A 115,343-nucleotide genomic window follows, 5' to 3' on the forward strand; every position below is an offset into this window, starting at 1 on the left:
GATCTCCGAAGGCAGTGACGCTGAGTCACCAGAACATGGTCGCCAACGCCTGGCAGCAATACGTCTGGACGCGACGTTCCTTCGGTGAGGAAACGATGCTCGGTGTGCTGCCGTTCTTCCACAGCTACGGCATGTCGGCAACGGTGATGGGCGGCGCGGCGATGGCGGCGACGCTGGTGTTGCACCATCGCTTCAACACCAACAAGACGATCCAGTTGATCGAGACGCATCGGCCGAGTGTGTTTCATGCCGTCCCGGCGATGCTGGTGGCGATGAACGCGCGGTTGCGCGAATACCCCAGCGACAAATTGGATTCACTGCGCTGGATCATCTCCGGCGGTGCGTCATTGGATGAATCGGTGGCCCGTGAATTTACAGAACATTGCCGCTATGGACTTGATGAAACCCAATTCAAAGGGCCTCAAGTCGTCGAAGGATTCGGGCTTAGCGAAGCGTCCCCGGTGACCCATGTCGGTCACTTGTTCCAGGAACCGATCTATGGACGCATCGGATTGCCGTTGCCGATGACGGAATGTCGGATCGTGGATGCCAACGCCGAACCCGGTGAACCGGAACGCCCGGTTCCCGACGGAGAAGTCGGTGAGCTATGCGTTCGTGGTCCACAGGTCATGCTCGGTTATTGGGGCGACCACGAAGCGACTCGCATGGCGATTCGCGACGGCTGGCTGCACACCGGAGACTTAGCGATCCGGCATGACGACGGCTGGTACAGCATCGTGGGTCGGAAAAAGGACCTCATCATCACGTCGGGCTTTAACGTCTACCCGAGCGAAGTCGAGTCGGTGTTGTGCCAAGCGGAGAACGTCAAGGATGCAGCCGTGGTGGCCATGCCGGACGAGATTCGCGGCGAGGCGGTCCACGCTTACATCGTCACCGTCGATGGATCGCCACCTGATGTCGAAGCCTTGGAAGCGCACTGTCGCGATCATCTTTCGGCACACAAACGGCCGCGGGCATACACCCACTGTCCGGACGATTTACCACGAAACTTCTTGGGCAAGGTGATCCGCCGCGAGCTGCGAGAAACGCAGAGCGCAGACAACTAGGAGCATGTCGATGAGTCAATCAACATCCAATTCACAACCGATTGCCGTGATCGCCGGTGCACGCACGCCGCTGTCCAAGGCCTTTACCGATTTGGCGGACGTCAGCGCCGTGCAACTCGGTACCCATGCGGTCACCGCTGCGGTCACCCGCGCGGCCGCCCAAACCGATGCGATGGACATCGACCAGGTCGACGAGCTGGTGATGGGCAACGTGGCCGGACCCCCGGATGCGGCAAACATCGGCCGCGTGATCGCGCTCTCGGCCGGTTTGCCCAAAGAACGCATCGCACACACCGTCAATCGGAATTGCGCCTCCGGAATGGAGTCGATCTTTGCCGCCTGGGATTCCATCGCCCGCGGTCGTGCGTCGATCGTCGTCAGCGGCGGAACCGAATCGATGTCTCAGGTCCCGATGCTGTTTCGACGCGATGCAGCCAAGAACTGGATGCGGTTGGCACGCAGCAAAACGATCTGGCAAAAGCTGCAAACACTTGCCGCGTTTCGGCCGCGACATTTTAAACCCGTCGTCGGAATTCAGCTCGGGCTGACCGACCCGGTGTCGGGATTGAACATGGGCGAAACGGCCGAGGTGCTGGCCAGAGAGTTTGGGATCACACGCGAGGAGCAAGACGCGTTTGCGGTGTTGAGTCACCAACGCGCTTCGGCGGCGCGCGAAGAATGTTTCTTGTCGGGCGAAATCGCCGAGATCGAAACCAAACACGGCGTCGTCGCCAAAGACAACGGCCCGAGAGACGGACAATCCCTCGAACAACTCGCCCGCTTGAAACCCCTGTTCGACGCCGGGGGAAGTGTGACCGCGGGCAACAGTTGTCCGTTGACCGATGGCGCCGCGGCGTTGGTGTTGAGCGACCTTTCCACGGCCGAGCGATTCGAGCAGCCGCTGGGCTACATCACCGATTACGCGATTGCCGGTTGCGATCCCCATCGCATGGGCTTGGGGCCGGTTTACGCGACGGCCAAGCTGTTGGCCAAGAGCGGCATGTCGCTGGCCGATTTTGATTTGATTGAACTCAACGAAGCCTTTGCCGCACAGGTGATCGCCTGTGAGATCGCGGCGGCTTCGAAATCATTCGCATCCCAGGAATTGGGACGCCGCCAACCGCTCGGCGAGTTGTCGCGCGACGTGATGAACATCCACGGCGGCTCGATCGCCTTGGGACACCCCGTCGGAATGACCGGAACGCGGCTTGTCTTGACGCTGCTGCGGGCGCTGCGGAAACGCGGCAAACAAGTCGGCCTGGCGACGTTGTGCGTCGGCGGGGGCCAGGGAGTGGCCATGATCGTCCGAACCCATCTCGAGGACTGAACGATGACTCATCAAAATCTCAGCAACTTCAAGCTCTCCCTGGACGATTCCGGCATCTACCGAGTCGCGCTCGATGTTCCCGGCCGACCGATGAACGTGTTGGACGAAAACGTGATGGGGGAACTGGAACAAATCGTCAACGAATTGGAAACCCGCGGTGACGTCAAACTGGTGGTTTTCAAAAGCACCAAAGAGAGTGGCTTTCTAGCGGGCGCCGACGTGGAGGCGATTGAATCGATCCGGTCCGCCGAACAGGCCGATCACTTGATGAAGCAAGGGCAACAACTCTTTGAGCGGATCGAAAAACTGCCGATGACGACGCTCGCCGTGTTGCATGGTCCCTGTCTGGGCGGCGGACTCGAACTCGCACTCGCCTGCGACTATCGAATCGCCCGCGACAACAGCAGCACCAAAATCGGTCTGCCGGAAATCAAACTCGGACTGATCCCCGGTTGGGGTGGCACCCAGCGATTGCCCCGACGCGTCGGACTCAAGCACGCCCTGTCGATGATTCTGTCGGGCAAACACCTGTCGGCGCGCGAGGCCAAGCAGATCGGCTTGGTCGATCGGGCGATCCCGCCGGACCGCTGGCGGGACGACGTGGTGCGGGTGATCGATACGCTGGTGCGCGGCGGATCATTGCGTCGCAAGCTATTGAGCACCGGGTGGATCGGCCGTGGGGTCGAGCGACTTCCATTGGTGCGAAACATGATGGTTTCGGTGACGGAGAGACGTCTGGCCGGTAAGTCGAAACATTACCCGGCGCTGGGTGCGGCGATTCGCGCCATCGTCGACGGCTACCGCCAGCACGTCGATGGCTTTGAAACCGAACGCCGCGAATTCTGTCAGCTGATCAATACCCCGACCTGCCGCCAGTTGTTGCGACTGTTTTTCTCCCGGGAACGCGCCCGAGACATGCAAACCTGGGCGCCCCAATCGCTACGTCTGATTCACGGCGACCCGATTCGACGATTGGGTGTGATCGGCGCCGGTGCGATGGGAGCGGGGATCGCTCAGGCCGCCGCCATTCGCGGCTACGGTGTGCACATCAAGGAAGTCGATGACGAGGCGGCGCATCAGGGTTCCGCACGCGTCGATCGACTGATCTCAAAGTACAGTCGGCATAAACAGTGGAACGAATTTCGTGAAGGGGAACTGCGTGATCGCATCACCATCGGAACCGATTACCACCTGTTTGCCAACGTCGACTGCGTGATCGAAGCGGTCGTCGAACGGATGGACGTCAAGCAGCGCGTGCTGGCTGACGCAGAAAAGGAACTCGGCAAATCCGCAATCCTCGCCACCAACACGTCCTCGCTGTCGGTGACGGAGATGGCCCAGTCGCTCCAGCGCCCCGATCATTTCGCCGGCTTGCATTTCTTCAATCCGGTCCATCGCATGGAATTGGTGGAAGTGGTGCGTGGCGAACTGACCAGCGACGCGACGATCGCCCAACTGGTCTCCTTCGTGCGAGCATTGGGCAAGACACCCATCGTCACGTCCGATTCGCCGGGGTTCCTGGTCAATCGTATCCTGTTCCCCTACTTGGGCGAAGCCATCTTGATGGTCCGCGAAGGGCAGGACGTCGGAACGATCGATCGTGAACTTCGCCAGTTCGGGATGCCGATGGGGCCGCTTCAATTGCTCGATCAAGTCGGTTTGGACGTCGCACTGCATGTCGCCCGATCGCTCGAGGTGGTGATGAGTGACGTCGACGACGTGATCGAAGTGTTGTCGCCACTGGTAGCGCGGGATCAAATCGGGGTGAAGTCAAAGCGTGGATTCTATGACTACCGTGGCAAGAAACCACAGCCGCGACAGACGTCCGAAGTCGTGGATTTTATGGTGGAACCGGCACCGCCGGAACGTTTCACCCCCGACGGGCTGTCCGACATTCAGCGACGGCTCGTGTATCCGATGTTGGCCGAAGCCATCCGCTGCGATGACGAACGGGTCGTCGAGCATTCTTGGGCGATCGACCTGGCCATGGTTCTGGGAACCGGGTTTGCCCCTCACCGGGGCGGCCCGCTGAGCGTGGTCGAGCAAATCGGTACGCAGACCGTGTTGGCAAACATGGAACTGCTGCGTTTGCAACACGGCGAACGATTTACTCCACCGGAAAAGCTTTTACTGGGAGCGAAACAATGAGCTTAGAAATCGATCCAACCACGACCAACGCGACCACGCCGGTGGTGTCCTCGGGCACTGCACCTGTCAAGCCATCGAGGACGGACGACGAGCGGCAAACCGATCACGCGGAACCAGAAACCGCGTCCGAAAAGCCGACCGAGTCGTTCGCTGAGATCGCACTTCGACTGGGCGGCGCATCGGTCGACGAGGCGCAGCGCACCGGCGTGATCGATACCGCCGACGATCAGGTCGAAGATCTGTTCGCCGAGCAGCACAAGACGACTCACAGCCCGATCCACCGGGCGGTCTGGGATCGTCACGTGCCGACGGAGTTGTTCGCGCCCAATCTCGCCTTGCCCAGCGGTGACGTGGCACGCGTCGTCGATCGATCGTTGAGCATCGTGCGGACGCATCGCAAACTTGGTTCGTTGATTGATGATGACGGCAAGATCAGTGACGAGGTGCTGCAGGATCTAGGCGACGCCGGTTACTGGGGCTTGTTGGTGGGGCGCGAGTACGGCGGTTCGGGCGCGACGATGCGTGATTTCGCCAGGATGATCACGCAAATGGCCACGATCGATCCGACCGTGGCCGGGTTGGCGTCGGTTCATGGATGTATCGGCGCGGTCGACCCACTGCGTGCGTTCGGCAGTGAAGACCAAAAGCGTCGTTTTTTGCCGGGACTGGCCGACGGAACCCGGCTGTCGGCGTTCGCGCTGACCGAACCGGGCGCCGGAAGCGACTTGACGGCGTTGCGGACGACCGCCGTTCGTGATGGAGAGGACTATGTCGTCAACGGAGAGAAACTGTTCATCACCAACGCGACCTTTGGCCGAACGATCGGATTGGTTTGCAAAATCGATGGCGTTCCGAGTGTCCTGATCGTTGAACTGCCGCAGCAGGAAACCGATTCGTTTCGGATCAATCGCTATGGGATCTACGCGCTTCGACGTGCCCAGAACAACGGGCTGGTCTTTAAAAACTTCCGTGTCCCGGCGGCCAACCGATTGGTCCCGCGACGCGGCGATGGTTTGACGATCGCCTACCACGGTCTGAATCTGGGGCGTGTCTCGTTGTGTGCCAATGCGGCCGGCGCGATGCGTTGGATGTTGGCCGAAATGTTGCCCTGGGCCCGCTACCGGGAAACGTATGGGCAAGCGATCGAAAAACGCGAACTGGTTCGCCGCCGTGTCGGACACCTGGCCGGGCTGATCGTTGCTTGCGATGCGTTGACGCACTGGTGTGCAAATTTGCTGGACCAAGGTTACCGTGGCGAAATGGAGTGCATCATTGCCAAGATCTTTGGCAGTGAAGCTCAAAAGGAGGCGGCGATCGAGTTGTTCATGAAGACGCACGGAGGCCGATCGTTCTTGGCCGGACACTTGTTTGGAGACAACGTCCATGATTTCCTGGCCCCGTGTATCTACGAAGGCGAAGGAGAGATGTTGGGGATGGCGTTCTTCAAGTCGCTGGTCAAGCAACATGGCAAGCAGCATTTTGAACCGATCGGACGGACGCTCCACGAACGGGGCATCAAAACGCCCAACCTGGCCAACCCGACACATCTGTGGGCGCTGCGTCGTCCGATGTTGGGCTACGCGAAATGGTATCTCGGCCGCACGATGCGTCCTTCGCGTTGGAGCAAACTTCCCAGCAACACCACGTCGAAAGAACTCGACCGGCATGTCCACTTCGCGAAACGCTACCTGTCCGCAAGCGGAATGGAGATCAGCGGTACGATGCGTCAGCACCAATTGAAACTGGCGGACCGTCAATGCCGGATGTCGGCGCTTTCGCTGCAGATCCAAAACGCGGTCACGATGCTGGTGACGGCCCTGTATGCCGCCGGTCAAAACGATCCGGTCACGCGTGCGGCCGCCGACACGGTTTGTCGTGAACTGAAGCGTCGTATCACGGGAGGGCATCCGAGCGACAGCGATTTTCGTCAGGTCACGACGCTGGGAGCGATGATCGCCGAGGAAGGTTGGAATGAGTTGCTCGGCGTCGAAGCGGGGGCGATTCTACAGGGGTACAAGTGATGCGTGGCACGCGTGTTTCCGCACGGGACAGGTGTTATTGCACGGGACGGCGTCTCCGGTGTCGGACGGCGCTCGTCCGGGCCGCAGCGAACGTCGTTGCGGCGACCATTTTCCGCTCGCTGCTTGGTAGAAGGAACCATCAATGAAGATGATTGAAGCCACGGACAGGAACCAAGTCTTGTCGATGGGAGGACAAGTCAACTGCGACAGCAACCGTCGCGCGGTGATCGCGTTGGGCGGTGGCGGCGCGCGGGGGCTCGCACATTTAGGTGTCATGGAGGCGATCGGTGAATCGGGAGTTCGAACCGAGCGCATCGTTGGGGTCAGCATCGGCAGTTTGATGGGCGGCCTGTGCGCCGTCGATTCCGACATCAAACAGGTGCAGGCCAAAGCGATCGGACTCCTGCATTCACCGGTCTTTTCAGAAAAATGCCGGCAGCTGATGGCGGCCGCTTCGAAGGTCTCAGCCGGCAGCCGCAATCAGTCGCAACAGCTCGGCCCAGCCGATTGGTTCGGGCTGTGGTACCGTCGACTGGAACGCATCATGCGGCACGGCCACCGCTTGACGAAGATGGTGCGTGGGCCGTCGATCCTCTCCGATGAGATCTTGCACGAAGCGATCGACGCCTTGGTTCCCGATATCGATTTGTCAGAGACACGGATCCCCTTGAGCATCGTCGCGGCGGACCTGAAAAGTGGTCATCGTGTCGTCTTGGAACGCGGCCCGCTGCGAAAAGCGATCTTGGCATCCACTGCCATCCCCGGCTTTTTTCCTCCGATCCCATGGGACGACATGTTGTTGTCGGACATCGGCGTGTTGGATGCGATCCCGTTGTCGATCGCAAAATCCTATGCGTCGGATCTGACGATCGGCGTCGATGTCGGCAGTTCGGTGCAGCGGATCGACACCTTCGGGACCGCGATCGACGTGGTGATGCGGATGGAAGAAATCGGAGAGCGATTGTGTCGTCGCCACTCGTTGCCCCACGCCGACATTCTGATTCGACCCGACGTCGGTTACCGACCGTGGTACGACTTCACCGAACCCACCGCGTTGATTCAGTCGGGACTGCAGGCGGCCAGAGCGGCACTGCGGCACATGTCCCCCGCCAGCACCGCATGTTAGACCAACCCACGCGCCTAACGCTGTGAAGTATTTTTTAGCGGTAGGGCGCGAGCCCTCCGGTGTTTCGGGAACGATGAGGAACCGGAGGGCTTGCGCCCTGCCGCTAACACCTCGTCAAACGCAGGGAATCAATGCTTCACAGCGTAGCCACGCGCCGCTCGCTCACGCTTCCCGCTGAAATCACCCGCACGCCGCGTCAACCACCACGTCGCGTCAACCAGCACGTGGCGTTAGCCCAATGCCACCTATTCTGGACCCTATCGGGTGGCGCGGTCCCAAAAACCCGGTTTTGGCACGATTTTTGCGCCTGGCAGGTAAGTTTACACTTACTGCCTTTCTGACTGGGAATCGCCATGGTCGACCCGACGACACTCGGTGCCGATGAAGAGTCTCGCTTTGGCAAAGCCAAAGCGTTGCTGGCTGAGCTTCTTGAATTACCCAAACTACAACGGGTCTTTGAAGATCACGATTGTGCCAACGCGCGGATGGTCTATACGCAGGCCCCGACCCTCTGGCTACTCGTTTTACAACGGCTCGAAGGAGGCATCTCACTAACCGATGCCGTCGCAGATTTGCTCAAAAATCATACGGATATTTTGCCTGACAATCGAAGGGTTCAAGAGAATCGCCTTTCCGAAAACAATTCGGCCTACAACGCCGCCAGAAAAAGGATTCCGCTCGCTGTCGTGGAAGAGTTTTCCCATCGAATCTGCGATCACCTTGCTTCCCGCGCTCCCAAAGCCTTTCTCGATCGACGTGTATTCATTATCGATGGGACGACGATCACGCTTCCTCCGACCGAAGCACTTCAGAAAGCGTTCCCGCCGGCGTCCAACCAACACGGAGAGACGGTTTGGCCTATTGCGAGATTGCTGGTCGCAAATGAAATGCAGACCGGGTGCGCGTTGTTGCCGCAAGTCGATCCGATGTACGGAGCGGACAACAAAAGTGAACTTGAGCAAGCCAAGCCGATTATTGAACGACTCCCGAAACGCTCGATCGTTCTGGCTGATAGCGGTTTTGGGATTTTTAATGTCGCCCACCACTGCCAATTACATCATCAAGACTTCGTGCTGCGGCTGACCAAACAGCGATTCAGGTCGTACCGCAAGTCGGCTACGTTGGTCGACCAAGGGGACGGGTACAAGACGTTTCACTTGATTTGGCGGCCGACACCGAAGGACCGCCGAACCAATCTCGATCTTAGTAAAGACACGTCTATCGAAGTCTTTCTCCACCAAATTGAACTTGAAAATGGAGACACGCTGGAGATCGTGACGAGCCTTGAGACGGACGCTCACTCGGCCGCTGCCCTGTACGTTCGTCGCTACGATGTGGAGTTCGATATCCGCGATGTCAAAGTGACGATGGACACAGAAAACATTCGCGCCAAGAGTGTCGACACGGTGATGAAGGAGCTAATGGGATCGATCATCGCTTATAATCTTGTCGCTCAGCTACGCAAACAAGCAGCGAAATTGATTCGAGTTGACCCTCGCGAGCTCAGCTTCACGGGAGTTTGGACGACGTTCAAGCATCATCTGCTACGTGAAAAGCTTACGACCCTGGAGGAATGGAGGCTGGCTTATCACGGCGCTTTGGTGAGCGCAGCGGGCCGCAAACTTCCCAATCGAAAATTGCCTCGCAGCTACCCACGCATAGCCCACCCGCGGCGCCAAAAGACAACGAAATTCCAGAAGTCACTTCGAAGAAAAAAACAGCAGCCCGATGATATACCACCCGAATGACCACAAAGTAGGTGGCATTGGGCGTTAGCCAGTGGCGCGTCACTCCGCCCTCACATTCCCACGCGCCGCTCGCTCACGCTTCCCGCTGAAATCACCGGCACGTGTCGCCAACCAGCACGTGGCGTTAGCCAGTGGAGCGTCCACTGCTCCGTCACTGATTTCAACATTTTTGCCGCAGACATCCCAGCTCGCTGCCGCTGTCTCTTAAAATCGATTTCATAGAAAGCACTGACGACAGAGTGCACGGGACATTTCGATTTTATTACGGGGGACCTTGGCATGGACACCAACAGCGGGACGGTGGCGGTCCAAAACGCGCACGCGGCGGATGGTTTGATCGACCGTTTCTTTCAGGTCCGTGCATTTTCAGAAAAGATCGTTGAACCTCTGTCCCCCGAAGACTGTGTGATTCAGTCGATGGACGATGCCAGCCCGATCCGTTGGCACCTGGCGCACACGACGTGGTTCTTCGAAACGTTTTTGCTGAAACCGAGCGGGGATTACCGCCCGTTTGATGAACGTTTCGAGTATTTGTTCAATTCCTATTACAACAGTGTCGGTGAACAATACCCGCGGGGAAAACGCGGCTTGATCTCTCGTCCCGGTTTGGCAGAAACCCTCGACTATCGCAGCCACGTCGATCAAGCGATGCGGTCCCTGGTGGAAGGCCACGATCTGACCGACGAGGAGCGGCAGGTGTTGGAAATCGGAATCCATCACGAACAACAGCATCAGGAATTGATGCTGACCGATCTGAAACACGCGCTGTCGTGCAATCCGCTTGCACCGGTTTATCGCGATGGCGCGTGCGAAGATCTCGACACAGCGGTCGGCCAGTCATGGCTCGAGTTTGATCCCGGCGTGGTGCGAATCGGACACGACGGCGACTCCTTTTGTTTCGACAACGAACTTCCGCGACACCGTGTTTTTCTGGAACCCTTTCAAATCGCCGATCGCTGCGTGACCAACCGCGAGTACCTGGAGTTCATGGAAGACGGGGGATACGATCGGCCCGAATTGTGGTTGTCGCTCGGATGGACGGCGGTCAACGAGCACGGTTGGCGATCGCCGTTGTATTGGACCAAAACGGGTTCGCGATGGTCGCACTTCACGTTGTCCGGACGCAAGCCGATTCGGCTCGACCAGCCCGTCTGCCATGTCAGTTATTTCGAAGCCGACGCGTATGCCCGCTGGGCCGGATGCCGATTGGCAACCGAAGCGGAATGGGAACACGCCGTCTGCAGTCAGCTGGACGACCCGTTCTCGGCAACGCAGCGCGGCAATTGGAGCGACGAACTGCTCCGCAGCGGCCGCTGCATCCACCCCAAGTTGTCTGGCACGGACAGTTACTGCAATCCGCAATCCCACTATGGCGGCATCGACGGTGACGACCCGGACCAGCCTCCATTGGCCGACGCCATGGGCAACGTGTGGGAATGGACCAGCAGCCACTACTCGGCATACCCTGGCTACCACGCACCGGCGGGTGCGTTGGGCGAATACAACGGAAAATTCATGTGCAACGTCTTCGTGCTCAAGGGCGGTTCGTGCGCGACTCCGTCTGGACATGCGCGTCCGACCTATCGCAATTTTTTCGCCCCAGAGTCGCGCTGGCAATTTACCGGCATCCGGTTGGCACGTTGCTAAGCTACCAGAGTCCCCCGATTGTTGACTCGACCATGGACCAGGGTACGCACCGTGTTAAAAACCGCACCATCAAAATCGTCTTCTCGATTGATCACCTTTCAGCATGACGTGATCACGGGACTGGCCGACAGCCCCAAACGTTTGCCGTGCAAGTATTTTTACGACAAACGTGGGTCGGCGTTGTTTGATGAAATCTGTGAACTCGACGAGTACTATTTGACCCGGACCGAGCAAGCCATCATGGACCGGTACGCGTCTGAAATGGGCGCGCAGATCGATGCGGGAGCGATGCTGGTTGAGTATGGCAGCGGCAGCAGTATTAAAACACGAATCTTGCTGGATCATCTGATCGACCCGGTCGCATACGTCCCAGTCGATATTTCGCATCGGCATCTGCAGCGCGTGGCCGAGAGATTGCGGGCGGATTACCCGCACCTCGAAATCATTCCGGTGACCGCTGATTTCACCCGTCCGTTTTCACTCCCAACCCCGCGCAAACCCGCCACGCACTGCGCCGTTTACTTTCCCGGATCGACGATCGGAAATTTTGAACCGGCCCAGGCGGAGCGACTGTTGCGATCGATCACCGAGCGATGCGGCGATGGCGGCGGGCTGCTGATCGGGATCGACTTGGTCAAAGATGTCGAAACCTTGGAGCGTGCGTACAACGACGATTCCGGCGTGACGGCGGCGTTTAATCTAAACCTGTTGCACCGGATTCGCGACGAACTGGATGCCGACATCGACGTGGAAGCGTTCCAGCATGTCGCGTTTTACAACGACGCAGCGTCCCGAATCGAAATCTACATTCGCTCGTTGAAACGGCAGACGATCCGCATCGCGGAGACATCGTTTCAGCTCGATGCAGGCGAATTGATTCACACCGAGTATTCGCACAAGTACACGATCGAAGGCTTTTCGAAGCTGGCCGCTCGTGCGGGGTTAGAATTGCATCGCAGTTGGACCGACGATGACCAGTTGTTCGCCGTGCTGCATTTGGTGGTCACCGGCGGGCAAGCGTAGCTGCCGTCGCCGGTCGGCGGCCGCACCATGTACTGGCGAGCGCGGTGACAAGACTGTTGTCCCGCTACTTGGCGTCTGCTTTCAGATTGTCGGTGGCCCAGAGGATCCCGCGGGAGACCAGGTCCAGGTAGCGATCGTCGCCGACGGTTTCGTTGTTGTGGCCGAGCGTGGTGCTAAAGATTTTTGTTTGGTTGGGCCCGTACAGATTGGTCCAAACCACGACCGCCTGAGCTGTTTTGGGTTTGGCGTTGGGGTTGTCTTTCAGATCCTTCTTTCGCGGCGATTGAACTTGATCCCCGGTCGCCAGCACTTCGGTGTTCCCAAACACTCGGACGTTGTTGTAAAGCTCTTCGTTGATCGTCGTCCAGTTGTTGAGCCCCTTGGTGATCGGATGATCCGCTTGGGTGTAATGAACATCGATCGGTGATTGCGGACCATGGCCGGTCGATTGAACGCCGATCATCTCGTACCAGCCGGCGTTCTCGGCCCCGATTTCGACCGGGTTTCGGAAATCGCCCCAGCGGTAGCTGTGCATCGCGCAGTGCAGGTTGACCGCGGGAACACCGGCCCGGTGGGCAGCCAAAATACGATCGACGTAGGGGCGTTCGGTGACCGACGCGGAGCACTCGTCGTGAAGGACTACGTCGTAGTCTTCGGCCCAGTCATTCGATTCGTAGACTTCGAAACGGGTGCTGGTCGTCTTGCTGGGATTAAATTCGATCGTCACCACGGCATTGATCCGCTTCTCGATGCCTTTCTTTAGCAACTGGGTTTGGGTTGCGTAGTCATGGCAGCACCCGCCGGCGACCAGTAAGACCTTCAGCGGTTTGTCTTGTGCGTGGGCCGGTTGGAACGTGGTGAACGAGATCAGCACGACGCCGCACAGGAACATGCGGACAGCGAAACAACAGACAGAGAGACTTCGGAGCGGGTTCATGGTGCAAGCCTTGGTGAGTCGGATCAACCGATGGAGCAGGAGAGGTCGTCGCGGGGCGAGCGGTCGACGTTAGAATTGATGGCCTTTGCGGGGGCCGTCGTTGCACTGGGTCAGAATCTCGGGACCGTCCTCGGTCATCATCACCGTGTGTTCGAACTGGGCCGACGGTCGACCGTCTTTGGTCCGCACCGTCCATCCATCCGCCTTGTCACAACGGGCGTAGCGGGTTCCGGCATTGATCATCGGTTCGACGGTGAAACACATGCCGGGGAACAGTCGATCGATGCGGCTTTGCCGATTCGGGAAGTGCGGGATCGAGGGGTCCAGGTGAAATTGTTTGCCCAGTCCGTGACCGACGTATTCGCGGACGACCGAAAAACCACGCCGGTGAGCCTCGGGCACGATCGTCTCGCCGATTTTCGAAACTGTGCATCCGGGGGTCAGCGCGTCGATCGCCATGTGCATGCAGTCGAAAGCGCATTGGGTGACCGCTTTGCGTTCCTCGGAAACCTCTCCGATCAAAAACGTTTCGCTTTGGTCCCCGTGCCAGCCGTCGACGATGGTGGTCACGTCGATGTTGACGATGTCGCCTTCTTTGAGCTCTTCGTCGCCGGGGATGCCATGGCAGATCACTTCATTGATGCTCGTGCAGCAGCTTTTCGGGAAATTCTGATACCCCAGCGTTGCCGCGGTATGCCCGTTGTCGAGCGTCCACTGTGCGATCATCTCATCGATTCTGCCCGTGGTGATACCGGCCTTGATGTGCGGTCGGATGTAGTCCATCAGGCTCGCATTGACGCGTCCGGCGCGGCGCATGGCATCGCGTTGCTGGTCGTTTAGTATCAGTTTTCGTTGCTTTTGCAGCATTCCTTTCATGTTCCCTTCGATGCGAACAGCGGTAGATCTGCTCGTGGTTAATCCTGCGGCAAACCGGCGTCGGTTCTCTGGTGCCCTGTCGGAATCGTGTTCGATCGCCGGCCGGCGTCAGAGCGTATCGTACCAACCCGAAAGTGTCGTTCGTAGAACCGAAAACACCCCTCGCTCAGATTTTTTGGAAGCCCACCGGCGGCAGATCCTACGACCCGATCGGCAACACGAGGTCCGTGGCCAAGACAATTACGGGCATCGCCATGCCCCGCCCAGAGGGGCATAGAGTGCGAAAACCATGCCTTCGCGGCCATCAACTGGCGTGAAAACAGCACGAATCAACCGAATTCCGCGATCAGTCGAGAAACCCTGGCCCATGCGGAAGGTTAGATCAGTGGGCCGGCCATGTGATCTCCGCTTCTGAAAACTGGTGCGATTGGCGCCGGGCGATTTGATGGGGGGTAATTAGAATGAGCCGGTCGGCAGGCCCATTGAGTCGAAATCTCATCCACTTCTTTTGACAAAACCGCTGCAATAATGCATTTCCAACTCCCATCGTGCAACGAATGCTCGTGCAACCAAAGCTCATGCAACGCAAGCTCGTGCACCGATAGCAACGCACCGATCGGCGCCAGCATCCGCCTGCCGCTGCGGCAGGTGTCCGGGCTGGCGAAATCGTCGCTTCAGATCCTTTTCGCCGCCGTGTTGGCATCCACGCTGCCGATCTCGACGCTTTCGGCGCAAGAACAGGCGCCTGCGGGAGACCCGGCAGCCGAAACGGCCGAAGCCCCGGCAGAGGAGATCGACAGCGAAGACCAAGTCCCCGCCTCGCCGTCGGACCAGGCGTCGGACCAGGCGTCGGACCAGGCGTCGGACGAGTCCCCCGCGACTCAGCCTACACCGGCTCTCCGCGGCGAAGACGTGACGCCGGAAGAAGCCGCACGGATTTTGTTGGACGAACTCGATCGCCCCCAACAACCGTTGCTGCGATTCAATTTCACCGGCGCCAGCTGGAAAGACGTGCTGAATTGGATGGCCACCGAAGGCGATCTGTCGCTCCAGATCGACCGCTATCCGGAGGGCTCGATCTCCTTCATCGATCGCTCGCGGATGTACACGGTCGCCGAGGCCTTGGATCTGTTGAATCGATTGCTGCTCGATCGCGGTTACGCCTTGGTCCGCCGCGGTCGTATGCTGTTCCTGATCGACCTGGAAGTCGAAAACGCGGACAAACTGATCAGCGAGTTGGCCGATCTGGTCCCGCTGGACGAACTGGAATCACGCGGCAAGAGCGACATCGTGAGCGCGATCTTTCCGCTGGGCAGCATGACGCCCGACGAAGCCAAGACGCAATTGCCTCAGATGGTCGGGCCCTGGGGGCGGGTGATCGTGCTCGACAGCGCCCGCCAAGCCAAGGTGACCGAACGGGCGGAGAAACTCGTCGCGATCCGCGAGGTCATCAAACAGTCTGACCAGGAAGTGCACGAGATCAAACTGCAACACCGCAGCGCCGAGGAATTGCTGCAAACCGCTCGCCCCTTGCTCGGACTAGAAGCCGACGAAAACTCCAACGACGACATTCGCATCTCCGTCGGGCTCTACGGCGATCGAATTTACGCCACCGGGTTGCGATCCAAGGTCAGCATTCTGGAGAACCTGATCGCCAAAGCCGACCAACCGCTGGAAGGTTCCGGTGACGCCACCGAAGCAGAAGTGGCTCGCCCGGTGTTCCAAACCCATTTCGTGCGTGTCGCCGACCCCGCCACCGTGTTCGAAGTGCTGCAAACGCTGCTGCAAGACGAACCCGGCACGCGGGTCGCCATCGACCCCGCCACCAACGCCATCATCGCCTTCGCAACGCCCAACACCCACAAACAGATCACCGAAGTGATCGCCAAGATGGAAGGCAGCGGTGAAGACTTCGAAGTCTTTCAGCTCAAACGCATCGACCCCGCCCAAGCCTTGCTGACCATCAACAAGTACTTCGGCGTGACCGAAGAAAACACCAGCGGTCCGATTGTTGACGGCGATCCGGCGACCGGAAAACTATGGGTTCGCGGCTCGCAAGACGAAATCGAACAGATCCGACGACTGCTCGAACAACTCGACGGCACCACCAGCGAAGGCTTACTCAGCGGGAAAGTCCGACTGTTGCCGCTCAACGGTCGCCAAGCCGAAGACGCGCTGCGACAACTGCAACTGTACTGGCGAATGACCGGACGCGACAATCCGATCCGGGTTGTGTCTCCGTCCGGGGCCGGTGAATCCAACGGCATCCGTGAACGCAAGATCCAGCGGGCGCCGTCCAACTCGGCCGCGCCGCCGACGCAATCCACGTCGAACCCTGCCAGCAACCTCGACGCATCCCGCTTCGATTCGCGACGGTTCTATTACCTCACCCAAGCCCCGGCGGCATCCAGCCCGGCGGACAACCAAGGCGTCAACGACCCGTCCGAACCCGTCACCACCGAAGTCGCCAAATCGCCCAGTCCGGACATCATGATCGAACTGACGCCCAATGGCATTCGGATCGCTTCGGATGACACCGAGGCGTTGGACGAATTAGAAGAGCTGCTGTCTCAACTGATCGGCCCGATGGGAACGTCAAGTGACCTGCCGACGATCTACTGGTTGAAGTACATCCAGGCCGATATCGCCGCCGAAATGATCGCCAGCATTCTCGGTGGCGGCGATTCGGCGGGCAGTTTGACCGACACGATCACCGGCGGACTCGGCGGCGGCATGTTGGGTGGACTGATGGGATTGGCCGGCGGTGGCGGTGGCGAGACCTCTTCGGCCAAGTCCATTTTGACCTCCACCGGTTCGGTCAACATCGTTCCAGATCTACGACTCAACGCGCTGTTCATCCAAGCCAACGAGCTGGATTTGCAAGTCATCGAAATGGTGCTTGAAAAAATCGATATCGAAGAGAGTCCCGAAGACATCGAGTTGACCGCGACGCCGCGGATGATCCCCGTGCTGTATCAAAGCGCCGCGGAAGTCGCCAAGGTGGTCAAGGAGATCTACGCCGATCGCGTCGCCGGTGCCGATCAGGGACGCAACAATGGCGGCGGCGGAGGAGGAGGTCGTGGCGGGCAACCCTCGCCGGAAGATTTCATCAACGCCCTGCGCGGCGGTCGAGGCGGCCGCGGCGGCGGTGCCGAGACGGCGAAAAGCGAACGCTCGAAGATTACCGTTGCCGTCGACGTCCAAAGCAACTCGTTGGTGGTCACGGCCACGACCAAAGATTTTGAAGAGATTCAAATGCTGGTCGAGGCGCTCGATCAAGGCGGCCGCGTCAATGAAGACGAGACCGTCGTTTACACGCTGCCCGGCACACTCAACGGAAACACCATCGTGCAAGCGTTGGAAGCCATCCTCAGCGCCAAAGTCGAAACCAAAGACAGCGGGTCCACTTCCTCCAGTACCCCGGGGGCTCGGACCGGAGGCGATAGCACTAGCAGCACTGAAGCGGCTGATGCGATGCGGCAACGGATCGAAGCGTTTCGATCTCGGTTCGGCGGCGGTGGCGGCGGCAGCCCCTTCGGCGGCGGACGCCCCGGCGGATTCGGCGGCGGCCGTGGCGGCGGCGGCGGATCACCCTTCGGTGGCGGCGGACGCGGTGGTGCTCCCGGTGGTGGTGGCGGCGGTCGTCCCGGCGGCGGACGTTAACCCCGACCAAGGAAACGTCTCTAGCGCGCCAACGGGGATCGACCACGATGCAAACTCCCCGGTCGCGCCGACGTTCTCCCCCACAACACAGTACAATCCAAGCATCACTCTTTGGAAGAACACCGGAACCGATTCCATGATCATGCGTGCAGGCGAAATCCTTCGACGACGCGGACTGCTCAGCGACGCCCAGCTGGCAGACACCCACGGCAGCAATGCCTCCGATATCGTTCAAGCCGCCGTCGAAAAAGGCTTCGTCGGTGAACGTGAAGCGCTCGAAGCGCTCGCCGAGGAAGTCGGCTTGGAGTTTGTCGACTTACGCGACACCGAAATCGACCTGGCCGCCTTGGAAGGCTTCCCACAGCGGTTGATCTATCGCCAGTCGCTGTTTCCGATTCGCTTCCAAAACGGATCGGTCGTCGTGGCGACCGCCGATCCACTGGACCTCTACCCGCTTGATGAAGCCAGCGCGGCGACGGGCAAAAACATCATTCCGATCGTCGCCCAACGCGGCGAGATTGCGCGGCTGATGAAGCGACACCTCGGTGTCGGTAGCGAGACCGTCGAAGACCTGATGGCGGCCGCTTCGGACGACGAAGACGTCGAGTTGCTCGAAGAGCTGGAAACCGACGGCAGCGAACTGAGCGAGATGGCTCAGGAAGCGTCCGTCGTCCGCCTGGTCAACGAAATCTTGCTCGAAGCCATCGAGACGCGCGCCAGCGACATTCACATCGAAACCCAATCCGATGGCTTGCTGGTCCGCTATCGGATCGACGGGATTTTGCACCGCCAACCCACGCCACCGGAAATCAACCGGTTCCAAGCCGCCATCATCAGTCGTTTGAAGATCATGGCACGGCTGAACATCGCCGAAAAACGGCTGCCCCAAGACGGACGCATCAAGCTGAGGGTTCACGGTCGCGAAGTCGACATTCGATTGAGTGTGATCCCGATGATCCACGGCGAAGGCTTGGTGATGCGGGTGCTGGACAAATCCGCCATGGTCTTCGATCTCGGCAAACTGGGGATGTCCGATGAGATCTACCAAACCTACAGCAAGCTGATCGAGTTGCCGCACGGCATCATCTTGGTCACCGGCCCGACCGGTAGCGGTAAAACCACGACGCTCTACAGCAGTCTGCTGCAGATCCGCAGCGAAGAAACCAAGATCATCACCACCGAAGACCCGGTCGAATACCAACTCGACGGCATCAACCAAATCCAGGTCCACTCCAAGATCGGATTCACCTTTGCCGCGTCGCTGCGAAGTATCTTGCGGCACGACCCTGACATCGTCCTGGTGGGGGAAATTCGTGACCTGGAGACGGCCGAAAACGCCATTCAAGCGTCGTTGACCGGCCACTTGGTCTTCAGCACCTTGCACACCAATGACGCCTCGGGGGCCTTCACCCGGCTGGGCGACATGGGCGTCGAACCGTTCCTGGTTGCGGGGACCGTCGAAGGCGTGATGGCCCAGCGACTGCTCCGTCGACTCTGCCCGCTGTGCAAAGAAGCCTACAAGCCGTCGCCGGACGAAGTGCCCCAGGATTTCCCCTGGGATCGCGCCGGCGAGTTCACTTGGTATCGCCCGGTAGGTTGCCGCGAATGTCGCAATCTGGGTTATTCCGGCCGGATGGGTATTTATGAACTGTTGGTCACCAATGACGAAATCCGCCAGCTCGCCCAGGATCGGGCCAGCAGTTGGGTCATCCGCAAAGCGGCCGTGGATGCCGGCATGCGGACCCTGCGGATGGACGCTTGGGACAAAGTGATCGCGGGCATGACGAGCATCGACGAAGTGCTACGCGTTTCCAAGGGCGAGGCTCTCTAGAATCATGCCGACGTTTGCCTACACCGCCCGCGACATGGCGGGCAAGACCGTGAGCGGTTCGATCGAAGCCGCCAATGAACGCGAAGTCGCCGCGCTGCTGAGCGAAAAGTCGCTCTTTCCCTCCAAGGTCGCCGCCGCCCAAAACACCTCCGGCCGCTCCCTGTTTGGCCAGCGGAAACGTGTCAAAGGCCAGACGATGGCGACCTTTTACGGCCAGCTGGCCTCGTTGCTCCGCAGCGGTGTGCCGATGATGCGCTCGCTGACCGTCCTCGGCGAACAAGCGACTGACCGGGTGTTGGGCGATATCGTCAAAGAAATCAAGGCGCGGGTCGAAGACGGCGAACCGATCGGCAACGCGATGGCACGGTTTCCCAACGTGTTCTCCGACATGGCGATCAACATGGTCCGGGCCGGGACCGAAGGCGGTTTCCTGGAAGACGCCCTGGAGCGTGTCAGCACGTTCACCGAACTGCAGGAGGATCTGAAGGGCCGAACCATCAGCGCCTTGGCGTATCCCGTGTTCCTGTTTTCCGTCGGCTCCCTCGTCATCAGCGGGCTGCTGGTGTTCTTCGTCCCCAAGTTTGATGCGATGTTTGATCGTTTGCGGCAAAAGGACGAGATGCCCTGGTACACCGAATCGCTGCTCAGCTTCAGCACGGTGCTGCAACAATACGGCTGGGTGCTCGTCATCTTGGCCATCGCCTTGATCGTGGTGATCAAAGTTCAATTGGCAACCGAAGCCGGCAAGCAGATGATGGACAAGCTCAAGCTGCGGATTCCAGTGCTCGGCAACATCCTGATGAATCTAGCCGTCGCGCGATTCTGTCGCGTCCTGGGCACCCTGCTGGGAAACGGCGTGCCGATCTTGAAGTCGCTTGAGATCAGTCGCTCGGCCGCCGCCAATCGCTTGCTCAGCCAATCGATCGCCGATGCGACCGAAAACATCCGCGGCGGTGAATCCCTGGCGACACCGCTGCGGGCCTCTGGCTATTTTCCCCCATCGGTGGTGGAAATGATCAGCGTGGGGGAGGAAAGCAACTCCCTTGAGAAAGTTCTTCCGGAAATCGCCGACTCACTGGAGAAGCGAACTTTCCGCAGACTAGACCTCTTTGTACGATTACTCGAACCAATGATGTTGCTGGTCATGGCGTTTTTGGTTCTGGCTGTTGTGCTTGCACTGCTTGTGCCGGTCCTCAAGAGCAGCACAAGTCTGTAGTTGTAAGATTTGCTCGAACGATTTACCCGATCGAGCCGATTGAACCGAAAGACCATGTTCCAGTCAGAACTGTTGTGTTCTCGCTACGTCAATCTTTCATTGGAACATTTGGTTCTCTTCTGACGTAGAAAGGGCAACGAGCGGGCAAGTTCGGCGTACCAACTGTGGGCGGTGCGGATATGAATCTCTTAATCATCTGGCTGATCGTTTCAGTCGTCTGTACGGGCGTCGTGCTCGTGTGCATCCGGTTCGCACCTCGGATCGAGGATGAACCTTTGAACAGTTACTGCGATTCGGAGACACGCGTCGACCGCCGCCAAGGGCCTGCCGAACCTCAGAGCAAAGCGCCCGCTTGCGAAACGCGAGGTGAGATCCGCTCGATCCACCGCCCCAAGCCGGGCAAGCGAGCCCCGCTGGCGCCCAAACTGTCCCACTTCGTGATCAACCGGCCCGAAGAATCGCAGTCGTAGTGCTCCGTCACCACACGCGTTAGCGAGTGAGTCCGTAACCAAGTCCGCTGACGGTTTGATCTCGACCGGTAAAATCGTGAGCCGATGGCGCTATCCGCAGGCCTCGCGAAACGCAAGGTCGTCTCCCCAGCGCCCGCGTTTAGAATTCCGTGTCAGCTCAATTTCCGGGTAGTGGACGAGGCGACGAGTCCTCCGGTCTTTCCGGGCGCCTTCGAGCCGATACCGGACGGCTCGCGCCGTTCCGCTAACGCATTCAGCCGCGAACACCGCGACCGCTTTACACCGGCAACTCGAAATCGATCCCTTTCAGCCGCGTGCTTCCGTTGGAGATCAACACGTCCACGACTTCACCGCTGTCGGCCAACCGGACTTGGTAGTCGCCGGTTTCTGAAAAGGATCGGAAACGATAATTGCCACGACTGTCGGTCACGGTGGTGTCGATCACATCACCACTGTCGTTGAGTAACTCCACCGTCGCCCCTTCCACGGCAGCCGAGCGTCCCCGATCGAAACCGCCGCCTCGTTGGGAGGAACGAGCCAAACGGTCGCTAACGGTGTTGTCGACGGTGACTTGGCCGCGAACTTCGGCAAGCATGAAGAACACGTTTTCCTGCAGCCCCTCGACCGATGTATTCCGCTCGATCACGTCGGTGAGCGAGGTTTGTTCAATCGCACGCAGCTCCAGTCCATCGAAGACGTTTTCGTAGTAGAACCTGTCGCCGTCACGCAATCGCTGAAATTGATCGGCGATGATCGTGGACGTCAGCTCACCGACGGACGCTCCGCGCAAGTGATCTTCGGCCATCAGCCCGACCCACAGGTCGATGTTGTCGACATCACCGTACAACGATTCCAGTTTTTCCTGCAGCTCGACATCGCTGGTGATGTCGGCAAACGATTTCACGGCGTCCAGACCGTAGGCCTGTCGCGTCGTGTTGTAGTCATTCAATCCGTGATCGCGGCCGCGTTGAATGTTCAACGCCACCAGATCAAACCCGCCGGCCCCAGGTGCCCCGAACAGAAAGTTTCTCAAGCTATCGACGACTTCCAAATCGATTTCCTGCGATTGCGAAGAAGCGTCGTACTTGAGGATCGCGTCGATACCGGTTTCGTCCAGCAGCGTCGGGTTGAAGAACGCGTCTTTCAGTTCGACCTCTTCGTGAACCTCGCGACCATCGTTGTCAAAGAATTCGATGTCGTCGTTCAGCGTGCTGTGTCCGAACCGAAACGCTGCGGTGGAAAATTCAGTCGCGATCGTCGGGTCCACCGACGAATCGTAGCCTTCGTAGGGTGTCAGTGCGTTGTTCCCGAGCAGAGACGGTAGGAATTCGTTGTAAGTGATCGATTGAATCTCAGCGATCACGATCGCGCGGGCGCGCTGGTAAATCTCTTCGTCGGTCAGCGAATCATCGGTCGCAGCGATCTGCTCGGCCAAACGATTGTGCTCGCGAACGAACAGCGTCTGGATCGCGGTCAGCGAGAGGTTCTCGCTGGCGCGAATGTCACCGGCGATCACGCCGCCGTCTTCACCGATCGGCAGCAATCCGTCGTCTTCAATCACCAGCATTCCCCCTTCAAACGTCCGCAGTCGATCGGCGGTCTGCTGATCGCTACCGTAAACTTGGGATCCATCGATAAAGGCGGTGATCGAACTGATCTGTTGACGCGGGTTGTCGACCGAGGTTCCGGTTTCCGGGTCGAATTCCGATCTCGTCAACGGAATGATCACTTCGCCACTGCCTGTCGGATCAAACAGCGGATCACCGGCGGGGACTTCGATGGCAAACCGTTCGCCATCGGTTTGCGTTTCCGTCAGGTCGATGTCGTGATCGATGAACTGACCCCAAACGTACAGGAATGCGGACAACCCACGCTCATTCTTGGTTCCGTCACCTTCGACATCCGACAGTGTGTTGCTGATCTCACGGGCGCTCGGCCGGTCGGCCCCGGCGGGCGTGGAGATGCCGTCTTCATAGTCCGCCTCGGCGATCCGCAGCAACGCTTCACCGGTGCTCCCCAAGTCGGGATTTTCGAGGTTGTTTCCGGTGCCGTCGATCGAGCGGACTTCATCGGGCAATTCGGGAATCACGGTCGTGGTTCCTCCATTGCGATCGCCGCGTGAAGAATCGTCCACGGTCCCGTTGCGTTCTCGTCCGAGTCGATTGATGACCCTCAATGCGTCGAGCACACTTCGCCGACCATCGTTGTTGACGTCTGTGAATCGCGAGGCATCATCGCCACCGTTACGATTCATCGAATTAATAATGATCAGCGCATCGACGGCGGAGACCTCGCCATCGTCGTTGACGTCTTCGGCATCGAAAACGTTGTGTCGAAATCCGTCGAAATCGGCTGCCAGCAGACGCCGTCCTTCCAACGCTTCCCCCCGTAGCGGTCGTCTGCGACGGCGACCTCGGGGGGCGGAGGCATCACGTCGGGAAAGACGTTCCAGGATGCGGATCTGTAGTCGGCGAAAAGAATCAGAAGTGGATTCGAAAAGGCTCATGGGAATTGCGCTCGCATGGGGGAGGAGAAGAGACGAGGAGGCGGGCGGGGAACGGCGCCGCTAACGATTGGGGAACATCCGGAGCGGTGATGTCACACCCGCAGCTCACGTTTTTGCCGAGTCGCCGTACCGCGGGACCGGTGGGCAATCCCCACGCCACCGACGACGATTTGGTATAGTGAACCATCCGCGATTGCATCCCGCCCCCGCAGTTCCACGCCTGCAATCTCACGCCCGCCGGCACCTTGATCACCGTCCCTAGCGTGATCGACCACGCCGACGTGCGACCTGCCTCCTGCTGAAATCGATATGTTCCGCACGTTTGCCTTGCCGCTGCTCGTCGCGACCGTCTGCATACACTTCGCCAGCCCTCTTCGCGCCGACCAATCGCCACCCGCCGCCGCATCCCCGTCTGCGTCCCCGGCCCATCCCCCGAAATTCACCATCGACGTCATGCCCGTGCTGTCCAAAGCCGGTTGCAACCTGGGGACCTGTCACGGCAACTTGAACGGCAAGGGCGGATTGAAGTTGTCTCTGCGCGGCCAGGACCCGCAGTACGATTACGAGATGCTGGTGCGTGCCGCCAAGGGACGTCGCATCAACGTCGCCGCGCCGGAGTTGAGCCTGTTTCTTCGGAAAGCATCCGGCGGTGTCGCACACGGTGGCGGTACGCGGTTTTCCACCGACTCGCCCTCGTACCAATTGCTCACCCATTGGTTGCGTCACGGTGCGCCGGGACCGTCCGCCGAGGCGCCGCGTTTGGTCGGGCTAGAGGTGCAACCGACGCAAGCGATCGTCGCCGATCCAGATCGAGCACTTCCGGTCCATGTCACTGCAACGTTTTCCGACGGTACATCACGTGATGTCACCGATACCGCCTGTTATGAACTGTCCAATTTGAACGCGACGGTCGATGCCGATGGTGTTGTCACTCGCGACAAGTTCGGCGAAACCACGCTGATCGTTCGCTACCTGCAAGAGCAACGTCCGGTACCGATCGCCTTTATCGAATCAAGGCCCGATTTCGTCTGGAGTGATCCCCAGTCGTTCAACGAAATCGATCGACATATCTTTGCAAAACTGAATCGCCTGCGGATCAATCCGTCGCCGCTGTGCGAAGACACCGTGTTTGTTCGCCGCGTCTATTTAGATGCGATCGGACGAATCCCGACGGCCGACGAAGCCAAAGCATTTGTGTCCGATCCGGCCTCCGACAAACGCGACCGATTGATCGACCGATTGCTCGCCCTGCCCGAGTTCGCGGATTTCTGGGCGCTGAAGTGGGCCGACGTCCTGCGAACCGAAGAAAAGGTATTGGACACCGAAGGCGTGGAAGTCTTTCACGGTTGGATTCGAGACAACATCGCATCGGGCCGTCCCTTGGATCAGTTCGTCCGCGATCTGGTCACGGGAACGGGCAGCACGTTCGCGCAACCGGCGGCCAACTATTACCGTGCCAACCGCGACCCATCGATTCGGGGCGAAACCACCGCACGTCTTTTCCTCGGCACACGGTTGCAGTGCGCCAAGTGCCACAACCATCCGTTCGATCGCTGGACGCAAGACGATTATTACCAATGGTCGTCGCTGTTTTCGCAAATCGGTTACGAAATCGGTGAGAACAAACGGCAAGACAAACTGGACAAGAACGAGTTTGCCGGTGATCAAACGGTGTTAGTGGCCAAGATGGATGAAGTTCGCAATCCAACCACCGACCGTGTCGCGTCACCCAAATTTCTCGGCGGAAACCGACTCGACGATCAAGCGATGAAGGACCGCTTGGCTGCGCTGGCGGATTGGCTGACGGCCCCGGACAACAAGCTGTTTGTCCAATCACAGACGAACTTCATCTGGTACCAGCTGATGGGGTTGGGCTTGGTCGATCCGATCGATGATTTTCGTTTGACCAATCCGCCCAGCAACCCTCCGCTGATGGACTGGCTCGCGACGCACTTTGCCGACAGCGGTTTTGATCTTCGCAGCCTGGTCGGCACGATCATGAAATCCCGAACGTATCAGCTTTCCGCCGAGCCGAACGAAACGAACGTCAACGACCGCACCTGTTATTCACGATCCAACGTGCGGCGATTGCCGGCCGAAGTGATCCTGGACATGCAGAGCGACGTGCTCGACTCCCCGGCTCGCTTCCTCGGCTATCCGACGGGAATCCGGGCCGTGCAGATTCCCGGCGTACGCAGCAAACAAGCCCGCAAAAGCGCTCCCGAAGCCGGCGACCGTTTCCTGAAAACCTTCGGCAAACCGGATCGGATTCTCGCCTGCGATTGCGAACGCTCCAACGAAACGACGCTCAAGCAAGTGTTCGTGCTGGTCGGTGATGGCCTGAATGATCGACTCGCATCGCCGACCAATCGTATCGCCCGTTTGGCACTGTCGAAACGATCCGATGCCGACGTGGTCGAGGAACTCTACTGGGCGGCACTGTCACGTCCGCCGACCGAGGCCGAGCGAACCGCGGCGCTGCAATTGATCCGTGGCCCTAACCACAATCCGGCAGCGTCATGGAAAGACCTGCTCAGCGCCGTGGTGAGCAATCCTTCGGGCAACAAACGAGCCGACGCCTTGCAAGACATCGCCTGGGCGTTGTTGAACGCAAAAGAATTTTTGTTCCGCAAATAGAGCCATCAATCACCATGAGACTTCCTCCAATGGATCGGCGTTCGATTTTGCGTGTCGGCGGTGCTGGCATGCTGGGGCTGACGATGCCGAACTTGATGCGTGCGGCCGAGCGTGCCACCTCGGTCAAACCGAGAGCCAAATCGGTGATTTTTTTGTTTCAGTGGGGCGGCCCCAGCCAGCTCGACACCTTTGACATGAAACCCGACGCGCCCGAATCGGTGCGCAGCCCCTATCGCCCGATCTCGTCCAGTGCCGATGGGATTCAGGTCTGCGAACTGTTGCCCGAGACGGCCAAACGGATGCATCATGCGACGCTCATTCGCACGATGACGCACACGATGAAAAATCATGCGTCGGCAGGGTACTACGCGCTCAGCGGTCACGAACCACCGAGCGACGACCAACGTTTGCGTGATTCGCTGGATCTGTATCCCGCTTACGGAAGCGTCGTCGACCATCTCAGCCCCAACCAGAACGGCATGCCGACCTCGGTGGCCTATCCACATGTGATCCGCGATGGCTCGATCGTTCCCGCCCAGCATGCCAGCTTTCTGGGGAAACGCCACGATCCGTTGTTGTTCTTGGAAGACCCCAATGACCGGGACTTCAAATTGCCCGAGCTGAGTCTGCCGCGGGGGCTATCGGTCGACCGGCTTCATCGCCGTCGCGAGATGCAAAAACTGGTCGACGCCCAGACCAGGTTGCTCGAGTATTCGGACCAGGCTCGTGGATTCGACGATTACTACGAACGGGCGATTTCGATGCTGACGTCCGACCGCGTTCGCAAGGCGTTTGATCTGTCGGCTGAAAAAGAATCGGTGCGAGACCGTTATGGCAGGACGACGTACGGCCAAAGCTGTTTGATGGCGCGTCGGCTGGTCGAATCGGGTGTGAAATTCGTGACCGTCTATTTCTCGGCCAGTATCGGCGGGCGCCGGGTCAATGACGGCGGCTGGGACACGCACGGATTCGACAACACACGCATGTACGAGATCGTCAACAAGTACCAACTGCCGATCACCGACCAAACGTTACCGACGCTCTTGGACGACTTAGAAGAACGCGGATTGCTCGACGAAACACTGGTCGTCTGGATGGGCGAATTCGGCCGCACACCGCAGATCAACAAGAACCTCAGCCGCGATCACTGGCCGCAGTGTTACACCGCCCTGCTGGCCGGCGGCGGCGTCAAGAAAGGCTACGTGTACGGCAAGTCCGACGAACACGCCAGCCGGCCCGCGGAGAATCCGGTCAAACCCGAAGACCTGGCCGCCACGATCTACCAACTCCTCGGCATCGATCCGGCAACCGAAATCTACGACCGCAACAACCGCCCCCTGATCATCGGCGGAAACACACTCCACGACGTCATCGCCTAAACAAACAAGGGCACGAGCCTACGTGTTGGTGTGCAGGCTTCAGCCGCCCAGGGTCGCTGCATCGCAGCGAAACCAGCCAACGCGGCAATGGCACGAGCCTACGTGTTGGTGTACAGGCTTCAGCCGCCCACGGTCGCTGCTTCGCAGCGAAACCAGCCAACGCGGCAATGGCACGAGCATACGTGTTGGTGTACAGGCTTCAGCCGCCCACGGTCGCTGCTTCGCAGCGAAAACTGGCAAGACAAGAACGGCACGAGCATACGTGTTGGTGTACAGGCTTCAGAGACCGTCCAGCATAGAAGGTCACCCTCCCGCTCGTCGCGGGAGGTTGACGTCATGGCACTATTTGTCCGGTTACTTTACCCCGTTCCATTCCCCACCGGGCTTCAAAACAAATCGACCTGCCCACCAAACAACACAAAGCAATTCAGGCCGACTGCTGAAAACGACGAGCCAACACACCCTCGATGATGGTTGCCGAACCAGTTCCCCCGATCCACTCCAGCCTTTAATTTTCCTACCTCCAAAATCTTCCTACCTCCTCTCGACGGATGCGAAAAAGCCAAATTGGCAGGATAGGCAACCTGTCGACCACGGCCTCTTGGCTCGGAACAGCGAATGGGGGAAAGGGGTTTGGAACGACTCTTGGTCAGTCCGAATGCATGAATGGACGAGCATTGCCCCAAGGTAGGCGACGGCCAGCGAAGCCAGACCGGCGATCCAAAAGTGTGGTCGGGGACGGGGCCGACGGCCGAGGAGTCGGCAGCACAGCGCAACCACGCGCGCATAGGCCATCCCAAACAGTGCACCACCGATCGAGAGCAGGATCGCAGACAGAAACGCAGGCTCTCCGCTGCGAAAAAGGAAGTCGGGGAAAAATGGCAGGCGGGTTAGTCAATGCAACGGCGAGGGTGACGATTCCCGAGAGGGGTGCGGATTGCGAATTCACTGGCCGCAGGTCGTGCGCAACGTAGACCTGGACTTGCCCTGGCCTAGAATAACCGATTCTACCACTGGAGTACTCATGAATCGAAAAGCTTGGACAACGTCCCGTGTGGGGACCCTCGTCGCGATTGTGTTGCTGGTCGTTGCCGCGGTCGCAGTCGCGGCCTGGTCACTGCGACCGGTCAGTCACCTCGCAATCGGCGCGCATCAGACCCGCTTCGTTGTCCCATGCGACTACGACAAATTTCGCCAGATCATGGTCAGAAAGAACGCGACGGCTGCGATCGTTGAGCGGTCGGGCATGGAATTGATTGACGTCCAAATTCGGGACGTGCAAGTGGACGCCAGTGCCGACGAACGACCGTTGCTCAACGCAATTCGCGGCAAATCAAAAATGAACCTCGATGCGATCAGACAGATCAGGGTGCGATTGGATGATCCGGCGATCGACGCAGACGAACTGGCGCTGCGACAAGAGGCCACGATTGAAGCCGATTCGATGAATGTGGTGACCAAGTCGATTGCGGCGGCGGGCAATCTGGAAAGTTACCAGACAACGCTTGAGGCGCGTCCGAGCGACGATGGCACCGAGGTCCAGGTCACCGTCGAAATGAAAGTCCGCGTTGACGTGCCAAAGCTGTTCACCAACCGGGCGGACATAAGAGTCCAGGAAGCCGCCGAAAACGCGATCAATGAACAGGCGCGTTCGATCGAGATGTTTATCGCCGAACATGCCGACAAACGCTTGATCCTTCCCGATCTGGGAGGCGGCAATTAGGGCGTTGTCGACGGTAGAGTATGGGAGAGCGGGAATCGCCAAGGTTGTAGGTCAGGCTGTGCCTGACAGGCGATTGGCATGCACAGCATGCCGTTCGCAGTCTGACTGGGTCCACCAACGAAAGTGATACCCACGGATGGCAGCGCGAACCCGCGGATGACAGGGTGCAAAATATCCGTGGGTTCGCGCTGCCATCGGTGGGCTCATTAAACAATTGGCATGCACTGCATGCCACTCGCCGCTGAGTTAGACTGGGTGCTTTCATTCCCTGAATCTTCCTCCCACATCGGACCGTTCATGCCCGCTCCACACACACGAAGAACGTTCCTCGCCGCCAGTGCCGCGGCGGTCGCCGCTCCCGCGATCATCACGTCCAAACGAACGGACGCTCAAGACGTCGTCGGCAGCGGTGAGTTCCAATTTCGATGCCAACACCACTGGCCGCAGTTGCCGGATAAATACCATTGGCAAATCACGCACAACGTGACGATGGACCCTGACAATCGTCTGTACGTGATCCACGAAGGCGACGCCCAGAAATCCGATCACCCCTCGATCTTTGTGTTCGATGAAGAGGGGCGATTCGTCAAAGCATTCGGACAGCAGTTTCAGGGCGGCGGCCACGGCCTGGACATCCGCGTCGAAGACGGCACACCCTTCTTGTACGTCAGCGGGTACCAGCATCTGAAAACGATCGCAAAGCTGACGCTCGATGGTGAAGTGGTTTGGCAGAAGTATGCGCCGATGAAATCGGATCGCTACGCCGATGGTGAAGCCAGCGATCCCAAAAAGGTCTGGGGCCGCGACCGATTCATGCCGACCAATTTTGCCTTCTTGCCCGACGGCGACTTCCTGTTGGCCGACGGATACGGCGCGTACTGCATCCACCACTACGATGCCGATGGAAATTGGAAAGGCCATTTCGGTGGCGCCGGCAAGGGCGAAGGCACCTTCAACCTTCCACACGGCATCTGGGTCGATGACCGCGACGGCATCGAATCACGCATCGTGGTGGCCGACCGAGCCAATCACACGTTGCAGTTGTTCGACATGGATCATCGCTACAAACAAACGATCGACGGTTTCGGGTTGCCTGCCAATGTGGACACCCACGGAGATCTGATGCTGGTCCCGGAACTGGTCGCCCGGGTTTCGCTGTTGGATTTGAATTACAAACCGGTGGCAACACTCGGTGACGACCGTGAGCGGATCCTGGCGGACAAAAAACGATCGGTTCGCGCCGATGAGTCACGTTGGCTGGACGGCAAGTTCATCCACCCGCACGATGCCTGTTTTGACTTGGATGGGAACATCCACGTCGCCGAATGGGTCGCCACCGGGCGCGTTACCAAGCTGACTCGCGTGTGATCGACTGTGTCTCTGCGCCGTGTCGATCTGATTTAGCGGTTGGATCTATTTCAGCAGGCTGAGAAGCACGTCCTTGGCCGTGACCATGCCGACCACGGTGTCGGTTTCGTTGCTGACCAGGACAAAGGAGCACTTGGTTCGTTGCAGGACCGGCAACAGGTCGCTGACCGGTCGTGATCGATGCATCACCGCCATGGGGTTGGCGAGCATGCTCAGATCGAACGCATCCGATTCGGCTGACAGGATCTGTTCGATGCCGACCCATCCGATCAAACCGTTACCGGAATCTTCCGCGACGGGATAGCAGGAATGCGGCGATTGACGGATGCGGTCCAAGGTCTCGACCATCGAATTGGAAGCCTTGAGTTCGATCATCGCTTTGCGGGGCCGCATCACGGAACCGATCGTGACGTCCTGGAACGGCGACTCATCGACAGGCTGGAATTCGACGCCTGCGCGGTTGCCGGCCTGTCCGGACGCAGGCTTCGCGGATGCTGCACGCCCCGCCGCGTCGTCTTCGGGTGGGTCGAGTTCGATGTTGCAGTTGAAGCAGACCGAGATGCTGCTCGGATAAACCGCGCCGCAATTGCTGCAGTGCCGCGTTCTGCCGTCGTCTTCGGGCACGACGGGTTTACCGAAACTGTCGATGATCCGCATCACGCCGGTATCGCTGAGCGATCGTGCCTCGACCGGCGGTGGGCCGCTGACCTGTGTGACAACGGCGGCGGTTGATTCGGGGCGGTCAAACCGAAACGTCGCTTGGCAATGCGGGCAGCGGACTTCGCGGTGCAGCCATCCCAGGTCGCCGCGGACCCGATGTCCGTTGGGGCATTCGGTCGTCACGTATTCGTTGGACTCGGCGGTCACGACTGGTTCTCATCGGCTGGGAAGACGTCTCGTTTTCGACACCGCATCGACGACGGGTTGCCCGATTCTGCAGCGTCAATGATCGCAGATGCGGCCGCGTCACGCCAGTTCGCTGCCGTGGTGAAGCCCTCGAAGACTACATCGAGGGTGATCGAAGGTTCCGAAACGGCACGAAACGACCGGACAACAGTCGTTCCAACGTGAATGATCCCATGCCCGCCGCGACGGCCTTGAGCAAGTCGCACTTGCGGACGGCGGCAACCACGACTCCGTGGCTGGACACCAAGAACTCGTCAACCGATTGGCTGGACAGCCAGCCCAATACGTTGCGGGCATCCCATTGTGCGTTGACCACCGGCAATGATTGTTCGGCGGCTGACCGCTGCAGGCTCGCCGGCTCGATCGACACCTGCTCTCGCGGAAACGGTTGCTCGGCCGTCGAGTCGATCGGTTGCCAGCCGCGTTGTTCCCATTCCGCCTCACGCTCCACCATCATGGCTTCGCCGCGACCGGCCAAGAACACGAACGCGGCCAGGATGACCAACATCACGTTCGCCGACATCAGCCCAAACAGTGCGAACAGGATAGCCACCACTTGGCCCACGCCGGCGGCCAAGCGTGTGGCGTTGCGATAGGGCATGCCCATGGCCAACAGCGCTCGCAAGACGCGGCCGCCGTCCATCGGGAACGCCGGCAGCATGTTGAAGACCACTAGCGCCACGTTGACCCACGCCAGCTGACCGAGAAACGCCAACACACCGTCGGCGACGATCGAGGTCGCGGCCAACAGGGGCAGCAACGCGAACAACGCCGTCGCAATCACCACGTTCACGGCCGGCCCGGCAACCGCAATCGCCAGCTCCTGCCACGGGCTGCGCGGGATCCGCTGCAAACTGGCGACACCCCCAATCGGAAGCAGCGTGATATCACGGGTAGGAATCCCGAACCGACGGGCGGTCAGGGAGTGGCCCAGTTCATGCAACACCACGCAGCCGAAGATCGCGAAAACCAGCAACACTGCCACGGTGGCAGCAACCGCGCCGTATCCGGCCGCCATGCTTGAGTAGTAAATCCAAATCGGAAGCAGCAAAAACGTCCAGTGAATCCGCACGTCGATGCCAGCAAGCCGTCCCAAATGCCAAGAACCGTTCATTCCTATCGCTCCAAAAACTAATGACACGCACTTACACTGCATTTCCCGTGCCATTTCACGCCGACGGACTTTGCCGGTCCGGCGCAGCGGTGCCACAGAACTCGGTATGATTGATGTAAGCCCAATGGATGATGGGCGATTCGGGATGGAGTCCGCCGGAACCCTCAAGAGTGAAGGATTGAAATGAAGATCTTAGTGCCGACCGCTGGCGAAGAAGCGGCCGTCGAAATCGCTGACTACGTGATTCTGGTCGCACGGCAACTCGACGCCGAACTGACCGTCCTGCACATTCTCAAAGACGACGAATCGAAGGCCAACGGAAGGGATTGTTGCGCGGTGTTTCTCGAAGCGGCTCATGACACCGGTGTGTCGGTCACGTCCAAAGTGGCGACCGGAAACGTGGTCGACACCATCATCGCGGCGGCCAAAGAGATCAACGCGGATCTGATCTTGATGGGCGCCAGCAGCGGCGCGGTCGTCGAAAACTGGCTCAGTGCCAACGTGATGGATGAATGCGAGATCCCCGTCCTGGTGGTCCCCCACTGCTACCGCCAGTTTTAAGCGGCCGGCAAGGCACGGTTGATCTGCCCAACTGTCGCATCAGGCTTGATGTCCGCAGAGCGAATGACCGTTGCAAACCGACACTCTTGTTCCCAGTTCAGCTCTTGCGTGACGATGCCGATCAATCAGTAACGGTTCGCTTCGTTCGGCAGGACTTATGGACAAATCGATTCTTCCCTTTCATCGTCGAGACGCTGCAGGGTATCCAATGCGTCTCCATGCGATGATGGTGCTGATGGTTGTCGGTTTTCCGGTGGTCAGCTTCGCGGGCGGCAGCAGCCTGCGCGTCCTGGAGGGCAGTCAGGAGTCGCTTCAAGCCCGTGTCGATCTGATTCAGCAGGCCCGCCATACGATCGATTTGTCCTACTACGCCATCGACACCGACGAAGTCCCCGTGGCCATCTTGGAGTTGCTGCGGCAGGCCACGCTTCGGGGCGTACGCGTTCGAATTCTGGTCGACGGATTGAAGTCTCGATTGCCGTCGAAATGTGAGCAGTATTTAAGCACTTATGGGATCAAGGTTCGAGTCTATCACCCGCCACATCAAGGCAATCCGAGTTGGCTGAATCGACGGCTGCACTCCAAGTTGATGGTGGTCGACACCTGTCATGCGGTGGTGGGAAGCAGCAACCTGGAAAACGGACATTTCCATTTCGAATGCCCACGCGAGTTTACCGATTGTGACGCGTTTGTCTCTGGCGACATCGCCCAACGGTCACAAACGTACTTCGATTGGTTGTGGGCAACGCCTGATGTCCAACCGGCACCGGAGCGAGATTCACTGGGTTTGGACATTCTCAGTTACCGACCTTTTGGAAAGAGCGATTGGAAAAATGCCTGGCGCGATGCCGACGGGCCCGCAGATTACCAACAACTGCTCAGTGACGCCTTGCGACGCGTTGTTTGTCGCTGCGGCGTGCACTTGGACTGGCAGCGTGACTGGGTTGCGGAATCGATGCAAGGGATCGAAATGGAGCTGTTGTTCGACCGTTCGTCCGACAAATCCGAACGTCACGTCAACCGCCAAATCGTTCGGATGATGGATCAAGCCAAGCGAACCCTGTTCATTGAATCGCCGTATCCAGCCTTCGATCGCTCCATCCGATCCGCCATCTCGCGGGCAAGAAAGCGTGGCGTTTGCGTGACCATCCTGACCAATTCGCTCGATTCAACCGACCAGCTGAACGTCTACGCGGCCTACCAGAATCACAAGCGGGGATTGTTGCGTGAAGGCGTTCGGCTGCGTGAGTATGTCGGACCGGAGACCTTGCATGCCAAGACGATGCTGGTCGACGACTGCTGCTGGATGTTGGGCAGTTACAACTTTGACGCTCGATCGAATCAGTTGAATTTGGAGCTTTGCATCATCTCCAACGATCCGGCCGGGGCGGAACAGTTGCGATCCAACGTGCGATCACGGCTCGCCAAATCGGCCTCGGTGCCTGCAGGAACTCTGTTGCTGTCGGTTGGACAAGACGCCGCGGCGACCAAACGCGCACGCTTGATGATGAAGCGAACCGTGATCGAACTCTATCGCGGACTGCTCTGACCCGCTATCGCAGACAGTTCCGTGCGCTGACGTGTTGCCAGAAATAGCGATCGAGACCTTCCAGGTTGGTGTTGAACTGCTGAGCCTTCCAGGTCGTGAAGGCGAGATGAGGCTCCCATCCGAAATGCTCGATCCGGTACAGAGCCACCAGCAATCCGACTCGATCCAGACCGAGATTGCAGTGGAAATAGACAGGACCGGCACAACCGTTCGTCAGCTGTGCCAGGATGGTCGGCACGTTTCCGGTTCGAATCGGAAAAAAGCCCATCGGGATGCGGCGGTACGCGATCCCGAGTTTGGCCGCCCGCCGCTGTTCTTTCCTGCTGGCGAACACCTTGAACGTCCGGGCGTCGATGATCCGTTGGACACCCAATCGACGCAGTTTCGCGAAATCGGCATCGCTTTGCGGAGCCGCACCGTAATAGATCTGGCCGTCCAAGTGGTGGATATCGAGCGTGTCACCCCGATGGTCCATGGCGCCACACGATTGTGAACATGTGAGGACCAGAGAGCTTGCGACGATCAGAAGAATCAACATGCGAGCACAACGATGGACGGAGCAGTGGCAAGGTTCACAAAACAGCATCCACCAATTATGACACGCAATCATCGTTCAGGCCCGAGAAATCAGGAGGGCCCCCGATCGGCTTGGCGAAACCACGAAACAACCGGAAACACCGCGACGCAAACCCTTTGAGGCTTTGGACGGCGATCTGCGACGTCAACTCCTAAAAAACTCGCCATCGGATCCGGCGAAGCGCAACGCCGCTTTCCAGATGCGTTTATCCTTCGTGTGCTCTGGCAGATTTGACGTTGAGCTCATGGGAATTGACAACAGCTTCGGCTCCGTCGGTGAACTGCCGAGGGCCTTGGAGGCTTCAATCCTTAGACTCAATCTGACCGAAGGAATCCAGCGATCTTACCGGGCTAACCATCGAAAAAAAATAACCACCGATGGCAGCGTGAACCCACGGATGACAGGGTGCCAAGAATCCGTGGGTTCGCGCTGCCATCCGTGGGCTCAGTGCCATCCGTGGGCTCAGTGATCACTTCATCGTTCCGCAATGCACAACCTGCCCACTTATCCGCTCGAATCATCCGCTCGAAGCCTACGACGAACACCGGCGAATCAATCAATGGAAGCTCGCAACAGCCTGTACGACAATCACGCAAAGAACCCAATGAAACGATTCCTCAAGATCCTGCTTTTCCTCGCAGCGGTCGCATCAGCACATCAGGCGATCGCCCAGGAGATGCTGTCGTGGACTGAATTGCCGCCGATGCCCGATGAACTGGGCTTTGCAGGACCGTTCGCCGGCGTTCACAACGACGCGATGATCGTGGCCGGTGGGGCGAATTTCCCCAAGCCGGTTTGGGACAACGACAAAGTATGGCACGATCGCATCTTTGTCATGACCAGAGATGGCGATGACTACGCATGGAAAGACGGCGGCAGGCTGCCCCGCGCGATCGCGTACGGAGCGTCCGTCTCGACTCCAGACGGCGTGGTTTGCATCGGCGGAAACGATTCCCAAGCAACCTTTGACGACGTATTTGTGCTGAGTTGGGACGCAACGTCCGAACGCGTGACGAGGACGGAGTATCCCTCGCTGCCCAAACCCTGTGCGTTTGCCGCCGCGACGATGATCGGCGAGGTGATCTATCTTGCCGGCGGTCAGAGCGGCCAGTCGCTGGAAACCGCGATGACGAATTTCTGGGCGCTGGACTTGTCGAAAAAGACGAGCGACGGCGAATTCGGTTGGCAGGAATTGCCCGGCTGGCCAGGACCGCCGCGTGCGTTGAATCTGACCGTCAGCCAACACAACGGCTACAACGATTGCGTGTATGTCATCAGCGGGCGCAACCAAGACGGACCGGCGGACGAACCGAGCAGCTACCAGTTTCTACGCGACGTGTGGGAATTCAATCCCAGCAGCGGCGCGTGGCGACAACGAAGCGACGCACCGAGATGCTGGATGGCCGGAACGAGCATCAAGTACGGGCAAAGTCATCTACTCGTCCTCGGCGGCGCCACCGAGGAACTGTTCTTTCAATCCGACGCGATGAAGGATGACCATCCAGGGTTTGGCAACGAAACGGCCGCCTATCACACCATCACCGACACCTGGGTCTCCGCGGGAAACAACCCCGTCACCCAGGTGACCACCACGGCCGTCCAGTGGGGCGAAGAGATCATCGTTCCGACCGGTGAAGTGCGACCACGAACACGCACGCCGAACGTCTATCGCGTTACGGTCCGTCGAACCGATCACAGTTTCGGACTGGTCAACTATGTCGTCTTGTTCAGCTATCTGGCGTCGATGGTCGGCGTCGGCGTTTATTTCGCGCGAAAGAACAAGAATACCGACGACTTCTTTCGCGGGGGCAGCCACATTCCGTGGTGGGCTGCCGGGTGCAGCATCTTCGCGACGATGCTGAGTTCGTTGACGTTCACCGGTATCCCGTCCAAGGCGTATGCCCAGGACTGGGTGTATTCGATCGGCAATTTCATGATCCCGGTCGTCGCCATTGTGGCCGTGTTCGTTGCGATGCCGTTCTTTCGTCGCATCGATGCCACCAGTGCGTACGAGTACCTGGAAAAGCGATTCAGCCGACCGGTCAGGCTGTTTGGGAGCGCCAGCTTCACGTTGTTCCATCTCTTTCGCATGGCCGTCGTGATGTCATTGACCGGATTGGCGATGGCCGTCGCGACGCCGTTGACGCCGACACAATCGGTGCTACTGATGGGAGTGCTGAGCATTCTCTATTGCACAATGGGGGGCGTCGAAGCGGTGATCTGGACAGACACCATTCAGACGCTGGTGCTATTCGGCGGAGCACTGCTCGCGATCGTCTTGTTGGTGATGGGCACCGACGGCGGACTGGGCGGATTTTTGACCGCAGCAGACAAGGCCGACAAGTTTCAGATCGCGAACTTGCACCTGAGTCCGACGAGTGCGCAAATCGCGCTATGGGTCATCGTCGTCGGAGCGATTGGCCAGAACCTGTCGTCCTACACCGCCGACCAGGCTGTCGTTCAGCGTTACATGACCACTGCCGATCAAAAGCTCGCGGCGCGTTCGATCTGGACCAATGCCGTGCTGACGATTCCCTCGACGCTGTTGTTTTTCGGGATCGGCACCGCGCTGTTCGCGTTTTATCAATCGAACCCCGGCCGACTGGATCCGACGATTTCGACCGACCAGGTGTTCCCGTACTTCATTGCTCATGAGATGCCGGTCGGTTTGGCTGGGCTGGTGGTCGCCGGAGTTTTTGCGGCGGCACAGTCGACCGTTTCGACCAGCATGAATTCCACCGCGACTGCTTTGGTGACGGACTTCCTGCGGCCATTTAATGTTTGCCATTGCGACAGCGGCTACCTCACTGCGGCGCGCGGCCTGACGTTTGTGACGGGCGTGATCGGAACCTTGCTGGGCCTGGTGTTCGTCAATCCCGAAATCAAATCGCTGTTCGATACGTTTCTCGTCGTGATCGGATTGTTCATGGGCGTGCTCGGGGGGCTGTTCGTCCTGGGCGGTACGACAACCCGAGCCAGTTCCAGTGGGGCGATGACCGGCGCGTTGGTCGGTGCAGCGGTGATGTTTAGCCTCTGGAAATTCACCGCGATCAACGGCTACCTGTACACGACATGCGGCATCACGACGTGCTTCATCGTCGGCTACCTCGCGAGTCTCGCCTCACCCAAGTCGGATCGAGACCTGAGCGGTCTAACGATTCATACCTTGCGGGCCACCGAAATGCGGACCACCGAGTAGAAGACCAACACCCAGAACACGGACGGTCAGCGCTGAAGAGCTCCTGCCGAAGAAGAGATCAGGGCAACCGAAGCCATTACGTTCGGTCGCCACTGAATTCGGATGCGATTGAATTCGCGTTGATCAGCGAATTTGCATTGCTCATTGAAATTCGCATTGCTCAGCGAATATTTTTATCGAAAGTGGAGGTAGACGGACTTGAACCGACGACCTACGCGCTGCCAGCTCAGCAATTCTGAACAGAAAACTTCGTTTTTACGGAGTTTTAGGGAGATTTGCGTTCCATGAAATCCACTATTTCGCACCGTTCCGAGGGGGAAACGTGCACGTTTCGTGCATAGTGTTCTGCGGTAGACAGTTGGTTGTTCAAACAAGGCCATTGCCTGCACGTAAACGAAGCGACTCAGATTAGGGGAATCGTTGTGTATCAGCCTAATGTCCACCCGTTGTTAAAATTCCTACTCTGGCTGATACATCTCCATGTCGTCGCCAACGCCGGGGATTTGACTGCCAAGCTCCTTGAGAACAATCACGCCGCAGAGTGATAGCACCCGAGAAGCCAATTTGTAGTGACCTTCACCGCGTTCGGTTGTCGAACCGTGAACCAAAGTGCTGCGCAGGGTGTACAGTTCATCCCAAAGCTTCTTCAAATCGGTGAGTCCAAGACGGTCAAGCAAACGGAATACGCCTTGTCGTAGAGAGAGCCGAAAAACCCCTTTCTGAATTGCGTCTGATACCTCGACGCGCTCTTCTTCAGTGCCAATGTCAATTGTTTTTACTTGCATGGCCGCTTCAGCGATGATTTGCTTTTGCGACTCAGTCCACTTTTCGTTTTGCCCCAATGCCTCAACCGCAGAGCAGGCCAAAACGATTTGGGCAATCGGGTCTCGATTCATCAATGCTAGGTTGAACAGGTAGGTCAATTTTGAGGTGCCATCGTTCAAATTTCCGACTGCCTTAAATGTCGACGAAAGTCTTGCGAAAAAAGCCGTTGGATTACTTGTGGTGGATACCGACGACGCCGAGCTGGACATGATTCGAACCGCTTCGTCGTCCTTGAACACATCGAGACCGTGAATGTCTCCCCGCAATTCCATCCCGTGTTGTCGGGCGATATCGACTACAGATTCACCTACAAAGGTTGAGAAACTGTCTGCACCGGTATTGATTCCCAATCGACTTGAAATCGAGGCAACTTCACACGCGAGTTTCAGACGTTCTCCAAAAGCCTTCGCCTCCGCTGCAGTTTGGAATCCACGCGCATTCAAGACGAGCCAGGTAGTTTCAAAACTTGAATCTGTGACATCCGGTGATTTGATCGTTACTTCACGCCCCTCGATCAAAAGACGCCGATGATTTTCGTCCATTTTCAGACGCTGGCGTACACGCATCCTAAGTCGCATTCGATAAGTTTTTCGACTTTCCGCCATAATGCTGCTATTCCTCTGGAGTAGGCGCCGCAAAAACATGAACGCAGATGCACTTGCAAACTTCGTTGATGAATCTCGAATTTTGGAATGGAAAGGGCGATTTTGGCAAGACGACCCGCGATCCGATCAGCTACCGAACGCTCTCGGTTGGCAATCACGTTGTCGATCGGCGCAAATTCGATTGCGAGCACTTTTTCAGTGAATCAAAGAGCCCCCCGGAGTTCGCAGGTGGCGAACCGTCCACCCCCCCGGTAATCTTAGGCGTCCTCAAGATTTCGAGTCCCCGCTTTCCGACACCAATGATGCCACGCAAGCGACGATCCTCCAAGCGTTCTCGCCGCCCAATTCTTGAGTCCTTGGAGGATCGTCGCCTACTCAATGTCGATTGGAGAAATCCAGCCGACAATCTCGATGTGAACGCGGATCTGCGAATCACGCCGATCGATGCACTCCAAGTGATCAACGAAATTGCTCGCCGCGAAGGCGCAACCGATCTGGCCGAGCCCTATTCCCAGGGCAAGCCTTACATTGACGTCAATGGAAGCGACACTGTTTCACCCATTGATGCACTGCAGGTCATCAATGGAATAGCTCTGATGGACGCAGCGAGCAGTTCCGGCGAGCGCATTGCAATTGAAGCGGCTACCTCGTTTTCTAAAGAAGTATCGACGCTTGTAACCCTAGGAAGCGAATTAGGAACTCGCATTCTGCGAATTCAACTCGATGCACAGTTTCCCGCTGCTTCATCGCAGGATCTTACATCGGATGTCATCGCGATCTATTTGGTCGATCCAGACGACTCGTCTGTCTCCTTGCTGGGAAATTCGGCGCGGCGCGACCCAGTATTCGCGATAACACCTCGTGGAGCTCGGCCCGTTCCTGGATTGTCAAAATGGGACGGAAGCACCGTTGAAATAGATCTCACGTCAGCACGTGGCGGAGATACGGGCCGACTGATCATCCAGACAATCAATCGTGATCAAACGCCTGCGACATCGGCCCAGTTCAACATGCTTTCGAACACGATTTCCGATGTTGATCCCTACGAAGCATTCAGCCAACCAACGCCCAATCAGGGAGTCATGACAGACGCCATCGATCCGAATCAGTATCAGACGACCGGTAGCGTTGAAATCGTCGAACGTTTTGCGGGATACGATCCGACCGCAAAGATTCTGACCACGCAGTTTGCGCTGAACACATCGGACACAGCGGTGGGAAGACAGGTAGTTGTATCTTTTCCTGATTTGCCTGCTGGTGTAGAGCTCATTGAAAGCTCAGGTGACACTGACGGTATTCCCTACATCAGCTTGAAGAATGCAATCGGAAATGGAGGTCTAGGCGTCAACTCGACGTCACGCTACATCGAAGCAAGGTTCTCGAACGCCGCCGGCTCCGCTTTCTCGCTTGCTCCAAGTGTTCTGACTGGACCGAGCAACCAGCCTCCAACCATCCAGCCGGTCAATGTTGTTTCGACGACGCCGGGCGCGGTCGTACGGATACCGATCGACGTGTCTGATACAGATGAAGATCGGGTCTCACTTTCGGTGACCGATTTTTCTGCGATGCCTTCTGGCGAGTTGACCGGTCGCGAGTTGGTGCTTCGCCCCACCATCGACGATATCGGGACCCATACTTTCAGTATCATGGCGACGGACGGCGTTCTTTCGAGCTCTCAACAAATCACCGTCGAGGTACAGCCAGACACCATTGGGACAACGCGTGTGTCGGGAAAAGTTATCGACGTCGATACGACGCCGATCGCCGGATTGCAGGTCGAGTTGGCCGGGGTCTCGGTGCGTACCAATAGCGATGGCGAGTTTACCGTCGAATTCGGAAGCGGACCGCTTGTCTCCAATTCACTACGAATACGTGGTGACCTTTTTGGCGACCAAGCAACGTATCCGTTCATCGCAGAGAAAGTCCCATTCTTGTTGAGCCGGGAACCGATATCGGGGGTCAACAATCACATTGATAGACCCATCTACCTGCCCAAGCTCAACCCCGGAATGACCATCGATCCGTTGGTTTCAACGGAGGTCACGACTCCGTATATAGAAGATGTAAGCGTGATGATCAATCCTGGAACGCTTGTGACTCAGCAAGGCCTTCCATTCGCCGGAGAATTGAGCATCACAGAAGTGCCGCCGGCATTTACACCCGCTGCGCTTCCTGAAAACATCAGTCCAGATCTGATTGTGACCATTCAGCCTGGTGACATGGTCTTCACGTCGCCGGCTCCCATCACGCTACCAAACCGTGCCGGATGGGCACCGGGAACGGTCATGGATCTGTGGTCCGTCAGTCCTGTATCCGGTGAATTTGAAATTGTCGGTGAGAGTGTCGTCAGCAATGACGGCAGTGTGGTCGAGACCGTGAGCGGAGGGATTCGCTTCAGTAGTTGGTCGGGAGTGGCGCCGCGCCCGCCTCGATTTCCTTTACCTGATGATCCGGACGGAGATCAAAAAGGGCCGGACAACGACCGAAGCTCAAACTCCAAATGCAACGGCTGCGCTGAAACCCAATCTGTCAATTCAAGCGTCGAAATGTTCACGGGGGCCTTGCTGGAACGACATGACTTGGTTTCGTATCAATCGCAAGGGGTGAATCGGAATCTAACCTTCGTCTACGACTCGTTGCGTGCCGATCCAAAGCCGATCATTCATGGCGGTTTGATCGATACGGCGCCAAACACAGAGATTGCGTCACGTGTCGAAGTTCACATCGGTAACTTCACTTATCAGGTCCCTGGTTTCGAACAGAACGAAGAGCAAAGTTTGACTCAAAACTTCTCGGACCTAGAGGGCGGCGAACACTTTTTCGTTTCTGGCGACGAGCAAGCCGATGCGGATTTCGCTTTTCAAGCGGACCTGACAGCGTTTCCGACCGGTGCGTACGAATATTCAATCCACACCGGGCGGACGCAGCGGTGGTCGCAGGCCGTGTGTCGAACGGGAATCGAAATTGACAGTGGTGAACGCGTCTGTCGCACGCCACTTGAATTTGTGGATCGAGTTTCGTTTTCGACCGACACGACGAACGGAGATCTGATTGTTGTCAACTCTCGTCAATCACCTTATGGCAATGGTTGGGGAATTGCGGGATTGCTTCAGCTTGTTGAAAACGCTGACGGCACGGTGCTGATGATCGATGGTGATGGAAGCGAACAGTTGTTCCAGCCACCAACTTCGGGCTCCGACCTATACGGCAGTCCAGGCGGACAATTCGGCGAATTGAAGAAACGACCAGACGAAACGTTTGTGCTGACAACCCCAGGAAAGACTGAAATCAGATTTGACAATAGCAACCGCCTCGAAGAACGAATTGATCGCAACGGGAACTCGACGACGTTCGCCTATAACGTTGATGGCTCCCTCAGTTCGATCACGGATCCAGTCGGCTTGACTACAAATCTGAACTATGTCGATGGAAGGCTAACGTCGGTCGATGATCCGGCGGGTCGTCGAACCCTGTTCAGTGTTGCAAACAGTGGGGACCTCACATCAATCGAAGATCCTGATGGTGGTATCCGGACTTGGACTTACGATAGCGCCTCACGGATGAAGAGCGAAATCGATCAACTCGGGCGGATGGAGTCGGTGGAATACGACAAAACAGGACGGGTGATTGGTGCTACGCGGAAAGATGGAACACAGATCTTCGTATCGCCAATCGACACGCAAGGAATCTCTTTCGGAAAGGACTCAACTGATCCTGCAAATCCTGCAAGCGTTCGCGACCTTGGTCTACCGGTTGCAATGATCGTCGACGCCAACGGCATAGCAACGACTTTCGAACTCGATCGAGCGGGCCAGGACGAATCAGTGGCAGATCCGGAAGGGATTCACGGACAGCTTTTGAGAAATGACCTTAATCAGATTGTGCAGTTCAATGATGGCAGAGGGAACTCGCAATGGCGATCGTATGCTGAGTCTGGAAATGTCATAAGTGTTAGAGATGAAATCACACTAGAGTCGCGAAAAGTAGAGGGTGTTCTTGCGAACACTGGTGATAAAGCTATATACGAATTCGATCTCGATCGAAATCAAACAGTCTTTCTCGATCAGGTTGTTGGTGCGGAGGTTGGTCAAAGACCAAGTCTGCGATTTGTTATCACACGCAATGAAGGCGTTTATCACGACTACGGTTCTTTTTCAATAGAAGCAGGAATAGTCCGGCTTCCACGCGGATCTTATCGGTTAACAGTCGAGAAACTGCCGAGTGCGGGACCCACGCCGTTTCAAGCTTTTATTCATCTATTCGAAGATGCAGTCGAAGTTCAAGATGGTCAAACAATCGTGGAGGGAACAACCGCAAATGTTGCGAAAATTTACAAAATAAAGGGCAACCCAGGTGACACCGTCAGCATGGAAGGATCGATCCAAGGTCCATTCAACAATAGATTTTTTGGTTTTTCCGCATTCAATGAGTTTGGAATAGCGCTAGGGAACGGATTTTCCGATAGGCGTGACGACATTGAAGTGCCTGCATCCGGATACGTTTATGTCGTCGTACAACCGAGTTCTTTTGCAACCGATACATCGCTGAAATCATTTTCATTTCAGCTGTCGCGGCAAGTCGTAGAACCTATAACAGATAACACTGATGGAGTGGTAGAGATCGAGGTTGGCGAGTTGGTAAACGATGTTCTTCAGTCAAGGGAGGATGAAGCCATCTACAAGTTTGTTCTAGCGGAACCAACTCTTGTTTTCTTAAGAGAACGAACCCCGTTCTACCTTCCGAACGACCGAGGAATCGAATGGGAGCTTAGTGGTCACAATGGATTGATAATTAAGGGTCATGAGTTGCAGGAAGAACACGGCCCCCTCTCCTTTGACCGAACCCAAGTAAATGGAGTATGGCTTGAGAAAGGAGAGTACCAACTCAGGTTTTATCAGCCACATACCTTTAATCCTCCACCAAATAGATTCAGCTTTTCGCTCGTCAATGCGTCAATGGCGACGACGTTAGACTTTGAGGGGCAATCGTCAGTGCAGATGGCAGACGCACTGACGACGGGCACCAATCTCACTCAGATCGATCTAGAGAAAGATCGAGAATACTTAATTTCTGTTGACGCGAGTGAGTCAAGTGGAGCTGAACTGGTCGTCGATAATGTCCAAATATTTGACTTGGCTGGAGGCTTGGTTGCGGATTTCGGATACTCACCAAGGAAACAATGGATTGCCATGCCGTTTAAGCCGGACAACGATGGTTCGTATTTGATCTCTGTCAAAGCGACGCTATTCTCGCCGCCGATTGAGGGGAATGACGAGTACTTCGTTACCGTTGCGGCTGGCGAGTTTTCGGAAGATCCTCCCGATCCATCAGTCAAAATTGGGCCTCAAGTCTTCACGGCTGCATCACTTGAAGGAGCGCTCTTTGAATACGATCAAGTGTTCAGCCAGCTCACTCGAAGCGTTGATGAATTGGGAAGGCAAACCCTGTTCCTTGTTGACCCCGCTACGGGCAATCAGACAGAGATGCGAGTGGTCGTTGGCGCGGTGGATGAAACCGAGGATGGCGACGATCTTATCACCCGCTACACCTACACCGGTTCGGGTTTGCTTGAGACGATGACGGACGCGTTGGGTCGCGTCATGCGATATGAGTACGATGCGAGAGATCGTCTGAGCAGAGTCGTCGCTGCTGAAGATACGGTAGACGAGGCAATTTCGCGATACGAGTATGACGACGCCGGGAATCAAACTGCCGTTATCGATCCGCGCGGGAACCGGACTGAGTATCAGTACGATGCGATGAATCGTGTTACCGTGATCACGGAAGCTGATCCGGATGGCGATGGGCCGTTGCTCTCTCCCGTCACTACATTCGATTACGACTTGGCCGGCAACTTGTTGTCGACGACCGATGCCACGGGCAGCAGTGTTACCTACGTTTATGACGAGCGTGATCAGGTTGTCTCCACGACCGATGATCTCGATCAACAAACGCGTTATTCGTACGACCCCGTCGGCAATCTTCGTGAAGTCATCGATCCGCTCGGGAACACGACGCTGAACAGCTATGACGGACGAAACCGATTGGAACGATCGGTTGATCCGGATGGCGGGGTGACGCTCTACGAGTACGACACCGACAACAATCTGGTTGCGTTGACGGACCCGGTCGGGAACCGAACGCAATTCGTCTACGACGCTCGCAATCGAATGACTGAGGAGATTGATCCGCTCGGCAATTCAACCTTCTATGTCTACGACGCCGTCGACAATCTGATCGAGGAAACGGACCGCAACGATCGGATCACCACGTTTGCCTATGATGAACTTGATCGGCTAGTCCTCAATCAAGCGAACGCTAGCGTGGATTTTGCGTGACGCTTTCGGATTTTTGAGGCGCAGCAGCACGCTTGGGAGCACTGCTCCTTATTGGAAATTCGCATGGTATCGTGCTCATAAATTCGCTTCTCTCGGGTTAGGCGTTAGCGGCGGTACCGAAGCATCCGGACTTCGGCTTCGTTGGTTTCGACGTGTCACGTTCGAAGCGGCATCGCAATATGGTCACTGAGTGTGAACAAGTTTTCGACGCCGAGACGGTATGTCAAAATCCGCAGCTTCAGTTGACGCGATGAGCGGATGACTTGGGCCGGAATCTGGATCAACGAAGTCAAGAACGTCGAGAACTCCATTTTGATCACACGATCACGAAGGCGTTTTCGCGTCTTTCTCTGCCCGGGATTCCCTTTGACGCGGACCATCATTCCACTCCAAAGCTTCAGCGTCCAGGCAAGAGAAGCAATCAACATGTACGCCCAGTTGCTTTCCAGCGAATCCAGCGGCGCGGTCAATGCGTGACTCGCCTTGAGCTGGCTAATCGTGTTTTCCTGATCACAGCGATTGTTGCCGTCTCCGATCAGTTCACGCGACTGTTTTTCTTCCTTTGGTTCGTTGCTGATGTAGAAGAAGTACTTTTCGGTGCTGAACAAGAATTGCTGCCCACTCGTGACGTCGATGTCTTTGCGAACGGCAACCATCCGGTAGGGACGCTTGCAATTGCCAGGCTGATACGGGAACTCGGCATAGCTTTCAGCACGCAGCTTCTTGTTCTCGTAGCCGTTTTCTACGACGATTTCCTCTTTGTAGTTGGGTCGTTTTGCACGCGGATTCTCAGAAGTCTTTTTCTGCCGCCGAAGCGGTTTCCATGCTGATTCGTCGAGGGAGTCGGCAATTGCGGTCAGTGTTTTGTTGGCGTCATAGCCAAACACGAAACGGACATCCTGCGCGTCCCATCGATCGAGATGTTGGGTTGACGAAAAGTCCGTGTCGCCACGCAACAGGATCTTTCGAAACCCAGCATTGCGACATAGTTCGATCGCCCTGTCAAAGTAGAACGATGAGCCTTCACCGCTCGGGCGATTGCCGCTGCGGTTGGCCAGGTACAGTAACTCGTTGGTTTCCGCGAGCGTAACGACCAGTGGATGGTAGCCCCATTGTCCTTTGTAGTTGATTCCGATGCCCTCTTTCTTTTCACCGCAAGTCTCGACCATCGTGCCATCGGCTTCAATGGTGGCCTGCTCGAAGAACGCATCGGATTGTTGTTTCCAAACCTTCTTGCGTGCCACGTTGATTCCCTGCATCAATAGCAGTAGCTTGAAGCCATCAAAACGACGGCAAAAGTCACCAGCAGTTGTCGGATCGGGAATCCGTTCAGCGCCCAGTGCGTCCAGATACGCCTCGTCGGTGCGGCGATGCTCCAAATGTTCGAGGCAGGTCCCACCGGCCAATAGATTCAGGGCAATGTTGAGCACGTGATCGGCTTCGTCGTACGGCGCGTGAAGCTTGAACACCGGTGCGGACTGGTTGATGTGCTTTCGCAATCCGAGTTGCTCGACAAGCTGCATGACCATGCCGATACCGCCACAGGAAACCGCCTCAACTTTCTCGGCCAGTTCGTACTTTGCCCGCAAGGGGCGAATCATGGGCGTATGTGTCTTACCCTTCTTCTTGTCGATACGTTGTAGAAGAACTCGCTTGCGGCGCAGCAACCGACGGCGTAAGTTGTCGTTCACTCGAAATCCTCCGTTGAGTGAGTGCGTTGAAGTTGTCGTTATCTCCAATACACCCGCAAAACGCCGAGGGTTTCGAGTTTTTTCAATTTTTCACCATCAAGCGTTCGCTTGATTGAGGGCTAGTGGAAGAAACCTGGATCGATCCGGATGGAACCACGGTCGTCAACACCATCAACTACGAATACGACAAGATCGGGAACCTGCTGGAAGTCTTTGACCAGTACAGCCACCTGACCTACACGTATGATTCGCTCAATCGTGTGACTTCCTTCGACAATGCCGGAACACCAGACGCACCCAACTCTGTCCTGACCTACACCTACGATTCGGTCGGGAACGTCTTGACCGTAAGCGATATGATCGATGGGGTGGCTGGGGCGGTGACCGAGTACGAATACGACGGTCTCAACCGCGTCAAAACGATCAAGCAATCGGGGAGCAATGTTTCCGAGAAGCTGATCGACTACGTATACAACGAAATCGGTCAATACGACCAAGTACTCCGCTATTCCGATCTGACACGCACCAACCTCGTTGTCGGAACGGATTACGAATATGACGAGATCAATCGCTTAGCCGATTTGCGACATACGGACAACGCCGACGAAGTCCTCGCGTTCTTCACCTACGGTCATGACGCAGCCAGTCGCATCACCGAGATCACCGACGTCAACGGATTGACCGAGTTCGCGTACGACAACCGCAGCCAACTCATCGAAGCCGATCGAGCCGACACCGACCCACGCGTCGACGAGTTCTATCAGTACGACGCCAACGGCAACCGCATCGCCAGCCACCTCCACGGAGACGGCTACGAAACCGGCCCCGCCAACCGCCTACTCTCGGACGGAACCTACAACTATGAGTACGACGATGAAGGAAATATGGTGCGCCGAACTAACATTGAAAGCGGCGAATATCGAATGTTTGAATGGGACCACCGAAATCGACTGATGAAGGTGGAGGACTTCAACACGGCAGAGACGTCAATCAATGTTGCCGTGATGGCCTATGACGCTGTAGATCGGAGAGTCCGCCGCATGACTGACACCGACGGCTCAGGGCCGACCGCCGCAACTACACTCCACTTCGTCTACGATCACTCGCAAGTGATTGCTGATGTTGGCGATGCGGACACTTCTGCTCGCTACCTCTACGGTCCAACGATTGATAGTCTTGAGTTTACCGAAAGCTCTGACGGCAGTTTTGCAGCCTTGACTGATCACCTTGGGTCGGTTTCGTCGCTGCATAAATCGGGGCAATCGATTGAGCAGTCCGAATACGACAGCTTTGGAGTCACTGACAATGGAGTAGCTAGGGTTGGATATACCGGCCGCGAATTCGACGATTCTATTGGGCTGCAATTCAGTCGGGCAAGATACTACGAAGCAAACAATGGACGGTTTCTATCTAACGATCCGATCGGGTTTGCTGGTGACGATGTGAATCTTTATCGCTACGTCGCCAACTCACCACTGCATTTCACGGATCCGACCGGCAACAACTTCCTGTTCTTTAGCCTGGTGGGCTTGGGACTGGCAGGTGCAGCGTTCTACTGGAGCGTAGAAACCAACCAAGATTCGATGTCAAACGCTGTGCAGCTCGGCCGAGATGATATGAATGGTGTGACGGGACAGGATTTAATCGATAGTGCAGGTAACGCAGTTAATTCACAACGAAAACAAGCGATCATTAGCCAAAAAACTGGAGAAGTAACCTCGCAACCCACACAAGTGGAAGTGATACCTGCTTGGTTGAAGGATCTTTTAGAAGATCGGTCGCCACGCAATCCGTCCTGTGAATAGAAGCAACCAGCCGCCGATATGCGTTCAGCCTTCTTTTGCAAATGTCACGAACCAGTCGATTGGAAGCAACAAAGTAAACCGCAGGACGGAAAGAAGTGGTACCGGAACAAACTTGCTGGTTAGGTAGATATCCGCCGTAGCAGCAATAACATACAGAGCAGATCCGAAGACAAGCCAAAGTCGCTTCTCGACCTTCGTCAAGGTGGCTTGGTACTTCGTGCTTTTTATTGCGATCTTAACAATCGTCTTACCAACATCAACCATCTTACAAAATCAATTATGCTTGATGCAAATACGATGCTCAAGCTTTATTTTTATCTACAAGAGTTTATTGATATTTACGGTCGGTTGAGGTGTTCAGTGTTTCTGCATTTTCAGACTTTAGAAAACCGTTTGTGTTTGTCTTATGTTTTGCAGAGTCCTATGCTCATGCTTGATGTGAACGGCTCCACACGCGTGACAGTAGCCGATGCTTTGTATGTGATCAACGAGCTCGGACGGTCGGGTGTTCTCAATGACCAAACACCTGATTTGTCCTGTGACACGAATGGTGACGGACGAGTAAGTCCGATTGACGCGTTGCTTGTTATCAACGCACTCGCGCGTTACTCAGAGCCGTTGACACTATTCGCAAGCCTATCGACAGGGGATGATCCAAATGCGAATGGAGTTGCTGTTAGCAATTCAATCGAATTCACAGGATCGACTCTTACGGGCGTGCGTGTCGATGCTTTTCTAAAGAATTCGGCGAACATTGAAGAAGCAATCACGCCGACTATGTCGGATGAACGTGGCGACTTCACACTTTCTTTTCCGATTGCCCCCGGTCAAAACAGCATTACGATCAATGCGACCGATCCTTTGGGTCGGACGCAGTCATTGACGAAAACCGTTCGTCGCGGCGACATCCTGACGGATTGGAATGCGACGGTTCTGAATGTTGTCCGGGAATGGACAACGTACGACGACGATCCGTATGAAGACCGGATCGTGCATTCGCGACCACCGGAGGTTGCTCGGAATTTGGCGATGATTCACACCGCCATGTTCGATGCGATCAATGCGATTGAGGGAGGGTACAAACCCTATTTGGTTGGCTTGCCTGCGCCAGAGATGGCTTCACCCGAAGCTGCTGCCGCGGCCGCAGCTTACCGTGTGGCAATCGAAGTCTATCCCGATGCCGACGAAATGGCGTACTGGAACGCAACCCTCGCCGAGTCACTTTCAATCGTTCCAGATGGCACGGCGAAAGAAGCAGGAATTGTGTTTGGCACTCAGGTTGGCGAAGCGATGCTTTCGCTTCGTGCCAATGATGGATCGAGCGGTGTTTCCAAGTATGCGCCCAGCAACGAAGTTGGAGATTGGAATCGCACCTATCCGAACTTTCTGCCTCCACTGATTCCGCACTGGCGAAATGTCACGCCGTTCGGATTGAATTCACCCGGTCAGTTTCGTCCCGATCCGCCACCGGCCGTTTCCAGCCAAGAATACGCTGATGCGGTCGACGAAGTGATGGATCTTGGGCGGCTGGACAGCCGAGGCCGCACCGAAGATCAAACTGAAATCGCTATTTTCTGGGCAGACGGATCCGGAACCTTCACGCCTCCCGGACACTGGAACCAAATTGCCGCCGATGTCGTGCTTGAGCAAGATAATTCGCTGCTTGAGAACGCACGCATATTTGCTCTGCTCAATCTTGCCTTGGCCGATGCTGGGATTTCTGCATGGGATGCCAAGTACGAATACGATCTTTGGCGCCCTATCGACGCGATCCAGCAAGGTGATCAGGACGGAAACAGTCTGACCAATGCTGATCCGACATGGCTCCCACTGCTGCTCAACCCACCGTTTCCAACCTACACATCTGGACATAGCACGTTCAGCGGAGCCGCCGACGCGGTCCTGACCGTCCTTCTCGGCGAAGACATCGCCTTCACCAGCCAGATCGACGCCCAAGCCGCCCCCGGGCAACGGCCCCTCGATCCCAGCCTGATCGTCACCCGAGAATTCAACAGCTTCACCGAAGCCGCCGAAGAAGCCGGTCTAAGCCGAATTTATGGAGGCATCCACTTCAACTTCGACAACACCGCCGGCCTCAACTCAGGCCGTCTTGTCGGAACGCACGTGGTGAGCAATGTCCTGAAACCAACCGAACAGCAAACGTAGGGTTGGTCGAACGCAATTAATGAATTCGCATTCCAAAAAGTCCGCCGGTATCCGACGCGTCGTTGATCGCAACCGGATTGCGAAATCTCTGGGCATCAAAGTCGGGGCTGAATTCGGCAGCCTCAAGCTGATCAGAGTTGAGCGTCACGATGTACTGAAAACCATGCTTCGCGCTCTGCTCCGCGCCAATCTCCAATGCCTTTCCCACTTGTCTGCTATCCATCCCGTCAAACAAATGGCTGTCATGAACCAAGAATCCGGGAGACTTGTCCTGCTTCGCCCAGAGAACTGCTAGCGTCATATCGAAACAGAAAATTTGCATGTTTCGAATGCCCTTGCTCTCCTTGCCTTCAACAACGATTGAGAACTCAGGGCCGTTATCCTTAGGTTCAATGACAAGGCTGCCTTCGTGGTCAGAAATTCGCTGCGAGAAGTCTTCAAAGATGATGATCGCCTCATTCAGGGTCGCAGCCCGATCATCCAAGTCTGTTGTCAGTTGCTTTTTGATCTGCGCCCTTTCGATGGTTAATTCAGTCGACTGCGATTCCAGTTGACGTGCCAATTCAGACTTCTTTCTGAGCTCCTCTAAAGTTGCTTGCTGCCGTGAAAGTTCTTCCTGCAGACGTGTGTACTGATCAAGCGCACCATGAGCAGCAAGTGTGCTTAGAATCTCGCGCCGACGCACGTCGAGCCGAGCCATCGTTTCCTCTCTCGTGGAAATCTGACTCCTTGCGTCGTCAACTTCTCCTTGAAGATGTAGCTGGCGGTTTTTGAGGATGGCTTTGTGAAACTCCTTGACATCATTCAATTGTCTCGTCACGAGTTCGGGAAGAATGATCCCGATTTCTCTGTACATCCCAGCAAGTTCGGACTGCAGCGGTGGGCGTTCCTCGACGAGTACTTTTTCCAGTGTCTCGATTTTTTCTCGATCCAACGTGTTCTGGTTCGTCAACTCTGAGATCTGAACTGCAAGCGTCGAAGCTTCTTGCTCTAGCTCCCGGTATTCGGGCAGTACCTCGAAGCCCTCAAGTTCGACTTTCAATTTGTTGACGTGCCGTTCGGCTACGGTCAGCCTGGTACGTAACTCTCCAACATGTCCAACCAAGTTCCCGAGTGCCCCGCCTTTTGCTTCGCGACGGAGTGTTTCAAGCGATTTCTCTTTCAGCCGAATCAACTGAAGCTCGTGCGAGATTTGCCAATCGAGGCCCAGTAAGAACGAAAGATTGACCTGGACATCCCAGTTTTGCTGCTTGGAAGATTGCTTTTGTGCCTCCTGGAATCCTCCACTCGAATCTCGGCGGACAAAGTAAGAAAGAAGCGATCGGAACGTCGGAGAATACGAATCCGTATCGTCGGGCAGATCAAACATTTGCGAACCCAATACGGTCCGCCAGTTTGTCACGCTGATTCGTTCTTCTCCCGAATCCCTGTGAAGCTTGGGCTTGACGGGCCAGTCGTCGTAAACCCCGTCTACAACCATCCTACTCTTTTCCTGGCCAGATCTACTTGCAGTGGTTCGATCTCCATTCAAATCGAACGACATCGAGAAGTGTTCATTGATCAAAGAGTCGAATCGAAAAATCGAGTCGGCATCACATTTTGACCCTAAGACGAAGTCAATGATTCGGATCAGGCTCGATTTGCCCGAACCATTTCGGGTTTGTCGATCCGACGCGTTTTCGCTCTTGTCCGCAACAATCAGATTGAGGCCGGAATTCAGCGAAATCGACTTGAAGGACTTGAGCGAGCTCGTGATGCTGTGAATCATTGCTGCCTCTCTTGGCGAACAATGAGCCCAGATGAAAGCTGAATTGCCCCTATGCTAAAAAGCATTGTCAACGCAAGAATGAACCAATCGAATGAAACCCTTACTCCAGCTTCATTGCATTCATTCTGGAATTTCGCCCAAAGCGATGACACCGAGTGAGGCTGTGCAAGCAGCCCAAGTATCAATGCTCCGATACCCAGCAACGACCGTTCAGGCGACAGGTGTTTTGTCGGCAGGATCATGTCGATTCCGGTAAGTTCTCGAAGATGTCACAGCTATGAAAGTAGTACGAAAGGACTGCTGTCACGGCAGCGTGCTGGGTGGGAGTCGTAAAATGGCTGCCCCCCGCAAAGTCCCACAGAGAGCCGAATATATCGTCTGACGCCATTTGGGACTCTCGGCAAGCCGCGTACTTCCTCCGGAATCCTTCTGCAATCGCCTCCCCTGCCCGAATATCCGTTACTCCTTCTAGGTATTCGATGACCAGTCCGTGCTTGCTCCGTCCCGCCCTTAGCAAATCCTGGTTGAAAGTGTTAAGTGAATTGTGCTCCAACTTTTCTGGATCGGGTATTTCAATCGCGCCAGTTGGCGGTGCGTCGGCTTCGATGCTCGACAGGTGCTCGACTACTTCTCGAATGGCAGGCATTTGAAGCCTTGCAACGTTCTCATCTGTGGGCCCCGGACCGAACATCTCCTCAAGCTGGATAACGGATAGCTTTTCAAGTTCCCGCCAAATGCGTTCAAATGACCAGCACTCGACATCGATTCCTTCATTGTTGTTCCGTAATGCCATCAGTTTTGGACCGACATCTTTCGTCAAGCCTTCGTCGTTGTGGACGAAAATGAATCCCTTCATTTCCACGTCACGATCGCTCAGTGTTTTTCTGCCACTTTCGAAATCGGATTCGATCTTCGTGATGAGTGTCGAAGCTGATTGATCCCTCGGAGCATTGACGGCAACGATTGCTGATCGACTGATGATGATTCCATCAAGACCGCCATCACCTTGCGTCAATCGTATGTTCTCGTAGTCATCAGGAAGTGACATTTCCAGGATCTTTCCAACCCACGCCTGAAACTCTTGTCGTTTGAGTTTCAAATACGTGTTCTCAGCGGCGAGTCGGAAGTAGCCCCTTTGCATCCGGTCCATTAAAGCCCTCGGTGTCGTCTCTGATTATCCCGCTCGGCTTGCCACGTCCGGTCAACGGACTACCAAAAACACAATTCACGAAAATCAGTCAACTGGTCGAATTGCCTATGCAAGATATGTCTCGTTCATTGGATCGATGCGAATTGTAGCAAACCCCACACGACAGAACATCCACACCAAGCGATTTCACCGCGGATTTCGGCCTGAACCATCGGTTGTGGATGGATTGGAAATGTCGCGATTGGCTCGTTGATTTACCGGCGCGAATCTGGCTCACTGAACCTGCCTAAGCAGTGCTTAGGAGACAAGCCTATCTAAATTTCGACCCTACATTTGCCTCTGCTTTGGGTCGTCCGTATGGTTCAGCATGCTCATCGCAACACAGGGAAAAAGCGTCACAGGTACGCAACAATATTTTGATCAGGTACTCACTCAGGGTGATTACTACCTCGGTCAAGAAGTGAATGGCCAATGGCGAGGTCACGGTGCTGAACTTCTCGGGCTGGGTCATGGCACTGACGTCACCAAGCAGCAGTTCAATGACCTGCTTCAAGGCAATCATCCTGTCACTGGTGCGAAGCTCACGCAACGGGACCGCAAAGACCGCCGCCCCGGAATGGACTTGACTTTTTCAGTTCCGAAGAGTGTTTCTCTTGCGTGGGCAATCAACGGTGATGAACGGATCACGCAGGCGCTTCGTGATGCGGTTCATGAAACGATGCAACGCGACGTTGAACCTCTCATGCAACGCCGCGTTCGCAACGGCCAGAATGCCAATTCGAAGCAAAAAGCGGCCACGGGCAAACTGGTCTACGCCGACTTCCTTCACAAGACATCCAGGCCAGTCGATGGAACGCCCGATCCGCATTTGCACGTCCATGCGTATGTCATCAATTGGACGGAGCACAAAGGGAAACACTACGCCGGTGAATTCGAGGAAATCGTGCGACAACGCCCAAGCCTTCAAGCAAAGTTTGAGGCGAGGCTTGCCGGCAAGCTGAAAAAGGAACTTGGATACGATGTCAAACACACGCGTTACCTTCAATCGGGGCGGATCAAAGCCGGCTGGGAAATCGAGGGCGTCGAACGTAAGACCATTGAAAAATTCAGCCGGCGAACCGAACAGGTCGAGGAACACGCCAAGGAAAATGATGTCAGCAATGCTGCGGAAAAGGCCAAGCTTGGGTGCAAGACTCGCGAGAAGAAAGACAAGGGCACGTCCGTCGATCAACTGCGTGAGGAATGGAAGTCACGCCTTTCGCCGAAAGAACGCGATTCCTTCCGAAACCTTGGCAGTGATGGAAAGGAACGGGCGGACGGAACCGACCGCGAGGATGCAGCTGCCTCCGTCAAATACGCACTTGATCACCATCTCTACCGTGAGTCCACGGTCGAACGCCATCAAGTCGTCGCCACGGCTCTCGAACATGGATTGTCGCTATCGCCCGAAGACGTTGAGCAGACCCTCAATTCGGTTGACGTGATTGAACGTTCGCTCGATGACAACGGAACGCAGCGTCACATGGTCACGACCCGCGAAGTGTTGGCTGCTGAAAAACGCATGATTGACTTTGCAAGGGACGGACGCGGTACACGAAAGTCGATGGCAGACCGAGACTATGAATTCACGCGGGACTGGCTGGACGAACATCAGAAATCCGCAGTCAGTTTTGTCCTGGAGTCGCGTGACACCGTTTTGGCGGTCACCGGCGGTGCGGGGACGGGGAAGTCTTCGCTGATGCAGGAAGCAGCGGAAGCGATCGAGAAGACCGGAAAAAATGTGTTTACGTTTGCGCCCAGCACCGGCGCAGTTGAAGTTCTAAAGGACAAAGGTTTCGAAAGATCGGAAACGGTCGAACATTTGATCCGAAACGATCGGCTGCATCCGCAACTTGCTGGCCAGATCATTTGGATCGATGAAGCAGGATTGCTGGACGTCCGCTCGATGAATGCGGTGTTTGACATCGCGAAGTCACAGAACGCCCGTGTCGTCTTATCCGGCGATACACGTCAGCATTCTTCGCCGCGTCGCGGCGAAGCCATGCGGCTACTGGAATCGGAAGCCGGGCTGAATGCTGCAAAGGTCGAAACCATCCAACGGCAACGAGGACTTTATCGAGCCGCTGTAGGAATGATCAGTAAGGGGCACGAGACTGTCGAACCCGGGAAATCTGGACTGCTCGCAGGTTTTGATCTGCTCGACAAGATGGGAAAGATCAAAGAGATCGGAGACGGTGATCGCGAAGAGTGTCTTGCCCAGACTTACCTGGAATCGTCTGAAAAAGGCAAATCGACTCTCGTTGTTGCACCCACACACGCCGAAGCGAAATCGGTAACTGATCGCATTCGACATTCCCTTCGCGACAAGGGGAAATTGTCAAGAGACGAGAACTTCATCACCCAGCTTAAATCACTGAACCTCACAGAGGCCGAGAAACGCGAGGTCATAACGTATGCAGATCAAACGGGCACGATCGTTCAATTCCATCAGAACGCGAAGGGCGGGTTCAAAAAGGGCGAACGCTATCGCGTCGCGGGGGCAGTAGGAAAAGAGGTTCGGGTTGAATCCGTCGACGGTGGTCAGCGCAAGACGCTTCCTCTCGACGCAGCGAGCCGTTTCGAGATCTATTCCGAGAAGGAGCTGAGTATTGCTATCGGCGACAAAGTTCGGTTCAGCTTGGGTGGCACAGCGATCGACGGAAAGATGCGCATTAGCAATGGGCGGCTCGACGAAGTCACTGGATTTGATCGTGCAGGCAATCTCGTCCTAAAACGCGGTACAGTTGTCGACAAGGATTTTGGGCACTTGGATCTCGGTTATGTCGTAACTAGCCACGCCAGTCAGGGCAAAGATCGCCAAGTCGCACTCGCCGCAATGAGCTCAGAATCGCTGCCCGCCGTAAATGCGAAGCAGTTTTACGTGACTGTGTCTCGCGGCAGCGAGGATGTAACACTGTTCGTCGACGACAAGGCACGAATCCGTCGTGCGATTGAGAAAACTGGACAGCAGCTTTCTGCGACGGAACTGGTTCGCTCCGGTGAAACGCAAATCAGCCAAGAACATTCAAAAGATCAGCAACACGACTATTGGCGTCAGGGCCAGCAGTTGGTCCGTTCATTCCGCGACCGCTTAGCACATTGGTGGAATAACCAGTCTGCGGCACGGGACGCAGGTGATCCAGTTGGACGCCATCGGCAAGCTGACGTGGGGCGATCACTTGGTGATGATTTTGGCCGATCATTAGGTCTTGGACCGACATAAGCAGGAGACTTATCAGATGGCAAGGGCAGCACGCGCATTTCAAGAGAATCAAGGCACAACGGTCATTCGTAGCATTGATGGCGGATTACCCAATACCGACCGTGGCCAACTTCCCTGGCAAAGTATCCATGAAGGGCAAATGCCACCGATGATGCTCCAGGTGCGATTGCGCGACGGGGTAATCGAAAGTTTTCCTTATGGCGACCTCCGCAGGATTCGCTGCCGCGATGCGGGGTCGATCCACATAGAAACCTTTTCAAGTCCGCGCACGATCATCAGAATCGAAGGGCGCCATTTGAGAGAGTTGGCAGCCCTACTCGGCAATGCGATGATCCAATGGATCGAAGAATTTGATACGCGAAATTTGGATCGCCCTGAGCATTTGCCCACGATCACACGGATCTTCATCGAGCTGTTGCCAAACGCTTGATCTCGGCGTGACCAGCACTCTAGGCCAGCAGGTCGTTTTCTCGAATTTGAGAAAACCGCCTTGTTTCCCATCGCCCCGCTTGCGGATTGTCACCTTGACTACGACGAGTCGTATCGCCGCAGACACGACGATACTGTTTTCCGCCCACTCAGATGAGCCGTTCGTGATGCAGGGGGAGGAAAGCTACTTACTTTGGTCGGAGATGAGCGTGAGGTCTGGCAGGTAATTGAAGTCCTTCGCGTTATTGCTGATCAGCGGGACATCCCGTGACACGGCCGCAGCAGCGATCCAACCGTCAGCGGTGCGAAGATGTCGGCCGGATCGGTTGGCAAAGTCCCGCAGACGCGCCCACTCTTCCGCCATCGCCTTGTCACTGTTCATGATGGCGAAATGCCCATCAACGAACGCCAGCAGTTCAGTCGTTCGGCGTTCGCCCCAATTTCGGTTTCGGGCCCCCTGCCGTAATTCTGCATACGTCATGAAAGAGATCAGTGGAACCGTATTTTCCACGATCGGACGATAGAACGCGTAGCGTTCGTCATCGCGAAACGCAAAAGAAACGACATCCGTGTCGACGACAGCAAAGTTCATTATTCAGCCACCGGCTCAATCAAACCTTTCGCAGCGGCGATGAAATCGTCAACACTTTCATCCTTTGGCCAGTGGGGGAAAACCAAATCGTCGGCATCCTGGACAGGTCCAATGCCTTGTTCCTCAGCGATTTCCTCAGCCGACTTGAATGTGTTGAACTCCTGCCAACTTTGACTTCGGTAGGCGTCTTTGCGAAGCTGTTCAACGGCATGTTCTCGGGAGGAAGGTTTTAGCTTCGGACGCTCGTTCAATATGGCATCGGCCAACTGCTTGGCCGCACTGACGTAATCGCCAGCCTCTGCCAGTTTGATGATGTCCTGTTCGGTCTGGTTTGAAAGTGAAATTTCCAAGATCTAATCCTCCGTTTTCTAATCAATAGGATAGCACGGTTCGGAGTCCAGTCCAAAAGAAATCGACCCCGGGCGAGTGTAGAGGGGGGCCTATTGGCCGCCCTCCTCGTAGTTGTCGTCACCGTTGGCTTCCGCTCGGTCGGCTGTTTTCAGCTCGGCAATGCGGGTTGCCACCTGTGGGATCAGGATCCCCAGCTTCAGATTATCGAACTCGCTGAGCGACGGTGTATCCTTCCAATTCCCATTGGCGTCGGTATAGCTGCGGACGTAGGTGACCGAGTAGCGGTCAGGTTTGCCGTCCTTGCCGGCGTTTTTCCAAATCACGCCTTTGACGCCTCCGTAGCGGATTGTGTCGGCTGGTTTGTTGGTTTGTGTCTGTGTCATGGTTTTGTCCTTTCGTTGTTGGTTGACCATGGTCCGCGTCCCCGCCACGGTGGAAAGTTTATCGGACAAGGGTTTTCGCCTAAGCGACCGGCCGAAGACTAGCGCAGCGACACTCTGCAGGCCGGCCCTTGCCGATGGACTTTCAATCGTGGCAGCGTGTCCTTGAGTGTCATCCAATGACGAAACGGATCAGTGCCCTGTCACCAGATCAATTGCACACCTGTCAAAACAAATCAAGCTGCGATGGCGGAGGACTGTTTTGACGATCGTCCGGCTGTGGTTGCAAGCCAGCCGGTTCTTGGTCGTTTTGTGGGTCTGCAGCACCGCTCGGACCTGATGCATTCTTGGACTGTGTGTGCGGAACCGCTTGATAATTGAACGGGGATTGATCGACAGGGACTTCGGTAATCACACCGCCCGTCGACCAATTCATGCCGATGCGGTAGACACGGTGACATTTAAGAGTGAGAGTGTTTTGCCAAACCGCCCAGCCTCGTAGACCGTTCAGCCCCATATTGATCGCCGCCATTTGCGCTGCCCTGTGGTCGACATCCTGCCCAGTGAATTCCCAATGCGGCTGATATTTGGCAACACTGAGCAGCATCCGGCCCGATCCACATGCAAGATCACAAACTGACTTACGATCCTCTGTCCGTTCCGTTGGAATGGTCAAGGAACCCATCAAATCACAGACGCCCGCGGGCGTAAAGAATTGGCCGCGTTCGCCGTACGTGATGGCTCCTGTGAAAATGTCGCCCAAAATGTCTTCACCGGTTTCCCCCATCGCATCGACCATCGTGTGAAACGCAGTTTTCAGCGTGTCGGCACCCCGATTTGGTATTGTGCCCTTGTCGTAACCCTTGGCGATGATGCTGAGGTACTCCTCCTCGGCCGTCTGGCCGGAGAGTGCACACCGAGTCATCGTGACGAAGTCCTCAAAGACCTGCCCCCTGCTCAGCCCACTTTGATTGCTGGCTTTATCAAAGAGTTCAACGATCCCCTTGCTTGCCGCAATAAAGAATTGCTCATTTGCCATGCCGCCCTACCTTTCGGTGGCGGCGGTCGTCTCCTGAGTGTGCGTCATGTAACTGCCCTTCATTTTTCCGCGTTCGGTTGCCAGCCGTTTTTGGCACAAATGTGACCGAAGCGTCAACGAAAAACTCCGACGCTTCGGCGAAGAGCTGTCAGGCCACCGAGTATTCAGCGCTGATGTGTGCGTCGTACTTTCCTTGGAGGTAAAGGACGCAACCTGTCCTAAAAACGCTCAGATACATGACATCGAATCGACATTGCTCTTGCAATCTCGTCTCGGTCTCGTGACTTAGAAAGTCGTCGGGAACTCCGATGTTGATCGAAAACAGGTGATCCGTTTCTCGCAGCATCGATTGTAAATCATCGATTCTTCGTTGTAGCTCAGGTGAGATACTCGCAGTGATCGTCTCCTCCCACTCACACCAGTCGCCGTGAAATGCTTTTTCGAGGGTGATCGTTCGGTTTGTCATGGTGCTTGTCTCCTTTTCGCTGATTGACCATGCCGAGCGTCCGCTATGGCGTTGCTGGACGCAAAAGCTGAAAATTGGGGGCGACCTTTAGGGGGAGCCGATTTTCTGCTTGCCGCCGGACAGGAAGGACATGGCAGCGTCGAAATCGGTCAATCGGACAAGGAGAAAGACTCGCATGGTATTTACTATCCCGCCTCGGTTACGATCTATTCGCGTTTCGTTTGTGCAATGGTCTCTGCCGAAGCGTCAACGAAACCGACCGAGTATCTGCTCAAATTCCCAAATTTGGGAAAACTGATCTCGATCCGGACGTTAGCAGATTGGGTCCAGTCGCGCCCGTTTGGATTTTCCCAAGTTTGGGAAAAACGGCGCCCCTGCTTCCCAATGCCCCGCGACCGAAGCACCGTAGTGTTAATACGATTGATCGTCGCCTGATCGGCGGTACCAATGGCGGCTTTGATCCGTTTGGTCGATTTGTTTGAACGCCGCATGAAACCGTGACCTGCGACGAACTCGTAGCATGCGTCTAGAAAAGTTCCGGCTGAGACGGTTTCTCATGCGGTCGTTGACTAGGAATGGTCGCGACTGGTGCCGGCGTTGGTTCGACAGTTCCGTTTGGCTGCTTGGTTTCCGTTGCTGCACCGTTGAATGTGGTGCCCAGAATCAGATCGGCGGCCTTCTGGGCGGCGCCTGCGGCTCCGACAACCAGGCGTTTATCACCTTTGAGGACATCGATCCAGCTTTGCAGATATGATGCCGATTGCTCGATGGTCGGTGGACTGATCCCGGCTGCGGCACACAAGAATGCTGCACCCATTTCGGCAATCAATTCTTCGCGGCTGTAGTCCGGTGATCCAAAGGGTGCGAGTTCGGTATCCAGGCCTCGGTTCAGTCGGTCGCTATGGCCGGTCGAATGCGAAAGTTCGTGGAATAAGGTGCCGTAGTAACTCTCGCGGCAATCGAATCGCTCCGGCTCCGGCATGTGGACGCTGTCGGTACTGGGGCGATAAAACGCCCGCCGACCGCCATCATGGCGAATTGTGGGTTTTGACTCGTATCCGTCGACAATGCGTTCCGCTTCGGAAAGTGGTTCGAACGGGATCGCATTCCGATCATCTTTCGGTGCATCGGAAATTTCGATGCCGTCAATCTGTTCGGCATTGAAAGCGGTGTAATGTTTCAGCATCGGGATATCGATTGGCTCGCCGGTTTACTTGTCCTTGGTGGCATACAGTTTCCAAAATGTGACCAGGGAACCCTTTTCACCTTTGCGGACTTGGCCGCCGGCAGATTGGGCTTGTTTGAAGGTCATCCAGTAATCCGACGAATAGCCCGACTCCCAGGATCGCATGCCAAGCAACAAGACGTTGATTCCGCGGTAGCGTTTGCCGCTGTCCAGATTCTTCGGCCAGCCATCGCCGGTGCCGCTTTTGATCGGATTTCTCCATGGGGCGGTGCCCTGCTCCAAGTAGTCGATGATCCGGTCGGTCACCTCCTGGTAAATGTCGCGTTGCGGTATCTTTCTGTGCTTTCTCCTCGCCATGCCGCCCTACCTTTCGGTGGCGGCGGTCTCCAGAATTTGTACCATGTGCCAGCCCTTTCTCTAACATTGATTCATAGTTGGTGTCTAACACTTGCCATGGTTTCGACGGAAGCGTCAACGGAAAACCGCCGACGCCCCGTGAGTTCCACCCTACGCTTCCTCAAAGACCATGCACGTGTCGTGCAGTCCTGGAATGAAGGACCGATTGTAAGTTCGCCGTGAAGATGTATTGCCATGCTGAAACCGGATGATCTCCGTTGTGGCTGGCCACAGTCCCTGGTCGATCGCTCGAGCCATGATCAGCTGTGACAATGGTTGATAGCGTCCCTTGACACTGAATCCACCAATCAAAACGGCGATTTTTCCTTTGGGCGCCAGGACCACGCGGCAGTTCTCAAGAACGATTGCCATGCGATCGAGAAACGCATCGAGCGATGGAGCATTGGACAGGCAATTCGGGTCCTCGTTGTATTTGATCATCGACCAGTATGGCGGGTGCATCCAAACGAAGTCTACTTTGCCGAAACCAACGTAGCTGGACGGATCAGCCGCATCGTCGCCTTCGCGAATATCCATGCTTGTGCAGGTAATCTGAAGCTCTCGACAAACATCTTGGCAGGTCCCGCTCCCCTTCATTGGATCGAGGACATGGTTGGGGTTGTAGTAGTTCAGAAGATCGCGGATCAGATACCCACCACAGTTTCCACGGTAGCGACTTGATCCATAGGGTCCGCGTTTCGCATTCGCGTGGATGCTTGTCAGGTGAGGCACCGAGCTCGTCGTCACTGGTGCGGCGGGTAATGAGATTTGAGGAAGTGGTGTCATGGTGTTTTCTCCTTCTTGCTGATTGACCATGCAAGCGAACTCCCCGCCTGGTCGCCGTCGGTGCTGCAAGGGTTTTCGCGGCCCCGCGACCGGCCGAAGACAAGCGAAGCGATGTTCTGCAGGCAGGCCCTTGTCTGCAGAGACGGCAAGGCGGGAAGCTGCAGGGACAGTCAATCGGGCACGAGGAGAAATGAAATGAATGACGACTACAAAATCTGTTGACAGAACGTGACGATCGGTGGCACGGTGCGTCCATGGATCCAGACACCGCATTTTCCGAGATGATGGAGGCGTTCGTCCTCGGGGCGTACGATGAATCGGCCGAGTGTGCGCAAAACCTTGCGACGTGGCTGAACAACGGTGGATTCCCACCAACGTTCCAAGTGTCAACGGCAACACGGAATCGGTTGAAGATCACCGATCAGATGGCCAGAGAGTTCTGCAGAGCGGCGTGCCGACTTGTTCTTGATCAGCACGAAGCGGCGTGCGACCTGCAGATGCTACCGTTCGACGGCGGCGAAATCGTCACCGGCCAAATCGGCGACGCACCGTTGCGCGGGAAGATCGTTGATGTTGATCCTGACACGTCCGAGGCAGTGATTCCGCTGGCACAGGCCAATGTCCTTGTGACCGTGGAAATAGAGGGCCTACGCAGGCTGGTCGGCGACGTTCCCCATCCAGCTCCACATGAACCCGAAGAGCCATAATCGGCAGCGTCCCACACTGTGTTCTTGATCTGGCGATCGAGGGGATTCCCAAAGAAGCGCCCACGGGTGCGTATCCGTCACGACAAGCCACTCGGTTGAATCGCTCGGGATCCAGCTTGATTAAAATGTTGGGCCATGTTCCCTGATGCTGACACAATCCTCCCTTCCAAGGATGATGTGATCCAACACCGAGATTCCGATCAGTTTCCCCACCTCGGTCAGTTGTTCGGTCACTCTGCGGTCTTCGCGACTAGGGGTTGGATCTCCCGATGGGTGGTTGTGTGCCAATAGAATACTGCTCGAAGCATCCTTGATGGCTGGTCGAAAAACCTCTCGGGGGTGAACGAGAGACGCATCGAGGGTGCCCACCGTGATCTGATGCGAGTTGATCATCCGCAATTTGGTGTCGAGCGTGACAACGTGAAATTCCTCCTGCAACCCCTCGGCGATCAACCGAGCAAAGTGCAGTCGGCAAAACGCCACCGCTTTGTGTGTCGACGTGAGTCGTTCGTTGTAGTTGGCTTTCGCCTCGGCAACACGTCGCCCCAACTCGATCCCGGCCATCAACCGCTCATACGCAATATCCGTCAAGCTCAACTCGGCCTTAGCGGCCTCAACGATCTCGCGGACATTTCTCTCTGCAACGCGACTGAACTGCGATCGCAGCACGAGAGCCAACAGTTCTTGGTCGCTTTTTTTCTTCACAACCGTACACTGCCACAGCTTGTGCCAGACGATCAAGCGTCAAAGATGCTGACCTGGTCGGTCTTCAACTATCGGCGACCTAGTGCAACAAACTGTCGTTTACTGGACGGTGGAATCGCTCCAAATTCCCCTCAACTATTTGGTCACAACAACTTCGTGGGCCTGAGGTTCAGCGTCGTTTGAAGTCACACGAAACAGTTTTCTGGCATGATCTTGCGGGAACCCATATTGCCATGACGATGAAACAAAGCATGATTCGGATATCAAGCCAAAACGTACACCGATTCATGTACTCCACATCAAGTCGAAATTCATTCAATAGATATGTCGTATCGCGACATGATCCACGTCACCCTCCGCGAATCGCCGAATTTCACGTCGAAGCCCAAATAGCCACGCTTCTCAGTGTCTCTCAATCCGACAAGCCACAGGTCGACCGTCCAAGGCCCTACTTTCGGATACGGATTCGATTCAGTAGGCGGCGTGACTTTACGACAGCCTAGATCAACCGTTCCGTTAGAATTGACCGCGAAGAGTGCCCGGGGCATTGGATTTCGGTCTATGACGCCGCATATTTGCAACTGGCGATCGATTCGTCAGCAAAACTGATCTCGATCGAGGAAAGACTCACGCGTGCTGCCAAAATCGTTCATGTCGATTTCTGGGATGAATTTTTGGATCCAGCGGCTCCGGAGCCACTGGAAACCAACGTGAACGTTTTTTGACGTGATCCAACGTGCGAGGCGATGAGCAGGTCGTTCTACCGACCCCCGAAAAACCTTGCTGTAAATCTTTTTACTACTGTTGACACATCGAACTTCATCGGCAATGATTGTGGAACTTCGGCAGCAATGCCACTGCTCATTCTCAACTTGATAACTGGAACCCCTCCACTCAACACCGCAGCCAAGCGGAGTTGAGCCACGCCGTGACATCCCACCAAACCGTGAGTCGTTACATGCACCGAGTGCAAGGCGCGGTTGCGAGACATCCCTTGTGGATGACCGGAACTGACCCCCTAGGGTGCATCAAATTCCTTGGTGCACTTGAACACTGTGGGGTTCCTTTCAAATTGCAGGTACTGCAGTGATGAATAGTCATGTGTGTAGGATGAGTTTTCGGCCATCAGTTCGTTTTCAGGCAATGCGGGATAGCGTTATCGCGATCCGCAGAAAATTGTCTTCGGTGCGTGGTGGCCGAGAAGTTCGGGGGGTTGTGAAGGACGCAAAACAGATTTGCCAGGCAATCGAGAAATTGACGGCCTACGGTTCGATCTGCGATGCGGAAAATCTGGATGATGTCGAATGTTTGGTTGAAGACCTCGTGTCCCAGCTGGCAGTTTTCATTGACCGGATTCTTACTTTCCAAATTCGGTAGTTGGTGGTGTCCAATGCTCTCACAGACCGTTATTTAGGAGCTTTGCGTAGTGAAAATTTCGATGGGCAAAGCCATACGCATTCTTAGACAAGCGAAGTCGTTAAACACGACGGAGCTTTCAAAGAACTGCGATATTTCTGTTCCGTATCTGAGTCTCATCGAGCGAGACGCTCGCCAGCCCTCGCTCGATGTGCTCGGAAGAATTGCTAAGGGACTAGACGTTCCGATTGATGTGTTCATCTCGATCGGAGCGAATGTTTCACTGGATAAATCCTCTGAAAGAGCCAATTGCTCGGAGCTCATTGGCGATGCTGTCCAAGAATTGGCTGAAATGGAAACACGGCTCGATGCGTTACTCTCCGGCAGTAAAAACTCGGCTAAGTCCACCCGATCTAACCGTAAAAAGGCTGGCGGCGGTGGCTCAGGTCGACCCAAGTGAATTGATGCGATACGCCGGTAACACGGCAGTGATGTATCGCAGCGCACGAAAGCAATGGGATGGCAAAAAGCATCGTGTAATCCGTCCAATGAACAAAAAATTTAAGAAGATGTCAAAACGTCTTCACAAATTCTTCCAGAGGCAACCGTGGTGGCATGGTGCGGCCCACGGAAGCATATGCCACCGTTCATGCTTCACCAGTGCCGCTCGACACGTTGGACAACGTCATGTATTCACGAGAGATGTCGAAAACTGCTTCCCTTCGATTACAACGGACGCCCTTTATCGCCAGTTATTGCTCCTGAGGTTCAAACCCGATGTCGCAGACCTACTTGCAAAATTAATGACATGCGACGGTACGATTCCGCAGGGATGCCCAACTAGCACTGACGCGGTAAACTTATTTTTCGCAGGGCTCGATCAAAGGTTAGCCTCGACCGCAGCCGCAATGGGAGCCCAGTACTCCCGCGTTGTTGACGACGTCGTTGTCTCAGCAAAAGACAAAGACGCAGGACAGATAGTCATCAACCGAGTTGAACATGAATTCGAACGGCTTGGGCTGAAAACAAATTTGAAGAAGAAGCAGACAGATGGCTACCGTGGACCGCATCAAAAGCGGCATGTCCATGGGCTCGACATATCGAGCAAACGCGGCGTTCAAATTTCGAGACAATGCAAGGAGAAGGCTTTGGCTGTTGCTCAAAGTTATCTCGATTCCTGCAAATCGGCTACACCACTCTCACTCGAATCCATTGCAGCCAAACGAGAGAGAGCGATGGGATACATGCAGCATCTCCGCCAGGGCACAGGATCCACGTTTCGGCAATTAGACCAGAAGGTAAAGGCGGGGGATCGAGCCGTGCAGGCCAAACTTAGACGGGTCGGTGTCACGTGCCGCAAAAATCGCTGGTGGATCATTCGAGGCCCCCAAGACCGAATCACAAAAGCAGCAAGAAATATTGTTCGCGAAGTCGCTCGTCAGTGGCATGCAACCAAATACAGCACCCCCTCGTCTTCGCCATAGTTTGGTGGCAACAAGAGGGTGCATTCCCATTTAGTTGACGTTTTTGCTAGCAACCCGTCGGGGGCTTGGCCGCTATTTCTGGATCCGGTGATGACGGTATCTTGGGCGATTCAAGGATGATTTCCCACTCGCCTAGCAAGGATGCCGACGACAATGCATGGACTAGACATGGGGCAAGAGAATGGTGAACGGATTGAGTCGGCCGAAGAAATGCTCGCGCTCTTTTACGCTCAGTTGGTTCCCAAAGTTACGCTCTGGAAACAACGGATCTCAGATCATCCCGAGCAACTCGCTACGCTGGAAAGAACCATCCATGATGCCTTTGCCCGCGGTGCGGACATGGTCGTCGCCGGGTTGATCTCTGCGACCATGATCGAAGAAGGACTTGAAAAGGCATGCCAATCGAGTCGGGGCAACTTCTCAAGACCGCTTCAGAAAGGGCGTGAGACTAGGGTCGCCGTTCGATTGCTCGGCGGCATGCTGTTTTGGGCCACAACGCTCTACTGTGCTCCCAAGAAAAAGTTGCTTGCGGTGCATCACGTTTCCAAAGCGCTTGCTTCGCTTGGGCTCGACGCAGACATCCGCCAGGGGCTTTATCGTCAGTACCGAACGCTGCTGCGAAACGGTCAATGGCGGCGAGTGGTTGATGAGCTCGCCGGCCTAGAACGCGTCGGGAAATCGGCCACAGAATGTCATCGCCGGAATTAGATTGAACCACTTTAGCGGTCTGGCTGACGGCCATTTTGCGCTGTCAGGCTGATACGCTAACGCTTTTGGAACCCGTAACTGCAATGGCTATCTGGGCTTACGCACCAACGTGTCCATTTGTGCATCTGTCGGTTTCCGCGCGGCAACTCCGCCATAGTGGCTGATTCAAAACCGCTGTTGACAGCTTTTCGTCGACTGTGCACCAACGCGACTTCCGTGGTCTCAAACGCACTGAAATTGTATCGTACAAGGCACATTCGTTGATTCGCTATCTCGCGTAGGTCGTGAAAACCGACGCAGATTCGTGGATCTTTCCGGTGGGCGAGGTTGGACAATTCGATGTGGCCAAGCGATCTACCAAACTGAAATCGGTGAGAATGACCGATGTGTGCTAGCCCTCGATCCGCGTCGGTGCTTTCACCGCCGCAATATTTAAATCAGCCAAACTCGCGTCGAACGATGCAACTTCAGCAAGTCCAGGAAACGCGCAATTCACATCGGTAGCTGAGGAACTTGTAGCACAGTGAAGCTACTGGTGAATTCAATCCAAATACCATGGAGTCCCATCAAAATCATGGGCAGTATGTAGCGTATCAAACATCACACTCGTCTTTCCTAAGCGTTCAATTACGCTTCGTAGCATATCAAGGGGGATGTTCGATCTTACGCCAACTTCAAAGCCCCGCACATGTTTTCCATTCTTGGGCATTCGGAAGAAATACAACGTGTCAAATTCGTACGATACCGGGAGTTCGCCATCATGTTCCTTCAGCTTACGACCTAGCTCTGCAAACGCGTTCACAAATCCGTTTGAATTCGGGTCCTGGTCCCTAATCCACGCGCGAACGTGGTCCTCGACTTGAGTAATCTGATGGATGTTTTTGGTGAGAAACTTGAACGTCACCTGACTCACCATTTCCGAGAAATGACTGATCGACGGCTCATCAATCTGAGACATAGTGGTCGAACCCTAGCGTGGTATTAAAGGAATTTTGCAGGAACTGCGGTAGCCCAGGACTGTTTAGATGATATCCGATCTCGTCGGCATGTGTTTGGGATTGTTTGCACCAATCGAGACACCACTGCAGGTCTGACATCCGACAAATATGCGTCGGTTGGACAAACCGGCTTGCAGAACGAAATCGGCAAACTGACATCGGTGTCAGAGACCGAAGTGCGGCAAAACAACGCAACAGACCTTCCGTTATCGGACGATGAGAGACCGACGAAGTACGATTGCTTTGCACCAGCCTTGACGTAGGGTCAATACACCTGATCCCATTGGGAAATTGCGTCAAGAAAACTCTTGTATTTTTTGGGGACTACCATGCACGACGATGTAGAACTATTTCAAACAAAAGGCTCAGTCGCCAAAGTGATCTGCAAGACCTGTAGGAAAACAATTGGCGAAGTTGAAACCGTGGCCGTGATCGTCCAAAACGGCAGAGCCGGAGAAACGATTCTTGCAAACGAAATCGATCGGATCGCGACCGCTCATGCTCACGAGTGTGCCGGCGACAGGGGATCGGAAAAACCACCAAAACAAATGGTCTTCCGTTCGAACTTCCCAATGTCTGATCACCACTGCAATGGATTCAAATATCGCCTGAATTCCAAGAGTGATACCGGGAACGAGATTGGCGGGCGGACGGTTTACGAATATGTCTTCGTTAGAGATGCCGAAAACTAACAAATGTAGAGGTCGACAAACTTCCAGGTCACAACACGCCCACGACGATCGCACCAAAATCTGGTTTCAGTATTCGTTGATGTCTTGCCTTGGTGAACCCCTCTGCCAATAAATTCAGCCGGACTGGTTTTTCACTGCCCTGGTATGGAGATGGCAATGGCTTCCCAAATTGACGTGTTTCACGAGTGTTTTGATCAGGTCAGCGACCCGCGAGTTGCCGGACGGACGATCCATCCGCTCAACTCGATTCTATTCTTGGTTGTCGCGGCGGTCATCGCAGGCGCGGATGGTCCCGATGAGATCGAAAGCTTCGGTGGAGAGAAACTCGACTGGCTCTCCAAGTTCGCTGACTTTGAAGCTGGAATCCCTTCTCACGACACCATCACGCGAGTGCTGTCGTTGATAAAGCCCGCGGAGTTTCAAAAGGCGCTTCTGCAGTGGCACTCGCACCTTTGTGAACTTGCCCATGCATCTTCCGATTGCGATTCCAAAAATCACACAGGTCCCATCCACGTGGCGATCGATGGCAAGACGGTGCGAGGGTCCTATACCGATGCGGAAAAATCCAACGCGATTCACATCGTCAGTGCCTGGGCCACCGAGCATAGTGTCACGCTCGGACAAACCGAGGTCGACTCCAAGTCCAACGAAATCACGGCGATTCCCGAATTGCTCGATCTGATCGACGTGCGCAATTCGATCGTGACGCTCGATGCCATGGGATGCCAAAAGTCGATTGCTGAAAAGATCATCGAAGAAGGTGGCGACTATGTGTTCGCCGTCAAGGACAACCATCCCAAGCTTTGCGCCGCCATCGCTGACTACTTTGAGATGGCCCACAACGAAGGGCTCAAAGACCACGGTGTTCGAACCATCACCACGCTTGGAAAGCAGGCCGGGCGAGACGAAGAACGCTTCTATGCGACTTGTCCGATTCCCGAAGCGCTCCGCGAACTGACCGACCAATGGAAGGGAGCCAAAAGTATTTGCCAAGCGAATACATGCACCACTCGTGGCGACAAGCAGTCAAGCGATGTCCGATATTACATATCAAGCCGACCGGCAAGGGTGCGTGAATTTTCAAATTGCGCTCGTAAGCATTGGGGGATTGAGAGCATGCACTGGGTTCTCGATGTGGTGTTTCATGAAGACTCCAGTCGGCTCCGAACCAAAAACGCGACGTCGAACATGAGCTTTGCTCGCCGGTTTGTCACAACGCTCCTCAAGCGGGACACTCGGAAGAAGAGTCTCAAGCGGAAACGCAAAATCGCTGGCTGGAACACTGACTTTCTCGAAAAACTCCTGTTTGCAGCCTGATTTTGGTGCGATCGTCGTGACAACACGCCCGGTTGCTGGATCGAGAAATGCCGTGAACTTCGAGTCCGAGAACCACAATGTATTAATGCAACGCAGAATTACTTATCGGACGATCCGCGGCGTTCGCCTTTTTCGACTGGAGTTCAATCCTGTATCGGCTGTATCTTGACGTCGATTCCACGAGTGAGCTTCGAAAGCAGCACAATGCTGTATCTTTTTATGAGGGAGACAATCATGTCTAGATCGATTTCAGCATCAAACTCAAACGTATGCAGCTCCCCATGTTCCTTGCCGAAACTTCGAATTCCATCTGACGTAAAACCTGTTTGGTCAGTGTCCACGCACAGCACCTTCGCTCGAACAGATGGTTTTTCGCCCCGGTTTTTGCTCGACCCGGAAATACGAATGCCAATCGGACGATACCCCTTCGGGACATCGGCTTTTTGAAGCAAATCGTCGATTGACAGACCGTTGTGTCCATCAATGCAAATCGTGCCTTTTAAGTCACCGTATTGAGTCGAAGCCGTTGCTGGTTCAGTCAATTGAATGCTCTGAGTTGGGAACTGAGTAGTGTGACATCCCGACGAATCGGGTGATCGCCCCCGTCAAGGTCAGATTGGCAGACTGGACGATCTGGCCGCAAGTTGCCGCAATTTTCAGACCATCCGAATCCGGACCCATTGTTTTTCTGATGGATATTGTTGTTGCATCCTCTTCCGGGCGCCCGGAACCTCCACTCCCTCATCGCGAAAAGTAGCCGTTGAAGATCACAAAGTCGTCAGTCCAGATGATCTGTCCGGTCAGAATCAGGAGCAGTATGAGCAGCGCGACGACAATGAGAATAGCGAAAGAGTGCCGGTATACGAGTTGAGTGAGAGTTTTTTCCATTGCAGTTTCCTTGGAACCGGTCGATGAATCGTGAAGCACCGTTTTCCAACGCTGCAGAACTCCGGGTTTACAGCGCATCCCTGATTCCTCCAAAACCGTTGACTTCGGTCGCTAAACCTGTCGCCGCGTTCTGCTCGTGTAAAGAATTCTTGCACTACCCTATTTAACCGCGTATGAAGTGGGGTATGGGACGCATAAATTTCAACAGGCGTTGTGTTTGGGGCTTCGGTTTACGTGTGCCTGAGATCAGAAATTGTCAATTTTTGCATCTGGTTCTGCCCACGTCATTGCCGCGTCACACCTGAGGGACCTGAGTACACCGTATTTCTTGGTGGCGACCAGCCTCTTACTCAATCTGTTGAGGTTTGCCGGAAGATGTGCAGCCCTTCCTATTGCGGCAGCCTTAAATCGGCCGAAAAAATGCCGTTGATTTGCTGAAATTGCATCCAACCGCAGGCTATGTTGTCGGACAAGGGATCAGGTGCACGACTACGTTCGGCTTAACGCCGAGTCGAGGAAAAAGTTGGCACATCACCGCCCGAACCGGCAAATCGGAGGCTTGTACCCCCTCAGCTGGTGGCTGGTGTGCATTGCCGGAAAGCCGCAAATGTGGTGATACAGATCAACGATTCTCTGTGCCGTCGAACACGATTATGGGGAAGTCGGTTCCATTGATTGCTTCATCTTGTTGCAGAGTTCATCGTTCCAATCAGCGCCAGGCGTGGCAGGCCAGTCTTCGATGATCCGGGTCGGCAAGATGCCGTTCTCGTAGAGGTGATTGGCAATCCGATCGGCGAGTCCCCTACCCGCCTCGTCGTTGTCCATCGCTAGTCGGATTTGTGAATCTGATGGCATTTTTTTAACAGCCGCCAGAATGAGATCGAGTTGCAATGGGCTGACTTGCCCACCGACGCTCATCAGTCGGTTTCCTTCGATCCCGCGCAAAGCGACGAGGCTGAGCAGATCGATGGCAGTCTCGCAGAACGTGAGAATCGAATCCGAATTTTCCGGCGTCGTGAAGAACAAGCCTTTCGTTCCGCCTGGTGCAAAACCGGTGAACGACCGCCCGTCCCTACTCCGGTTCTTCACTTCGTAGCCCGACAGTCCATCATGGGACCAGTGCCCGAAGAGGACGTTTTGGCGGTCGTCGACGCGGATTTGATCGACAACCCTTGGATGGCAAAACACTCTGGCCGGAATCTGCCTTTGCAATAAGAAACGATTCGATGCTTCGACGGAACTTGCGTTCATCCAGGCGGCCAAGACCTTTGCAGTGTCCGGCTTTGATGGATCGAGATCAAGGGGCACCGAAGGCAATTTGGCAATTGGGATTTCGGCTTTTCCCAGCCACGGCCTCAGTCGCTTGCGTACCTCGCCGAGCTTGATGCCTTCTCGTTGGACGAAGTCGATGATGGTCCCGCTATCGGATCCATGCACATTGAAATAGATCCAAGTCCGCGATTCTGATCGTGCAATGATCAGTTTGTCCCCATTGCCATGCTTCATGACGGCACTGCATCGACTGCTGCTGCGTCGATCGAGCTGATACCCTTGAGATGCCAGGAACTGACACAAATTAATTTTGGTTTTGAACTCGTCCAGTTCATCCTTGCGAGAAAGGAAATCCATCCATTCTGAATAGCTGATCCAGCCTTGAATAGCAACCAATCGCGTGCTGATTTCCACAGCCTGGGAGCGGGGCGATTGGAAATTAGTCGTATTTCCGCAATTACGGTGGTACAGAAACACGGAAGCCTGTTCTTCTGTGAATATGGCTTCACAGACTACCGTGCAAGCGTATTGGCGGAAATGCGGATTGCTGTAAGATCGCAAAGTCGTATTGCAGTGTCATCGTGTTTGCTGTGCAAGGATTCGATAGACCGTCGGCCGACTCACACCTGTCGCACGCGCGATCGAAGACTTTGATTTGCCGGCATCATGCATGTCGATGATCGCATCGACTTGTTCTTGCGTTAGCGAGAGCAGGCGCCCCGGCTTGGAGCCACCCCAGGATTTTCCGTGTTGCTTCGCGCGTGCTTGCCCGGCCAAGACACGTTCCGCTCGGATCTCTGTTTCATACTGAGCGACGCTTGCGAGGACGTTGGCCATCAACCGACCGGCCGGTGTTTCCAGATCTAATCCGTCTTTGATCGACACAAGACCGATACCGAGAGTAGGGAGTTCGTCGAACAGAGCGGTGAGTCCCTTCGCCGTTCGCCCCAGTCGATCCAACCGCCAGACAACGATTTTGTCGACACATCCGGTGCGAGCGTTGGCGATCAGCCGATCCCACGCAGGACGGTGCATCGTTCGGCCGGAGAACTGGTCTTCATACCAAATGACTGGCGCGTCTTGAGCAAACGCGTCGGCCCATCGTTGGAGGTCAGGTTTTTGGCTTGCGGTGTCTTGCTGGCGACTGCTGACTCTACAATAGATCGCGATTGGTTTTGAAGCTTGCTTCGCCATCGCGCTACCGAATCATGCATAGAGTACGGTGTTTCGGATACGATGCGGCGTTGCTTGAAAGCCTGTCGTGTCGATATCGCGGATGAGTTGGGATACACCACGCTTCTCGGTCCAGAAAACAATTCCGGCATGTTCATGGCCATCGTCGGCCAATCTTAAGAAATCTGCATCACGCGTCACAAGAACGCGTTCGTGGGACCGGCAATATTCAAGTTGGACAACATCCTCAGTTCCGCGAAGTTCGACGTCATGTGTTGTCGTGCAATCACGGCCAAGCCGTCGTAATCCGGCTGCAACGTGATTCGGGATACATTCATCAAGGTGAAACTGGATTGCTGATTGTGTCATTCCGCTCCATTATCAGCGGCCACTGCACGGAAATCGCACTTCCACTGGTTTGCATTCGATCAGAAAACACTTCGTCGTCCCGTATCGCAGCCTGGATCTCTTCGCGATGATCGAAGTAAAAAGCGAGGGCGGAATGGACTTGTGCTAAGGAAAGTCCGTCGTAGTCAGCGGCAATTTGTTCTGCTGAATGCCCAAAACGCTGATGATCAACCACGATGTCCTGGACGCGTAGGCGGCTGTCCCGGATGTAAGCACGTGGCTGCCCAACTCGGTTGTTTCGAATATCGATGTGTCGATAGTCCTTTGTCATCATGGGTCGAAGCTATCACGCTTGCAGCCACGAGTCAAATTCTTGTCCATCCGGCTGTAATCGATCAATTAAAGATCATCGCTTACAGAAATCAGAAACTCGGAAACACCTGGTACTCGCGCGATTCGTTTTGCCAAGTTTGGGAATACTCACTGTTTACATTTTTCCCACCGCCGAAATGTGCGTTCGGACACGATTGTCCACAGTCAACTCGATCGTCGAGTCGGGGTAGGGGTGTTAAATATGTGTTAAAGAGTGTGTTACGCCCTTTCGAATCGGTGCTATCCCATTGAATCGATTGTCAAACTGGAATCGGCCGGTGTGCAAAGTGTCGAAAGACGGTGTGTGAAGTGTCGAAACCTAGTGTGCAAAGTGTCGAAACACCGGGGTGTGTGAAATGTCGATTTCCCGTTGACTTGGTGTGTGAAATGTCGTTTGCTGGATCATGGTGTGTGAAATATCGAAAACGATCAAGCAAAGATCGCCACTGCTACCTGACCGTCATCCGGTTCAAGATTTTTTCGTTTGCGACATTTTTGACGCTGCGCCCAAAGGCGACATGGCTTCGATGGAGCATCCGGTATTTAGCTTGTCCACCAAACCAGATTTGCGTGTTCGCCGCTACGAGCACAATGACGCTTGGATCGAAATCAAACCCTCCGCAGACGGTTTGGCGACGATTCATGACCGCGATATTCTGATCTTTTGCATAAGCCAGCTGATCGCAGCAATCAATGAGGACAGGGAGGTCTCCCAGTCCGTTCGCTTTAAAGCATTCGACCTTTTGACCGCCACCAATCGAATGACCAACGGGCGGGGTTATGAACTGCTCAAGGGCGCCTTGGAACGGCTTTCCGGCACCCGGATTACGACGAATATTACGACCGGCGATAAAGAGATCATGCGGGGTTTTGGCTTGATCGACAGCTTTGAGATTGTCAGGGAGACTCGGGATGGCCGAATGCAGGAAATCGAAGTCAAGCTGTCCGACTGGGTGTTCAACGCGATTCAATCGAAGGAGGTGCTCACGCTACATCGGGATTACTTTCGGTTACGGCGACCAATCGAACGCCGCCTTTATGAGATCATTCGCAAGCATTGCGGAAAGCAGGCCGAGTGGAGAGTGTCACTTGAGGTTTTGAGAAAGAAGTGCGGTTCCGGCTCAACGACCAAGGAGTTCAAACGCCTCATTGGCAAGGTCTGCGCTGACGACGACGCCAACAATCATTTCCCAGACTTTCGCATTTCACTCGAAGATCGTGGGGGCAGTGGGAGTGATATTCTTTTGGCCGAGAGTCGAGGTAGTGTTCCCACAGGAATCCCCAACGGCTCGAAGAACGCCCACGTTCGCGAGTTGCAGGCTGATGTTTTTCATCTCGCTCGACAAAAAGCTCCGGGCTGGGATGTGTACGAGTTAGAGCGTCAGTGGCGGGCATGGATCAACACAACTGGATCTCCTCCACCCAGGGACCCGGAGGCAGCTTACCTTGGATTCTGCCATAAGTGGAGTAACCGAAACAAACGCGAGTTCAATCGGTAGTGATCTTGGGAATCTTAGGTATCGGTCGAACGCTATTCAGATTTTTCTGCATTTCAAGAGCTGTTTTGGTTCGTACGGGATCGAAGCCGACAAAGGCTTCCGAAAGGGTTTTACTGATGGGAATCACCGAGGGCGCGAATTCAGGGATAGAAGGAGTCGAATTGATCGGCGCCGCAGAGTTTTCGAACAGAATAAAGTCTGATTTACTATTGTCGAGAAAGGTCGCGACGAGATAAAACCTTCGCTCGTACGGTATCTTGTCGTTGGTGAAAACCGCTTTGACCTTGGAAGGTATTACGATTGACTTGAAGGGCTCGTTCTCATGCACCTGCAAACTTGGCTTTGGCAGTTTGGACGCCACTCTTGTGCAGAAATAGATTGACCCAATCTTTAGCGCGTCATTTTCGACAAAACTTTCGTCCCACTGCCAGCGGTCGCCGCTCTTGACCAACATTGTAGATACGAAACGATTGCACTGAGCACGGTAGTAGGACTTTATTGCTTTTATCTGATCATCGCTTGCACCACCGCTGATGACCTCGACGCGTTGAATTAGCTTTACTCCTTCGATTTCTCGACCCGAGGATTGAAGGACGGCGCGCTCGGATGAAATGGATAAGTAACTGAAATCGTCGCGTAGTAAGTGGTGGCGGGGGTCGAGCTTAATTATTGGTGGATCGCCTTGATAGCTGTACACATCACCTGATGAAACACCCGTCTTCCAGATTCGTGGCGAGGTCACCTTGTCGAGAAGCTGTGGGATGCTGCGTTTCGTAGTCCGCTCGACAGTTTTGCCATTGACATCCAAACGAAAAGGAACAGATTCGTCGATCACCTCAACACGCTGCGGAGTGTATCCTTCAACTACATCCGACTGTGATCCATCAACGAAAAGCACCTGCCAGAAGAATGGCTCATACGCGGAGCTAGTGTAGGCTGTATCCCATTCTACAGTCTGCCCTTGGACATAAGCGTTTCCTGACCTGCTGAACGAAGCGGCAAACCTGTTTGGCTGGGCCCCCAGCAGGATCGCTTCAATGCCTCTGCGCTCTTTGTCTGTCAGATTCTTGCTGATGCTCCACGTTACGGCACCGTTGTTCGCGAAGAACTCCAGAGCTTTGAGTGCAATTTCGTTGCGGCTATTGCCTTGTAATCTTTCGCGAACTGCTTCGACGTGTGTTTTGATCGGCATTGACTCATCGTCAAAGCCCTGGTTGCTCCCTTTGCCAGGGGCATCACTGGACGGCTCTGGGGTCCACTTGCCAGCAGAAGTCTCCACGACCGGACGACTGCTCCCTTCAAGAAACTGGATGACGGAGGACGATGAGCCATCGACGAAGTGAACGCGGACGTAGAGGACATTGCTTTGAAGTAACTCGCCAATGTTCTCCCGGAGCTTCGCGGCAAATTCAATCGGCGTAGGAATTGGTTCGCGTAAAGGATCGTCGTTCCCCCACGTTGTCGCCGTGACCGCGATCTCATTGTTGAGTGCGTCTGGGTGGGAGCCAACCTGCAGGTTGATCAAGGTACCAAGAAGGTTGGCGTCTACCTGTGATGACAGAACCCATCCCTTACCTTGCACTTCATTCGGTGTATCAGACCACGAAAGGATTCGTTGCACTGCCTGATTACGGTCGCTTGCCTTACTCAAATCGTAGCCGGTGAACATTGACTGAGTATATTCACGCGAAAAACTGCTGTCGTCCGCACGCATCTCAACGAATAGTCTTAGATATCTCTGATTGTCAAAATAGGTACGGTGGTTATTGAACATCTGCGAAATATCGGCAGCGTCAAAATCTATTGGGTAAAGAGGGAACAATACAAGCGGGTTCTTCGCCGTTGGCGAAGGATAGAAGTGAATCCTCTTGATTGCGTTGGCAGCGTCCAGCAATTCTTGTCCCGGTTGCCAATGCCCCATGTTGTCGAAGTAAATGAGCGTCTCTGAGTCGAGAAGAGCCTGCTGTTGTCGGCGCAGCTCGTCAAGCTGCTGCGTCCCGTTGGCGTCAAATTCCATTTCGTAACGGAATGGACCGATGACGACCGAGCCGGTGAATTCACCTGGATGCTCATCGACTTGGATATCAATCGATTTCGCTCCCTTGATGTCATCATGGGAGAGCGACGCTGACAAAAAGCCTCCGTCAACGAGAGCCATTTGACGCCAATGTCCCGAATTGATTCGGAATTCGACTCCACGGGCGAGGTCGAAAATCTCTTTGTCGACATCTACGCGAAGAAAAGCAGCATTTGTCAGCTGAGCGAACTTCGGAGACATAAAGTCAAGCGATGGATTAAAGTGCTCTTGGGTCACATTTTTCAGCTCAATATTTCGGCTCCTGGCAACCTCTTCGAGCCATGTCAGCTGTCGTGTTTCCACAGGAGGCATTGGCGGTGGTAGTACCGTTCTGTGAGTAAGATGATAGGCGAACAACACCATCAGGATCATCAACGACGCGGCGGCAAGTACGCCCGCAAAGGCGACGCGTCTCTTGCGCTTCCGCTGTCGCGTTGAGAGAGCGAATGGCCGAACTGCGTTAGCAAGCTCTACGGCGTCCGCGTAACGATCCTGCGGCGACTCGCATGTTGCCTTTCCAAGCACCGCTAAGAATTGCCTTGTTTGACTGTCAGCGTTGTGCTTGAAGGATTCCAATTCGTCTGCCTCAGCTGGAACGCAGCCCGCCAAAGCATCTAAACAAACGGCGCCAATGCTATAGATGTCGCTTTGAACGCACACGGACGATACTTCAGCGACCTCGGGACTTGCGTATCCCGGTGTACCTTTCCCAATCGACTCTGGTCTTTCCACGGGCTCATTTGCGAACTCGATTTCCGCGGCAGTCCCGAAGTCGAGAATCGTGGCAACCGGGTTGGACGTGGCCTGGCTGACGATGACATTGCGTGGCGAAAGATCGAGATGAAGAATGGCTAGATTGTGAACCGCCGCCAATGTCTGTGCAAGTTGCAAGCAGATCTCGCCAACACTGGTAACGCTAAGCCGTCGTTCGGCGATGGCCCGTTCGAGAGTAGTTCCGTCTACGTGATCCAGAATCAGGAATACGACGCGTTCGTTCTCGCCATGGTCGATTAAGCGGGCAAACCGCACATCAGGCCTTGATGGGAGACGCTCGTTGAGCAGGTCGAGAATCTCCTTTTCGTGTTGAAGGGCGATCGCTTCGGGCGAACCAAGTTTGGCTACCTTGGCCACCCGGGTCGTGCGATCAGGACTCTTTACCAGGTAGAGGGATGCCTGCGATCCGGACGTCATGCCGGAAAGGGGAACATGGCTGCCAAAACGTTCAGGGGCTCTTACCTGGGGATCGAGAAAAAGATAGAGCCCTGCGATTCGCCCCGAGACCTCCGGCAGCAACGTCGTCAACTCGTTGCAGGTTACTGGGCGGCCATATCGCCGCAGAAAGCGAACGGCGAACTCAAGCAGCAACTGCGCGAGACAAGCAGAGATCGCTTTTTCGTTGTTCCCGAATTCCTGTTTGGCAACCGCGAATTGGTTCTTCAAGGAACGTGCCGCCATCTTGTCGGTAACGTCCTGCGATGAAACCTCGCGATGGTACGCATCAACAAATTCATCTACCTGCAATCGCGTCTGTTTATCCAAATCCTGAAGAAGAATCTGCGTGCGGTTTTCATAAGTCATAGCGTCGGCTCTTATTTCACAAATTTGCGCAGAGTGATGAGGTATGTTAATCTAGTGGAAGTGACGATAGATTTGAAACGACTTTGGAAAAGTATTCTGGTAGACGCTTGGGATTATGCCGAAGCAACGATTGTCCATGTCGGTTCGGCGGTCACTTGGGACAACGTCGAGTCAATGCGGCTTGAAGGGCAAGCACAGGCAGCGATAAAGAAACTCGACCACAACTCGAGTATCTACCTGGCATGGTGGTACTCTGCAGAGTTTCGCGACAAGCCTGATCCCGGAGGAGAAGGCTTGGCGGTGGCGGCGTGGAAAGACGGCAGACGTGAGGCAATCGACTCCTACTACCGCAGTCTCTACCTGCTCCGACGTTACGGGTATGAGAAGACGGCCGAGGACATTGAATCTGGTGCTGCCGATGCACTCATGACCGATCAACTCATCTTCAACTACTATGAATCCTACCGCGAAAAGAAGTTGCATGTCTCGAAAAAGGGACGAGGTCCGACACAAGAACATCCACTATTCACAGCACTCGACGCTGCACACGGCCGCCTCTGTCTGAACAGTCCAGATAGGCTTCCGGACAGGTCTCCGTGACCTATCTCTCTGACGGTGCCTCGTCGTCCTGACCATCAAGCAGACGCCGAATTTTAGATCGCGCCCGCTTCACCTTTGACGCGGAAACGCCAAGCTCCGCCGCGATTTCGTCGACCGTGTAGTTTTGCATCCACAACTTGGCGACCGCGCGTTCGAATTCCGTTAAATCGCCGAATTCTTCTTCCAACCAGTCGTTCAGCGACATCCCGAGCCGGCCAACGACGAGCTCCTCTTCCGATTGCTCAAGTGTGGATTTTGGCCCATCGGATACATCGCCGGTAGCAACAGCGACCGTACAATCCTCCTTGGATACAATGAATTGGAACTCGTCGGTTGAAAGTCGCGAGAAGGGGACGGATCGTCCATGTCCGTTGCGGTAGTGCTTCCGAGCAGTATCAATCTTGCGCTTGGCGTTTACCCAAAGAAGTTCGTAGAACTCGATGTCACCCTCTCCCCAACGATGCTTCGTCTTCAGCGTGGTTTTAATCGCGCTTTGCACCACGTCCTCGGGTGCCCCACGCCGGTTTTGATCGTTGACTCGATTGAGCCGAACAAAAGTCACCATTACGTCAAGGATCTTGGACCAGTCCGGCTCGCCATCGGATAGGCGGATGTCAAAGTCTTCCGGTTTCATCATTGCTCCTTCTAACTGTGAAAGTGAATCGCGCCGTAATCCTATTCCTCTCGAAGACGGGTGGCAAGCAGCTGACGCGTGGATCCGTCATCGATTCGGAAACGCTCAAGTTCACACAAACGCGGGATGCATTGGGGCGAACGCATCCATTGGTTCAAAGAGGTACTGCGAACGGCAGTCCCATATCGGATCTGTGGCACGCTCGCCAAAAATCGATCGTAGACCGATTCTCAGTGCCGAATTGATCAATTGGAAATTTCGCACCTAGCGCGTTCAGAAAACTTTGAAGTCGGTGAGCCGAATCGACTCGCAGCCCTCCCATGACTTAGTGAAGCGGACAGCATGTTCCGCAATAAACACCTCAGTCAATCGGAGATAGCTATGTCAGATGCATTGTTCGCAGCCGGCGACGGAGACGCGTTTCTGGGTCTACTGATCATCGTCGGTATCGTGTGGGGGCTCTTCGCGCTCTTCTCGGGCAAGCCGAAGGGGTACGACGTTCGTACAAACGCTCATACCAAGATCACGCCTCGTCGATAGGTCGTTTCTTTCCCTAGGGGCTCGCGGGTGTTCGCCCGTGAGTCCCGCTTTTTGAGTGTATCCACATGAATAACGATTCGATCAACAGGCCCTCGCTCTTCGCCCGATTGCGCAATTGTTGGTGGCTTTGGCCACTAATCATTATCACTCTGGTTCTTTCAATCCCGTGGTTTGTGCTGACTGTCCTCCTGATTTTGTGGCTGTTCATCGAACTCGTGTCGACGGCCTTCGCTGTGCGTCAGTTGATGATGACACCCGCTTAACCCATCCCCGCTTTTCAGTGTTCCTGCTCCCCAGTGAGCAGTCAACCCAATGGATCATCAAAATGAAAAAAGTAATGGACCTCGTTTGGGCGGGTAAACCCGTCCGCGAAGTATTGCCGTTCACTGCTGAGATGAACGAAGACGAACTGCAAGCATTCTCATCTGCATTGACAGACGACGATGTCACGCAGCTCGGTGTTTGGGCGACACGGACGCTCAATATCGCTGGCATTGAAATGGTGCTTTGGAGCGGCGGTGTGTTGTCAATGTATAGCGCTGCCACAGCGAGGAATTCACGTCGTTCGTTGTTCGCAGAGTTGATCAACAACTTGAAAATTTCTGAAACGCAAGCCTACCGCAACATGGCGGTTTGGAAAAAAGCAGGCAAAACGCTCCTCGAATCTCCTGACCTGATCGAGATGTTTGCCGCGGAGGCGCTCAAGGTCCTTTGCGGAAAACAATGCCCCATCGAAGCTTTGCACGAAGCTTTCGAAACGGCTCGGCTCGGTTTCTATGTCGATATTAAGACCGCGAAGGAGTTGCGGCGCGAACACAGTCGGCTCCTCAGGAAGGTCGACGACAACGGAAAGAAACTCATCGAAGTCTCGCCGATCCAACCGGTGGAAAACGCGGTTGCTGAGGCCGATCAATACCAGGGGCGTGCGGAAAAACCTTGTCGGTTCACCGGTCGCGTGGTGGAGATCGCTTTGAACTTTTTGACCGACCCGCAGTCGGTCGACCAGCAGGCGATTCTTGATGATTTCCTGGGATTCGCGAATCAACTGAGCGAAGCAATTGATCGAAAGGGCACGCTAGCTGGCAACATCGCAATCTAAGGAGAACCTGATGTTCGAGCAGATGGGAACTTTCGATAGTGCATTCCAGCCGACGGGGCAGGAGGCAGCGTCGTCTCTACCCCGACGACGCAAATCGCTGAAAAGTCAAATCGTCTTTTGGTTGGTCAATCTTGTCTTAGTCGCGCCGGCGATCGTCGTGGTTTACCTGACGATCGTGGCTGACGGATTGCGAAATCTGATGAGTGTGTTTGCAACGAAATTGAGCAAACTTCCGATCCCCGGCATTGGGGCGATGGCAGGATTCGACGGTTTCAATCGGATCGACATTGCCGCCGTGACAGCAATGATTCTCTGCGTAACCGTTTCCTACATTTGGTTTCGCGTGTTCACCGAACTCAGCGGTCACGGTCGGCTTTCACGACAAAGCAACGGGAACCCGATCCTTGTCTGGTTGCTCGTCGGAATCGCCGCGATTTTGGTCATCGGAGATGCGTTGATCTTTTACGCCGGCATGTCGAATCAGGCCGCCGGCGGCTGGACCGGCACGCCGCAATCGGTCTGCATTGGTGCAACGGTCGTCTATTCCGTTGGACTCGCTTTTTTAGGCGGCTACCACGCCGACTACCACACCTCGGAGGAAGTGTAATGACAGATTTTCTTCAGTCAGTTTTGAGAAACGCTGGAATCGCAGCCGTTGCGATCGCTGTCGGTATCAGCGGCTGCGTGAAAACCGAATCCATCGAACAACCGCCGCCGTTCGAGCATCGTGAACTGGACGCCTGCTTGGCGTACGTGGTCGATCAGTCCGGGTCATTTAACCAAATTTGGGAAAACGGAGGATACGATCTCTTCCTGAGAATCTCTGACCAGTTTTTTGTCGATTCGATGGGAGGTGAAACCAAGCTTGTGATTGCCCAGCTCAGTGGGAAATCGGCGGTCAACGTCGTTCTATTCGAAGGCCGGCCCACAGACCTTCGAAATCGTTTTCAAAGTCCTGAGGATCTTGCACGCTTTCTGAAGGAGAAATCGGATCCGAGTGGTTCGCAGGTATTCGAAGCGACCCGGCGGGTGACGGATTACGTCATGGCAATGCCCGATGTCACAGAGCAAACGAAACTGATGACCGTGTTCTTTTCGGACATGGTTGACACGGAGCACGATGCCGGTGAGCGAAGCGCGGTCGGACACCGCATGCTTTCGTCACTCACCAAATATCGCGAGCTCGGCGGCGCCTTGGCGATGTACTACGTGTCCCCGCAAGAGACGCCCCGGTGGCGACGCATCTGTGCCGAGGCGGGTTTTGAAAGAGGTCGCTTCGTGATTGAGAGCACGCTTGTTGAAAACCCGGTTCTGCCAACTTTCAATTAGGGCGTTTGGAAGATGAATAGGAAACCAACGGTACTTGACTCGATCTTCGATGATCTGCCACGTGGCAGGGCTCCGGACGATGTCGGGACTCCACCAAACGCTTGTTTTGAGTCGCCGCGAAACGTCATTGCAACCGAATCATTGCGATTCGACATCAACCGAAATTCGGAATCCAAGATATTTCTCGGTGTGTTGGGCGCCGAGATCAAGACCGGCGAAAGGCTGCCTGATGGCAGGTTGACTCGATACGCCTTGGGAGGCGTGCCGATCGGAGTAGGGGACGACCGGCACGTGGTCACGGTGGCTGGATCACGTAGTGGCAAGGGGCGTTCCGCTCTGGTCGCTAACGCCCTCAGTTTGCCTGCCCAAACATCGCTAATGTGCATCGATCCGAAGGGTGACATCGCGCGTTTGACAGCAACCTGGCGGGCTCGTCATCAGTCTGTGGCTGTATTGGATCCATTCGGAATTTCCGGGGCGCACACGACGCCGTTCCATGTTGCTTACAACGCCTTGGAAATGCTGTTGCAATCGGATCGCCGAACCTTTGTTCCCAATGCCAAACTGATCGCTGACTCTTTAATCGTCAGTGGCGATTTTAAGGACAAACACTGGGACGAGTGTTCTCGGGCGATTCTATCGGGATTGTGTTCTCACGTTGCGACAGATGCGAACTATGAGGGACGTCGAGATCTGATCACGGTGTGGCAACTGGCCAGTGAACTCGCCCGGCCAGATCCGAACAATCCGAATCGATACCTGCTTGAAAAGGAAATGGCGTCCAATGACTCAGGCGGCGGATCGGTGAGGGCAGCTTCGCAAGCGTTTTACGACCGGACCGGTGGTGAGTTTAGTAGCGTGCTATCGAATTTGCGCAAACATCTCGATTGGATCTCGATCGAATGCATGCATGATGTGCTACGGGGCGACTCAATCAATCTCGCCGATCTAAAACGCTCTGCGATGTCGCTCTACGTGACATTGCCCGCGCTTCGAATGAGTGACCTAAGCGGTTGGCTCCGTTTGATCGCACAAATGTCTTTCGCCGCGTTTGAGGAAGAGACTGTTTCGTCCGGCCATCAGGCAGTTTTTTTACTGGACGAATTTTCAGTGCTCGGCAGACTCAAATGTGCGGAGACCGCGATTGCCCAACTGGCTGGGCTGGGCGTCAAGTGCTGGATTGTGGTGCAGGATTTATCGCAACTCAAATCAAATTATAAAGACAATTGGGAAACGTTTATCGCCAACTCGGGCGTATTTCAGTTCTTCGGCGGGGCCGACGAGACCACGCTGTCCTATGTGTCCAAACTGCTCGGACAGTCGATGACGCTCTCACGGTCGGCGAGTTCTCCCTCGTTCGACCAGGCGGTGAAGGAGGCGGCGACGGGATTGTCATGGTCACTCGCCAGTCAGCCATTGATGACGGGCGCGGAACTTGGCCGTTTCTTTGGCAGAGATGACAAACTGCTGCGTCAATTGATCATCCGACCCTCTTATCGGCCCATGATCCTACAGCGCGCGTTTTACGACAAACACGAATTGTTCCGCGATCGATACTGGAGGGCGTGAACGATGATACGAGTGACTTCACCTGGGCTTCCACCATGGCCTTCCCTGATGTTCGATCCAGATCGGAAACGGGCGATGGTCAGCGTCCGCTGTCCATCGTGGAGAAGCTACGAGCTGGGTTTTAAAGTGACCGAGTTCTGCGTATTCGCGAACATCTTTGTAAGTATCGTGATCGCTTGGAAGCTGATCCCCGAGTTCGAGTCCTTCCTTCTTCGCTTGATCGCAGTGGTACTGACGTGGTCGATTCTCGCGTCACTGATCACACGGTGGCTGCGCTACGCCATGCCGGGTGTGTTGGCGAGACAATTCTTTGCAGAACGCATTTCGCTCTGGTTCACCGCGAATGCGATCGCATTTCGAAGCAGTCTCTATCGCAGTGGTGTCATCCTCAATCGGAGTTGGCGATCGGTGCCAATTGAGCTGCGGTTCTCCCTGGATGAAGACCCGGTGTCGCAGCTTCAAATTGTGGACGCGAAACCTGAACGGAAGTTGCCCAAGTTTCACTTCCAGGATGCCCGACGTTTGAATGTGATCGTGCGTCAGGGCGGCGAAGCCAAAGCGGTGCCACAGCCGGATGGGATCGTCATTCGATCGATCCCAGTTTGCGAACTTATGTCGGCCCAGGCGAAGCAAATGGTGGTCGTGTGCAACGCGGCGCATATGCTGACAGAAATGAATACCGGCCACGGAGCCCGGCGAGCGCCAGCCGGGGTCGATATTGATGCCAACTAATCATCCTAAGAACCCGCGGAGGTCAACAATGTTCTATACCGTCAAAGAAGTTGCGAAAGAGCTGCAGATTAGCTTGAGTATGGTCTACGCACTGATCGCCAAGGGTGAACTCATCTGTCACGAATTCGGCAGTTGCAAGCGAGTTTGTGAGCAAGATTTGCTTGATTTCCTGTCCGCCAACCGAAAAGAGACGCCCCGGCCACCCAGAGCCAAGGGGCGGCACTTCTAGCCAACTGCAGGAGTAATTGAATGTCCTGGCTATCCCTTGCCCTGCTGGCTTTCGGTACATCAGCGGATGCGTTCGTCGTCTCGCTCGCCAGGGCCGTTGCGTGTTCAAAAGTCGATCGCCGGGCGATGACCTTGGCTGCCTTAACTTTTGGCATGACGGCTGTCGTGGCGACAGCGATCGGAATCACTATTGCGGGGTGCTTCGAGTGGATGGCAATTTCAGGTTGCCGTGGCATGGGAGTTGTACTGATTGCAATACTCGGAACCCGATGCTTTCGTTGCGGTATTGTCTAGCGACAATTGGTTTTCCCGGTTACCGACAATTAGCTTTCCCGGGTTGAGGCGATCTCATGTTGGCTTGTTTTCGGCCAGCGACAATTAGAATTCCCGGATTTTGGGATTCGGGTCATCATCGTAACTCCTTGTTTCCACGGAGATTGCGATGGTCACGGACGGACAAGTTAAAGAACTGCGGCGGTTGCTAGCATCAGGCAAGTCGCTGGCCGCCTCGTCAAGGATGACTGAAATGGATGAGAAAACAGCAAGGCATTATCGAGACGACGACCGGCTCCCTTCGGAGTGCAAGAAGCCGCGGACGTACCGAACTCGAATCGACCCGTTCGCCGGAGTCTGGGACGAGGTGCAACGCAAACTCGAGGCCGAACCTCGACTCCAAGCGAAGACCCTTTTCCAGTGGCTGCAAGATTGCTATCCCGGCCTCTATCCGGACTCGACTCGCAGAACTTTCGAACGGCGTGTGAGGAAGTGGCGCAGCATGCATGGCCCCGGAAAACCGGTCATGTTTCCACAAGAGCATCACCCTGCTCGCCTTGCCGCGAGTGACTTCACCGTCATGAACGAACTTCATGTCACGATTGCGGGAGTGTCTTTTGAGCACATGCTGTACCACTGCGTGTTGACCTACTCCAACGTCGAGTCCGTCACGCTCTGCTTCTCCGAATCATTCGAGGCACTCAGCGAAGGCATCCAGAATGCGTTCTGGGAATTCGGTGGCGTCCCCGAGCGTCATCGCACCGACAGCCTCAGCGCCGCGGTCAACAACCATTCATCACGCAAGGAACTCACGGCGCGGTATGCGGCATTGATGGATCATTACAGAGTCGAACCGGAGCGGATCAACGTTCGTTGCGCCAACGAGAACGGTGATGTCGAATCGTCTCACGGTCATCTCAAGAACCGAATCGACCAAGCACTGCTGCTACGCGGCAGCCGCGACTTCGCCAGCCGCAAAGCCTACATGGACTTCGTGCGAGCTCTGATCACGCGAAGCAACCTCGCTCGCAAGGACCGTTTCGAAATCGAACAGTCGCATTTGAGCCGACTTCCCGATCACAGGCTCGATACCGATGACATCCAGCGGGGGCTCACCGTTGACAGTAGCAGTACGATCAAGGTGAAGAAGAATGTCTACTCCGTCCCCAGTCGTCTGATCAAGCACAAGGTCGACGTGAGGATCAGTGCCGAATGGATCGATGTAACGCACCACGGCATTGAAGTGCAGCGGATGCCTCGACTGATCGGTGTCGGCGGTTCGGCGATTAATTATCGCCACGTGATCGATTCACTGGTCCGCAAACCGGGGGCATTTGAGAACTACAAGTATCGGCAAGACATGTTCCCGACGAGTCACTTTCGGATCGCGTATGACATGTTGTGTGATGCTCACAGCGGGAAGGTTGCGGTGCGAAACTACCTGCAGCTCCTGCAAATCGCGGCTCGCGAGAGCCAAGACGCAGTGCAGGATGCGCTGCGTCACCAAATCCAATCGGGGCAATCCATTGATGTCGAGCTTATTCGGCAGATGGTGCGCGAAGCGATCGAAATCAAGCCGGCGACCGACATCGACGTCGATCCGCCCGACTTGAACGACTTTGATGTATTACTTCACACGTTCGACAAGGAGAGTCCAAACGATGAACCGCCCTACTACCACCAGCAAGCGTCAAACAAAGGCGACCCAATCCCCATCAAAGCGGACCTGCAAGACGACCCCGCCAGAGACGGCGCAAGTCGACAGCGGCCCGATGGAGGAACGCCTGACCGAGCAGTTCCGCAGCTTGCGACTGCCGATGTTTCGCGACCAGTTTCAATCGTCGGCCGACCGCGCGGCAGCGGAGGACCTGAGCCATGTCGAGTACCTGGCGGAACTGACGGACCTGGAATGCCAGGCCCGCCACGAGAGTCGGATCAAGCGTCTAATGACGAATTCCCGACTTCCGTTGGGCAAGACCTGGGAGACATTCAAGTTCGATCGTTTGCCGTTGTCGGTGACGCGGCAACTGGAAAGTCTTCGGGAAGGATCGTTCTTGGACCGTCGGGAGAACGTCCTGATTTTTGGGCGGCCCGGTGCCGGGAAAAGTCATGCGCTTTGTGCACTTGCGAATCAACTCGTGCAGCAAGGCCGAAGCATGTTGCTGACGACTTGCAGCCTGCTGGTGCAACAGTTGCTGATCGCCAAACGGGATCTTCGGTTGCAGAAGTTCATCAAGAAGCTGTCACGCTACGAAGGTCTACTGATCGACGACTTGGGTTACGTGCAACAGGATCGAGAGGAGATGGAGGTGCTGTTCACGCTGTTGGCGGAACGCTACGAACGGGGCAGCGTGTTGTTGACGAGCAACCTGGCGTTCAGCAAGTGGGACCAAATTTTCAAAGATGCGATGACGACGGCCGCGGCGATCGACCGATTGGTTCACCACAGCGTGATCATCGAGTTGAACGTGCCGAGCTATCGCGTGGAGACCGCCAGGCAAACCAAATCAGCTGGACAATCACGAAAGGGTTCGAAACAAAAATCGACTTCGTGATCGGGAATTCTAGTTGTCGCTAAAGCGGAGAACCAATTGTCGCCGAACAGGTATCTTGCTCAAGATCGACGGGGACCAAGGGCAGGGAGGTCAATCCTCTCTCGGAGTTTCGACAATGACGGCCGCAGCCGCAGCGAGCATCGATTGCCTGGCCGCTGGCACCGGCGTAGCGATTGATGGCACTAATGTTTCGCTCGTTTTGATTGCCATCGGCATTGGTAGCGGCTTAGCAAGTGCGTTGGGTGCTTTCCTTGGCAGAAAAATGCTTTGCGTGGGAATTGGAAACGCCGAATGCATCGGAGGACTTTCTCTATTTCTCTTCGCAGGCGTCAGCTGGATCTGGTAGTCTTGGGCGCGGCCATTTCATCGAGTGTTGATTGCATCGCCGTTGGGGCTGGGCTGGCAGCTCAACGGATATCGTCGGTAGAAATTCTGGCCATGACCGGCATTGCAAGCGGAGTGGCTGGGATTGCCGGCCTCGTCCTTGGTGGGAAGATCAAGTGTTTAACGCGTGGCCGTGCGCAGTCGGTTGGTGGTATCTGTTTAGTCGTCTTTGCGGCCTGGGCGTAACCGTACACCAGAACCAGTTAGCGACGTCTGGTTGACTTGTTGAGGAGGCGGCGGCGGGCTCGGCGGGTGCGTTTGCGGTCGGCGGCTTGGCGGCGTTCGTCCTGCCTGTACTCGCGAATCGATTCAGGGTGCTCCGCTTTCCATGCGTGGGGAGTCAGTACGGACCAGTCTGTCTCGCCGGCGAGCGCCCTCCGTAAGACATCGTCCAAGTACGCTCGCACGTCCAAGTCGTTGCGGATCGCGCTGCCGATGATCGTTAGCAGGTTTGCTGCTCGCTCTCCTGAAGCCACCGAGCCCTTAAAGAGCCAGTTCTTCCTTCCCGTGGCGACGCGTTTCATCAACTGCTCGCAATCGTTATTGTCCAGCGGAATCGTCGCGTCCTCGGTGAAGCGGCACAGTGCTTCCCAGTGACGTCGCACATAGCCAGCCGCCACACCGAGATTGCTCTTGGGAAGAACCGACGGTGACTGCATCGCTTCGCTGTCGAGGTACTCCGCGATCTGGTCGAGAACATGACGCGATAAGCTTTGACGTCGCGCAAGACGCGCTGCATCGTCAAGCTCCTTGATCTGGTCTTCTACGTCGTAAAGCATCCGAATCAGCGACTCCAACTTCGCCACTTGCAGAGGGAACGCACCGCGACACTCATCGATCTTGCGACGCGCATGCGCCCAGCATGCCGCGAACGTGATTCGCGAGTCACTTCGTAGATCGATCTTTTGAAAACCCGACCAGCAGTCTCCTAGGACGTTGCCTTTAAAATCACTCAGTACATCATCCGGTCCATCGCGGTGACGACTCACCGTAAAATCGAACACCACCACCGGAAGACGTGAGGCGTAGTAGCCCCACATGTTTGCGTTGATGCTTGGCTTGCCGGACTCGATCGCATTTCCAAGCACTTCGCCGATCCGCTTGCCGCGGGGATGTTCCGATAGGTCAGGCATGGCCTTCGGTGTGATCAACAACACACCGGTGTCGTCGCAGCCGACCGTGCGATCGTGCTTCAAAACGCTTCGCAAGTAATCAGCAAGCGGACGAAGCGCGAACTCGACGGCCGTTTCGATGTTCCCCAATGTGCTGCGACTGGGCGTCCAGCCACTGCCGGCGAACAGATCTTGCTGACGATAAAACGGCAGGTGATAGAAGTATTTCCAGGCCACAACTTCGACTCCAATCGAGGCGTCAAAGCGATCGCCTTCGACCAGACCGGTGGGACGCTCGGGAGTGACGATTCCTTGTGATTTGTCGGTCGGGTGAGCGTACTTGGCATACTTGGTCACCCGGACTTTCAGTTCACCGGCGGTGCTTTCGAGCGTCTCGACTTCGTCATAGCCGATCAGGATGAGGCCTTTGCGTTGGGCTTCGGGCAGGTCGACGATCTTTTCGTATCGCGGCAAGTGTTCGGGGAACTTGCGGTCGCTTGGTTCCGGACGTTTCTTTCTGCGTTTCTTGTTTGCCTCTTCGGCGTCATCGACAATCTGTTCGGCCTCGCGAATGGCTTCTTCCAGCGCGCTGACCACCTCGGGCGTGGGCTCTTCTCCGAGATCCAAAAACAACTGGCCTTCGCCATCGACGCGTCGTTCACTCTTGCGCCCGTAGAGTTGTTTGAGCAGTTTTTCGATCTTCAGGTTTAGCTCGATGACCTTCTCGTCGAGCTTGTCGTGATCGGCTTTGAGTTCCAGGACGCTATGAGCTTGCTCCTCGATCAGCTTGTCTTTGAGCGATAGCTCGGTGGCCTGCTTGCCAATGATCTGTTGATGTTCGCCGACCTGCGATTGCAGCTCTGCAATCAGTTGATGGCAAGCGTCGATGTCGTTTGGAAGAGGCTTCGAATTCATGATGGCGACATTATAAATTTCACTCCAAATCGCGCAAAGCAAGGCGCAAAAAAACCGACTCCGCGAAACAAATTTCGTGGAGCCGGTTCGTTTCGAGTCGATTGGCGATGGGCTAAGCTGCCATTCGTTTGCGTCGGGTCTTGGCCGCTTTCAGTGACACTCCTGCGATCCACATGGCCAGTTCGACGTTATCGATCACGATGTGCGAGCTGCCGTCCTCTGCCTTTGGTATTTCGACGGTGCCTTGTTCGAGCCTTCGATACCAGAGCGTCAGTCCGCCGGTTTCCCACCACAGGGCTTTGATGCGATCGCGTCTGCGATTGACGAACAGGAACAACGAACCATCGGTCACGCTGTGATTCATCGCAGTGGTGACGATGCCGGTCAGTCCGTCGAAGCCTTTGCGAAAATCGACCGGTTCGGTGCAAAGATAAATCGGCACACCGGAGGGCAACCCGATCATGGCCGGGCCTCCGGCTGTTGGCTTGGTTGCCGATCCGTCGGGACCTCCACGCGGATTCGAATGCCGCCGGGAAGTTCGATGGTGGTGCAGGCAGTCGCCGGGCCGACGACCCGATCAGGCTCGCCAGCCTGATCGCCGGGCAGGCCAGGTAGGCGAAGCGGCACGAACTGGACGTTCGGCTCGCCTGGCTCTGGCTCGAGGAGTGCTGGCGACTGGCGCAGCTTTTTCTTCCATTGATAGAAGGACGGCTGCGAGACGCCTTCATTTCGACAGAACTGGGCGACGGTCATTCGCGAGCGATCAAATCGACGCAACCGTTCCTGCCAAACCTTGGCAGTTTTGGATCGGGGCATGAGTTTTCTCCGTTTGGTGAAACGAAACAAAACCCACCACGGTAAACCCCGCGCCTACAACGGTTCTGGTGTACGGTTACGCCTGGGCTGCATTCCAATCTACTTTCGATTAGCCCACGAATAAACGTCGCAATCTCAATGTCCTCCGTCACACAGTGCAATTTGAGTTTTCGGTGAAGCTTGGGTGCGAGATCGATTGTTAGACGCTTTGGTTTTTCTTTGGGCATGGTCCGGTCGACATTGGTCTGCTGCACCCACTTGTCCGCCGACGCGGTACCGGCATGGCGGGTTGGAAAAGTGATCTTTTTGCTCATTTGAGTCTCCCTAGCTCGTTAACGAATTTCTTGACTTCCTTTGCCGCTTTTGATTTTTGCTCGACGAGCACGGTTTGTCCGCTCGCGGCACTCTCCGCGAAAAGTACTCGCTGCCCGATATCGCTTTTCAGGACAGGCACGTCCAATTCACGCAACGCCTCTCTGACGTCGCGGCCAATCGCCGTGTTTGCGATTCGACGATTGATCGCAAGGCAACATTGAATGGTTGGCTTGTAGGTTTGGGCTTCGCGGATCAAATCGACCGTCTTGACTGCCTCCCAGACATCCAACGGAGACGGTTGAATAGGCACGACGACCAAGTCGGCAGACAGAATGATCGATCGAGCCAACTCTGCAGCGCGCGGCGGCCCATCGATGACGACGTCGTCGTAGTCCGAGGCAAGCTGATCGATTTCCTGATGGATCGTCGCTTTGGGCATCCCGACAACCGTGAAGCCCGAGTGCTCTCGGCAGTTTGACCAAGAAAGAGCACTGCCCTGCGGGTCGGCGTCAATTAGCAGCACACGACGTTTGCGCCGAGAGAGTTCAGCCGCCGTATGGATTGAAAGCGTGGTCTTGCCAACCCCGCCTTTTTGGTTCAGAAAAGCGTAAATCATCCGTGTCGTATTTCTGTGCATCCGTATGCACGCTGTTACGATCTAACCCTATCACAGTTTGTGTCGGCCATGCAACAATTATGTTTTCATGTTAATCCGCGAAGGGAAATGCTTCGCCAGAAAGGTGCTCTCAACTAAAAGTGCTCTCAACTAAAAGTGCTCCAAGGTAGTTTTTGACCATATTCTTTTGAGACTTAGCATTTTTCATTTTTCTGCTGTCGCTGTTGGTGGGACTTTATAAAGGTGGCAGCCGGTTGACGACGAGCGACCTCCTCTCCAGCACGCGGGTTTCGGCGAATTTTCTTGGGCTTTTTGACTTATCGATACCGGAGATTTTGCACCTACTTTCTCCCAAGCTTGGGAAGTTCGGGCTTCCTGCTTTTTCGTCCAGGACGTAATGCCTTGCGCCCGTCCAACTTAATGTCCATCTTTGAACAAATTCGCTGCATCACATCGAAACGGGTTTGATATAAGTAGAAGTGATGAGCAATTAAAGACTGGAAAAGTACGGTTCCAAATCGGTTGTCCTTGAGTTCCGTTTTCAAGCGTATCGCCTCATCCATGGGAAATTCACGTCCGTGTTCCATCAACACGTCAAGCTGGTAGAGCTGATTTGGAATGGATGAATCGGAGGACACCACCTTCTCAAAGGTCCCTGTGAGCGCCCTTGCCCCCGTTGCTTCTGCGACAACCTTCACTACGGTGAAGCACGCCAGCCAACAGATACTAATGATTTCACGTTCGGCGCGAATCGTCAGTTTTTCGTCAGCAAGTTTTGCTTTTAAGTATCGAGGGTCGCGTTTTCTTCCAGTTGTTTTTTCCGAATGTGCATGCTGTTTGATTAGTTGATCTTTGATTCGTATCTCTGCAACTTTTCGCCAGCGATCTACTTCGTAGAGTTCCGAAAATCCGCTTCCAAGCATTCGGCGACTAAGGCGAAAAACCTCATCTACTATCGCCACCTTCCAGTCGGAATCCGCGGCATCCGCTTCATTCTTCAACACTTGACCCAGAATACGAATCATTTTGTACGCGCTTTGGATTTCGTGCATTTGCTCGACGAAAGTTCCTTCTTTTTCAACTGGGTCAATGATAGCAGCCATCTGGAGATCGTTGGCTGCTTCGCTAACGGCAATACCACTTCCCTTTTCTTTCTCCTCGATAAATGCTTTTCGGTTCTTCTCAGGTTCCGAGTTAGGAAGTGTAAGACGACCAGAGGTACCGCCCAGCTTGTTTAATTCGTCAACATCGGAATCCAGATCAGTCATCGTTACATTGGCGAAGATCTCTGCCGCAGCTTTTTGAATTGTGTCCGTGATGAATGGAGATGAATTCAAGTGCGCAAGGAAAAGGAGGGTGTTCGCAGAAATCGGATCGTATAATTTGAGACAAAGCTCTCTGACTGCAGTTTTTGCCCAACTCTCATGCAAGTTTCGGTTTAGGTGCCACGCAATAAAAAAGCAAGTTGCGTATCGCGAAACGATTCGAATCCCCTCATCGCTTGAACGTAATATTCCGGCTTCAACGAAATCTTTGAGCGTCGCCTCGAATTCCAATGGCACATCCTTCTGCTCGCAATAGCCGTCATGGAACTTTTTGGCGTTTCGAAGAGACATGACGTCGCCGCTAGAGCAAAAAATTTCGTAGGCAAACTTTCCAAGGTACGTGAACTTCCCTGTAAGTTCTAACGAGCCTAGTTTCGATCTGCTCAATGCGGCAGTGACAATTGCCTGGTACATATGACCATAGGAACCATTCTTCAAAATTATCTGGTCGTTTTCCTCAGACTGCTGGAGGAGAACAATAAGAATCCAAGGTTGATGGGGAATTACATCCGCCGACAAGACATTTTGAATTTGCTTGGTCAATTTGACAACTTCTTTTTGAAGTTGCTCCGGACTAAGGGACTTTCCCGCTGAACTCAACAAAACCCATTTTTTCGCGAGCATTTCGAGTCGCAGTTGGCCAAATTCCTTAATCTGAAATTTCGCATAGTTGGCATAGCCGCCAAAGTCGCCGCTAGCCCCCTGCGATTCGCAAAGCACCAATTCTTCAGATGCGAAAATCACGACGTGGCTTGCAATCTCGTCAAGGAATTCGATTGTCTTGGTCGGCCTCGTACCGCTCGTATATAGTGTGTGGAAATCATCGACAATTATAGTTAGCTCATTCGGAAAACGTTGCAAAATCGACTCATAGGTCAAATCAACATATTGCCGTTTAATTGCCTTTGAAACGACATCTTCGACAGTTCTTTTCGACCGCGTTTTTTCGAAAGCTTTTGCTTCGAGGTAAACGGGTATCTTCCCCTTTCCATGCATTTCAGCAACAAGTTGCCGTGCCATGGCTGTCTTACCACAAGTGTCATCACCTGTAAGAAGAACTCTTTCGGACTCGAGAAGTTTTTCAAACACGCGGGAGCCAGGAACTAGCTTTCTGTCCTCCGGTGCGATCGAGTTTGAGTAGTCATTTAAGTCAGGATACAAAAAAAAGTCCTGCAAACGTAGTTGTCCTTTGTTTGCAATTTGTATCGGAAGCATTGGATCTTCGAGCCAATCGCGAAATGCCGGCCGGTGTCTTCGTGGCTGAGCTTCGTTTCCCGGATTATCCATTGGCAACGTCTGAGCTGAAGTTGCCTTGTATGACTTCTGGTTTTCTGTGTACTCATACCTCACCACACTGGCCTTCTTTCCTCCAATGTCTATATCAAGAACTTGAAAACAGCTCGATTCACCTCCGTCCCATTCCTGCAAGGCTCCGCCCTCGCAATGGGAAATGACAATTTGTTCGCTGCTCGTACTTGATTCTCGCGGCGTATGCTCATGGCCAGTGATTAGTAGATCAGCACTTTTTTCAATCCAGTTGCGTAGCTGTGATCGTGTATCAGGCATCCTGAACCAATTCAGTGGATGATGCATAGCTACAATCGACGTGGTTGCGGATGAAGAGTCGGCTTTAGGCAGAAGCTCGAGAGGGAATGTCGCTTCGTTCGCTTTTTCTTTTCTCTTTGACATCCAGGCTGAGTTCAGCAGATAAAACTGTACCGATGCGTCTGAAAGATCAATTCGATATTCCCTGAAGTATGGATGCTCCTCGGTTATTGCAGAAGAAACGACAATATTCAGATTGTTAATGAAATGAAAAAAGTTGTTGAGCGGACTAATAGCTGCTTTTTCCACTGATGGTGCCGGACGCTCAGGGGCGAGCGTACTCAAACCGAGGTCTCTAAGCTCTTGGTCGCCGCTGAACTCGCAATCATGATTCCCAGATGTTACTAATGTGTGGACTACAAAACGGTCCATTGCCAGATCCGAGACTTTCTTTACTAGCGGCTCAATGAAACAAGCAGCTTGGGCAAATTCTTTGCTTCCACCACTGTTAGCTAGATCACCGTTAAAAAGTAGGACAATTGACTCGCAGTCTTCTGGCATTTTCATGCAGGCAACACGCGCAATAGAGTCGATTCGCTCGTGCAATTTGCTTTCTCCGCCGCCGAAATGCACATCTGCCAAATGAACGAGTCGAATCATCGAAATCTCAACGAATGAAAGAGGTTTTTTCCAGTATTGTGCAAAATCTTGCTCAGCTTGCAATCTGGTTGGCGACGACAGAATTTAGTCCCGTGGACACGTCGCTGAATCAGATTGCGTTGACTGAATGCGCACTGGTTGATTTGATGCACAATCAGTCAATGTTCTGTCCGTCGCAGGATCGCCTTTCTCGCCTGTGCTCGCAGGTAGTCCGGGTTTTTTGCAATGTGTGAATATACCCGACTTACCATTGCTGCGTCCTTGTGCCCCATCAGGTGAGCCAGTGAAACTGGATCAACTCCACCTTGGGTCAAGGCATTCGTGGCGTATGAGTGTCGAGTGCCGTAGGCAATCACGCGGAAGCCAACTTTCTCCGTGATGCGTGTCATCGCACATTTGATCGCATTCTTCGTCCACGGATTGCCGCGATTGTTCCGGAATACTGGACCCTGACGATCGGCATTCGCCAGCCTATCAACAATCGCCTTTGCTTCTGGCGTCAGAAATACAACGCGTGGATCAGTTTCACCTTTGGACTCGTCGGCAGGGAAGATGATTAGATCATCGTGGATGTGCTTTGCTTCCAGAGTCCGTGCTTCGATTGGGCGACAGCCCGTCAGGTAAAGAAAGTTGAGCAGATCCAACACTGGCCCGCGAGCATGGATTGTGATTTCCTTCCACTGTGCGTCGGTGTAGACAACGTCTCGTCTACGTCGTCGCGGTTTCTTGACTTTCGGGATGGGGGTGCGGTGAAGGTATCCTTCATCGACTGCCCAGTTGATCATCCGCTGAACGATCGAGATCGCATCGTTGGCGGAATTGTCCGACCAATTCGGATTGCTGTCTTTCCATTTGGTGATGTGGTGCTGCTTCAGCCGAGCCGTTTTTAGCTGCTTGCCGACGTGGTCAATGAAGCTCCGAAGGTACAGCCGATGTTTGTCGTAGGTGGTCGACTTGCGGTTGGCTTTGCACCAATCCAAATAGGATTGGGAAAGGTCGTAAAGCGTGACCAACTCAGACGTGATGGATTCGCGGTCCGACATCAGCTCGTGGAACTTAGCAAAGGCGGATTCACGATCCTTGCCCAGAGAGATTTGCTTTCCACCGATGGAGCAATACCAGCTTTGGGTTTGCTTCCTGAGAAATGGTTTTGATTGCCGTGGCATGACTTGCTCCGAATTCGTGCATTGAAACGTGCATTTGACGTTTCAATGATTCGGAGCAAGTTCGAAAAAGGCAATGAATTGCCGAGTGGAGGTAGACGGACTTGAACCGACGACCTACGCGCTGCCAGCGCGTCGCTCTCCCAACTGAGCTATACCCCCGCTTGGGCCCCCATTCGGAATCTGATCAAAGCCATGGGGGAGGCATGTTGGCCCCGTCGCAACGGGCTGACCAACTGATCAGGAGCGGTATTATCAATCCGACGGCCGATTCGTCAACCCGCGTTTTGGATGCAAAATCGAGGTAGCTCGGCGCGGCGGCGGGGCGCGCCTACAATCCGCCTCTGAACCCTTGTAATCCCTGAAAAAGCGTCTGATTCGAAAGAACACGCGTCCCGAGATCCTGCATGTCCACCCGCCGTCGCGCCCGCGAGATCGTTTTACAGTTACTTTACGAAGCCGACGTCAACGGCACTCGCGATGCCGTGTCGGCTCGCCGGTTCATCAAGTCGCGGCTGCAGGGACGTTCGGCTTTGTCGGCGTTTGCCGAGAAACTGTTGACCGGCACGCTGGAGCATCGCGATCAAGTGGATCGGCATCTGTCTCGTTTGGCAAAGGGCTGGGCGCTGGGGCGGATGGCGGTCACCGATCGCAACGTGATGCGAATGGCGGCCTACGAGATCCTGTTTGCCGAAACACCCGGCCGCGTGGCGGTCAACGAAGCGGTGGTGTTGATCAAACGCTACGGCGACAAAAACAGCCCGCGGTTTGTGAACGGGATTTTGGACCGATTGCTGAAGGAATTTGAGGCCAACGCATTGGGTGACGTCGGCGAAGAAGACGTCATCCAAGACAACGACGGCTAGGCGATTGACCGATGCCCGAAGTCGTTTCCTGGTTTTTTCCCTGGTTGATCGTCACGCTCGTCCTCTCGGTCGGTATTTTCGTGCAGGCGGCCGCCGGATTCGCTGCGGGCATGCTGGTTATTCCCACCCTGTTATGGCTGGGGTACTTGATCCCCGAAGCCAGTATGGCGCTGTTGGTGGCGACGATACCGCAGAACATCGCGGGCGTTTACGCGCTACGGGAATCGATTCGACCGAAAACCCTTCTCTGGCCGGGCATCGGTCGCGTCGGCTTTTTCCCGCTGGGAATCCTCGCGCTGATCGCGATCGAAGAAGCGTTTCCGCTGGTGCGGATCCGCCAGTTCGTCGGCGGCGTGGTGTTGGCGGCGACCATCGCGACGGCCGTTTATCACCCGGTCCCCAAGGCAAAGCTGTCGCCGATCTGGGCCTGGATCGCGTTTCCCATTTCAGGATTCTTGCAAGGGCTGGTCGGGATGGGGGGACCCGCAATGGTGTTTTGGGTCTCCGCGCATGATTGGAACACCCGCCAGATCCGCGGATTTTTGTTCGCGATGTACCTGACCAGTCTCGCGCCGGCGATCGTCATGCTGTTCGCTTTCTTTGGAGATCGATTGGTCACCCCGGCATTGAATGCCTGTGCGTCGATTCCCATCCTGTTGTTGGTCACCTCGCTGGGACTTAAATTCGGCAACTGGCTCGGACGCAACCGTCTGCGACGCGTTACCTTGGGGCTGCTGTTCTTGATGGGGGTTCTCGGCTTGGCGTCACCTTGGATCCGCTCCGGCTAGTGCTCCGCCCCGATTTGAATTTGCGGTTACGTTTGTCGAGCGGAAAAGGGGTCAGGTACCAAAAACCAAATGGCCCATAGGGTGCTTCGCATTTTTGGTACCTGACCCCTTTTCCGCGGCACTCTCCGTTTTAAAGTTGACCAAGCACTAACGCGCCGATGAAAAGGAATTGAATATGATCGCGGAAATGGGATCTCTGCTCACCGGCGACGCCATCATGGCGTTATTGACGTTGACCTTGATGGAGATCGTGTTGGGGATCGACAACATCGTCTTCATCGCGATCATCACCGGACGTTTGCCGCCCGAAAAACGGTCCTTCGCCAGACGGTTTGGACTGGTGCTGGCCATGGGCATGCGAATCGTGTTGCTGCTGGGCATCGGCTATCTGATGCAACTGGTCGGGCCGGTGTTTCATCTGTCGGACTATGTCCCGCTGGAATCCGTTGCCGAGTACCTGCACGAGCACGAAGAAGCCGACGAGGTCAGCGGCAAAGACCTGATCTTGATGTTCGGCGGTCTGTTTTTGTTGTGGACCGCGGTGCGTGAAATTCACCACAAGATCGAGGGTCATGAAGAGGAAGCTGAGATCGGGAACCTGCCCGGCGACAGTGGCGGATCCTCGGACGGGATCGCCCCGATCACGGAGGAAAACCGGTCGAGCGTTACCGTCGGCGGCGTGTTGTTCCGAATCGCGTTCATGGACATCATCTTTTCACTCGACTCGGTGATCACCGCCGTCGGAATGGCCAAACAAATCTCCGTCATGGTCATCGCCGTGGTGATCAGCGTCTTGGTGATGATCGTGTTTGCCAACCAGATCAGCGAGTTTGTCCAGAAGCACCCCACGGTCAAAATGTTGGCCCTGTCCTTCCTGATCTTGATCAGCGTCGTCTTGATCAGCGAAGCCTCCGGGACGCCGATCAGCAAGGGGTACGTCTACTTTGCGATGACGTTTTCCCTGATGGTCGAATTCCTAAATCTGAGAATGAAGATGAAACGCATTCGCCCCAGTCGCGGCGAAGGTGAAACCGGGAGCATGAGGAAGTAGGATGGTTTCAGGTTTCAGGTTTCAAGTTTCAAGTTTCAAGTTTCAAGTTTCAAGTTTCAAGTTTCAAGTTTCAAGTTTCAAGTTTCAAGTTTCAAGTTTCAAGTTTCAAGTTTCAAGTTTTAGGGCTTGAGATTTGTCTCATTCTCCTGCTTCTCTCTCCATTTCTGTCTGTCCCTCCCTCTTTCCCCCCACACCCGTTATGAAACGATTCGCGTTTGCCCTGCTCTCGGTTTGTTTGTTGCTTTCCCCGGCGCTTGCCCAGTCGACTCCGATCCAGGTCGGCGAGGCGAGCCTTCAGTCCGGTGATGCCGTGGTTTTCCTCGGCGACAGCATCACGCATCAGCGTCTTTACACGCAGTACATCGAAGACTTCTTCATCACCCGGTTTCCCAGCGTGCCGCTGAAGTTCCACAACGCCGGCATCGGCGGAGACAAGGCCTGGGACGCGCTGCAGCGTCTCGACCGCGACGTGCTGTCGAAGAACCCCAAGTTGGTCACGATTCTGTTGGGAATGAACGACGGACGCTACCAAGCGTTTGATCATGAGATTTTCAAGACCTATGAAACCGACATGACCGAATTGCTGGATCGCTTGCAAGCCGCCGACACAACGGTCTCGCCGATCACGCCGACGATGTTCGACGCCGTCGCGGCCCGCGCCAATTTGAAACAACGTCCCCGCGAAGAATCTGCGGTGCGTCAATACAACGCTGTCCTCGCCTACTTTGGGACCTGGTTGCGAGACGAAGCGGATCGTCGAGGCATGCGGTCGATCGATATGTTTGGTCCCCTCAATCACCTGACCCGTGTTGCCCGTCAGGACGATCCCCAATTCACCTTCATCAAGGACGCGGTTCATCCCGGCACCGACGGTCAACTGATCATGGCACATGCCTGGCTTGAAAACCTGGGCATGCAAAGCGCCGTTTCGAACATCACGCTCGTGCCGACCAAGAATGGCTATCGCGCACGGGCAACCGGAGGCGAAGTGACCGAACTGGCCGGCGCGGACGGATCGATCGAATTCACGTTCCTCGCCGAATCGCTGCCGTGGGTCACCCCCGATGACACTCAGGTCGCAGCCAAGATGCTGAAGTTGGATCACAAGTTCAGTCGCGAAGGGTTCCAGGTCCATGGACTGGCGCCGGGCAAATACACGCTTTCGATCGATGGCACGCCGGTCGGCGACTTCACCCATACCCAATTGGCCGCCCACATCGAATTGCAACGGTTCCCCTCCACGCCACAATCGGTCCAAGCGGCCAAAGCGGTAGCGATGAACAAAGCCAGAAACGAATCGACGATCGGAGAGCTGCGCAAGCACTGGTACACCGCCCGAAACCTGGCGCGGGATCGACGCAGCTTGGCCCAAGCCGGTGACGAAGCGACCCGAACGGCGCTGGAAAAGAAGGTCGCCGCGGGGGAGCAGAAGATGGAAGGTTTTGAGGAAAAACTCGCCGCGCTCGAACAGAAAGCCGACGAGGAACTGGCGGCGATCTACGCCGCAGCCAAGCCGGCCCCGCACCGCTACGTGCTGCAACCGGTGCAGTGAAATCGGGTGAAGCGGCCCGCACGCCGGCGCAAGCCGGCTGACAGTAATGGGCCTTCAGTCGTTCGGCTACCAGCGACGTGCTTTTTTGTTCGCGGCAGGGCGCGAGTCCTCCGGTCTATCAAGCTGCAACCGGACGGCTCGCGCCGTTCCGCTTGCACAGCGCTAAAATAGACGGCATGAGCTTGCGGGCTACTGCCGCTACGGATCGCGGCGGAGATCGTCGGGGGCTTTCATCAGTTGAGCGGCGAAGTGATTGCGCCACGCTGCCTGGTCGTATCGGTAATCGACGCCCGGTGCGATCTGACGAAGCAATTCCAACGCGCCGGGGTTTTGAACCGTCTTGGTCAACACCTCTTGTTTGCCGCCGGTGGAAAGCCCCGAACCGCCCAGGCTGTTGCTGCCGACCGACATGCCTGGTCCCTTGGGCGTCAACGACTTGTGCGTCGTGATCAACGCATCGACGTATTCCTGCCAAAGTTCCGGGTCGGGGAAATAGTTCAGCGCACGAAGCGCCGCGGTCACTTCCACCGGCTTGCGGTTGTCACCCTTCAAGATCGGCAGATACGACGCGACCGCCGACGACGCGCCGTACTCCTGAAGCTGCAACAAGGCTTCGGTACGAATTCCCGGATCGGGCTCAAAGATCCCCGTTCGGACCAGAGCCTGGACCGCGATCGGTGTCTTCAGCGCGCCGAGTCGTTTGACGTAGATCATCCGCAACGATTTGGGATCGGGTTCGTTCCCACGCGACTTCTCCAGTGCTTCGGCGAGCGCGGTCGATGCCATCGGGTCGTCAATGGCTTGGATCGATTCGAGTGCTTCGGCGGACCGTTTTCCCGGCCTCAACACCAAACTCCGCAGCTTGGTCAGCTCCTTGATCCAAAGCTTCGAGGCTTCGTCGAACTTGTCGCGTCGTTGTTCGCGAAGATAAACCTCCGGGACCTCCCATCCGCCTGCCGTTCGTATCAATCCGCGCTGCCGTTGCTGATCGGCATAGAGCGCCCATTCGTTGCCATCGCGAACATAACCGAGCGCCGATCTGGCTTGGGGGTGATTGGGATCGATTTCAATGGCCCGCTGAAAATGAAAATCCCGCTGCGCCAACAAGCCGTTTCCCTTGCACTTCCGCGCCAATTGATAGTGCGCCTCGGCGTCCTCGCCCACTTGAGCCAACTGTTGACGATACCAAACCAGTTTCTCGTCGGAATCGCTGACCGTTTTGACGACCCGGCTTTGGGGAATGGCGACTCGCAACTCCGGATCCACTTCCACAATCACATGCGGTTTCGACCCGTTGTCCGTCTTCCTCACAATCTTGCCATCGACCTGCACATTGCCACGCAATTCCAGCGTGTCCGCTTGAGCCAGAGGTGCGCTAGCGAAAACCGCAAGTGTCAGCGCCAGCCCGGATGTCATCGGGAAGTGCGAAAGGCGAACGAAGTGGTTCATGTCAGGTCAGTTCGATGAGAAGAGAAGCATCTGGCACGGTGGCAAGGATTTTCCAAGCGTCGGCGTGCAGCCCTCGTTGGTGTCCAGCCTTCAGACGCCCCGGAACGCTTTCCAAGCGTTCCGCAATGCCCGAATCGGCTAAAGCCTAGTATTCCGTGTCACCTTGGTTTTCGGGTAGGCGGTAGTGGACGAGGCGACGAGTCCTTGCGAATGTGTGCTGACTGCAGAGGACTCGTCGCCTCGTCCACTACCCGAAAATTTAGCTGATACGGAATACTAGGCGCCAACGGCACGTGCCCGAGGCACCTTTGCACCTTCGGATTGTAACTTCCCGAGGGGCCTTCCCGCAGCGTTTTTATGGGTTTTCGTCCGCCGGCCGGGCGGGACAGCGGTGCCAGGACCCGAAATCCGCTCAACCCGATCGCGATCCCTGCCGATATCATACTTGACTAATCGGATCAACTTTCTATTGTTATCCGGTTGTGTGGCCGCAGGAGCGGCCGGTATCGAGTTTTCTGCCTTCCTGAAAGTCTGACGATGAAACCCGTCTCGACCGCCGAACCTTCCACCGAACCGGAGCCAGAGCGAGCTGCCGGTGGACAAACCCCCGTGCCTGCGGCTGCGTCGCTTCCCGTTGTCACCGTTCAAGACGCCGACAGCCGTGATGCCGACAGCCAGGACGCCGACAGCCAACCCGTGGAGGATGAATTGCAGGGGGCGCTGGCGGCGGATCCTCCGCTGGCGCCGACGGAGGAGTTTTTGGCAGAATTGGCCGACCACAGTCAGCGGCTGGAAACCGCCAGTCCGCAGGAGATCTTGGCTTGGGCGGTGGAGCGTTTTGCCCCCAGATTTTCGATGGCGACGGCGTTCGGTCCCGAAGGGATGACGATCATCCACATGCTCAGCGAGATCGCTCCCGAAACGCCGATATTCAACTTGGAGACCGGTTACCAGTTCAAAGAGACGCTTCAGTTGCGGGAAACGGTCAAGCAGCGATACGGGATCGAAGTCGAATTCAAGTACCCGCAGCAAACGGTGCAGGAATACGAAGCGGCCAACGGCGGACCGGTTTACAAGACGGATCCCAACCGATGCTGCTTCGATCGCAAGCTGCGTGTCTTGAAAGAGGCCGCGCGGGGGCTGCACGCGTGGGCCAGCGCGATCCGGCGTGACCAAAGCGAAGATCGTGCCAAAGCTCCGATCGTGGGTTGGGACAAGAAGTTCCAACTGGTGAAGATCAGCCCGCTGGCGAACTGGACCAAGAAAGAGGTCTGGAATCTGATCAGCAAGCATGAGATCCCCTACAACCCGTTGCACGACCAGGGCTATCCGAGCGTCGGTTGCTGGCCCTGCACGCGCGCCAATTTACTCGGCGAAGATGAGCGGGCGGGGCGCTGGAGTGGCTTTCAAAAGACCGAATGCGGGCTTCATGACTGAGATCGGGGAGGTGATTCGGTGACAATCTCGGCACGCGTTCATTATGCGACGCTCGCGTTGATCGAACTGGCGTTGCGCCAGTCAGAAAAGACGCCGGTGGCGGTGCGGGAGATCACCCGGCGGCACGGCATCCCCGGGCCGTTCCTGGTGCAAATCCTGCGCACCTTGCGCAGTGCGGGTTGGGTGCAGAGCGTTCGCGGCAGCCAGGGCGGCTACCGTCTGGCGGTCGAGCCGGCCGACCTGACCTTGCTGGAGATTGCCGAGGCGGTCGGTTGTGCCGAATCCAATTGCCAGACGGACGCGACCGACACGCCGGCCAACCGGATGGTGCACGAAATTTGGGACGCTGCCAGCGAGGCCTCGCGGGCGGTGCTGGCCCGAACCACGTTGGCCGAGATCGCCGACCGCACGGCGCAGGACGACGCGGTGATGTTTTACATCTAACGGCGGCTGTCGACCGCCGCTCGGGTGGCATGCTGTCTGGGTGACGAGCGGGATCGCCCCAGGCCAAAGCCAGCTTGTAGGGGACCAAACGCGGCGTGCCGCTCACCCCTTGGGTGCCGCAGGTGGCATGACCCCGAACGGGGTCAAAGCCAGTAGCCGGAGGTGAGCGCAGCGACACCTCCGGAGATTCTGCCACCCACCTGACGCGACCCCGGAGGGTGTCGAAGCAAATCACCTTGGGACCCTCGGCACCGGACGCCAAGCGGGCGGCAAGATATCTCACGTTTTTGCTGCTGCGGTCAAAAAGCACGGTGAAAGCAAGCTTTTGCTCGGTGGCGTGACGCCTGCACAATCCGCACGCCCTTTAAGGCTTTCGTGTGTTTCGCCGCTGGTGACGGTTGCAAGGATCGTTGCTGCGACTAGCGTGGAGTTTCCCGCCCGGGAATTTCTCCACACGTCAGGTCGACACGAAACGAGTCTTTACACCATGAAACGAATTGCACTTGCCGTCGCCGCGCTGGCCGCGATTGCATTTGGCGGATCCGACGCGGCTTCGGCTGCCCATCCCGCCGGTTACCCCTTCTTCCCTTTCGGCATTTACCAGCCCTATGGGGCTCAGTACGGATCGTCGTTGCAGACGCCGCCGTACTTTGCGCTCAACCCGCCGGTCTACTACGGCGCCCGTCACGCGCGGCCTTACGGGATCAGCCCGTTCGCATCGCCTCCGGTGGTCAGCGCCGGGCCGGGCTATCGCGGACGTCTGCGGAGCGATTTTTATCTTCCGCCGAGCGAATTTCAGCCCACCGCGCCGGCACCCTGCACGCTGAACCCCTGCGTCAGTCAAGGCGTTCAAAAACCGGCCAAAGTCGGCGTGGTCCGAACGAACCCCTTCGTTACCGAGACCCAATTGGTGAAGAACTAGTCCGGTCCGGGATCCATTTCGGCCGAAATGGTTCGGCATCACAAAAAATGGCGAGGTCATGCCGACGGCACGATCTCGCCATTTTCGTTGGGTTTGCACAGCGTTTGCACGACGGAGGTGGCCCTCACACAAAGTTACACCGCTTATGGCTGCTCCACTTAAGTCCTGACCAGGTTCACGATTCACAGTCGTAAGGGCCACCACCGTCGGGCAATGGGACGAGAAGTGTAAACAACGTTTTTGAATTTGAAAAGTCAGCGCGCGGCACAATTGCGGTCCCCCGTCGGTCCTGGTGATCGGCAATCTTCACCAAGTGTCGTCTGGCCCAGCGAACAGCCCAGGAAATTGCTTTCGAATCGTCGTCGTTTCACATGCCGTTTATCCTTGGCGGATGGCGGTTTCTCGTCCATAATGAATGGCTTGCTGGTGTCGGAGTTGAATCCCCCGCTTGCCGTTGACGCCCTGGCCCCGCACTCCCTCCCTACAAACTCTGCCTACAAACTCTCCATTGGAGCTGTCTGAAATCGTGCGAAACATTTTGCTCACCCCCCTTCGCCTCGCTGTCGGCTGGGGAATCTCGCCCCGAATCTTGGGCATCATCGCCATCACGATGCTTGTCTTGCTTCGACTGTCTATCGGTTGGCACTTTCACAGCGAGGGGAGTGAGAAGTATCGCAAGGGCGATTGGGACGCGGCACCGTTCTTCGCGAACGCAAAAGGGCCCTTGGCCGAAGAATTTCGCAAAACGGTTTGGGATTACGACGGCAAGGTGCGACGTGATCCGGAGTTCACACGTTGGTGGTTGGAACAGTACCGCGATCGAGCCGCCGACTATTACACGTTTGGCGAAAAAGAACTGGCGGTGGCCAACGAAGCCTTGGAGAAAGTGCTGGAAGACCACCAAGTTGTCTTGGAAGACTACGCCGACGACTTGGAGGAATACGATCTCGGTCAGCTGCGACTTGAAATGTTGAAGTCCGAAGAAGACCGCGTCGGTGTTGAGAGCTTGGCAGGCCAGATCGAAACCGTTGAGAGGGAGAACGATGCGAAGTTGAAGCCGGCACTGGCGGCGATCGACGAGTTGTGGGCCGGGTACGAGGGCACGATCAATTCCCTGGCCGCCCCCAACCAACGCCGGGCATCACCGCCGCTGGATTTGGTCAAGCCGCGGACGGCCGTGGTCGACACGAGCGTGATCAATCGGTACGTGCCCTATTTCGACTTGGCGGTCGGTTGGTGTCTGTTGCTGGGGCTTTTCACCCCCGTCGCGGCGTTAGCGGCGGCCGGTTTTCTCGGTTCTGTTTTCCTCAGCCAGTATCCGCCGGGAACCGGGCCGTCGAGCAGCAACTACCAATTGATCGAATGTATGGCCTGTTTAGTTCTGGCATCAACGGGAGCCGGACGCTTTGCGGGCCTGGACTTTTTCATCCACCTGTTCATTCGGCGAAGCGTCGCAAAGCACGCCGCCGACAAGTAGCGAGCGCTGGAAGCGTCCTGCCGCCACGATGATCCGGCACGCTTCCCAATCGTTTGACTGACGAACCCCAACACAACCCCAATCAAGCACGAACCCCATTCGAGGATAATCCCATGGTCGACAAGCTCTCCAGTGACGAACGTGAAGTAGGAAAACAAAACTACTACAACGCCGTGACCAGTTACTACGACGTCAATCGTCGAGACTTTTTGCGGGGCATCGTCGCCACCGGCGCCGTCAGTGGTGCCGGCCTGGGCGCCGCGTACTTCGGCTACGGCCAGGTCAAAGATCCCGTACGAATCGCCGTGATCGGAACCGGCGACGAAGGCAGCGTGCTGATCGGCGGCTGCAATCCGAACTATGTCGACGTCAAAGCGATCTGCGACATCCGGCCGTTCAGCCAACACCGCGCCTTCCACGGTGACTGCAGCAGCGCGTCGGCATTGATCCGTCGCCCCGGATTGATCTCCGTCGCCGGCTACAGCAACGAAGCCGAAGCGCGTAAGAACGTCAAGGTTTATGACGCTTCCAACGGCGGCATCATGGCCTGCCTGGACGACCCCGATATCGAAGCGGTCATCATTGCATTGCCGCTGTGGCTGCACGCCCCCGTCGCCGCGTTGGCGATGGAGCGAAATCTGCACGTGCTGACCGAAAAGCTGATGGCACACAATGTCGCTCAGTGCAAAGTCATGGGCCGCATGGCCGCCGCGGGCGAAGACAAGCAAGGCAACCCGCTGCACTTGGCCACCGGTCACCAACGACACTACAACGTCAAGTACGAAAACGCGGTCAACCTGATCCGCTGGGGACTGCTGGGCCAACTGCACCACATTCGTGCTCAGTGGCACCGTGGCAACCTGCCTGGTCGCGACAGCTGGTCGATGCCGATCCCCGGTGGGGAAAAAATGGCCAACGGAAAAATGTTCGACAAGATCGCCAAGGATCTGGAGTACCGCCGTGCCAAGCTGAAGACCGCCACCGGCTCGGACATCAAACGGCTGCAGGCCGAGATCGCGCAGTGGGAAGCCTGGGACGCCGACAAGACCGTCGATCCCCGCGACCATGGCTATCAAGACTTCGCCCGCGGCGACTCCATGTTCACCGCCGAAGAAGAATTGCACCGTTGGAGGTTGTTCGAGCGAACCGGTGCGGGCTTGATGGCCGAACTGGGAAGCCACCAATTGGATGCCGTCAGCATTTTCCTCTCCTCGTTGCGAGACGATGGAAAGAAAGTGCATCCGTTGTCGGTCCACGCCGTTGGTGGACGACACATCATGCCGCACGACCGCGACGCCGGTGACCATATCTATTGCACGTTCGAATTCCCCGGCCCCGAATACGCCGAAACATTCGACGTCGGCTATTACGATCCGGTTCAAAACTATCCCAACGGAGCCGTGCCCGGGTACGAGCAAGACCCCAACAAGAAAGTCGTTGTCACCTACAGCACGATCAACGGCAACGGATTCGGCGGCTGGGGCGAAGTCGTCATGGGAAGCAAAGGCACGTTGGTGCTGGACAAGGAAACCGACGTCTTGCTGTATCGCAACAGCGATACCAGCAGCAAGGTTGGCGTCAAAAAGGAAGAGGGTGGATACGCGTTGGACACCAGTGCCAGCGGCGACTTCGCAGCCCCGGTGGCCCAAACCGCTGCCTCCGGGCCGGTCAGCCGCGGGTATCGCGAAGAGATCGAGCACTGGGCGTATTGCATCCGAAATCCCGACAAGGAAAACAGGGTGCGTTGCTACCCCGAAGTCGCGATGGGAGATGCCGTCATCGCCCTGGGTGCCAACGTCGCACTGAAGAATTCGCACGCCGGAAAGGGCGGCTACCTGGAGTACAAAGAGGAATGGTTTGACATCGATAACGATGCAACTCCAGACGGCAGCGACATCAAACGCGAGCAAGAATTCATGCTCAAAGACGTGACGTAGAGTCGGAGAGACAGGCTAATCCGATCGCCGAGGCGAGGACACCAGCACACGTTGGTGTCCAGCCTTTAGGCGCATCCCCACACGCTGCGAAGCAGCAAGACGGGGCGGCTGAAGCCTGCACACCAGCGCACGTTGGTGTCTAGCCTTTAGGCGATCCTTCGTGACACGTTGCGGAGCAGCGAGCGGGAGCGGCTAAAGCCTGCACACCAGCGCACGTTGGTGTCTAGCCTTTAGGCGATCCTTCGTGACGCGCTGCGGAGCAGCGAGCGGGGGCGGCTAAAGCCTGCACACCAGCGCACGTTGGTGTCTAGCCTTTAGGCGATCCTTCGTGACACGCTGCGGAGCAGCGAGCGGGAGCGGCTAAAGCCTGCACACCAGCGCACGTTGGTGTCTAGCCTTTAGGCGATCCTTCGTGACACGCTGCGGAGCAGCGAGCGGGAGCGGCTGAAGCCTGCACACCAGCGCACGTTGGTGTCCAGCCTTTAGGCGCATCCCCACGCGCTGCGAAGCAGCAAGACGGGGCGGCTGAAGCCTGCACACCAGCGCACGTTGGTGTCTAGCCTTTAGGCGATCCTTCGTGACGCGCTGCGGAGCAGCGAGCGGGGGCGGCTAAAGCCTGCACACCAGCGCATTGTGAATCCCTTTCCAACTCTCCCTATCATTCATGTCAGCTGTCTTTCGACTTTCTGCGGCAACCGTTCTGGATCTTGTCGGTGATGACGCCACAGCCATTTTGAGCAACCTGACGACCAACGACGTCAAGTCGTTGCAGATCGGTTGTGGCTGCGAAACGTTCCTGACCGACGTGCGTGGCAAAATGGTGGCACACGTTGTTGCCTTTCGCACCCCCGACGGCTACCGGTTGATCGGCGCGGACGGACAGGCCGATGCAATCGCAGCGCACGCGGATCGTTACACCATTCGCGAGGATGCGACGCCCGTCGACCATTCCTCCGAGTACACCGTGTTTGTCCTCGCCCCCGACGCACCGCTGACGCTGCGAGAAGAAACGGATTGGGGGGAATCCAACGCTGCGTGTTACGACGTGGATTGGCTCGGTGATCAAACCAGGGTGCTGGTCACGGAAACGCCGGGTGCGGTCGAGCAAGTCATTCGCTCGACCGGCGAAATGGCGGCGGACGATGACGAGTTTCATCATGCCCGCACGCTGGCCGGGTACCCGTGGTTCGGCGTCGATCTGTCGGAAAAGAATCTGCCCCAAGAAGCTTCACGTATCAAGCAATCGATTTCCTTCACCAAGGGCTGCTACCTGGGACAAGAAACGGTCGCCCGATTGGACGCGTTGGGCCAGGTTCAAAAACAGTTGGTGCGCTGGCGCACCTCGGGAACGATCCCGGCGGCGGGCAGCGAAGTCAGCGCCGACGGAAAAGTGGTCGGACGATTGACCAGTGTTGCCCCGACCGGCGATGACACGGCAGTCGCGATCGGGATCGCGCGTCGATCGCATTTCGAGCCCGACGCGACCGCCCAGGGCGACGGGTTTACCGCGACGGTGATCGGGTAGAAAGTGGCCTAGTGCTTCAACCCGAACGGTGAAGAGTTTCGTTCTTCCCGAACGACGCCGAAAGTCTCGGCAACTTCCGCTACACTAGCGGTCATGAGTGCCACCACCGAATCGATTCCGCTGCTCTCGCCCGATCTGCTCGCCAAACTGGAACGTTTGGAGCTCGTTTCACGCAAGGTGTTTCGGGGGCGAATGAAGGGCGAACGCCGCAGCAAACGCAAAGGGCAGAGCGTCGAATTTGCCGACTTTCGCAACTACGTCGCCGGCGACGATCTGCGGTTGATCGACTGGAATTTGTACGCCCGTCTGGACCAATTGTTCCTGAAACTGTTTCAGGAAGAAGAAGACTTGCACGTCTATGCGTTGATCGATTGCAGCGAGTCGATGAACTTCGGCACACCGACGAAATACCACGTCGCCAAACAGATGGCTGCCGCCCTGGGCTACATCGGCCTCTGTCGCGCCGACCGGGTCAGCGTCCAAGCACTCGGTGACCAGGGGCGTCGCGCACCGGTGCTGCGCGGCCGCAGCGGTTTGTGGAAAATGCTGCAGTATCTGGAGAGCCTGGAAAGTGGCGACAACGTTTCGCTGCACGACGCGGTCAAAGATTTTTCATTGCGCAATTCAGGCACCGGCGTCGTCGTCTTGATCACCGACCTGATGGACAAATCGGGTTACGAAGCGGCCTTGCGGATGCTGGTCGGTCGCCGGATGGACGTTTACGTGATGCATATCTTGTCACCCGAAGAAATCGATCCGCCGATTCGAGGAGATCGACGTTTGATCGATTCCGAAGACGGCGATGAAACCGAGATCACAATCAACAACTACGTGTTGGAGCGATACAAGTTGACGCTGCAATCGTTTCTCGGCAGCGTCAAGCATTTTTGTTCGCGACGCAGCATCGCCTACCTGCCCGTTCGAACGGACCAGCCGGTCGACGATGTCATGACCCGCTACCTCCGTAAACGAGGCGTCGTGCGATGAATTGGATCTCGACGCTTTTGCCGTGGCAGTGGGCGCTGTTTGCCGCGGTGCCGATCGGAATCATCCTGCTTTATTTTTTGAAGCTGCGACGTGAACCGGTCGAGATCCCCAGCACCTACCTGTGGTCCCGGACGGTCGAAGACTTGCATGTGAACAGTCTGTTCCAGCGGATTCGACAGAACCTGTTGCTGTTCCTGCAGTTGCTCGCGGTAGTCTTGGCGGCGTTTGCTCTGTTGCGTCCCGGCGTGCAAGGCGAAGCGACCAGCCAGGGCAGAAAGGTGTTTCTGTTGGACGCATCGGCCAGCATGATGGCGACCGATGCGGGCGAAGAGAGAAACCGCTTCGAATTGGCTCGTAAAATGATCCGCGAGCAGATCGATGCGATGCAGGAACGCGAAACCGCCATGTTGGTCACGTTCAGCGATCGCGCCGAGGTGCTGCAATCGTTCACCAGCGATCGCGGGCGTTTGCGGTCGGCATTGGAACGGGCTCAAGTGACCAACCGCCCGACGGACATCATCGGTGCACTCGAAGCCGCCGACGGCCTGGCCAACCCACGCCGCAGCAGTACCACCGGCGACGAAAACGACGTCCAGGTCGCCGATCCGATGCCGGCGGATTTGCTGATTTACAGCGACGGCGGGTTTCGAGACGTCAGTGATTTTAATGTCGGCAACCTCGTTCCGACGTATTTAAAAGTCGGCTCCGGTCAATCCCGCAATGTCGCCATCACGGCGTTCAGCGCGGATCGCAACGTCGAAAAACCGGGCGACGCCCAAGCGTTCGCGACCATCGTCAACTTCGGAACCGGCGCGGAAACCTTCAACATCTCGTTGTACGTCGACGGCGCCTGGCGTGAATCCGAATCGTTAACCCTCGCCCCCGGTGAAGAATCCGGATTGACGTTCTCGCTGGCCGGACAAGAGGACGCCGCTTCACTGGAAATGCGACTCGAATCCCCCGGTTCCGGGGCCTCGCGAGATCAACTGTTTGATGACGATTTGACGATCGACAACTTTGCCTACGCAGGCTTGCGCCCGTTGAGAACCGTGTCAGTGCTCGTCGTGACCGATGGCAACAAACCGCTGGAGATCGGGTTGACGACCGAGAGTGCCGCGAAGATTTGCATCGCGGATTTCCAGTCGCCAAGTTATCTCGAGACGCCGGAGTACCAGGCGCGGGCGGAAGCGGGCCTGGACGATTTGATCCTCTACGATCGCTGTCGTCCAAAGAATCTGCCGTCCACCAATACATTTTTCGTCGGGGCCCTGCCGAGCGATGAGTGGTCCTGGGCAAGCGAACCCGGCCAAACGATCCTGGTCGACGTCGATCGTACGCATCCGATGATGCAGTATTTGGAACTGTTTTCGTTGCTGATCTTTGAAGGCCGATCGGTCAAAGGCCCGACCGGTACTCGCGAATTGGTCGGCGCCGACAATGGAACAGTGCTCGCGCTGGCACCGCGCGATG

General features: G+C 55.7%; 94 protein-coding genes, 1 tRNA gene, 1 other RNA gene and 2 pseudogenes (2 of these 98 cut by a window edge). 59 read left to right on the top strand and 39 right to left on the bottom strand.

The features are described from left to right. The 8 genes from TBK1r_RS01080 to egtD form a co-directional block, all read left to right on the top strand. On the top strand, positions 1 to 1,067 hold the 3' portion of the coding sequence (locus TBK1r_RS01080) for an AMP-binding protein (protein WP_419580836.1). The gene continues 772 nt to the left of window position 1, outside the view; 1,067 of the gene's 1,839 nt are visible here — the last part of the coding sequence; the start codon falls outside the window, past its left edge; its stop codon occupies positions 1,065 to 1,067. Positions 1,068 to 1,077: 10 nt separating this feature from the next. Continuing rightward, positions 1,078 to 2,394, top strand: coding sequence for a thiolase family protein (locus TBK1r_RS01085; protein WP_372895335.1), 1,317 nt, complete (start codon positions 1,078 to 1,080; stop codon positions 2,392 to 2,394). Between the two features lie 3 nt (positions 2,395 to 2,397). Then, positions 2,398 to 4,542, top strand: a complete 2,145-nt coding sequence (locus TBK1r_RS01090) for a 3-hydroxyacyl-CoA dehydrogenase NAD-binding domain-containing protein (RefSeq protein ID WP_145207135.1) — start codon at positions 2,398 to 2,400, stop codon at positions 4,540 to 4,542. Then, a complete protein-coding gene (locus TBK1r_RS01095) occupies positions 4,539 to 6,563 on the top strand; it encodes an acyl-CoA dehydrogenase family protein (RefSeq protein WP_145207136.1) in 2,025 nt (674 codons plus the stop codon). Before TBK1r_RS01090 ends, TBK1r_RS01095 begins: the two co-directional genes overlap by 4 nt. Positions 6,564 to 6,705: 142 nt before the next feature. Continuing rightward, the gene (locus tag TBK1r_RS01100; RefSeq protein WP_145207137.1) at positions 6,706 to 7,689 is read left to right on the top strand and encodes a patatin-like phospholipase family protein; all 984 of its coding nucleotides are present in this window, start codon (positions 6,706 to 6,708) and stop codon (positions 7,687 to 7,689) included. Positions 7,690 to 8,042: 353 nt separating this feature from the next. Beyond that, on the top strand, positions 8,043 to 9,437 hold the full coding sequence (locus TBK1r_RS01105) for an IS4 family transposase (protein WP_145207138.1): 1,395 nt from the start codon (positions 8,043 to 8,045) through the stop codon (positions 9,435 to 9,437). A 279-nt stretch (positions 9,438 to 9,716) separates the two neighbouring features. Then, positions 9,717 to 11,084: an ergothioneine biosynthesis protein EgtB gene (gene egtB / locus TBK1r_RS01110; RefSeq protein ID WP_145207139.1), complete on the top strand. Its 1,368-nt coding sequence runs from the start codon at positions 9,717 to 9,719 to the stop codon at positions 11,082 to 11,084. A 51-nt stretch (positions 11,085 to 11,135) separates the two neighbouring features. Then, a complete protein-coding gene (gene egtD / locus TBK1r_RS01115; RefSeq protein ID WP_145207140.1) occupies positions 11,136 to 12,107 on the top strand; it encodes an L-histidine N(alpha)-methyltransferase in 972 nt (323 codons plus the stop codon). 64 nt (positions 12,108 to 12,171) lie between these two features. On the opposite strand, the gene TBK1r_RS01120 is transcribed toward egtD, so the two are convergent. Together TBK1r_RS01120 and map are read right to left on the bottom strand one after the other, a co-directional pair. Then, entirely contained in the window at positions 12,172 to 13,044 is an 873-nt protein-coding gene (locus TBK1r_RS01120) for a ThuA domain-containing protein (protein ID WP_473772481.1), read from the bottom strand. A 69-nt stretch (positions 13,045 to 13,113) separates the two neighbouring features. Then, the gene (gene map, locus TBK1r_RS01125; protein WP_095737959.1) at positions 13,114 to 13,911 is read right to left on the bottom strand and encodes a type I methionyl aminopeptidase; all 798 of its coding nucleotides are present in this window, start codon (positions 13,909 to 13,911) and stop codon (positions 13,114 to 13,116) included. Positions 13,912 to 14,448: 537 nt separating this feature from the next. Here map and TBK1r_RS38085 point away from each other — a divergent pair. The 4 genes from TBK1r_RS38085 to TBK1r_RS01145 all read left to right on the top strand — a co-directional run bounded on the left by TBK1r_RS38085 (position 14,449) and on the right by TBK1r_RS01145 (position 21,100). After that, positions 14,449 to 17,583: a secretin N-terminal domain-containing protein gene (locus TBK1r_RS38085; RefSeq protein WP_419580837.1), complete on the top strand. Its 3,135-nt coding sequence runs from the start codon at positions 14,449 to 14,451 to the stop codon at positions 17,581 to 17,583. Between the two features lie 136 nt (positions 17,584 to 17,719). Further along, positions 17,720 to 19,414, top strand: a complete 1,695-nt coding sequence (locus TBK1r_RS01135) for a GspE/PulE family protein (RefSeq protein WP_145207141.1) — start codon at positions 17,720 to 17,722, stop codon at positions 19,412 to 19,414. Between the two features lie 4 nt (positions 19,415 to 19,418). Then, entirely contained in the window at positions 19,419 to 20,630 is a 1,212-nt protein-coding gene (locus tag TBK1r_RS01140) for a type II secretion system F family protein (protein ID WP_145207142.1), read from the top strand. Between the two features lie 179 nt (positions 20,631 to 20,809). Continuing rightward, a complete protein-coding gene (locus TBK1r_RS01145; RefSeq protein WP_145207143.1) occupies positions 20,810 to 21,100 on the top strand; it encodes a hypothetical protein in 291 nt (96 codons plus the stop codon). Positions 21,101 to 21,377: 277 nt separating this feature from the next. Here TBK1r_RS01145 and TBK1r_RS01150 read toward each other — a convergent pair whose 3' ends face one another. Beyond that, positions 21,378 to 23,606: a peroxidase family protein gene (locus TBK1r_RS01150; protein ID WP_145207144.1), complete on the bottom strand. Its 2,229-nt coding sequence runs from the start codon at positions 23,604 to 23,606 to the stop codon at positions 21,378 to 21,380. 309 nt (positions 23,607 to 23,915) lie between these two features. Between TBK1r_RS01150 and TBK1r_RS01155 the strand changes: the two genes are divergently transcribed. The 4 genes from TBK1r_RS01155 (at position 23,916) to TBK1r_RS01170 (ending at position 30,713) form a co-directional block, all read left to right on the top strand. Then, entirely contained in the window at positions 23,916 to 26,243 is a 2,328-nt protein-coding gene (locus tag TBK1r_RS01155; RefSeq protein ID WP_145207145.1) for a DUF1549 and DUF1553 domain-containing protein, read from the top strand. Positions 26,244 to 26,257: 14 nt separating this feature from the next. Further along, the gene (locus tag TBK1r_RS01160) at positions 26,258 to 27,622 is read left to right on the top strand and encodes a DUF1501 domain-containing protein (protein ID WP_145207146.1); all 1,365 of its coding nucleotides are present in this window, start codon (positions 26,258 to 26,260) and stop codon (positions 27,620 to 27,622) included. Between the two features lie 1,024 nt (positions 27,623 to 28,646). Next, entirely contained in the window at positions 28,647 to 29,345 is a 699-nt protein-coding gene (locus TBK1r_RS01165) for a hypothetical protein (protein ID WP_419580840.1), read from the top strand. A gap of 297 nt (positions 29,346 to 29,642) precedes the next feature. Next, a complete protein-coding gene (locus TBK1r_RS01170; RefSeq protein WP_145207147.1) occupies positions 29,643 to 30,713 on the top strand; it encodes an NHL repeat-containing protein in 1,071 nt (356 codons plus the stop codon). A gap of 45 nt (positions 30,714 to 30,758) precedes the next feature. On the opposite strand, the gene TBK1r_RS01175 is transcribed toward TBK1r_RS01170, so the two are convergent. Further along, positions 30,759 to 31,580: a CBS domain-containing protein gene (locus TBK1r_RS01175; RefSeq protein ID WP_145207148.1), complete on the bottom strand. Its 822-nt coding sequence runs from the start codon at positions 31,578 to 31,580 to the stop codon at positions 30,759 to 30,761. Between the two features lie 136 nt (positions 31,581 to 31,716). Continuing rightward, positions 31,717 to 32,733, bottom strand: coding sequence for a site-2 protease family protein (locus TBK1r_RS01180; protein WP_145207149.1), 1,017 nt, complete (start codon positions 32,731 to 32,733; stop codon positions 31,717 to 31,719). Between the two features lie 183 nt (positions 32,734 to 32,916). Between TBK1r_RS01180 and TBK1r_RS01185 the strand changes: the two genes are divergently transcribed. Beyond that, positions 32,917 to 33,294, top strand: coding sequence for a universal stress protein (locus TBK1r_RS01185; RefSeq protein ID WP_145207150.1), 378 nt, complete (start codon positions 32,917 to 32,919; stop codon positions 33,292 to 33,294). A gap of 208 nt (positions 33,295 to 33,502) precedes the next feature. Beyond that, positions 33,503 to 34,843 carry a phospholipase D-like domain-containing protein gene (locus TBK1r_RS01190; RefSeq protein WP_419580841.1) on the top strand — a complete coding sequence of 447 codons (1,341 nt, stop codon included), beginning with the start codon at positions 33,503 to 33,505 and terminating at the stop codon, positions 34,841 to 34,843. Between the two features lie 4 nt (positions 34,844 to 34,847). Here the strand turns inward: TBK1r_RS01190 and TBK1r_RS01195 are convergent, their stop codons facing one another. After that, positions 34,848 to 35,318, bottom strand: coding sequence for a protein-tyrosine phosphatase family protein (locus TBK1r_RS01195; RefSeq protein ID WP_419580842.1), 471 nt, complete (start codon positions 35,316 to 35,318; stop codon positions 34,848 to 34,850). Between the two features lie 706 nt (positions 35,319 to 36,024). Between TBK1r_RS01195 and TBK1r_RS01200 the strand changes: the two genes are divergently transcribed. Continuing rightward, positions 36,025 to 38,619: a sodium:solute symporter family protein gene (locus TBK1r_RS01200; RefSeq protein ID WP_419580843.1), complete on the top strand. Its 2,595-nt coding sequence runs from the start codon at positions 36,025 to 36,027 to the stop codon at positions 38,617 to 38,619. A gap of 458 nt (positions 38,620 to 39,077) precedes the next feature. On the opposite strand, the gene TBK1r_RS01205 is transcribed toward TBK1r_RS01200, so the two are convergent. Then, a complete protein-coding gene (locus TBK1r_RS01205) occupies positions 39,078 to 40,010 on the bottom strand; it encodes a beta/alpha barrel domain-containing protein (RefSeq protein ID WP_419580844.1) in 933 nt (310 codons plus the stop codon). 107 nt (positions 40,011 to 40,117) lie between these two features. Here TBK1r_RS01205 and TBK1r_RS01210 point away from each other — a divergent pair, with 107 nt between their 5' ends. Continuing rightward, positions 40,118 to 46,387 (top strand): dockerin type I domain-containing protein, encoded by a 6,270-nt coding sequence (locus tag TBK1r_RS01210; protein WP_419580845.1) that lies wholly within the window; start codon positions 40,118 to 40,120, stop codon positions 46,385 to 46,387. Between the two features lie 155 nt (positions 46,388 to 46,542). On the opposite strand, the gene TBK1r_RS01215 is transcribed toward TBK1r_RS01210, so the two are convergent. Next, positions 46,543 to 48,078: an IS1380 family transposase gene (locus tag TBK1r_RS01215; protein WP_145207156.1), complete on the bottom strand. Its 1,536-nt coding sequence runs from the start codon at positions 48,076 to 48,078 to the stop codon at positions 46,543 to 46,545. A 260-nt stretch (positions 48,079 to 48,338) separates the two neighbouring features. Between TBK1r_RS01215 and TBK1r_RS01220 the strand changes: the two genes are divergently transcribed. Beyond that, positions 48,339 to 49,883 (top strand): RHS repeat-associated core domain-containing protein, encoded by a 1,545-nt coding sequence (locus TBK1r_RS01220; protein WP_419580846.1) that lies wholly within the window; start codon positions 48,339 to 48,341, stop codon positions 49,881 to 49,883. A gap of 24 nt (positions 49,884 to 49,907) precedes the next feature. On the opposite strand, the gene TBK1r_RS01225 is transcribed toward TBK1r_RS01220, so the two are convergent. Next, positions 49,908 to 50,147, bottom strand: a complete 240-nt coding sequence (locus tag TBK1r_RS01225) for a hypothetical protein (protein WP_145207158.1) — start codon at positions 50,145 to 50,147, stop codon at positions 49,908 to 49,910. 15 nt (positions 50,148 to 50,162) lie between these two features. Here TBK1r_RS01225 and TBK1r_RS01230 point away from each other — a divergent pair, with 15 nt between their 5' ends. Then, positions 50,163 to 52,049 carry a dockerin type I domain-containing protein gene (locus TBK1r_RS01230; protein ID WP_145207159.1) on the top strand — a complete coding sequence of 629 codons (1,887 nt, stop codon included), beginning with the start codon at positions 50,163 to 50,165 and terminating at the stop codon, positions 52,047 to 52,049. A gap of 16 nt (positions 52,050 to 52,065) precedes the next feature. Here TBK1r_RS01230 and TBK1r_RS01235 read toward each other — a convergent pair whose 3' ends face one another. Genes TBK1r_RS01235 through TBK1r_RS01245 form a run of 3 tightly spaced genes read right to left on the bottom strand, consistent with a single transcriptional unit; the run spans position 52,066 to position 54,967 of the window. Then, positions 52,066 to 53,817, bottom strand: coding sequence for an ABC-three component system protein (locus TBK1r_RS01235; protein ID WP_145207160.1), 1,752 nt, complete (start codon positions 53,815 to 53,817; stop codon positions 52,066 to 52,068). Next, positions 53,814 to 54,059, bottom strand: a complete 246-nt coding sequence (locus tag TBK1r_RS01240) for an ABC-three component system middle component 6 (protein ID WP_145207161.1) — start codon at positions 54,057 to 54,059, stop codon at positions 53,814 to 53,816. Before TBK1r_RS01240 ends, TBK1r_RS01235 begins: the two co-directional genes overlap by 4 nt. Further along, positions 54,056 to 54,967 carry an ABC-three component system protein gene (locus TBK1r_RS01245; protein WP_145207162.1) on the bottom strand — a complete coding sequence of 304 codons (912 nt, stop codon included), beginning with the start codon at positions 54,965 to 54,967 and terminating at the stop codon, positions 54,056 to 54,058. Before TBK1r_RS01245 ends, TBK1r_RS01240 begins: the two co-directional genes overlap by 4 nt. A 367-nt stretch (positions 54,968 to 55,334) precedes the next feature. Here TBK1r_RS01245 and mobF point away from each other — a divergent pair. After that, positions 55,335 to 56,165: pseudogene (gene mobF, locus TBK1r_RS38090) on the top strand (MobF family relaxase); the annotation flags it as partial. Between the two features lie 51 nt (positions 56,166 to 56,216). Here mobF and TBK1r_RS38095 read toward each other — a convergent pair. Continuing rightward, on the bottom strand, positions 56,217 to 56,396 hold the full coding sequence (locus TBK1r_RS38095) for a hypothetical protein (protein ID WP_419581630.1): 180 nt from the start codon (positions 56,394 to 56,396) through the stop codon (positions 56,217 to 56,219). A 174-nt stretch (positions 56,397 to 56,570) separates the two neighbouring features. On the opposite strand from TBK1r_RS38095, the gene TBK1r_RS38100 reads away from it, so the two are divergent. Together TBK1r_RS38100 and TBK1r_RS01255 are read left to right on the top strand one after the other, a co-directional pair. Next, positions 56,571 to 58,229, top strand: coding sequence for an ATP-dependent DNA helicase (locus tag TBK1r_RS38100; protein ID WP_419581514.1), 1,659 nt, complete (start codon positions 56,571 to 56,573; stop codon positions 58,227 to 58,229). Next, complete coding sequence (locus TBK1r_RS01255) at positions 58,216 to 58,659, top strand: hypothetical protein (protein ID WP_419580847.1); 444 nt, start codon at positions 58,216 to 58,218, stop codon at positions 58,657 to 58,659. The genes TBK1r_RS38100 and TBK1r_RS01255 overlap by 14 nt, the downstream gene beginning before the upstream one ends. A 183-nt stretch (positions 58,660 to 58,842) precedes the next feature. Here TBK1r_RS01255 and TBK1r_RS01260 read toward each other — a convergent pair whose 3' ends face one another. The 4 genes from TBK1r_RS01260 to TBK1r_RS01275 form a co-directional block, all read right to left on the bottom strand. Further along, complete coding sequence (locus TBK1r_RS01260) at positions 58,843 to 59,250, bottom strand: PIN domain-containing protein (protein ID WP_145207164.1); 408 nt, start codon at positions 59,248 to 59,250, stop codon at positions 58,843 to 58,845. Beyond that, positions 59,250 to 59,600: a hypothetical protein gene (locus TBK1r_RS01265; RefSeq protein ID WP_145207165.1), complete on the bottom strand. Its 351-nt coding sequence runs from the start codon at positions 59,598 to 59,600 to the stop codon at positions 59,250 to 59,252. The genes TBK1r_RS01260 and TBK1r_RS01265 overlap by 1 nt, the downstream gene beginning before the upstream one ends. A 90-nt stretch (positions 59,601 to 59,690) precedes the next feature. Beyond that, entirely contained in the window at positions 59,691 to 59,984 is a 294-nt protein-coding gene (locus TBK1r_RS01270; protein WP_419580848.1) for a hypothetical protein, read from the bottom strand. Positions 59,985 to 60,207: 223 nt separating this feature from the next. Further along, positions 60,208 to 60,780, bottom strand: a complete 573-nt coding sequence (locus TBK1r_RS01275; RefSeq protein WP_419580849.1) for an N-6 DNA methylase — start codon at positions 60,778 to 60,780, stop codon at positions 60,208 to 60,210. A 3-nt stretch (positions 60,781 to 60,783) separates the two neighbouring features. On the opposite strand from TBK1r_RS01275, the gene TBK1r_RS38105 reads away from it, so the two are divergent. Beyond that, on the top strand, positions 60,784 to 61,125 hold the full coding sequence (locus TBK1r_RS38105; RefSeq protein ID WP_419580850.1) for a hypothetical protein: 342 nt from the start codon (positions 60,784 to 60,786) through the stop codon (positions 61,123 to 61,125). Between the two features lie 43 nt (positions 61,126 to 61,168). Here TBK1r_RS38105 and TBK1r_RS01280 read toward each other — a convergent pair whose 3' ends face one another. Next, positions 61,169 to 61,486 carry a hypothetical protein gene (locus TBK1r_RS01280; protein ID WP_145207167.1) on the bottom strand — a complete coding sequence of 106 codons (318 nt, stop codon included), beginning with the start codon at positions 61,484 to 61,486 and terminating at the stop codon, positions 61,169 to 61,171. A 45-nt stretch (positions 61,487 to 61,531) separates the two neighbouring features. Between TBK1r_RS01280 and TBK1r_RS01285 the strand changes: the two genes are divergently transcribed. Then, positions 61,532 to 61,921: a hypothetical protein gene (locus TBK1r_RS01285; RefSeq protein WP_145207168.1), complete on the top strand. Its 390-nt coding sequence runs from the start codon at positions 61,532 to 61,534 to the stop codon at positions 61,919 to 61,921. A gap of 91 nt (positions 61,922 to 62,012) precedes the next feature. Here TBK1r_RS01285 and TBK1r_RS38110 read toward each other — a convergent pair whose 3' ends face one another. From TBK1r_RS38110 to TBK1r_RS01295, 3 genes are all read right to left on the bottom strand, one after another. Further along, positions 62,013 to 62,672: a zincin-like metallopeptidase domain-containing protein gene (locus TBK1r_RS38110; protein WP_419580851.1), complete on the bottom strand. Its 660-nt coding sequence runs from the start codon at positions 62,670 to 62,672 to the stop codon at positions 62,013 to 62,015. Positions 62,673 to 62,696: 24 nt separating this feature from the next. Then, the gene (locus TBK1r_RS38115; RefSeq protein WP_419580852.1) at positions 62,697 to 63,029 is read right to left on the bottom strand and encodes an ArdC-like ssDNA-binding domain-containing protein; all 333 of its coding nucleotides are present in this window, start codon (positions 63,027 to 63,029) and stop codon (positions 62,697 to 62,699) included. A gap of 150 nt (positions 63,030 to 63,179) precedes the next feature. Further along, positions 63,180 to 63,884, bottom strand: a complete 705-nt coding sequence (locus tag TBK1r_RS01295) for a hypothetical protein (protein ID WP_145207169.1) — start codon at positions 63,882 to 63,884, stop codon at positions 63,180 to 63,182. Between the two features lie 377 nt (positions 63,885 to 64,261). On the opposite strand from TBK1r_RS01295, the gene TBK1r_RS01300 reads away from it, so the two are divergent. Continuing rightward, complete coding sequence (locus tag TBK1r_RS01300) at positions 64,262 to 64,561, top strand: hypothetical protein (RefSeq protein WP_145207170.1); 300 nt, start codon at positions 64,262 to 64,264, stop codon at positions 64,559 to 64,561. Between the two features lie 120 nt (positions 64,562 to 64,681). Here the strand turns inward: TBK1r_RS01300 and TBK1r_RS01305 are convergent, their stop codons facing one another. Next, complete coding sequence (locus tag TBK1r_RS01305) at positions 64,682 to 65,266, bottom strand: JAB domain-containing protein (RefSeq protein ID WP_419580853.1); 585 nt, start codon at positions 65,264 to 65,266, stop codon at positions 64,682 to 64,684. A 1,426-nt stretch (positions 65,267 to 66,692) separates the two neighbouring features. Between TBK1r_RS01305 and TBK1r_RS01310 the strand changes: the two genes are divergently transcribed. The 3 genes from TBK1r_RS01310 (at position 66,693) to TBK1r_RS01320 (ending at position 68,814) form a co-directional block, all read left to right on the top strand. After that, a complete protein-coding gene (locus tag TBK1r_RS01310; RefSeq protein WP_145207171.1) occupies positions 66,693 to 67,082 on the top strand; it encodes a helix-turn-helix domain-containing protein in 390 nt (129 codons plus the stop codon). Positions 67,083 to 67,113: 31 nt separating this feature from the next. After that, positions 67,114 to 68,106, top strand: coding sequence for a reverse transcriptase domain-containing protein (locus TBK1r_RS01315; protein WP_419581515.1), 993 nt, complete (start codon positions 67,114 to 67,116; stop codon positions 68,104 to 68,106). Positions 68,107 to 68,259: 153 nt separating this feature from the next. Beyond that, positions 68,260 to 68,814, top strand: coding sequence for a hypothetical protein (locus TBK1r_RS01320; RefSeq protein WP_145207173.1), 555 nt, complete (start codon positions 68,260 to 68,262; stop codon positions 68,812 to 68,814). 541 nt (positions 68,815 to 69,355) lie between these two features. Here the strand turns inward: TBK1r_RS01320 and TBK1r_RS01325 are convergent. Next, complete coding sequence (locus TBK1r_RS01325; protein ID WP_145207174.1) at positions 69,356 to 69,772, bottom strand: hypothetical protein; 417 nt, start codon at positions 69,770 to 69,772, stop codon at positions 69,356 to 69,358. A gap of 369 nt (positions 69,773 to 70,141) precedes the next feature. Here TBK1r_RS01325 and TBK1r_RS01330 point away from each other — a divergent pair, with 369 nt between their 5' ends. After that, positions 70,142 to 70,504 carry a hypothetical protein gene (locus TBK1r_RS01330; RefSeq protein ID WP_145207175.1) on the top strand — a complete coding sequence of 121 codons (363 nt, stop codon included), beginning with the start codon at positions 70,142 to 70,144 and terminating at the stop codon, positions 70,502 to 70,504. Between the two features lie 144 nt (positions 70,505 to 70,648). Then, a complete protein-coding gene (locus TBK1r_RS01335; protein ID WP_145207176.1) occupies positions 70,649 to 71,821 on the top strand; it encodes an ISAs1 family transposase in 1,173 nt (390 codons plus the stop codon). Positions 71,822 to 71,964: 143 nt separating this feature from the next. Here TBK1r_RS01335 and TBK1r_RS01340 read toward each other — a convergent pair whose 3' ends face one another. The 5 genes from TBK1r_RS01340 to TBK1r_RS01360 form a co-directional block, all read right to left on the bottom strand. Next, positions 71,965 to 72,363, bottom strand: coding sequence for a hypothetical protein (locus TBK1r_RS01340; RefSeq protein WP_145207177.1), 399 nt, complete (start codon positions 72,361 to 72,363; stop codon positions 71,965 to 71,967). Positions 72,364 to 73,360: 997 nt separating this feature from the next. Continuing rightward, on the bottom strand, positions 73,361 to 74,338 hold the full coding sequence (locus TBK1r_RS01345) for a toprim domain-containing protein (RefSeq protein ID WP_145207178.1): 978 nt from the start codon (positions 74,336 to 74,338) through the stop codon (positions 73,361 to 73,363). A gap of 219 nt (positions 74,339 to 74,557) precedes the next feature. Then, positions 74,558 to 75,175, bottom strand: a complete 618-nt coding sequence (locus TBK1r_RS01350; protein ID WP_145207179.1) for a recombinase family protein — start codon at positions 75,173 to 75,175, stop codon at positions 74,558 to 74,560. Positions 75,176 to 75,187: 12 nt separating this feature from the next. Then, positions 75,188 to 75,523 carry a DUF5615 family PIN-like protein gene (locus TBK1r_RS01355; protein ID WP_145207180.1) on the bottom strand — a complete coding sequence of 112 codons (336 nt, stop codon included), beginning with the start codon at positions 75,521 to 75,523 and terminating at the stop codon, positions 75,188 to 75,190. Beyond that, a complete protein-coding gene (locus TBK1r_RS01360) occupies positions 75,492 to 75,836 on the bottom strand; it encodes a DUF433 domain-containing protein (protein WP_145207181.1) in 345 nt (114 codons plus the stop codon). Before TBK1r_RS01360 ends, TBK1r_RS01355 begins: the two co-directional genes overlap by 32 nt. Before the next feature lie 442 nt (positions 75,837 to 76,278). Here TBK1r_RS01360 and TBK1r_RS01365 point away from each other — a divergent pair, with 442 nt between their 5' ends. Beyond that, positions 76,279 to 77,373, top strand: a complete 1,095-nt coding sequence (locus tag TBK1r_RS01365) for a replication initiator protein A (protein ID WP_145207182.1) — start codon at positions 76,279 to 76,281, stop codon at positions 77,371 to 77,373. Here TBK1r_RS01365 and TBK1r_RS01370 read toward each other — a convergent pair. Further along, the gene (locus tag TBK1r_RS01370; protein ID WP_145207183.1) at positions 77,363 to 81,028 is read right to left on the bottom strand and encodes a serine/threonine protein kinase; all 3,666 of its coding nucleotides are present in this window, start codon (positions 81,026 to 81,028) and stop codon (positions 77,363 to 77,365) included. The genes TBK1r_RS01365 and TBK1r_RS01370 overlap by 11 nt on opposite strands. 54 nt (positions 81,029 to 81,082) lie before the next feature. Here TBK1r_RS01370 and TBK1r_RS01375 point away from each other — a divergent pair, with 54 nt between their 5' ends. Beyond that, positions 81,083 to 81,628, top strand: coding sequence for a hypothetical protein (locus TBK1r_RS01375; RefSeq protein WP_145207184.1), 546 nt, complete (start codon positions 81,083 to 81,085; stop codon positions 81,626 to 81,628). Between the two features lies 1 nt (position 81,629). Here the strand turns inward: TBK1r_RS01375 and TBK1r_RS01380 are convergent, their stop codons facing one another. Then, the gene (locus TBK1r_RS01380) at positions 81,630 to 82,265 is read right to left on the bottom strand and encodes an ECF-type sigma factor (protein WP_145207185.1); all 636 of its coding nucleotides are present in this window, start codon (positions 82,263 to 82,265) and stop codon (positions 81,630 to 81,632) included. A gap of 378 nt (positions 82,266 to 82,643) precedes the next feature. Here TBK1r_RS01380 and TBK1r_RS38120 point away from each other — a divergent pair, with 378 nt between their 5' ends. The 12 genes and pseudogenes from TBK1r_RS38120 to TBK1r_RS01435 all read left to right on the top strand — a co-directional run bounded on the left by TBK1r_RS38120 (position 82,644) and on the right by TBK1r_RS01435 (position 91,157). Continuing rightward, positions 82,644 to 82,802 carry a hypothetical protein gene (locus TBK1r_RS38120; protein WP_419580854.1) on the top strand — a complete coding sequence of 53 codons (159 nt, stop codon included), beginning with the start codon at positions 82,644 to 82,646 and terminating at the stop codon, positions 82,800 to 82,802. Positions 82,803 to 82,923: 121 nt separating this feature from the next. Further along, on the top strand, positions 82,924 to 83,901 hold the full coding sequence (locus TBK1r_RS01385; RefSeq protein ID WP_145207186.1) for a hypothetical protein: 978 nt from the start codon (positions 82,924 to 82,926) through the stop codon (positions 83,899 to 83,901). Positions 83,902 to 83,911: 10 nt separating this feature from the next. Beyond that, positions 83,912 to 84,508 (top strand): hypothetical protein, encoded by a 597-nt coding sequence (locus tag TBK1r_RS01390; protein ID WP_145207187.1) that lies wholly within the window; start codon positions 83,912 to 83,914, stop codon positions 84,506 to 84,508. After that, on the top strand, positions 84,508 to 85,230 hold the full coding sequence (locus TBK1r_RS01395; RefSeq protein ID WP_145207188.1) for a hypothetical protein: 723 nt from the start codon (positions 84,508 to 84,510) through the stop codon (positions 85,228 to 85,230). Before TBK1r_RS01390 ends, TBK1r_RS01395 begins: the two co-directional genes overlap by 1 nt. A gap of 12 nt (positions 85,231 to 85,242) precedes the next feature. After that, positions 85,243 to 86,799, top strand: a complete 1,557-nt coding sequence (locus tag TBK1r_RS01400; RefSeq protein WP_145207189.1) for a type IV secretory system conjugative DNA transfer family protein — start codon at positions 85,243 to 85,245, stop codon at positions 86,797 to 86,799. A 48-nt stretch (positions 86,800 to 86,847) separates the two neighbouring features. Further along, positions 86,848 to 87,531: a hypothetical protein gene (locus tag TBK1r_RS01405; protein ID WP_145207190.1), complete on the top strand. Its 684-nt coding sequence runs from the start codon at positions 86,848 to 86,850 to the stop codon at positions 87,529 to 87,531. Positions 87,532 to 87,559: 28 nt separating this feature from the next. Then, positions 87,560 to 87,760, top strand: coding sequence for a helix-turn-helix domain-containing protein (locus TBK1r_RS01410; protein ID WP_145207191.1), 201 nt, complete (start codon positions 87,560 to 87,562; stop codon positions 87,758 to 87,760). Positions 87,761 to 87,780: 20 nt separating this feature from the next. Next, positions 87,781 to 88,053, top strand: a complete 273-nt coding sequence (locus TBK1r_RS01415; RefSeq protein ID WP_145207192.1) for an MntP/YtaF family protein — start codon at positions 87,781 to 87,783, stop codon at positions 88,051 to 88,053. Between the two features lie 148 nt (positions 88,054 to 88,201). Further along, positions 88,202 to 89,296 (top strand): annotated as a pseudogene (gene istA, locus TBK1r_RS01420) (IS21 family transposase); the annotation flags it as partial. Positions 89,297 to 89,693: 397 nt separating this feature from the next. Then, complete coding sequence (istB, locus tag TBK1r_RS01425; protein ID WP_419580138.1) at positions 89,694 to 90,587, top strand: IS21-like element helper ATPase IstB; 894 nt, start codon at positions 89,694 to 89,696, stop codon at positions 90,585 to 90,587. A 55-nt stretch (positions 90,588 to 90,642) separates the two neighbouring features. Continuing rightward, the gene (locus tag TBK1r_RS01430; protein ID WP_419580855.1) at positions 90,643 to 90,933 is read left to right on the top strand and encodes a manganese efflux pump; all 291 of its coding nucleotides are present in this window, start codon (positions 90,643 to 90,645) and stop codon (positions 90,931 to 90,933) included. Further along, positions 90,879 to 91,157: a manganese efflux pump gene (locus TBK1r_RS01435; protein WP_145207194.1), complete on the top strand. Its 279-nt coding sequence runs from the start codon at positions 90,879 to 90,881 to the stop codon at positions 91,155 to 91,157. Before TBK1r_RS01430 ends, TBK1r_RS01435 begins: the two co-directional genes overlap by 55 nt. A gap of 17 nt (positions 91,158 to 91,174) precedes the next feature. Here TBK1r_RS01435 and TBK1r_RS01440 read toward each other — a convergent pair whose 3' ends face one another. From TBK1r_RS01440 to TBK1r_RS01475, 7 genes are all read right to left on the bottom strand, one after another. Beyond that, on the bottom strand, positions 91,175 to 92,998 hold the full coding sequence (locus tag TBK1r_RS01440; RefSeq protein WP_145207195.1) for an IS66 family transposase: 1,824 nt from the start codon (positions 92,996 to 92,998) through the stop codon (positions 91,175 to 91,177). A gap of 112 nt (positions 92,999 to 93,110) precedes the next feature. After that, complete coding sequence (gene tnpB, locus TBK1r_RS01445; protein WP_145207196.1) at positions 93,111 to 93,461, bottom strand: IS66 family insertion sequence element accessory protein TnpB; 351 nt, start codon at positions 93,459 to 93,461, stop codon at positions 93,111 to 93,113. Beyond that, positions 93,458 to 93,814 (bottom strand): IS66 family insertion sequence element accessory protein TnpA, encoded by a 357-nt coding sequence (tnpA, locus tag TBK1r_RS01450; protein WP_145207197.1) that lies wholly within the window; start codon positions 93,812 to 93,814, stop codon positions 93,458 to 93,460. Before tnpA ends, tnpB begins: the two co-directional genes overlap by 4 nt. Before the next feature lie 310 nt (positions 93,815 to 94,124). After that, positions 94,125 to 94,766, bottom strand: coding sequence for a ParA family partition ATPase (parA, locus tag TBK1r_RS01460; protein WP_473772482.1), 642 nt, complete (start codon positions 94,764 to 94,766; stop codon positions 94,125 to 94,127). A 320-nt stretch (positions 94,767 to 95,086) separates the two neighbouring features. Continuing rightward, entirely contained in the window at positions 95,087 to 98,275 is a 3,189-nt protein-coding gene (locus TBK1r_RS01465) for a metallophosphoesterase family protein (protein WP_145207199.1), read from the bottom strand. 158 nt (positions 98,276 to 98,433) lie between these two features. Next, complete coding sequence (locus tag TBK1r_RS01470) at positions 98,434 to 99,441, bottom strand: tyrosine-type recombinase/integrase (RefSeq protein ID WP_419580856.1); 1,008 nt, start codon at positions 99,439 to 99,441, stop codon at positions 98,434 to 98,436. 86 nt (positions 99,442 to 99,527) lie between these two features. Next, positions 99,528 to 99,600, bottom strand: a tRNA-Ala gene (locus TBK1r_RS01475). Between the two features lie 245 nt (positions 99,601 to 99,845). On the opposite strand from TBK1r_RS01475, the gene nusB reads away from it, so the two are divergent. From nusB to TBK1r_RS01495, 4 genes are all read left to right on the top strand, one after another. Further along, a complete protein-coding gene (gene nusB / locus TBK1r_RS01480) occupies positions 99,846 to 100,304 on the top strand; it encodes a transcription antitermination factor NusB (protein WP_145207200.1) in 459 nt (152 codons plus the stop codon). Positions 100,305 to 100,315: 11 nt separating this feature from the next. Next, positions 100,316 to 101,092 carry a sulfite exporter TauE/SafE family protein gene (locus tag TBK1r_RS01485; protein WP_145207201.1) on the top strand — a complete coding sequence of 259 codons (777 nt, stop codon included), beginning with the start codon at positions 100,316 to 100,318 and terminating at the stop codon, positions 101,090 to 101,092. 187 nt (positions 101,093 to 101,279) lie between these two features. Further along, the gene (locus TBK1r_RS01490; protein WP_145207202.1) at positions 101,280 to 102,143 is read left to right on the top strand and encodes a TerC family protein; all 864 of its coding nucleotides are present in this window, start codon (positions 101,280 to 101,282) and stop codon (positions 102,141 to 102,143) included. A gap of 199 nt (positions 102,144 to 102,342) precedes the next feature. After that, complete coding sequence (locus tag TBK1r_RS01495) at positions 102,343 to 103,695, top strand: SGNH/GDSL hydrolase family protein (RefSeq protein ID WP_145207203.1); 1,353 nt, start codon at positions 102,343 to 102,345, stop codon at positions 103,693 to 103,695. A 198-nt stretch (positions 103,696 to 103,893) separates the two neighbouring features. On the opposite strand, the gene TBK1r_RS01500 is transcribed toward TBK1r_RS01495, so the two are convergent. Then, a complete protein-coding gene (locus TBK1r_RS01500) occupies positions 103,894 to 105,144 on the bottom strand; it encodes a HEAT repeat domain-containing protein (RefSeq protein ID WP_145207204.1) in 1,251 nt (416 codons plus the stop codon). Between the two features lie 537 nt (positions 105,145 to 105,681). Here TBK1r_RS01500 and TBK1r_RS01505 point away from each other — a divergent pair. From TBK1r_RS01505 to TBK1r_RS01515, 3 genes are all read left to right on the top strand, one after another. Continuing rightward, positions 105,682 to 106,581, top strand: a complete 900-nt coding sequence (locus TBK1r_RS01505) for a phosphoadenylyl-sulfate reductase (RefSeq protein ID WP_145207205.1) — start codon at positions 105,682 to 105,684, stop codon at positions 106,579 to 106,581. Between the two features lie 18 nt (positions 106,582 to 106,599). Next, positions 106,600 to 107,025 carry an Rrf2 family transcriptional regulator gene (locus TBK1r_RS01510; RefSeq protein ID WP_145207206.1) on the top strand — a complete coding sequence of 142 codons (426 nt, stop codon included), beginning with the start codon at positions 106,600 to 106,602 and terminating at the stop codon, positions 107,023 to 107,025. Positions 107,026 to 107,512: 487 nt separating this feature from the next. Beyond that, the gene (locus TBK1r_RS01515) at positions 107,513 to 107,947 is read left to right on the top strand and encodes a hypothetical protein (RefSeq protein ID WP_145207207.1); all 435 of its coding nucleotides are present in this window, start codon (positions 107,513 to 107,515) and stop codon (positions 107,945 to 107,947) included. Between the two features lie 110 nt (positions 107,948 to 108,057). Here the strand turns inward: TBK1r_RS01515 and ffs are convergent. Then, positions 108,058 to 108,152, bottom strand: an RNA gene (gene ffs, locus TBK1r_RS01520) — signal recognition particle sRNA small type. Positions 108,153 to 108,473: 321 nt separating this feature from the next. On the opposite strand from ffs, the gene TBK1r_RS01525 reads away from it, so the two are divergent. The 5 genes from TBK1r_RS01525 to TBK1r_RS01550 form a co-directional block, all read left to right on the top strand. Further along, positions 108,474 to 109,424 carry a DoxX family protein gene (locus TBK1r_RS01525; protein WP_145207208.1) on the top strand — a complete coding sequence of 317 codons (951 nt, stop codon included), beginning with the start codon at positions 108,474 to 108,476 and terminating at the stop codon, positions 109,422 to 109,424. A gap of 113 nt (positions 109,425 to 109,537) precedes the next feature. Further along, on the top strand, positions 109,538 to 111,361 hold the full coding sequence (locus tag TBK1r_RS01530; protein WP_145207209.1) for a Gfo/Idh/MocA family protein: 1,824 nt from the start codon (positions 109,538 to 109,540) through the stop codon (positions 111,359 to 111,361). A 664-nt stretch (positions 111,362 to 112,025) separates the two neighbouring features. Next, positions 112,026 to 112,886 (top strand): CAF17-like 4Fe-4S cluster assembly/insertion protein YgfZ, encoded by an 861-nt coding sequence (gene ygfZ, locus TBK1r_RS38125; protein ID WP_419580857.1) that lies wholly within the window; start codon positions 112,026 to 112,028, stop codon positions 112,884 to 112,886. Between the two features lie 93 nt (positions 112,887 to 112,979). Continuing rightward, positions 112,980 to 113,873, top strand: coding sequence for a DUF58 domain-containing protein (locus TBK1r_RS01545; protein ID WP_145207210.1), 894 nt, complete (start codon positions 112,980 to 112,982; stop codon positions 113,871 to 113,873). Beyond that, positions 113,870 to 115,343 carry the 5' portion of a vWA domain-containing protein gene (locus TBK1r_RS01550; protein WP_145207211.1) on the top strand. 530 nt of this gene lie beyond the right edge of the window, so 1,474 of the gene's 2,004 nt are visible here — the first part of the coding sequence; its start codon is at positions 113,870 to 113,872; its stop codon lies off the right edge, out of view. The genes TBK1r_RS01545 and TBK1r_RS01550 overlap by 4 nt, the downstream gene beginning before the upstream one ends.

Source organism: Stieleria magnilauensis, from assembly GCA_007753675.1.
Classification (GTDB): domain Bacteria; phylum Planctomycetota; class Planctomycetia; order Pirellulales; family Pirellulaceae; genus Stieleria; species Stieleria magnilauensis.

Excerpts from the sequence above, each read along its gene's own strand:
- TBK1r_RS01390 (WP_145207187.1), top strand. The coding sequence starts at position 83,912 with ATGTTCGAGCAGATGGGAACTTTCGATAGTGCATTCCAGCCGACGGGG.
- TBK1r_RS01355 (WP_145207180.1), bottom strand. The coding sequence starts at position 75,523 with ATGACACAATCAGCAATCCAGTTTCACCTTGATGAATGTATCCCGAAT.
- TBK1r_RS01360 (WP_145207181.1), bottom strand. The coding sequence starts at position 75,836 with ATGATGACAAAGGACTATCGACACATCGATATTCGAAACAACCGAGTT.
- TBK1r_RS01235 (WP_145207160.1), bottom strand. The coding sequence starts at position 53,817 with ATGATTCACAGCATCACGAGCTCGCTCAAGTCCTTCAAGTCGATTTCG.
- TBK1r_RS01330 (WP_145207175.1), top strand. The coding sequence starts at position 70,142 with ATGCACGACGATGTAGAACTATTTCAAACAAAAGGCTCAGTCGCCAAA.
- TBK1r_RS01485 (WP_145207201.1), top strand. The coding sequence starts at position 100,316 with ATGCCCGAAGTCGTTTCCTGGTTTTTTCCCTGGTTGATCGTCACGCTC.
- TBK1r_RS01440 (WP_145207195.1), bottom strand. The coding sequence starts at position 92,998 with ATGAATTCGAAGCCTCTTCCAAACGACATCGACGCTTGCCATCAACTG.
- TBK1r_RS01155 (WP_145207145.1), top strand. The coding sequence starts at position 23,916 with ATGTTCCGCACGTTTGCCTTGCCGCTGCTCGTCGCGACCGTCTGCATA.
- TBK1r_RS01260 (WP_145207164.1), bottom strand. The coding sequence starts at position 59,250 with ATGAACTTTGCTGTCGTCGACACGGATGTCGTTTCTTTTGCGTTTCGC.
- TBK1r_RS01205 (WP_419580844.1), bottom strand. The coding sequence starts at position 40,010 with ATGCGTGTACGCCAGCGTCTGAAAATGGACGAAAATCATCGGCGTCTT.
- TBK1r_RS01145 (WP_145207143.1), top strand. The coding sequence starts at position 20,810 with ATGAATCTCTTAATCATCTGGCTGATCGTTTCAGTCGTCTGTACGGGC.
- TBK1r_RS01090 (WP_145207135.1), top strand. The coding sequence starts at position 2,398 with ATGACTCATCAAAATCTCAGCAACTTCAAGCTCTCCCTGGACGATTCC.
- TBK1r_RS01190 (WP_419580841.1), top strand. The coding sequence starts at position 33,503 with ATGCGTCTCCATGCGATGATGGTGCTGATGGTTGTCGGTTTTCCGGTG.
- TBK1r_RS01135 (WP_145207141.1), top strand. The coding sequence starts at position 17,720 with ATGATCATGCGTGCAGGCGAAATCCTTCGACGACGCGGACTGCTCAGC.
- nusB (WP_145207200.1), top strand. The coding sequence starts at position 99,846 with ATGTCCACCCGCCGTCGCGCCCGCGAGATCGTTTTACAGTTACTTTAC.
- TBK1r_RS01505 (WP_145207205.1), top strand. The coding sequence starts at position 105,682 with ATGAAACCCGTCTCGACCGCCGAACCTTCCACCGAACCGGAGCCAGAG.
- parA (WP_473772482.1), bottom strand. The coding sequence starts at position 94,766 with ATGCACAGAAATACGACACGGATGATTTACGCTTTTCTGAACCAAAAA.
- TBK1r_RS01335 (WP_145207176.1), top strand. The coding sequence starts at position 70,649 with ATGGAGATGGCAATGGCTTCCCAAATTGACGTGTTTCACGAGTGTTTT.
- istB (WP_419580138.1), top strand. The coding sequence starts at position 89,694 with ATGAACCGCCCTACTACCACCAGCAAGCGTCAAACAAAGGCGACCCAA.
- TBK1r_RS01285 (WP_145207168.1), top strand. The coding sequence starts at position 61,532 with ATGGCGTTGCTGGACGCAAAAGCTGAAAATTGGGGGCGACCTTTAGGG.
- TBK1r_RS01350 (WP_145207179.1), bottom strand. The coding sequence starts at position 75,175 with ATGGCGAAGCAAGCTTCAAAACCAATCGCGATCTATTGTAGAGTCAGC.
- TBK1r_RS01270 (WP_419580848.1), bottom strand. The coding sequence starts at position 59,984 with ATGACACAGACACAAACCAACAAACCAGCCGACACAATCCGCTACGGA.
- TBK1r_RS01150 (WP_145207144.1), bottom strand. The coding sequence starts at position 23,606 with ATGAGCCTTTTCGAATCCACTTCTGATTCTTTTCGCCGACTACAGATC.
- TBK1r_RS38100 (WP_419581514.1), top strand. The coding sequence starts at position 56,571 with ATGGCAGACCGAGACTATGAATTCACGCGGGACTGGCTGGACGAACAT.
- TBK1r_RS38120 (WP_419580854.1), top strand. The coding sequence starts at position 82,644 with ATGTCAGATGCATTGTTCGCAGCCGGCGACGGAGACGCGTTTCTGGGT.
- TBK1r_RS01195 (WP_419580842.1), bottom strand. The coding sequence starts at position 35,318 with ATGGACCATCGGGGTGACACGCTCGATATCCACCACTTGGACGGCCAG.
- TBK1r_RS01545 (WP_145207210.1), top strand. The coding sequence starts at position 112,980 with ATGAGTGCCACCACCGAATCGATTCCGCTGCTCTCGCCCGATCTGCTC.
- TBK1r_RS01435 (WP_145207194.1), top strand. The coding sequence starts at position 90,879 with ATGCATCGGAGGACTTTCTCTATTTCTCTTCGCAGGCGTCAGCTGGAT.
- TBK1r_RS01495 (WP_145207203.1), top strand. The coding sequence starts at position 102,343 with ATGAAACGATTCGCGTTTGCCCTGCTCTCGGTTTGTTTGTTGCTTTCC.
- TBK1r_RS01490 (WP_145207202.1), top strand. The coding sequence starts at position 101,280 with ATGGGATCTCTGCTCACCGGCGACGCCATCATGGCGTTATTGACGTTG.
- TBK1r_RS01140 (WP_145207142.1), top strand. The coding sequence starts at position 19,419 with ATGCCGACGTTTGCCTACACCGCCCGCGACATGGCGGGCAAGACCGTG.
- map (WP_095737959.1), bottom strand. The coding sequence starts at position 13,911 with ATGCTGCAAAAGCAACGAAAACTGATACTAAACGACCAGCAACGCGAT.
- TBK1r_RS01295 (WP_145207169.1), bottom strand. The coding sequence starts at position 63,884 with ATGGTCAATCAGCAAGAAGGAGAAAACACCATGACACCACTTCCTCAA.
- TBK1r_RS01100 (WP_145207137.1), top strand. The coding sequence starts at position 6,706 with ATGAAGATGATTGAAGCCACGGACAGGAACCAAGTCTTGTCGATGGGA.
- TBK1r_RS01410 (WP_145207191.1), top strand. The coding sequence starts at position 87,560 with ATGTTCTATACCGTCAAAGAAGTTGCGAAAGAGCTGCAGATTAGCTTG.
- TBK1r_RS38110 (WP_419580851.1), bottom strand. The coding sequence starts at position 62,672 with ATGCTGAAACATTACACCGCTTTCAATGCCGAACAGATTGACGGCATC.
- ygfZ (WP_419580857.1), top strand. The coding sequence starts at position 112,026 with ATGTCAGCTGTCTTTCGACTTTCTGCGGCAACCGTTCTGGATCTTGTC.
- TBK1r_RS01105 (WP_145207138.1), top strand. The coding sequence starts at position 8,043 with ATGGTCGACCCGACGACACTCGGTGCCGATGAAGAGTCTCGCTTTGGC.
- TBK1r_RS01325 (WP_145207174.1), bottom strand. The coding sequence starts at position 69,772 with ATGTCTCAGATTGATGAGCCGTCGATCAGTCATTTCTCGGAAATGGTG.
- TBK1r_RS01275 (WP_419580849.1), bottom strand. The coding sequence starts at position 60,780 with ATGGTCGATGCGATGGGGGAAACCGGTGAAGACATTTTGGGCGACATT.
- TBK1r_RS01160 (WP_145207146.1), top strand. The coding sequence starts at position 26,258 with ATGAGACTTCCTCCAATGGATCGGCGTTCGATTTTGCGTGTCGGCGGT.
- TBK1r_RS01415 (WP_145207192.1), top strand. The coding sequence starts at position 87,781 with ATGTCCTGGCTATCCCTTGCCCTGCTGGCTTTCGGTACATCAGCGGAT.
- TBK1r_RS01240 (WP_145207161.1), bottom strand. The coding sequence starts at position 54,059 with ATGATCCTGCCGACAAAACACCTGTCGCCTGAACGGTCGTTGCTGGGT.
- TBK1r_RS01210 (WP_419580845.1), top strand. The coding sequence starts at position 40,118 with ATGAATCTCGAATTTTGGAATGGAAAGGGCGATTTTGGCAAGACGACC.
- egtB (WP_145207139.1), top strand. The coding sequence starts at position 9,717 with ATGGACACCAACAGCGGGACGGTGGCGGTCCAAAACGCGCACGCGGCG.
- TBK1r_RS38085 (WP_419580837.1), top strand. The coding sequence starts at position 14,449 with ATGCATTTCCAACTCCCATCGTGCAACGAATGCTCGTGCAACCAAAGC.
- tnpA (WP_145207197.1), bottom strand. The coding sequence starts at position 93,814 with ATGCCCCGATCCAAAACTGCCAAGGTTTGGCAGGAACGGTTGCGTCGA.
- TBK1r_RS01530 (WP_145207209.1), top strand. The coding sequence starts at position 109,538 with ATGGTCGACAAGCTCTCCAGTGACGAACGTGAAGTAGGAAAACAAAAC.
- TBK1r_RS01095 (WP_145207136.1), top strand. The coding sequence starts at position 4,539 with ATGAGCTTAGAAATCGATCCAACCACGACCAACGCGACCACGCCGGTG.
- TBK1r_RS01180 (WP_145207149.1), bottom strand. The coding sequence starts at position 32,733 with ATGAACGGTTCTTGGCATTTGGGACGGCTTGCTGGCATCGACGTGCGG.
- TBK1r_RS01370 (WP_145207183.1), bottom strand. The coding sequence starts at position 81,028 with ATGACTTATGAAAACCGCACGCAGATTCTTCTTCAGGATTTGGATAAA.
- TBK1r_RS38095 (WP_419581630.1), bottom strand. The coding sequence starts at position 56,396 with ATGTTCGAGAGCCGTGGCGACGACTTGATGGCGTTCGACCGTGGACTC.
- TBK1r_RS01315 (WP_419581515.1), top strand. The coding sequence starts at position 67,114 with ATGTATCGCAGCGCACGAAAGCAATGGGATGGCAAAAAGCATCGTGTA.
- TBK1r_RS01120 (WP_473772481.1), bottom strand. The coding sequence starts at position 13,044 with ATGAACCCGCTCCGAAGTCTCTCTGTCTGTTGTTTCGCTGTCCGCATG.
- tnpB (WP_145207196.1), bottom strand. The coding sequence starts at position 93,461 with ATGATCGGGTTGCCCTCCGGTGTGCCGATTTATCTTTGCACCGAACCG.
- TBK1r_RS01185 (WP_145207150.1), top strand. The coding sequence starts at position 32,917 with ATGAAGATCTTAGTGCCGACCGCTGGCGAAGAAGCGGCCGTCGAAATC.
- TBK1r_RS01225 (WP_145207158.1), bottom strand. The coding sequence starts at position 50,147 with ATGGTTGATGTTGGTAAGACGATTGTTAAGATCGCAATAAAAAGCACG.
- TBK1r_RS01230 (WP_145207159.1), top strand. The coding sequence starts at position 50,163 with ATGCTTGATGCAAATACGATGCTCAAGCTTTATTTTTATCTACAAGAG.
- TBK1r_RS01500 (WP_145207204.1), bottom strand. The coding sequence starts at position 105,144 with ATGAACCACTTCGTTCGCCTTTCGCACTTCCCGATGACATCCGGGCTG.
- TBK1r_RS01345 (WP_145207178.1), bottom strand. The coding sequence starts at position 74,338 with ATGGATTTCCTTTCTCGCAAGGATGAACTGGACGAGTTCAAAACCAAA.
- TBK1r_RS01320 (WP_145207173.1), top strand. The coding sequence starts at position 68,260 with ATGCATGGACTAGACATGGGGCAAGAGAATGGTGAACGGATTGAGTCG.
- TBK1r_RS01405 (WP_145207190.1), top strand. The coding sequence starts at position 86,848 with ATGTTCGATCCAGATCGGAAACGGGCGATGGTCAGCGTCCGCTGTCCA.
- TBK1r_RS01400 (WP_145207189.1), top strand. The coding sequence starts at position 85,243 with ATGAATAGGAAACCAACGGTACTTGACTCGATCTTCGATGATCTGCCA.
- TBK1r_RS01085 (WP_372895335.1), top strand. The coding sequence starts at position 1,078 with ATGAGTCAATCAACATCCAATTCACAACCGATTGCCGTGATCGCCGGT.
- TBK1r_RS01170 (WP_145207147.1), top strand. The coding sequence starts at position 29,643 with ATGCCCGCTCCACACACACGAAGAACGTTCCTCGCCGCCAGTGCCGCG.
- TBK1r_RS01280 (WP_145207167.1), bottom strand. The coding sequence starts at position 61,486 with ATGACAAACCGAACGATCACCCTCGAAAAAGCATTTCACGGCGACTGG.
- TBK1r_RS01245 (WP_145207162.1), bottom strand. The coding sequence starts at position 54,967 with ATGGACCGGATGCAAAGGGGCTACTTCCGACTCGCCGCTGAGAACACG.
- TBK1r_RS01465 (WP_145207199.1), bottom strand. The coding sequence starts at position 98,275 with ATGATTCGACTCGTTCATTTGGCAGATGTGCATTTCGGCGGCGGAGAA.
- TBK1r_RS01365 (WP_145207182.1), top strand. The coding sequence starts at position 76,279 with ATGGTGTGTGAAATATCGAAAACGATCAAGCAAAGATCGCCACTGCTA.
- TBK1r_RS01395 (WP_145207188.1), top strand. The coding sequence starts at position 84,508 with ATGACAGATTTTCTTCAGTCAGTTTTGAGAAACGCTGGAATCGCAGCC.
- TBK1r_RS01380 (WP_145207185.1), bottom strand. The coding sequence starts at position 82,265 with ATGATGAAACCGGAAGACTTTGACATCCGCCTATCCGATGGCGAGCCG.
- TBK1r_RS01470 (WP_419580856.1), bottom strand. The coding sequence starts at position 99,441 with ATGCCACGGCAATCAAAACCATTTCTCAGGAAGCAAACCCAAAGCTGG.
- TBK1r_RS38115 (WP_419580852.1), bottom strand. The coding sequence starts at position 63,029 with ATGGCGAGGAGAAAGCACAGAAAGATACCGCAACGCGACATTTACCAG.
- TBK1r_RS01515 (WP_145207207.1), top strand. The coding sequence starts at position 107,513 with ATGAAACGAATTGCACTTGCCGTCGCCGCGCTGGCCGCGATTGCATTT.
- TBK1r_RS01200 (WP_419580843.1), top strand. The coding sequence starts at position 36,025 with ATGAAACGATTCCTCAAGATCCTGCTTTTCCTCGCAGCGGTCGCATCA.
- TBK1r_RS01165 (WP_419580840.1), top strand. The coding sequence starts at position 28,647 with ATGAATCGAAAAGCTTGGACAACGTCCCGTGTGGGGACCCTCGTCGCG.